This is a genomic window from Micromonospora thermarum (genome assembly GCF_012034245.1).
GTDB lineage: Bacteria > Actinomycetota > Actinomycetes > Mycobacteriales > Micromonosporaceae > Micromonospora > Micromonospora thermarum.
The window spans coordinates 57,672-158,813 of record NZ_JAATEO010000013.1 but is presented as its reverse complement, the minus strand read 5'-3'; the positions used below and the strand labels follow the sequence as shown (position 1 = coordinate 158,813).

The window sequence follows — 101,142 nt, the reverse complement described above, 5'->3', positions numbered from 1 at the left end:
CTCCGACGTGAACAGCCGCCGCCCCGGGCGGTCGGCCGGCCCACCGGCGACCACCGGCCCGGTCATGGGTGCGTACGTCAACGGGACTCCTCGGGGTGCGCGCTTCCGTCCTACGGCGGTCGATTCTCGCGAGCCCCGGTCAACGCTGGCTCAAGGCGACCGGACGCCCGGTCCGACGCGCCCGTTTTGCACCGGAGCGACCCGGGTACCGCGTCGGCATGGACACGAACACGACAGCCCACCTGATCGGTGGCCCCCGGGACGGCAGCACCCTCGACACCACCGACGCCCTGGTCGAGGTGGAGATCGACGGCATCACGCACCGCTACGTGCGCAGCACGAAGCAGGACGACGACGGGATCCGGTACGCGTACGACGGCATGGTCGCCCCGGACGGCGGCGAGCCGGGCGTCGAGGATCCGGCGGCGCGGGTCGCCTCCCCGAAGGCCGACGCCGAGGGGCACGGCGGCACGCACTGACGGCTCGGGTCGGCGGCACCCGGACCGACTGCGGTCCCTGACGACCGCCGGCGGGCACCGCACGGCCGGCGACCGCGCCGCGGCGCGCCGGCGGGGATGATCCGGGTCACGCCGGGTATGCGCCCGCCGACCTAGTGGGAGGACGACGGGGTCGCGGCACCCCGCGACGGACGCGCGGGCGGGCGGCGGATCGCCGACCCGCCCGGGCGTCCCGGGAACACGGCCCAGGGCCTGTGTCAATGTCCCGGGCCGGGCCTGCGGCGGGCCGGCCGCCTCGGCTCGACCGAGGAGTTCGACACCGGGGACCTCGACACCGGCCCTAGTTGTTGGTGATCCAGTTCCAGGCCGAGACGACCCACTCCGTCTGCTGGAGCCAGGCGATGCCGAGGCCGGCCAGGAAGACCGCCGTCACCAGGTGCGCGCCGCGCGCGCTGCGCCGTACCCGGCCCAGGCGCTGCTCCAGCACCACCCGACCGACCAACCGGGCGAGCGCGAACAGGCCCGCCGCGACGAGCAGGCTCAGCACGAAGATCAGCAGCGGGGCGACGAGGTCGCCGCCGCCGGAGATCGCCCAGATCCCCCAGCAGACGAACGCGAAGAGCACCCCGGCGGCGCTCCATTCGGCGCCGCGACGCAGCTGGGCCATATGCCAGCTCATCGGGCGGCGCGGGGCCGCCGCGCCGGGCCAGCCGGTGCCGGTCGGCTCCTCGACCACCGGGAACGGCTCGGTGCGCGACGTCCCGGATCGCCCGACCGGAGCCACCCCCCGCCGGAAGGCGTCCCGCTGCTGCGGCACGCCGACCCCCGGCTGCGGCGGCACCTCGACGGTCCGTTCGGCCCACGGCTGTGTCTGGTCGGCCATGTCGTCCCCTCCCCTGGACCGACGGGAACCAGCGGGCCCCGTCTGAGTATCGAGGGTAGCCAGCGCTCAAATCGGTCGTCGGTCGCGCACCGGTCGACTAGACAGAGCACCATGACGAATCCCCCACTGCGCTTCACGATTGCCCGGGAAGAGGAGTTCGACGAGCTGGGCGAGCTTCTCGGAACACTCTTCCACGGCGGCTTCGACGCCGAGTCGTGGGCGGTCGAGAAGACCCTCCTGGAGCCGGAGCGCACCCTGCTCGTCCGGGACGGCCCCGAGCTCGTGGCGAGCGAGGGCCGGATCTACCCGCGCTTCGGCTACGGCCTGGCCGCGCAGCGCCTCATCGTCGAGGCCGAGACCACGGAGCTGCGCCTGCCGGACCCGGCGTCCGCCGAGGGCCGGCTCCGCCTGGCTCGGGCGGTCGACTGCCGCGCCGAGCTGGCCCGGGTGTACGAGGGGGTACGTCCCGACCGGCCCGGCCGGTCCAGCCGGGGCGAGGTGTGGTGGGACTACGTGCTGGCCGACCCGCCCGCCCATCGCGGCGGCGCCACCGAGCGCCGGGCCGTTCTGCACGAGGGCCCGGACGGGGTGGACGGGTACGCGCTCTTCCGCACGAAGAGCGACTGGGGTGCCACCGGCCCGAACGGGCTCACCACCGTCGACGAGGTGGTCACCGGCAGTCCGGCGGCGTACGTCGCGATGTGGCGGCTGCTGCTCTCCCTCGACCTGACCCGGCGGCTCACGTACCGCGCCGGTGCGCTGGACGAGCCGCTGCTGCGCCTGGTCAGTGGGCGCCCTCGCCACGGCCGGCCGCGTCCGCGAGCTGCGGCCCGGTGCGCTGGCGACGGCCGGGCCGGCCTTCGGCTGGCACCTCGCCCCCGCCGGCATGGAGGTGTTCTAGGGCCGGTGTCGAGGTCCTCGGTCGAGCCGAGGCAGAGTCCAGGTGGCGTCCGGCAAGGCGGAGTTTCGTCCGGATACCGGTGTTGTATCCGGACGAAACTCCAACGCCGCCGGTCGTCGCCTGGGCCCGCCGCAGGCCGGCCACGGACTTCGACACCGGCCCTACGCGGTACGGTCGGCGGATGGGTGACGTGGAACGACGGCGACGCCGGCACCGGCACCACGCCGACGGTGGCGCCGAGGGGCCGAGCGCGACGACGTCCGGGGTGCATGACGGCGACGGGCCGCCGCGCACCCGTCGCGGCGGCCCGGAGGAGGGGGAACGCGGCCTGCGGGGCCTCGTCGGCTCGGGGTCGTCGCAGGTGAGCGTGACCGCGGCGATGCGCGCGCGGGACGCCGCCCGCCCGACCGAGCAGGACCTGGCGGAGGCGGAGGCCCGGGTGGTGCTGGTCCGCCGCAACTGGACGCCTCGGGAGGACCTCCCCCGCCGCTGACCCCGGGCCCGACGCAGGTCAGGGCAGGGGCGGCAGCGTCCGGGTGTTCTCGTAGTCGGCCACCTGCCCGATGCGGCGGGCGTGGCGCTCGTTGCCGGAGAACGAGGTGGTCAGGAACGCCTCCACGATCGCGGTCGCCTCGTCGAGGGTGTGCTGCCGGGCGCCCACCGCGACGATGTTGGCGTCGTTGTGCTCGCGGGCGAGCTGCGCGGTGTCGATGTTCCAGGCCAGCGCCGCCCGCACCCCGGTGATCTTGTTGGCGGCGATCTGCTCGCCGTTGCCCGAACCGCCGATGACGACACCGAGGCTCCCCGCGTCGGCCACCACCCGGTCACCGGTGTGCAGGCAGAACGCCGGGTAGTCGTCGTCCGGGTCGTAGGCGTGCGGGCCGACGTCGACCACGTCGTACCCCTGCTTGGCCAGGTGGTTGGCCAGGTGCACCTTCAGCTCGAAACCGGCGTGGTCGGATCCCAGGTAGACGCGCATAACGCGCAGTCTGACAGGCCCGCCTCCGTGCCGGCGCGCGGGCGGCGGCACGGAGGCGGATTCGTCACAGCTCAGTGCGCGACGCGCTAGTGTGCCAGCTCGGCGACGACCAGGCCGCCGCGCGCCTTCGGGGTGAACCAGGTGCTCTTGCGCGGCATCTTCTCCCGGGCGAGGTTCACCGCGACGAAGTCGTCGACGGTCACCGGCGCGATGAGGACGGCCAGCTCGGCGCGGCCGGCGTCGACCTCGCCGGTCAGCCAGCTCGCCGGGTAGTCCCCGCCGACGTAGGTGATCCGCTTGTCCCCCGGCTCCAGCCCCAGCGCGTCCCGCAGCAGCAGGCGCTCGACCAGGGCGTGGTCCAGGTTCTCCAGGCGGCCCGCGCCGACGTAGGGCAGGCGGACCGCGTACCCCGAGTCGGGGAGCCGGAGGTGGACGGTGCCGCCGGCCGCCGGGACCTCGACCGGGCCGGTGATCGGCGTGACCTCGGCACCGGCGGCGCGCAACCGGTCGAGCAGTTCCTCCGGGCTGGTCGTGAGTTCGCTGACCAGCCGGTTGTACGGCTGGATGGCCACCGAGGCCGGCGTGGTGACCACGGCCAGGAAGCGCGGCAGCCCGCCGGTCTGGGCGGCGAGGCTGCGGTGGTTGCCGTCGGCGACGACCAGCTCGCCACCGCCGGCCAGGGCGGTCAGCTCGTCCTGCCGCCGGCCCGGGCCGACCAGCCAGATGGCGTGCGTGCGCCCGGCCTGGTCGGTGTCGGTCGCGGCGGGCGCCCCGGCCGCGTCGGTCGCCGCCGCGAGCGCGGCGTGCAGCTCGTCGCCGCGCCCGGTCTGGAGCAGGAGTACGGGCGAGAGCAGGTGCCCCAGCGCGTCGGCCAGGGCCACCCGCTCCCGCACCTTGGCGATGAAGACGTCCTCGTTGCGGATCACCAGGCCCGGCTCGTCGGCCCGGGTCGAGATCTGGTCGGTGTCGACCATCGCGAACAGCCCGTACGCGGGCTCCTCGCCCGGAGCGCTGATCCGGTAGAGGACCACCACCTGCTCGGCGGGCGTGTAGCTGCCGTCCGCCTTGGCCTCGGCGAGCCGCGCCACCGCGTCGGGCAGCGCGTCCAGGAACGACTTCCCCAGGCTCTCCGGCGCCCGGTGCGGCATCTCGATGCCGAGGGCACTGTGCGGGTTCGCCTCGATGATCGCGGTGATCTCCGCGTCGTCGGCGAACTCGTCGTAGTTCTGCGCGCCGGTGCCGCCGGTGGTGATCCAGGCCCGGGCGATCGGATGGACGACCGTCATGTCCGAAGACGCTACCGGTGCGGACCGTCGCCGTGTCCCGGACCCACTCCCCGCCCACCAGGTGAAAGGCGAACGGGCTGCGGGCGCTGCGGTTGTCAGTGGTCGAGGGCCCGACGGTGCCGGCCGGCCGGCACCACCGGCGTGACCGGCCGGCGGGGAGCCACGGCGGGGCGGGCACGGTCCGCCGGCTTGACGCCGGGCGGGGTCAGCCGGGACGTGGCCGGTACGCGGGCCACGCCGACGACGATCGGCGGAGCGAGCAGGTCCACCATGTGCGTGGGGAGGTCGGGACGGACCGCCGGCCAGCGGGAGTCGTCGACCGACCAGTACGCGGGGTCGTCGCTCGCCTCCTCGCGGATCGACGGTTCGTCACCGGACGCACGGTGCTTGGCCATGAGGAATGCCTCCACGAGCTGCGGGGTGCGGCCCCTGCGGGTCGATGCGGCGGACATGGAGGCCAACGAATCCGCCCGAGGGCGGGTGACGGCGGCTCGACGGGCGTTAACAAGGGCCCCTTCGACAACGCGCGGCGTTGAGAAGGGGCCCTTCCTTGTCCACGTCAGTCGAAGATGGGGCCGAGTTCGCGGGAGCGCTTGAGTTCGTAGAAGCCGGGGGTACCGGCGACCAGGAGCACGCCGTCCCACAACCGGCCGGCGGCCTCGCCCTTGGGGGCCGGGGTGATGACCGGGCCGAAGAACGCGACCGGGGAGCCGTCCGGGCCCGGGGCGTGGATGACCGGGGTGCCGACGTCGGTGCCGACCGGCCGCATGCCGGCTTCGTGGCTGGCGCGCAACGCCTCGTCGTACCCGGCGTCGTCGGCGGCCTCGGCCAGCGCCGGGTCCAGGCCGGCGTCGGACAGCGCGGCGGCGAACAGCTCCGGGGAGAGCTTCTCCTGCCCGAGGTGGATCCGCGTGCCGAGCGCGGTGTAGAGGTCCCGGAGCGACGCGGTGCCGTACCGCTGCTCGGCGGCGATGCAGACCCGCACCGGCCCCCAGCCGGTGCGCATGAGCTCCTGGTACTGCTCGGGCAGGTCCCGGCCCTCGTTGAGCACCGACAGGCTCATCACGTGGAAGCGGATGTCCACTTCCCGGACCCGCTCGACCTCCAGCAGCCAGCGGGACGTGATCCACGCCCACGGGCAGATGGGGTCGAACCACATGTCGACGGTGACACGCTCGCTCACGGTGAGGTCCCTTCACGACAGGTGACGCCGGTCCTCGGCGCCTGCACCGATCTTCACCCCGGCGTCCGGCCACCGACACCGGAATGAGAGCGTGAGCTGGCCCACCGTGGGGCTCGCGCGCGTGCAAGACTCGATCGGCGCGGCCGTCACGAACGGTCGCCGGACGGCGCCGCGGTCGACGTACGGCGAGACGAGAGATGGAGACGAACAGTGCCGGGAGTGCGCAACCTGACCCAGGTGGAGGCCACCGAGCGGGGCCGCCTGCTCGACGTGACCGGGTACGACATCAGTCTGGACCTGTCGACCGCCGTGCAGGCCGATGGTCGCACCTTCCGGTCGACGACCGAGATTCGGTTCCGGTGCACCGAACCGGGTGCCAGCACGTTCATCGAGGTGGCCGCCGACTCGGTGCGGTCCGCGACGCTGAACGGCACCGCGCTGGACCTGAGCGGCTGGTCGGCGGAGAAGGGCCTGACCCTGCCCGGGCTGGCCGAGGAGAACACGCTCGTCGTCGACGCGGACTTCGCGTACTCGAACAGCGGGCAGGGGCTGCACCGCACGGTGGACCCGGTCGACGGTGAGACCTACCTGTACAGCCAGTTCGAGACGGCCGACGCCCAGCGGGTGTTCGCCGCGTTCGACCAGCCCGACCTGAAGAGCGTCTACACGTGGCACGCCACGGTGCCGGCGCACTGGAAGGTCGTCTCCAACATGCCGGTCGACCGTGAGGAGCCGGCTGGTGAGGGGCTGAAGACGATCCACTTCGTCGAGTCGGCGCGGATGAGCACCTACATCACCGCGCTCTGCGCCGGGCCGTACCACGAGGTGCGGGACAGCCACGACGGCATCGACCTCGGCGTCTTCTGCCGAGCCTCGATGGCGCCGCACCTGGACTCCGACGACCTGTTCCTCATCACCAAGCAGGGCTTCGACTTCTTCCACGAGAAGTTCGGCGTGCGCTACCCGCTGCCGAAGTACGACCAGCTCTGGGTGCCGGACTTCAACGCCGGCGCGATGGAGAACTTCGGCTGCGTCACGCACGCCGAGTCGCACTACATCTTCCGCTCGCAGGTCACCGACTTCGAGTACGAGCAGCGCGCCAACACGATCCTGCACGAGATGGCGCACATGTGGTTCGGTGACCTGGTCACCATGCGCTGGTGGAACGACCTGTGGCTCAACGAGTCGTTCGCCGAGTGGGCCAGCCACTGGTGCAACACCAACGCCACCCGGTTCACCGACGCGTGGACGACCTTCCTCTCCATCCGGAAGAACTGGGGCTACCGGCAGGACCAGCTCTCCTCCACCCACCCCGTCTACACGGAGATGCCGGACCTGGAGGCGGTCGAGGTCAACTTCGACGGCATCACGTACGCCAAGGGCGCGAGCGTGCTCAAGCAGCTCGTCGCGTACGTCGGCGAGGAGCCGTTCCTGGCCGGCCTGCGGTCGTACTTCGGCAAGCACGCCTGGGGCAACGCCACCTTCGACGACCTGCTGTCCGAGCTGGAGGCGGCCTCCGGCCGGGAGCTGCGCAAGTTCGCCGCACAGTGGCTGGAGACCGCGCAGGTCAACACGCTGCGCCCGGAGGTGACGATCGGCGCCGACGGCACCTACGAGCGGATCGTGGTCCGCCAGGAGGCGCCGGCCGGCCACCCGACCCTTCGGACGCACCGCATCGGCGTGGGCCTGTACGACCTCACCGACGGCCGGCTGGTCCGCCGCGAGCGCGTCGAGGTGGACGTCACCGGCGAGGCGACCGAGCTGACCGAGCTGGCCGGGGTCCGCGCGGCGGACGTGCTGCTGCTCAACGACGACGACCTCACGTACGCGAAGCTGCGGCTGGACGAACGGTCGATGGCGACCGTCGTGCAGCACATCGCCGGTTTCGAGTCGTCGCTCGCCCGGGCGCTCTGCTGGACCGCGGCCTGGGACATGATCCGCGACGCGGAGCTGGCCGCCCGCGACTACGTGGCGCTGGCGCTCGCCGGCCTGCCCGCCGAGACGGACATCAACCTGGTCACGGCCACCCTGCGCCAGGCCACCACCGCTCTCACCTTCTACGCCGACCCGGCCTGGGCGCCGATCGGCTGGGCGGAGCTGGCCCGGACCGCGAAGACCACCCTCGCCGCCGCCGAGCCGGGCAGCGGCTTCCAGCTCGCCTGGGCCCGCGCGTACGCCTCGGCCGCCCGGTCGTCGGAGGACCTGGCGACGCTGCGCGGCTGGCTGGACGGCGCCGGCGTGCCGACCGGCCTGACGGTCGACACCGAGCTGCGCTGGACGGTGCTCGCCGCGCTGGTGGCCAACGGCGCGGCCGGCCCGGCCGACGTCGAGGCGGAGCTGGCCTCCGACCGCACCGCGAGCGGCGAGCGGGAGGCCGCGTACGCGCACGCGCTCGTGCCGACCCCGGAGAACAAGGCGGCCGTGTGGGCGCAGCTGACCAGCCCGGAGCCGCTGCCGAACTGGCGGCACCGGGCGCTGCTGCAGGGCTTCGCCCACCCGGCCCAGGTGGAGTTGGTCCGGCCCTACCGGGAGCGGTACTTCGCCACCGTCGCGCAGGTCTGGGCCAGCCGGGACAGCGAGCCCGCGCAGGAGTTCGCGCAGCTCGCGTACCCGGCGTACCTGGTCGAGGATGACACCGTCGCGGCGACCGACGCCTGGCTGGCCGGCGAGGGCCACCCGGCGCCGCTGCGGCGGCTGGTCGCCGAGGGCCGCGACGGCGTGGTGCGGGCGTTGAAGGCCCGCGCCAAGGACGCGCAGAGCGCCTGAGGCAGAGGCACACGACGAAGCCCGGTCCACGCAGAGCGTGGACCGGGCTTCGTCGTACGGTGGGGTCGCTCAGCCCTTGCCGGCGTGGCTGGCGAGCTGGTCGAGGCCGGTGATGATGCCGCCGGTCAGGTCGCCGCCGCCGAAGGCCGCGACCATGGAGAGCGCGGCGAGCTTCGCGTACGTGTCGGGGATGCGCTTGCGCGCCTTCTTCCCGGTGACGATCTCCAGCTTCCGCTGGTTGGGGGAGACCGCGATCAGCACGGACCGGTCGGGCTCGGCGAGCTGGCGGTGCAGCCGCTCGGCGTGCTCCCGGATCGGCTCGTCGAGGCCACCGACGAAGACCGAGAAGACCAGACCCGTGCCCTGGTCGGCCAGGCGCAGCGCCTCGTCGATGCGCAGCAGCTGACGGGTTGAGAACGGCCCGTCCAGGACGTCCGGCGGGTTCCCCGTCGCGGACTGTGGCTGCATCTCACCAACGGTCACTTGCGCCTCCGGTTCCACCGGCCGGCGCCTCGATGCCGGCCTTCTCCTGCTTGCGGCCGGTCAGCGCGGGGGCCTGCGCACCCGCGGCCAGCGCCGTGCCGGCCGAGTCGGCCAGCTCCTCCGGGCGGCTCAGGAACCAGACCGGAGTGAAGTCGAAGGGCCGGCCCGGCCGGTAGCGCTTCCCGCCGCCGCCACCACCGCCGGCGCGGTTGCCGGCGTACGCCAGACCGGCGATCACCAGCACCGCGGCCGCCGGGATGCCGACGAAGACCAGCAACGTCTCGGTTACAGACAATCCCAACGCCCCCAGGCGAAAGAGAGACCAGGAAATCCGGGTCGGGTCGACGATCAAGCAGACGATTCCCCGACTCCGCTTGTGGTATTCACGTTAGCGGAGCCGACGGCACGCCAGATTGCGGGGTGGCGGTCCCACCCGCCACCGTAGTGCTCCAGTTGCGCAGCGGTGGCGAGGAGCCGTGCGTCGTCGCCGTACCGGCCGCTGAGCAGCACCCCGACGGGCAACCCGTCAGCGGTGACGCCGACCGGCAGCGACACGGACGGATCGCCCGTCACGTTGAAGATGGCGCAGTACGGCGAGAACCGCCGTTGCCGGTCGAAGTCCTCCGCCGGGTCGCGCCCCTCGCTGAACCAGCCGACCGACGCCTGCGGTGCCGCGAGGGTGGGGCAGAGCAGCAGGTCGCAGCCGGCGGTGCGGCGCACGCCGAGGCGGACCTGGGCCTGGAGCTCGCCGAGGGTGGCGGTGAGGGTGGCGGCGGAGATCGCCGCGCCCCGCTCCCGCAGCAGCCGGGTCAGCGGCAGCAGCTCGCTCTCCCGCTCGGGCGGCACCGGGGCGAGCGCCAGCACGTACCAGACGATCTCGAACAGCGGCCACGCCGCCGGGGTGAGCGGCGGCAGCACCTCGACCACCTCGTGGCCGGCGGCGGTGAGCAGGGCGGCGGCCCGGTCCACGGCGGCGACGCAGTCGGGGTGCACCGGCTCCTCGGCGAGCATCGGGGTGGTGAAGCGCCCGATCCGCAGCCGTCCCGGCTCGGCGGCGCGAGCGGCGGCGAGCCACCCGCCGGCGGGCGGAAGCGGCGCCAGGTAGGGCTCCCCCGCCACCGGCTGCGCCAGGACGTCGAGTAGCGCGGCGACATCGGCGACCGTCCGCCCGATCGGGCCGCTGGTCGGCAGGCCGTACGCCCCGAAGCCGATCGGCCCGCCGGAGACCAGCCCGCGGCTGGGCTTGTAGCCCACCAGCCCGCACAGCGACGCGGGGATGCGCAGCGAACCGCCGCCGTCGGAGCCCTGCGCCACCGGCACCAGCCCGGCCGCCACCGCGGCCGCCGCGCCGCCGCTGGAACCGCCCGCCGTGTACGCGAGGTTCCACGGGTTGCGCGCCGGCGGCGCGACCAGGCCCTCGGAGTAGAGGGAGCAGCCCAGCTCGGAGGTGGTGGTCTTGCCGAGGCTGACCAGGCCGGCGGCGCGCATGAACTGGACCACGTCCGCGTCGACCGGCGGGATGAAGTCGACGAAGGCGGCCGAGCCGAAGGTGGTGCGGACGCCCGCGGTGAGCGTCAGGTCCTTGATCGCGGTCGGCACCCCGTGCAGCGGCCCCCGTGCCTCGGCCGGGACCGCGTCGGCCGCGTCGGCGGCGGCGAGCGCCGCGTCCGGGGTGACCGTGACGAACGCGCCGACGGTGTCGCCGAGCGCGGCCACCCGGGTGAGGTGGTGCTCGACCACCTGCCGGCTGGTCAGCTCGCCGCTCGCGATCGCGGCGGCCTGCTCCAGCGCGGTCAGGTCGTGCGGCTCGGCCATGACCTCATCCTGCCCGGCGGCCGACCCGGACGCACTCGTCACGCGCCGAAGCGCTACGGCTGGTCACGCCGACACCGGCGAACCGCGGACGCGAGCGGCCGGCGGTGACAGGCATCACCGGCGCGCCCACAGCCGCGGACGCGGGCGCCGGCCGCCGCGGTCTCAACCGTGCAGGAAGCGCAGCGCGTTGCCACCGAGCAGCTTGTCGCGCTGGTCGGCGGTGAGGAAGTCGGACCGGTGCACGACCGCGCCGACCGGCCGCTCCCCCAGCGGGTACGGGTAGTCGCTGCCCACCAGCACCCGGTCGACCCCCATCGTGTCGACGAGCAGCCGCAGCGCCGCCGGCTCGAACACCACCGAGTCGACGGAGAACCGGTCGACGTACGCGCTGGGCGGCGCGGCCGAGGCGCCGCGGACCAGGTCGCCGCGCCGGTGCCAGGCGTTGTCGGCGCGGCCCAGCCAGAACGGGAAGCTGCCGCCACCGTGCGCGAAGCAGATCCGCAGCGTCTCCGGCACCTTGTCGAAGACCCCGCCGAGGATCATCGCGAGGACCGACAGGTGGGTCTCGGCGGGCATCCCGGTGAGCCAGCGGGCCATCCAGCGGTCCAGCCGCGGCCCGCCCGGCATGTCCCACGGATGGACGAAGACCGGCGCGCCCACCTCGGCGCAGTGGGTCAGGAACTCGACGATCCCGCCGTCGTCCAGGTCGCGGTCGCCGACGTGGTTGCCGATCTCCACGCCGGCGTGCCCGGCGGCGAGGCACCGGTCCACCTCGGCGCAGGCGGCCTCCGGGTCCTGCAACGGCACCTGGCAGAACGGCACCAGCCGCCCGCCGCCGGCGGCGGTGACCTCCAGCGTCAGGTCGTTGAAGATCCGGGCGACCTTGACCGCCTGGTCGGCGGGGCGGTCGTAGGAGAAGAAGACCGGCGTCGGCGACACCACCTGGACGTCGACACCATCGGCGGCCATGTCGGCCAGCCGGGTGTCGGCGTCCCAGCACTCGGCGCCGACCGGCCGGAACTCCGTCTCACCGACCATGATCATGGCCGCGCGTTCGGAGTCGACCCGCAACCAGGGCCAGCCGGACCCGCCGCACGCGACGCCGAGGTCCGGCCACCCCTTCGGTACGACGTGCGTGTGCACGTCGACGACAGGTCCGGGCATCAGCCCTTGCCCGGGTGCAGCGCGCCGCAGTTGTCGCAGGTGCGCGCCTTCTCGTCGGCGTAGAACGCCTGGAACACCGGGGGCAGGTCGGCGGCGATGTCGCGGACCTGGAGCTCCACCTCGTGGACCTTGGCGTGGCACGACGGGCAGTACCACTGGAACTTCTCCAGCGTCCCCTCCTCACGCACCCGCTCGATGACCATCCCGATCGAGCCGGCCTCCGGGCGCTGCGGCGAGTGCGGGGTGTTGCGCGGCAGCATCCACATCTGACCCTCGCGGATGTGCACCGTCCGCGGCCCCTCGGGGAGCATCAGGTTGACGTGCATGTTGCCCTTGACCTGGTAGAAGAACTCCTCGTACGGGTCGACGTGGAAGTCGGTGCGCTGGTTCGGGCCGCCCACCACCATGACGATGAAGTCGTCGCTGCCGGGCAGCATCTCCTTGTTGCCCACCGGCGGCTTCAGCAGGTGCTGGTTCTCCGCGATCCACCCGGGGAAGCTGAACGGCTCGGCGATCTCACTCACGACTGACCTCCTTGGGGGAGCAGGGCGACGGCTTGCATCTCGATCAGCAGGTGCGGGTGCGGCAACTGGTGGACGGCCACCGTGGTCCGGGTGGGCCCGGTCGCGTCGAAGAACTCGGCCCACACCTCGTTGTAGCCACCGAAGTCGTTCATGTTCACCAGGTAGGACGTGACCTGCACGAGGTCGGCGAGGTCCGCGCCGACCGACCGCAGCAGGTCGCGGATGTTCTCGACGACCGCCCGCGTCTGCACCCGGATGTCCAGGTTGGTCGTGCCGAACTCGTCCACCTCGACACCGGCGAACGTGTTGTCCGGCCGGCGGGAGGACGTACCGGAGACGAAGACGAACCCGCCGGCGACCTTGACGTGCGGGAACGCCCCGCGGGGCACGGCCTTGCCGGCCACCACCCGGGCGGTCGGGGTACGCGATTCGGTGCTCACGCCGCCGCCTTCAGTGACGCGGTGCCGAGCTTTTCCACGACGGCACGGACGTGCGCGCCGGGCCGCAGCGGGACGGCCGCCGTCGCGGCGCCCGCCAGGAAGATCCAGCCCTGGTGCAGCCGCACGCCGTGCCGGCCGGCGAGGCGGATGCCCTCGTCCAGCGCGCGACGCGGGTCGCCGAGGATCGCGGCGGTCGAGCCCACCTGGGCGATCCGTCCGTCGATCTCCAGCAGCACGCCGAGGTTGTCGAGGCCGTCCGGCACCGGGCACCACGGCCCGACCACGAACGCGCCGGCCGAGGTGTTGTCGGCGATGACGTCGGGCAGGGAGAAGGTGAAGTTCGCGTACCGGGAGTCGATCAGCTCGATCGCCGGGGCGACCGCCCGGACCGCGTCGGCGAAGTCGGCGATCGGCTCGCCCGGCTCGGGCAGCCGGTCCAGCAGGAACGCCACCTCCGGCTCGACCCGGGGGTGGATGAAGTCGCCGACCGAGACGGTGCCGCCGTCCGGGACCAGCATCACGTCGGTCAGCCGGCCCCAGATCACCTCGTCCACACCGACCTGGGCCATCTTCGCCTTGCTGGTCAGCCCCATCTTGAGGCCGACGAGCCGCTCGCCCCGGTCGAGCCGGCGCTGGAGCAGGGCGGTCTGCACCGCGTACGCGGTGTCGACGTCGAGCCCGGTCTCGGCGGCGAGCTGCGGGATCGCGGTGACGGTGTCGGCCGCCGCGCCCAACTTCCCGGCGATCCCGGTGATGTCCGGCCCGATCACGCTTCCTCCTTGCCGGCGAGGTCCAGCGCCACGTCCACGATCATGTCCTCCTGGCCGCCGACCATCCGGCGGCGGCCCAGCTCGACCAGGATCGAGCGGACGTCCACGCCGTACTTCGCCGAGGCCCGCTCGGCGTGCCGCAGGAAGCTGGAGTAGACGCCCGCGTACCCCAGGGAGAGGGTCTCGCGGTCGACCCGCACCGGCCGGTCCTGCAACGGGCGGACCAGATCCTCGGCGGCGTCCATCAGCGCGAACACGTCGCAGCCGTGCTTCCAGCCGTGCAGTTCGGCGACCGCGACGAACACCTCCAGCGGCGCGTTGCCGGCGCCGGCGCCCATGCCGGCCAGCGAGGCGTCCACCCGCACGGTCCGCCCGTGCGCGGCGTCCGGACCGGCCGGCGTGGAGCCGAGGACGCGACCGTGCTCGACGGCGACGACGCTGTTGGCCACCCCGAGGGACAGGTTGTGGTGGGCGTGGATACCGATCTGCGTCTCCGGTTCCAGGACCTGCCGGTACGCGTCGACCCGCTCGGCCACGTCGGTCATCAGCAGCCGCCCGCCGGAGTCGGTGACGTAGACGCAGTGCGCCCCGTACGACTCCATGAGCTTGGCCTGCGCGGCCAGCCCGGCCGGGTCGTTCATGTGGGACATCATGAGGAAGCCGGAGACGTCCATGTCGTTCTCGCGGGCCCAGGAGATGTGCTGGGCGGAGATGTCGGCCTCGGTGCAGTGGGTGGCGATCCGCACGCTGGTCACGCCGAGCGCCTTCGCGGCCTTCAGGTCCGCGATGGTGCCGATGCCCGGCAGCAGCAGCGTCGTGAGCCTCGCCGTCGTCAGCACCTCGGCCGCCGCCGCGATCCAGTCGGCGTCGCCGGCCGCACCGTGCCCGTAGTTGACGCTGGACCCGGCGAGCCCGTCACCGTGCGCCACCTCGATGGCGGCCACCCCGGCGGCGTCCAGGGCGGCGGCGATCGTCCGCACCTGGTCCACCGTGTACCGGTGCGCGATGGCGTGCATGCCGTCCCGCAGCGTCACGTCCTGGATGTACAGATCCGTCATGCCGTCACCGCCGAACGCAGGGCGACCAGGCGCTCCGCGGTGCGCAGCGCGGCCGAGGTCATGATGTCCAGGTTCCCGGCGTACGCGGGCAGGTAGTGCCCGGCGCCGGAGACCTCCAGGAAGACCGAGACCTGCAACCCGGTCAGGTGCCGGCCGAGCGACGGCACGTACGTGTCGACCCGGTCGAACTGCACGTCCTGCTTGAGCCGGTAGCCGGGGACGTAGTCCTGCACGCTCGCCACCATGGCCGCCACCGAGGCGGCGATCGCGGCCCGGTCGGCGTCGGCGTCGGGGCAGAGGCAGTAGACCGTGTCGCGCATCAGCAGCGGCGGGTCGGCCGGGTTCAGCACGATGATCGCCTTGCCGCGCTCGGCGCCGCCGACCACCTCGATGGCCCGCGCGGTGGTCTCGGTGAACTCGTCGATGTTGGCCCGGGTGCCCGGGCCCGCCGACTTCGAGGCGATCGAGGCGACGATCTCCCCGTACGCGACCGGGGTGACCCGGCCGACGGCCGCGACGATCGGCACCGTCGCCTGCCCGCCGCAGGTGACCATGTTGACGTTGGTCTCGTGCAGGTGCTCGTCGAGGTTGACCGGCGGCACCACGTACGGGCCGATGGCCGCCGGGGTCAGGTCGACCACGGTCCGGCCGTGGGCGCGCAGCACCGCGTCGTTGTGCCGGTGCGCGCCGGCCGAGGTGGCGTCGAAGACCAGCTCCACGTCGGCGAACTCGGGCATCGCGACGAGCCCGTCCACGCCCTCGGCGGTGGTGGCGACGCCGAGGCGGCGAGCCCGGGCCAGCCCGTCCGACGCCGGGTCGATGCCGGCCATCGCGACCATCCGCAGGGTGTCGCTGAGCCGCAGCACCTTGATCATCAGATCGGTGCCGATGTTGCCGGATCCGATCACCGCCACACCCGTGCTCACTGGCCACCACCCTTCGAGAAACAGGTCCGCACCGAGCCCAGGCCGGAGATCCGGGCCTCGTACGCCGCGCCGGGCGTCACCGGCACCATCGGGCCGAGCGCACCGGAGAGCACCACGTCGCCGGCGCGCAGCGGGTCGCCGGAGCGGGCGAGGGTCTGCGCCAGCCACGCCAGCGCGTGCAGCGGGTTGCCGAGGCAGGCCGCCCCGGCGCCCACCGAGACCGGCTCCCCGGCGTGTTCCAGGACCATCCCGGCGAGCCGCAGGTCGACGTCGGCGAGCCGGCGGGGCGTCGTGCCCAGCACGAACAGTCCGCTGGACGCGTTGTCCGCGACGGTGTCCACGATGGAGATGTCCCAGCCCGCGATCCGGGAGTCGACGATCTCGATGGCCGGCAGCAGGTGGTCCACGGCCCGGGTCAGGTCGGCGGTGGTGATCCGCTCGTCGGGCAGGTCCGCGCCGAGCACGAAGGCGATCTCGGCCTCCACCCGGGGCTGGAGCAGCCGGTCGAACGCCACCTCGACGCCGTCCGGCACCGCCATCTCCTCGGTCAGCACGCCGAAGTCCGGCTGGTAGACGCCGAAGCTCTCCTGCACCGCCCGGGAGGTCAGGCCGATCTTCGCGCCGACCCGTCGGTAGCCGCGCCGCAGCCACTCCCGCACCTGCAACTGCTGCACGAGGTACGCGGAGGTGACGTCCCCCTCCGGGAGCAGCCGCCCGCGCAGCGGCGGGCAGGGCTTGCCGCTCTCCCGGGCCTCGGTCAGCTCGCGCGCCGCGAGTTCGTAGTCAACGCTCATGAGAGATCCACGCAGACGTTGGTGAGTTCGGAGTAGAAGTCCAGCGAGTGGACGCCGCCCTCGCGGCCGATGCCGGAGGCCTTCACGCCGCCGAACGGGGTGCGCAGGTCACGCAGGAACCAGGTGTTGACCCAGACGATGCCGGCGTCGAGCCGGGCGCCGGCCCGGTGGGCCCGGCCCACGTCGCGGGTCCAGACGGCCGCCGCCAGGCCGTACTCGGTGCCGTTCGCCAGGGCGTACGCCTCGTCCTCGTCGTCGAAGGGCGCGACATGCACGACCGGGCCGAAGATCTCCTCGCGGTTGGTCCGCGCGTCCGGCCCGAGCCCGGCGAGCACGGTCGGCTGCACGTACGCCCCACCGTCGCGGGCGTCACCGAAGCGCGGCGTGCCGCCCCCGGCGAGCACGTCGGCACCCTCGGCACGGGCCAGCTCGTAGTGCCCGAGCACCTTCTCCCGATGGGTGTGCGAGATCAGCGGCATGTTCACCGTCGCCTCGTCGGCCGGCCACCCGTACGGCAGCTCGGCGGCCCGCTTCGCCAGCCGGGCCGTGAACTCCTCGAAGACCGGGCGCTGCACGTAGATGCGCTCGGTGCAGAGGCAGACCTGCCCGCCGTTGGTGAAGCTGGACCGCACCGACCCGGCCACCGCCGCGTCCAGGTCGGCGTCGGCGAAGACCAGCCCCGCGTTCTTGCCGCCGAGCTCGAAGGAGACCGCCTTCACCCCGTCGGCGGCGGCGCGCATGATGGCCCCGCCGGTGGCCGACTCGCCGGTGAAGGTGATCGCGTCCACGCCCGGGTGCCGGGTGAGGAACTCCCCCGCCGACCCCGGCCCGAACCCGTGCACCAGGTTGAACACGCCCTCCGGCACACCGGCGGCGGCCATCACCTCGGCGAGCAGGGTCGCCGAGGCCGGCGTCTCCTCGCTGGGCTTCACGACGACCGCGTTGCCGCAGGCCAGCGCCGGCGCCACCTTCCAGGTGAGCAGCAGCAGCGGCAGGTTCCACGGCACGATCACCGCGACCACGCCGACCGGCTTGCGGACGGCGTAGTTGAGCGCCCGACCGCCGGTCGGGGTGACCGTGGTGAACGACTCCGTGGGCGCGGTGGCGACGATCTCGGCGAAGGCGCGGAAGTTCGCCGCGCCGCGCGGGATGTCCAGCGTCCGGGCCTGCGAGATGGCCTTGCCGGTGTCCGCCACCTCGGCGGTCACCAGGTCGTCGAAGCGGCGTTCCAGCTCGTCGGCGACCCGGCGCAGCACCTCGGCGCGTTCCCGCTCACCCATCCGGCCCCACGGGCCCCGCAGCGCCGCCCGCGCGGCGGAGACCGCGTCGTCCACGGTCGAGCCGTCCGCCTCGACGACCTCGAACACCGGCTCGCCGGTCACCGGGCTGCGCTTCGTGAAGCGACGGCCGACGTCGACGAACTCACCGGCGACGAAGTTGCGCAGCAGAGCCGGCCCGTCCGGCGCGTGCCCGGCCATCAGTCGCGGGTCCCACCCGGTCATCGACGCCTCCCTCGGCGCAGCACTGACCCGACCGCCCCGGCCAGCAGCAGCGCCGCCCCCACGCCGGCGGCACCGAGCATCCGGTGCCGCCAACGGACCCGGCGGCGCACCTCCGCGTACGGGGTGGTCGAGAAGGACACCAGCTCGTACCGGGAAACGTACCGGCCGGGCAGGGCCCGCTCCAGTGCGTGTTCCACCCGGCGGCCGAACTGGAACAGCGGCGAGGCGACCTTGTCGCGCATCTCCACGAAGTTGGCCAGGGCCATCTGGGCGATCGCCTCCGCGTTGTCCTGCCGGCGCCGCTGGAACAGCGGCAGCGCGGCGGACCAGTCGTCGGCGCACTCGTCGAGGCAGCGGTCCAGCTCCACCACGTCCTCGAACGCGCAGTTCGCGCCCTGGCCGTAGAACGGCACGATGGCGTGCGCCGCGTCGCCGAGCAGGCCGACCCGCCCGGTCACCTGCCACGGGTCGCAGCGGACCGTGCCGAGCACCCCGACCGGGTTGTGCTGGTAGTCGTCGACCAGGTTCGGCGCGAGCGGCAGCAGGTCCGGGTAGTGCTGCGCGAAGTGCCGCTCGATGGCCGCCGGGCTGCCCAGCGACGCGAAGCTCGCCGTGCCGTGGGTGGGCCAGAAGAGCGTGCAGGTGAAGGAGCGGTCCGGGTTGGGCAGGGCGATCATCATCGACGTGCCCCGCGGCCAGATGTGCAGCGCCTCCGGGTCGAGCGCGAAGTCCCCGCCGAGCGGCGGGATGGTCAGTTCCTTGTAGCCGTAGTCGAGGAAGTCCACGCTCTCGCGCAGCAGCCCGTGCCCGAGGAGCTGACCGCGTACGGCGGAGCCGGCGCCGTCGGCGCCGAGCACGACCGGCGCGGTGGCCGTGACCTTCCCCTGCGGCGTCTCGAAGGTCATCTCACCGGTGGCCGGGTCGAGGCCGACCAGCCGGTGGTCGAAGGCGACCCGCACGCCGGGCAGCGCGGTGGCGGCGTCCAGCAGGGCGTTGTTCAGCGCGCCCCGGCTGATCGAGTTGATCGCCCGGTCGCCGGCCGCGCTGTACGACTGGAACTGCGGCTCCCCCGCCACCGGGTGGATCATCCGGCCGCGCATCGGCAGCGCGTCGGCCATCACCTGGGTGTCCAACCCGATACGGCGCAGCGCGTCCAGCCCGCGCTCGGACAGCGCCAGGTTGATCGACCGGCCCCGCTCGACCTTCCCGGTGCGCGGGTCCGGCCGGCGCTCGTAGAGGGCGACCCGGTAGCCGCGCCGCGCCAGGAAACAGGCGAGCAGACAGCCGGCGAGCCCGGCGCCGACGACGGCGATCTCGTCCCGTTCGAGGGTCATGAGGAGACCTCCACCGTCGCGGCCAGCGCCTCGGCCACCCGCCAGCAGTCGTGGTACGAGCAGTAGAGCGGCACCGGGGCGAACCGGACGATGTCCGGCTCCCGGGCGTCGGCGATCACCCCGTGCTCGTGCCGCAGCCGCTTGGCCAGCCCGGCGGCGCTGCCGGTGCCGATCCGCACCGAGAGCTGGGCGCCGCGCCGGGCCGGGTCGCGCGGGGTGACCACGGTCAGCGGCCGGCCGGGGGTCACCTCGTCCAGCAGCCGCTCCAGGTAGCCGGTCAGCCGCACGCTGCGCTCCCGCAGCGCCGGCATGCCGACCGCGTCGAAGAGTTCCAGCGAGGTGCGTACCGGGCCCATGGCGAAGATCGGCGGGTTGGACACCTGCCAGGCCTCCACGGTGGCCGGCGGCCGGGAGACCGGCGTCATCTCGAAACGGGTCGCCGCCTCGGTGCTCCACCAGCCCTCGAAGCGGGGCAGCGCCGGGTCGCCGAGGTGGCGCCCGTGCACGAACACGCCGGACAGCGCGCCCGGCCCGGAGTTCAGGTACTTGTACGAGCACCAGGCCGCGAAGTCCACGTCCCAGTCGTGCAGGTGCAGCGGCACGTTGCCGGCGGCGTGCGCCAGGTCCCACCCGACGACGGCGCCGGCCGCCCGGCCGGCCGCGGTGATCGCCGGGATGTCCATCAGTTCGCCGGTCAGGTAGTTGACGCCGCCGAGCAGCACGAGCGCGACGGTGTCGCCCTCGGTCGCGAGGAAGTCGAGCACGTCGGCGGTGCGCAGGGTGTCCTCGCCGGGACGCGGGCGCAGCCGCACGACCGTCGTGTCCGGGTCGAGGCCGTGGAAGCGGGCCTGGCTACGGACGGCGTAGCTGTCCGACGGGAAGGCGCTGTCCTCGATGACGACGCGGGTGCGGGTCCCGGCTGGCCGGTAGAAGCTGACCATCAGCAGGTGGAGGTTGACGGTGAGGGAGTTCATCACCACGACCTCCGCGGGCCGGGCGCCGACCAGTCGCGCGGCGGGCCCCGTCAACAGCTCGTGGTACGGCAGCCAGGGCCGCTCGGCCTCCAGGTGCCCCTCCACGCCCAGCCGCCGCCAGGCGTCCAGGTCGCCGAGGAGCTCGTCCCGGGTGGCCCGGGGCTGCAGGCCGAGCGAATTGCCGGCCAGGTACGCGGCCTCCGGGTAGCGGCCGCCGTCCGCGGGCGGGACGTGGAACAGGTGCCGGTGACCGGGGTCGTCGGCGTCGAGGCGGAGGGCCTCGTCTTCGGTGGTCGTCACGGGGTGTCTCGTCCTTCGGTCACATCGCGGTCCGGGCCGACCACAGCTCCGGGAAGACCACCCGGGCCATGCTGCGCTGAAGCCACGCCAGGCCGGCCGAACCGCCGCTGCCGACCTTGGCACCCATCGTGCGCTGGACGGCCTTGATGTGGTTCCACCGCCAGTCGCCGAACTGCTCGGCCACCTCGGTCAGCGCCTCGCCGAGCAGGCGGAGGTGGTTGTCCGGGCCGGCCTGCTCGTCGTAGATCCGCACCCAGGCCGCCTCGACGGCGGGGTGCGGCTGGTGCTCGCCGGTGACGTCCCGGTCGAGCAGCTCGGCGGGCAGGTCGTGGCCGTGCCGGGCGAGCAGGGCGACCACGTCGTCCCAGAGGCTCGGGGCCGCCAGGGCGGCGCGCAGCTCGGCGTACACCTCGGTCTGGCGGCGGAACGGCCGGATCAGCGCCTCGTCGCGGAGCCCGAGCAGGAACTCCAGGTGGCGGTACATCGCCGACTGGAAGCCGGAGCCCTCCCCGAGCAGGTTGCGGAACCGGTTGAAGTCGGCCGGGGTCATCCAGCGGAGCCCGTGCCAGGCCGCGTTCAGGCCCTCCAGGTGCAGCGCGGCGCGGCGCAGCGGCGCCAGGGCGTCCCAGATCCGGTCGGCCCGCAGGAGGCGCTGGGCCTCGCGCAGCTCGTGGCAGGTCAGCCCGAAGTACAACTCCATGATCTGGCTGACCATGAGAAACGACATCTCACCCGGGTCGTCGCTCAGCGGCGTCTGCAACCGGTGCAGCGTGCTGGCCTGCACGTACGCGTCGTACGGGACCCGCCCGGCGAACTCCAACGTCGGCTCGCCACCGTTGCTGGCGGCGCGCGCGGCCCGCTGGCGCGGGGTAGCCGGCCGCACCGCCGCCCGGGTGGCCGCCCGCAGGTCCGTCCGTTCCACCGGTCCGCTCCCTCCACTTGCCGCTCGACCGGCGACACTGCCGGATGACCGACATGATGCCGTGGCGGGAACGGCGAACGGAATGCCGGATCAACGGCTCTGCCGCTCTGTCGCCTGCTGATCACAAGGCGATGGCGCAGATTCGGTTGGAGAACGTAAGGTCGGCGCGTGGACGATATGGACTGGGCGCTGCTGCGCGAACTGCAGGCCGACGCCCGGCTGTCGTACAGCGAGCTGTCCCGGCGGGTGCACCTCTCGCCGCCGGCGGTGGCGGAGCGCGTACGCCGGTTGGAGGAGTCGGGCGTGATCACCGGCTACCACGCGCACGTGGACCTGAGCCGGGCCGGGCGGACGGTGGTGGCCCTGATCCGGATGTCCTGCTACGGCGCCCGCTGCATCCTGCACGACCCGGAGGTCGCCGACTGGCCGGAGATCCTGGAGATCCACCGGATCACCGGGGACGCGTGCAGCGTGCTGAAGGTCGCGGCCGGGTCGATCGGGGAGTTCGAGGCGGTCATCGACCGACTCGCCCCGTACGGCCAGCCGTCCAGCACGATGGTTCTCTCCACGCCGCTGGACTGGCACCCGGTCACCCCACTGCCCCCACCCACCCCGCCCGCCCGGCGCTGAGGGCACGCCCCGGGGTTTGCCCCCGGGCCAGCGGGAAAACAGGGCCGGTCACCCGGGGAGGGGTTCCGGTGGTCGTCACCGGAAGGGGGAATCATGCGGGGTCATCGCGTACTCGCCATGCTGGCCTTGGTGGCGGTGTTCGTCCTGGTCGGAGCCGCGCCCGTACGGGCCGGCGAGAACGCCTTCGTCGAGGTGACGCCGAACCCGGCGCAGGCGGGCACCCGGGTCAGCATCCGGGCCAGCTGCGACAACAACAACAACCGCCAGGCGACGGTGCAGTCGGACGCCTTCGGACGGGTCGTCCTCCGGCCGGACAACGGCTTCCTCACCGGGCAGGTCACCATCCCCGGCAGCAAGGAGCCGGGTGACTACCGGGTGGACCTGCGCTGCGACAACGGCAACACCGCGAACACGACGCTGACGGTGTTGAACATGCAGCAGCCGACGAAGGGTCCGGCCACCGGGGGCGGCGGCACCGCCGGCGGGCCCGGCTCGCTGCTGCTGATCGGCGGCATCGCCGCGGTGGCCCTCGCCGTCGGATTCGGCTTCTTCGGCAGCCGCCGTTCCGGGGCCGGCGCCTGACCTCCACCACCCGCCATGGCCGGAGCGCACAGGCGTACCCGATCAGGCCGGGCCCGGGCGACCACCCGGCGGGCCCGGGCAGGGGCCACCACCCGGCGGGCGCTGCGGGCCTCCGCCCGGCTGGCCGGCGCGACCGCGCGCCGGCTGCGGCGGGTCGCCGGGCAGACCGTCGCCGCCAGCGTCGCCACCACCGACCCGGCCGCCGGGCCGCTGCCCGCGCGCCCGCGGCACCGCTGGGCGACCGCCGGCCGGCGGCTGGTGCCCTCCCGGCACCCGGGAGTCCCGGTCCTGGTGATCGGGACGCTGATGGTATTGATCATCGCGATGCTCGGGGTGGAGCGGATCACCGGGATGAGCGTGCTGCCGGACCGGTTCACCGCCGGCCTGCGGCCGCCGCCGAAGAAGTTCCCGGTGCTGCCCGCGAGCCCGCCCGTCGCCATCGAGATCGAGGCGATCGACGTGGCCGCCCCGGTGCACACCGTCGGGCTCGCCCCGGACGGCACCATCGCCGCCCCGGACGCCCACCGCGCCCAGGAGGCCGGCTGGTACGACCAGGGCCCGACCCCCGGCCAGTACGGCCCGGCCGTCATCGTCGGGCACGTGGACACCACCACCGGGCCGGCGGTGTTCCACGGGCTGCGCACCCTCGACGCCGGCGACCAGGTGGAGGTGACCCGCTCCGACCGCACGGTGGCGGTGTTCGAGGTCAACTCGGTGGAGCGGTTCGACAAGGAGAGATTCCCGGCCGACCAGGTCTTCGGCGACTTCAGTCGCCCCAACCTGCGGTTGGTGACCTGCGGCGGCCGGTGGGTCGGCGGCCAGACCGGCTACGCGGACAACGTCGTGGTGTTCGCCTCGCTGGTGGACTCCCGGCCGCGGTGAGCCCGGCCCGCTCAGGCCGCCTCGGGCTCGCGCAGGTCCAGCCAGTCCGCCCAGCGGGGGTCGGGCGCCCGGTGGCCGAGCACGCGCCACGCGGTGCCCTTCGGGGCGGCCGGCAGGGCGTGCAGCCGCCAGCCCAGCTCGGCGGGGGTCTTGTCGCCCTTCGTGTGGTTGCACCGGGCGCAGGCCGCCACCACGTTCTCCCAGGCGTGCCGGCCGCCCCGGCTGCGGGGGAAGACGTGGTCGATGGTCTCCGCCGGGCCCCGGCAGTAAGCGCAGCGCCAGCCGTCGCGGGCGAAGATCGCCCGCCGGGAGAGGCCGACGTGCGTGCGGTACGGCACCCGGACGAAGCGGGTGAGCCGGACGACCGAGGGCACCGGGAGCGAGTTGCGGGCGCTGTGCAGGATCCCGTCGCCGTCGGCGACGCAGACGGCCTTGGCGGAGAGCACGAGGATGGCGGCACGACGGACGGACACGACGCACAGGGGCTCGTAGGTGGCGTTGAGGACGAGCGCGCCGGAGCCCACCGTGGGTCGTATGTCAGGCATCGCGCTCACCCTCCCGGTTCAGCGGCCCCTGCTCACCACCGCCGGTCGGAAACGGGCGCAGCGACCCACCGACCGACGCCGGCCCGGATCACCGACGTCCGTGCGCCAATCGTCCCTGATAAGACCCCGGATTGCACGTACGAATCTTCAAGCGGCCGAACGGATCACCCGCATTGGGGCAGATCCGAGCTCCGGCCTGGGTGAACTCTTCCGTCGCCTGACAGCGGTTGACGCCTCTAGTCGGTACAAGTTGTGCCCGGCATGTGCCCGATGATCTTGCTCCGGCTCCTACCGGCCTGCCGCTGCGATCCGGTGTCGACGGCTGCATCGGGCAGGCATCCGGCACAGCAACCGCTCGATGCGACGCAGCCATCGTGGCTTCCATGCCTCCGGCCCTCCTCCCGGTTCCTGACATTCCGACCGGCTGTAACGGAATCTGCTTTGGCGTCGCCTTCAATGGAGACCGGCGTTGCCGAGCCGGTCGGCGGCCGGGGTGGCGCACCTTCCCCCCAACAGGTCACCCCACCCACCCCGGCCACCTTTGCGGTTGTCAGGCTGTCGTCGGAACCGGGCGACAAGGGATGTAACGCCCGGCGACCGGCAACGCCTGTCAATGGTGGAAGGTCGAGTGCCCGGCCTTCATGACCGGGCGGGAGCCGCCGGCCGACCCCGCGCAGCCCCGCCCGGTCCCAGCCCCAAGCAGCGTGAGCCGTCGGAGGGCGTTCATGATGGCAGGGTCGACTACCCGCACTCCGCCGCAGGTGTGGCCGGATCGCCGCCAGGTCGTGGTAGCACCTCCGGCCTGGAACCAGCCAACTCAGCCTCTCCCGCAGCAAGGCCAGCGCCCCCGCGAGTGGTGGCCGTCCGTGGTGTTCGCTGGGACCGTCCTGCTGGTCGGGTTCGTCGCCACCTTGGTGACCGTGCCGGCCCAGTGACCCGGACCTTCCTGACCGGCGTCCAAGGGGAGCCGCGGAGACGGTTCACCGTCCTTCCGCCCCTGGTGGCCCTCACTTGGGCCGAACTTGGGTCAGTCGATCTTGGCCGTCCTCGACTTCGCAACTCTTAATGATCTTGTTGGCTACGGCTTGCCGATCTCCTCTCGCAGCCGGCGCGCACGCTCGGTCCGCTCTGGATGGAGATGATCCGGCAGCGGGTGGCCCACCACGTTGATACAACGCTGGCCAGGCATCGCGTCGCACATGGGGCACCGCACGAACTCCCCGGTGTCCGGGATCGGGATCCCGACAGCCATGGCCGCCTGACCCACCACCTGGATCGCCTGAAACAGGGTCTTGTTACCCGTGGTGGTTGCGACGTTGGCCACGCAGCGCATGCCGTCCCAGAACTGGGCGGCGGCCTGCTCCTGGCTCAGTCTCTGGTACTCCACGGGCGCTACTCCCCGCTCACGGGCCAGACAAACCTTGCGGCGGCTCCCGGCTCTTTGGCCCTAAGCCATCCCGGAGTGCCCGAGCGCCCCGCCGGAGGCACGCCCTGGTCGTAACTCTCAACACCGAAGCCCCGGAAACTGCCCATCATCAGGCGGTCCGGGGCTTCATTGTTGGTCGCGCCGCCGAGTGCTGGTGGAGATGAACGTGACGGAGCAGCGGTATCGCGTTGTGCCCGATGATCTTCGCGGGACGTTCTTGCACGTCACGACGGGTATACGGCTTTCCGGGACTTCACGTACTAATCCGGCGTCCCCCACCGAAGCTTTCCCCGCCCCTGCCACCGATGACCGGTTCGCCCTGATCACACGACCCGTCCCCGAGCCCCGGGTCACGCCCGGGCGGGTCGCCGGGCAGCGGTCCGGCCGCTTGCGGTACGAAGACAGGGTGGATGCCGCCATCGTGTCGACCGTCGCCGCGCCGACGCCCGCTCCCGACCAGTCGCCGAGCCCGGAGTGCCTCGACGAGCCGCTCTGCGAGGGCGCCTGGGACCTGACCGGGTCCGTCTGGTTCGCCGAGGGCAGCTACTGGATCCTGGTCAAGCCGCTGCGCATCATCCTGATCGTGCTGCTGGCCGTGGCGGCCCGGTGGCTCGTGCACCGGACGATCAAGCGGCTCGTCCGCACCACCACCGACGCGGGCGTGCCCACCATGCTGCGGCCGCTGCGGGAGCGGATCCCCACGGCGGCGGCCGAGCCGGGCGAGTTCGTCCCGGAGCGGCGGCGCCAACGGGCCGAGGCGATCGGGTCCGTGCTGCGCAGCCTCTCCACCGCGTTCATCTTCGGTATCGCGCTGCTGATGGTGCTCAAGGAGTTCAGCTTCGACCTGGCGCCGCTGCTCGCCAGCGCGGGCATCGCCGGCGTGGCGCTGGGCTTCGGCGCGCAGAGCCTGGTGAAGGACCTGATCGCCGGCCTGTTCATGCTGATCGAGGACCAGTACGGCGTGGGCGACACCGTCGACCTGGGCGAGGCCACCGGCGTGGTCGAGTCGGTGGGGCTGCGGGTGACGACGGTCCGGGACGGGCGGGGCGTGCTCTGGTACATCCGCAACGGCGAGATCATCCGGGTCGGCAACAAGAGCCAGGGCTGGGCGCTGGTCGTCGTCGACCTGCCGATCGGCTTCGCCAGCACCGAGGAGGCGACGGCGGTGCTGCGGACGGCGGCCGCCTCCGTCGCGCTGGACCCGGAGCTGGCACCGGAGATCGTCGAGGCGCCGGAGGTGCTGGGCGTCGAGCAGATGACGGTGGAGGGCGCGGTGATCCGTACGGTGGTGAAGACGACGGCGGACGGGCAGTTCGCGGTCGGTCGGGAGCTGCGTCGCCGGCTGGCCGAGGCCCTGGAGAATTCCGGGATCACCGCCAAGATCGCCGCCGCCCGGCTCTACCCGGGCCTGCCGGCACGGGCCCCCGGTGAGACCGGGGTCGGCGGCGCCACCTGACGGAAACGGCAGGGTTCCCGCCGGCCGGCCCCTCGGGTATCGTCCGTTCGTTCAGTCGGCGATGCGACGATCAACCCGTCCGGCCTAGCCAGTTGTCGGACTTTCGGGCAGAATCCGGTGCACACGCTCCCCCTCGGAGCGTGGTCACGTCCTCGCTGATCGGCAGATCTGACGACGGTTCCCAGGCCGGACCATCACGAGTGGCCGCCAGCGGAACGATGGAGGCGACGGTGTCCGACGAGCGACCTTCTCCGGAAGGGCCGGCCACCTTCCGCGAGGTGTTCGCGCAACGCGAGTACCGGGCCGTCTTCACGGCGAGCACGCTGGGCTGGATCGGCGACTACATCGCGAAGGCCGCCGTCACCCTGCTGATCTACCGGGAGACCGAGTCGGTGGCGCTCTCCGCCGCCGCGTTCGCCGTCAGCTACCTGCCCTGGCTCGTCGGCGGCCCGTTGCTCGCGACGCTCGCCGAGCGGTACCCGTACCGGCGGGTCATGGTCACCTGCGACCTCGTCCGGATGGCGCTGCTGCTGGTCATCGCGATCCCCGGGATGCCGAGCCCGGCGATCCTGGCCCTGCTCTTCCTCGCCACCCTGGCCAACCCGCCGAGCCAGGCCGCGCGGTCGGCGCTCATGCCGCTCATCCTGAGCGGTGACCGCCTCGTGGTCGGCCTGTCCGTGAACGCCAGCGTCGGCCAGGCCGCGCAGGTCGTCGGCTACCTGGCCGGCGCCGCCATCGCCGCGGCGAACCCGGCCGCCGCCCTGCTGGTCAACGCGGCGACCTTCGGCGCGTCGGCCGTCCTCCTCCGCCTCGGCGTGGCCGACCACCCGCCCGCCATGACCGCCGCCCACCGCAGCCACCTGTTCCGGGAGACCGGTGAGGGCTTCCGCATCGTCTTCGGCACCCCGGTGCTGCGCGCCATCGCGATCCTGGTGTTCAGCGCGATGCTGTTCTCGATCGTCCCGGAGGGCCTCGCGGCGGCGTGGGCGGGACGACACGCCGACGACATGGGACGGGGCGCTGCCCAGGCGGTCATCATGGCCGCCAACCCGGTCGGGTTCATCCTCGGCGGCCTGATCGTCGGCCGCGCGATCGCACCGGCCCGGCGGCTGGCGCTGATGCGGCCCCTGGCCGTCCTGGCCCCCCTGACGCTGGTCCCCGCCCTGTTCGACCCGCCACCGCTGGTGGTGGCGTTGCTGGCCGCCGCGTGCGGGTTCGCCGTCGCCGGCATGCTGCCGATGGCCAACGGCCTGTTCGTGCGGGCCCTGCCGGACGGCTTCCGCGCGCGGGCCTTCGGCGTCATGGCGACCGGCATCCAGGTGATCCAGGGCCTGGCGGTCCTGGTGACCGGCCTGCTCGCCGACCGGTTCTCCATCCCGCTCGTGGTCGGGGTGTGGAGCGCGGCGGGCGTCCTGCTGATGACCCTCGCCGCGCTGAGCTGGCCGAGCCCGGCCACCGTCGACGCGGCGGTCACCGCCGCCCAGCAGGGTGGCCGGCCGGCGACCGAGCCGGACGGCACGACGCGCGCGCCGCGACCCGATCCGCACCCGTCCCGCTCGTCCGGAGGGCCGGGCCGGTCCCCGACGGGCGGTCGCGGTCCCGGCGAGCAGCCGGACGGCGGCCGGTCGGGCGAGTCGGGGCGCCACTGGCACGTGGTGACCTGACCGGCCCCGCGACGGCGGTGATCCGGCCCACAGCGGGCGGCGCCGGACCGGCACCGGGGCACCTGGCAGGATGGAACGGTGAATCCCACAGCTGAGCCCGGTGCGCCGACGACCTTCTTCGAGGCGGTCGGCGGGGAGCCGACATTCCGCAGGCTGGTGGACGAGTTCTACGCGGGCGTCGCCACCGACCCCCTGCTGCGCCCGATGTACCCGGAGGACCTGGGGCCGGCGGCGGACCGGATGACCCTGTTCCTGATGCAGTACTGGGGCGGCCCGAACACGTACTCCGCCCAGCGGGGGCACCCGCGCCTGCGGATGCGGCACGCGCCGTTCCGGATCGGGGCCGCCGAGCGCGACGCGTGGCTGAAGCACATGCGGCACGCCGTGGACCGGCTGGACCTGCCGCCCCATCTCGCCGCCGCGCTCTGGGAGTACCTGGAGCGGGCCGCGTACTTCATGGTGAACGTGATGGAGGACCCGGCCGAGCCGGCGTGACCCGAACGGGTGGGGTGGCGACGACCGCCCCTCAGAGCAGGGCGCCCTCGTCGTGCAGCCAGTCGACGAAGCTGGTGGCCACCGCCGCCCCGCAGTCGAGCATCTCGACCAGCAGCGCGTCGTGCGCCCCGGCGCTGAACGGCACCTGGAGCTCCGCGTAGATCGGGAGCTGGCCGCGCTCGGTCGGGTCGCCGATGTACGCCTTGCAGAAGCGGCGGGTGTGGTTCCACTCGTTGACCACGCGGTAGGCCCGGTCCTCCCAGTCCGGCGGGACCGTCGCGTGTGGACGTGCCCGCATCACCAGGATCTCGTCCTCCGGGCCCTCAAGGGTGACCAGGACGGCGTGCCGCTCCCACATCGCCAGCAGGTTCCCGTCGCCGTCGGCCAGGTAGCGCACGTCGAGCAGGTCGAGCGCGTCGCAGACCCGGCTGAGCGTCACCGGTGCGACGGTCGCCGGCATGTCGGCGATCGGGGGACGGTCGGCACCTGGGCAGTTGTCGCCCGGCTGACGGGGGGTCGGAGGCCCGACCCGGACGGTGCCCTCCACTGTGATCCCGCTACGACTGTCCGGGTCACCGCCGCCGTTGGCGGGACCGGGGCGCCATGACCACCACGGCATCGCTCGCGCACCTCACTCCCCAGCGGATCCGGACGCCTACGGTGCGTTGGATCCGAGGATGGACGGTACCCGGACAGCCGGGAGGAAGCATCCCCCCAACGACAGCCCCAGGACAGAAGGATGATCTGGGATCATCCGAACGGGTGATTGGCGACCGCCCGGACGGCAAGATCCGTCGCCGTCTGCGACCATGCGGCTCCGTACGGGCCGACCAGGCCGACCCACCGGCCGGTGGCGCGCACCTGCACCCCGCCGGCCGTCTCGTCGGCGCCCAGGAAGCCCATGCGCACCACGCCCTGGACCAACCGCTGGGAGACCTCGACCGGCTCGCCGGGCGGGTCGTCCGGGGTGACGACCACCGGCACGTGGTCGAGGAGGGCGTCGCGCAGGGCGCGCTGCCCGACCGCGCGTCCGCCCACCCCGTGCGCCGAGGCGTCCCGCAGGGCGTCCGCAGCCGCCGCCGCCACCCGGCGCACCTCGGCGGACGGCAGGGTCTCCACCCGCCGGCTCGCCGCGGGCGGCAACGGCCAGCGCCAGTCGGCGTCCCGCCCGCCGGGCAGCGCCGCGCCGCCGGCGGTCAGCTCCGCCAGCAGCTCTCCGGCCGCCACGGTGACGTCGCCCGGGCCGGTTCCGGCGACCGTGCGGACGACCAGCACTCCCCACGGCAGGCGTCCCCAGAGGGTGGTGCGGTCCCCGGTGCCGGCCGGCCGCAGCCGGACCAGCGCCGCCCGGTCCAGCCGGACCAGCCGGGCCAGGAACGCGCCCGCGTCGGCGACGCCGGCCAGCCCGTGACCCGCGACCGCCGCCCCGGCGGCCTCCCGGCCGGCGGCGTCCCGACCGGTCACGCCGGGCCGCCCTCTGGGGCGTACGTGAGGAGGAACTCGCGCTCCTCCGGCGACAGCCGCCGGGGCAGTTGCAGGGCGAGGTCGAACGGCACCAGCACCGACCGGGCGCGGCTGACGAGACGGTCGCCGTCGTACATCTCGTAGGCGACGGTGAAGGCCGCGGCACGGATCTCCGCCACCCACATCTCGATCCGCACCGTCGGCGCCGCCTCCGCGGTGGCCCGGCCGAGGGCGTAGTCGACCGGCCGCAGGTAGTCGACCTCGTGCCGGCGGATCACCACTCCGTCGGCGAACGAGCCCACTCCCCACGCCCGGCCGCCGGCGAACATCAACGCCACCCGCGCCTCCTCGTACAGCGTGAGGAAGCGCGAGTTGTTGACGTGGCCGTACGCGTCCAGGTCGGACCACCGGAGGGTGCAGTGGTAGACGAAACGGTCCGCCATGCTCAGTCGCGGGTCAGCTTGCGGTAGGTCACCCGGTGGGGCCGGGCGGCCTCCGCGCCCAGGCGGTCGATCTTGTTCTTCTCGTACGCCTCGAAGTTGCCCTCGAACCAGAACCACTTCGCCGGGTTCTGGTCGTCGCCCTCCCAGGCCAGGATGTGCGTCGCGACCCGGTCGAGGAACATCCGGTCGTGGGAGATGACCACGGCGCAGCCGGGGAACTCCAGCAGCGCGTTCTCCAGGCTGGAGAGGGTCTCCACGTCCAGGTCGTTGGTCGGCTCGTCGAGCAGGATCACGTTGCCGCCGATCTTCAGCGTCAGCGCCAGGTTGAGCCGGTTGCGCTCGCCGCCGGAGAGCACCTTGGTCGGCTTCTGCTGGTCCGGCCCCTTGAAGCCGAACGCGGCGATGTACGCCCGCGACGGCATCTCGACCTTGCCCACCATCAGGTGGTCCAGGCCGTCGGAGACGACCTCCCAGACCGTCTTGTCGCCCGCGAGGCCCTGCCGGCTCTGGTCGACGTACGACAGGGAGACCGTGTCGCCGACGCGGACCGAGCCGGTGGTCGGCTCCTCGAGCCCGACGATGGTCTTGAACAGCGTGGTCTTGCCGACGCCGTTCGGGCCGATCACGCCGACGATGCCGTTGCGCGGCAGCGAGAAGCTGAGGTCGTCGATCAGCACCCGGTCGCCGAAGCCCTTCGTCAGGTTCTTCGCCTCGATGACCGTGCTGCCCAGCCGCGGGCCCGGCGGGATCTGGATCTCCTCGAAGTCCAGCTTCCGGGTCTTCTCCGCCTCGGCGGCCATCTCGTCGTACCGGTCGAGGCGGGCCTTGGACTTGGTCTGGCGGGCCTTGGCGTTGGAGCGGACCCAGTCCAGCTCCTCGGAGAGGCGCTTCTTCAGCTTGGCGTCACGGCGGCCCTCGACGGCCAGCCGGGCCGCCTTCTTCTCCAGGTAGGTGGAGTAGTTGCCCTCGTACGGGTAGGCGCGGCCCCGGTCCAGCTCCAGGATCCAGTTGGCGACGTTGTCGAGGAAGTACCGGTCGTGGGTGATCGCGATCACGGTGCCGGCGTACTTGGCCAGGTGCTGCTCCAGCCACTGCACGCTCTCCGCGTCCAGGTGGTTGGTGGGCTCGTCGAGCAGCAGCAGGTCGGGCGTCTCCAGCAGCAGCTTGCAGAGCGCGACCCGGCGGCGCTCACCACCGGAGAGCTGCGTCACGTCGGCGTCCGGCGGCGGGCAGCGCAGCGCGTCCATGGCCAGCTCGAGCTTGGAGTCGATGTCCCACGCGTCGGCGTGGTCCAGCTCCTCCTGGAGCTTGCCCATCTCCTCCATCAGCTCGTCGGAGTAGTCCGTCGCCATCTGCTCGGCGATCTTGTTGAACCGCTCCAGCTTGGCCTTGGTCTCGGCGACCGCCTCCTCGATGTTGCCGAGGACGGTCTTGGCGTCGTTGAGCGGGGGCTCCTGCGCCAGCATGCCGACCGTGTAGCCGGGCATCAGCCGGGCCTCGCCGTTGCTCGGCTGGTCCCACCCTGCCATGATCTTGAGCAGGCTGGACTTACCGGCGCCGTTCGGGCCGACCACACCGATCTTGGCACCCGGCAGGAAGTTCAGCGTCACGTTGTCGAGCACGACCTTGTCGCCGTGCGCCTTGCGCGCCTTGTCCAGGACGTAGATGAACTGGGCCACGGTGCGGGCTACCTCCGTCGGGTTGCGGTCGCGAGCTTGTGGCGGGCGCGGGCCGCGACTTCCGCCCGCCGCCGCCGGCCGGGAGCCGGCCGCACGCACGCCGTCGTCAATCCTGACAGGTACGCCGCGCTCCGCCCACATCACCCCGCCCTCTTCCAGGTACGGGGACCGCTGTCGGCAAGATCACGCCCGCGATTCGGCGGACGTGGGACGGGTAGGTAACTCCGACACGGGGCGCCAGACGCCGCAGCTACGCTCAGTACGCTCATCGCGGTGGACCTGTCAGCACCCGGAGGTGGCCGAACGTGACCGTCCGTAGCTCCTTTGTCGTAGTGGCCAACCGCCTGCCCGTCGATGAGGTGAGCACACCCGAGGGGCGGCAGTGGCGACGCAGTCCGGGCGGACTGGTCACCGCCCTGCACCCGGTCCTCGCCGAGCACAAGGGCACCTGGGTCGGCTGGGCCGGCGGCACCGGCGCCGCGCCCGAGCCGTTCGACCTGGAGGGGATCCGGCTGCACCCGGTGCCGCTCAGCGCCGACGAACTGGAGCGCTACTACGAGGGGCAGTCCAACGCCACGATCTGGCCGCTCTACCACGACGCGGTCGAGACGCCGGTCTACGAGCGACGCTGGCGGGAGGCGTACCGCCTGGTCAACGCCCGGTTCGCGGAGGCCGCGGCGGACGTCGCGGCCGAGGGCGCGACGGTGTGGGTGCAGGACTACCAGCTCCAGCTCGTGCCGGCGATGCTCCGTGAGCTGCGGCCCGACCTGCGCATCGGCTTCTTCCTGCACATCCCGTTTCCGCCGATCGAGCTGTTCATGCAGATGCCGTTCCGCACCGAGATCCTGCGCGGGCTGCTCGGCGCGGACCTGGTGGGCTTCCAGCAGCGGCTGGCGGCGCAGAACTTCGTCCGGCTGGCCCGGCACCTGCTCGGCCTCCGCTACGAGGGGCAGATGATCCAGGTGGACGGCCGCCAGGTGAAGGCGGGCGCCTTCCCCATCTCGATCGACACCAAGGAGATGGAGCGGCTGGCCACCGACCCAGCCATCCAGGCGCGGGCCAAGGAGATCCGCGAGGAGCTGGGCAACCCGAAGACGATCATCCTGGGCGTCGACCGGCTCGACTACACCAAGGGCATCGAGTTGCGGCTCAAGGCGTTCCGCGAGCTGCTGGCTGACGGAAAGTTGACAGTGCCGGACGCGGTTATGGTGCAGGTGGCGACGCCGAGCCGGGAGCGGGTGGAGCACTACCAGGCACTTCGCGTCAAGGTCGAGCGCGAGGTTGGTCGGATTAATGGCGAATTCGGCAGGGTCGGCGTCCCGGCGGTGCATTATCTGCATCAGTCGTACAGTCGCACCGAGCTGGCCGCGATGTACGCCGCCGCCGACGTGATGATGGTGACCCCGCTGCGAGACGGAATGAATCTGGTGGCCAAGGAGTACGTCGCATCGCGCGCCGACCAGGGCGGCGCGCTCGTGCTCAGTGAGTTCGCCGGCGCCGCCACCGAGCTGCGTCAGGCGTTCCTGTGCAACCCGCACGACCCCGACGCGGTCAAGGACGCCCTGCTACGGGCCGTGCACGTGGAGAAGCCGGAGGCCCGTCGCCGTATGCGGACAATGCAACGCCATCTGCGCACCCACGACGTGGGGCACTGGGCGAAGTCGTTCCTCACCGAGCTCGGTGTGCCGGAGGCGGACGCCTCGTGAACGCTGCCACCACCGACATCGTCACGTCCGCCGCCGGCAGCCTGGACCCGGAGCTGCGCACCGCCATCGGCCGGATCGCCCGCGTCCCGCAGCTGCTCATCGCCTGCGACTACGACGGCACGCTCGCACCGATCGTCGAGGACCCGAGCAAGGCCGTACCGCTGCCGGAGTCGGTGGCCGCGGTGCGCGCGCTCGCCGCGCTGCCGCAGACCACCGTGGCGGTGGTCTCCGGCCGGGCGTTGCGCGACCTGGCCGCGCTGTCCCGGCTGCCCAGCGAGGTCCACCTCGTCGGCAGCCACGGCTCGGAGTTCGACATCGGCTTCGTCGAGCGGCTCTCCCCCGAGCTGATCGCCGTCCGCACCCGGCTGCGCGACACGCTCCGGGAGATCGCCGCCGCCCATCCCGGGATCCGGCTGGAGCGCAAGCCGGCAAGCGTGGCCGTGCACACCCGCGGGGTCGACCCGCAGGTCGCCGCCGCCGCGATCGAGGCGGTCCGCGGTGGCCCCGCGACCTGGGACGGCGTCACCGTCACCCAGGGCAAGGAGGTCATCGAGCTGTCGGTGGTGGCCACCCACAAGGGCACGGCCGTCGACCAGCTCCGCACCCAGCTCTCCGCGAGCGCGGTGCTGTTCATCGGCGACGACGTCACCGACGAGAACGCCTTCGGCAACCTGCACGGTCCGGACGTCGGCATCAAGATCGGGCCGGGCGACACCAAGGCGCAGTACCGGGTGGCCGAGCCGATCGAGGCGGCCCGGGCCCTCGGGCTGCTGCTGGAGACCCGGCGGCACTGGCTGTTCGGCGAGCGGGCGGTGCCCATCGAGCGGCACTCGATGCTGGCCAACGGCCGTACGGTCGCGCTGCTCACCCCCGAGGCCAAGATCACCTGGCTCTGCAACCCCAAGCCCGACTCGGCGGCGATCTTCGCCGACCTGGTCGGCGGCAGCCCGGCCGGATACTTCAGCGTCGCGCCGGAGCGCGGCGGCATCCCGCTCGGCCAGCGGTACCGGTCGGGCACGATGACCGTCGAGACCCGCTGGTCCGGCCTGACCGTGACCGACTGGCTCGACATCCCGGACACCGAGACCACGCCGGAGGGCCCGGCGATCGTCAGCGCCGACTCGACCCTGGTCCGGGTGCTCACCGGCCGCGGCCGGGTCCGCCTGGAGTTCGCCCCCCGGCCCGAGTTCGGGCAGGTGGCCGTCCAGTTGCAACCGCTCGGCGACGGCCTGCTCGTGCTCGGCTCCAACGAGCCGGTCGCGCTCTACTCCCCCGGAGTCGAGTGGCAGGTCCGCGGTGACGGCGTGTACGAGACGGCCAAGGCCGTCGTCGACCTCTCCGCCGCCGGCGGACAGATCGTGCTGGAGATGCGCTTCGGCACCCACAGCCTGGAACACCACCGGTTGCCGATCCACGAGCGGCAGGCCGCGGCGGAACAGCCCTGGAAGGACTGGGTGGCCTCGCTGCGGCTACCGAACACCGCCCGGGACCTGGTCGCCCGCAGCGCGCTCACCCTGCGCGGGCTCTGCCACGAGCCGTCCGGCTCGATCCTGGCCGCCGCGACCACCTCGCTGCCGGAGGAGCTGGGCGGTGTCCGCAACTGGGACTACCGCTACTGCTGGCTGCGCGACGCGGCGATGACCGCCCGCGCCCTGGTCGACCTCGGCTCGACCGAGGAGGCGGAGGCGCTGCTGCGCTGGATCGACGGCGTCGTGGAACGCACCGGCGGGCATCCGGAGCGGCTGCACCCGCTCTACACGGTCGACGGCTACGAGCTGGGCGCCGAGGCGGTCATCGACACGCTGCCCGGGTACGCCGGCTCCCGGCCGGTCCGGGTCGGCAACCTGGCCAACCACCAGCTCCAGCTCGACGTCTTCGGTCCGATCGCCGACCTGATCGCCGCCGTGGCCGACGCGCGCGGCTCGGTCCGCGACGACGAGTGGCGGGTCCTGGAGAACATGGTCGAGGCGGTCCGCCGCCGCTGGCACGAGCCGGACCACGGCATCTGGGAGGCCCGCCTCCCACCCCGGCACCACATCTTCTCCAAGGTCATGTGCTGGATGACCGTCGACCGGGCACTGCACGTCGTGCGCCAGCACGGCGGGGAGGACCGGCCGGAGTGGGTCGAGCTGCGGGACCGGATCGGCGCCAACGTGCTGGAGTACGGCTGGCACGAGCACGCCGAGGCGTACAGCGTCGCGTACGGGCACGAGGACAGCGACGCGTCCTCGCTCTGGATCGGGATCTCCGGGCTGCTCCCCGGCGACGACCCGCGCTTCCTGTCGACGGTGCTGAAGATCGAGGCGGATCTGCGCAGCGGCCCGGTCGTCTACCGCTACCACTGGGACGACGGCCTGCCCGGCCGCGAGGGCGGCTTCCACATCTGCACGGCGTGGCTGATCGAGGCGTACCTGCGCACCGGCCGCCGCACGGACGCGGAGGAGCTGTTCGCCCTGATGATCGACACCGCCGGGCCGACCGGGCTGCTGCCCGAGCAGTACGACCCCCTCGCCGAGCGCGGGCTGGGCAACCACCCGCAGGCCTACAGCCACCTCGGCCTGATCCGCTGCGCCCTGCTGCTGGACAACATGCTCAAGCAGTGACCTGACCGACGACGACGGCGGCCGGACACGTTCCGGCCGCCGTCGCGCGTTCGACCGGGCTGAGTATCGGGCGCTCAGCCGGCCGCGGCGAGAACGGACACCACGTCACCGACGACGACCACCGCGGGCGGGCGCAGGTCCGCGGCGACCACGTCGGCGGCGACCGTGCCGAGCGTCGAACGGAGCACCCGCTGCGCGCCGGTCGTGCCCTCCTGCACCACGGCCGCCGGGGTCTCCGCCGGGCGGCCGTGCGCGACCAGCGTCGCGGCGATCACGGGCAGGTTCTTCAACCCCATCAGGATCACCAGCGTGCCGCGGAGCCCGGCCAGGTGCTCCCACCGCACCAGGGAGGCGGGCGAGTCGGGTGCGACGTGCCCGGACACCACGGTGAACTCGTGCGCCACCGCCCGGTGGGTCACCGGCACGCCGGCCGCCGCCGGCACGGCGACCGCACTGGTCACCCCGGGCACCACGGTCACCGGCACGCCCGCCTCGGCGCAGGCCAGCAGCTCCTCCCCGCCGCGGCCGAAGACGTACGGGTCGCCGCCCTTGAGGCGTACCACGACCTTCCCGCCGAGCGCCCGGTCGACCAGGATGCGGTTGATCTCCTCCTGCGCCCGGGACGGGCCGTAGGGGATCTTGGAGGCGTCCACCAGCTCGACGTCGGGCCGCAGCTCGTCCAGGAGCAGCCCGGGGACCAGCCGGTCGGCGACGACCACGTCCGCCTCGGTGAGCAGCCGCCACCCCTTGAGGGTGATCAGCTCCGGGTCGCCGGGGCCGGCGCCCACCAGCGCCACGCGACCGGGCGCGCCGGTCGGGGACGGGGGCGCGGAGGCCGGCGGCGCGGCCGGGGACGGGCCCTCCCCCGCCACCGCGGGCGTACGGGAGATCTCCGTCCGCGCGCCCAGCAGGTCGCGGATGGCGTCGCGCACGGTCATCGCGCGGCGCGGGTCGCCGCCGCCGAGGACCGCCACCGTCACCGGGCCGTGCCGGGTGACGGCGGGAGTCCAGGCCGTCGCCGCGGCCCGGTCGTCGGCCCGGACGCAGAAGATCCGCCGCTCGGCGGCCGCCGCGCTGACCGACGCCGCGGCGATGGGGTCGTCCACCGCCACCTGGACCAGCCAGGCACCGTCCAGGTCGTCCGGCGCGAAGCGGCGCCGCGCCCAGTGCAGCCGGGCGGCGTCGACGTGCGCGCGCAGCGCCGGGGTCAGCTCCGGCGCGACCAGGAACACGTCCGCGCCCGCGTCGAGCAGCGCCGGCACCCGGCGGGTGGCCACCGCTCCCCCACCCACCACGACCACGCGCCGGCCGGCGAGGCGCAGGCCGAGCGGGTACGGGTTCGGGCTCACGCCGCCGCCCCGCCCCGCTCCCCGGCGACGTACGACGCCGCGCGGCTGAGCTTCCTGGTCCGCCCGCTCACTTCTCGGCCACCCCCGCCGAGTCGAACGTCGCCACCTCGTGTAGCACCCGTACCGCGCCGGTGACCACGGGCAGCGCCAGCAGCGCGCCGGTGCCCTCGCCGAGGCGCAGCCCGAGGTCGATCAGCGGGGTCAGCCCCAGCCGGTGCAGCGCCACGGTGGCGCCCGGTTCGGCCGAGCGGTGCCCGGCGACCATCGCGCCGGTGGCGTGCGGGGCGAAGGCCGCGGCGGCCAGCGCGGCGGAGACCGCGATGACCCCGTCCAGCAGCACCGGGACGCGCCGGGCCGCGGCGCCCAGGATCAGCCCGGCCAGTGCCGCGTGCTCCAGCCCGCCCACCGTGGCCAGCACGCCCAACGGGTCCGCCGGGTCGGGGGCGTGCCGGCGCAGCGCGGCCCGCACCACCTCGATCTTGCGCCGGTACGTGGGATCGTCGACCCCCGTCCCGCGACCGGTCGCCTCGGCGGGGTCGACCCCGCCGAACGCCGCGACCAGGGCGGCGGCCGGCGTCGTGTTGCCGATCCCCATGTCACCGGTGAGCAGGATGCCCGCCCCGGCGTCGATCAGGTCGCCGGCGACCCGGATGCCGGTCTCGACGGCGGCCCGCGCCTCGGCGCGGGTCAGGGCGGCCTCGACCGTCATGTCCCGGGTACCGCGCCGGATGTTGGCCTCGACCAGCCGGGGACCGGTGTCCGCTGCCGGGGCGGTCACGGGCGGCGTGGCGACACCCACGTCCACCACGGTGACCGAGGCGCCGGCCTGCCGGGCGAACGCGTTGACCACCGCGCCGCCGGCCAGGAAGTTGCCGATCATCTGCGCGGTGACCTCCTGCGGCCACGGCGTGACGCCCTGGGCGTGCACGCCGTGGTCCCCGGCGAAGATCGCCACCGCCGCCGGCTCGGGCAGCGGCGGCGGGCAGGTACCGGCCAGGCCAGCGAGGCGTACCGAGAGCTCCTCCAGGGCACCGAGCGAACCGGCCGGCTTGGTGAGCCGGCCCTGCAGGTCCCGGGCGGCCGCCATCGCCGGCTCGTCGAGCGGTCCGATCGCCGCGATCGTCGTCTCCAGCATCACGCCTCCAGGATCTCCGCCAGTACCTCGATGAACGCGTCGGTCGTCGCCGGGTCGCGGACGGCGATCCGCAGCCAGTCCGGGCCGAGCCCGGGAAAAGTGTCACCCCGGCGCACCGCCCAGCCACGCTCCCGCAGGGCGAGCCGCACCGCGGCGGCACCGGGGGTGTGGATCAGGACGAAGGCGCTGGCCGGCCGGCCCGCGACGCGTACGCCGGGAAGGGCCGTCAGGCGCGCGACCAGATGGTCGCGGTCGGCCGCGAGCCGGGCGGCGATCGCGCGCTCGGCCTCGACCGCCTCGGGCGCGGCGCAGGCCGCGGCGGCGGCGAGGGCCGGGGTGGACACCGCCCACAGCGGCTGCACGGCGGCGAGCCGGTCCAGCAGGGCGGCGTCGCCCAGCAGGTAGCCGATCCGCAGCCCGGCCAGCCCCCAGGTCTTGGTGAGGCTCCGGACCACCAGCAGGCCGGGCAGGTCACGGCGGGCCGCGAGCGACTCCGGCTCGCCGGGGACGCCCGGGGCGGCGGTGGTGTCCGCGAACGCCTCGTCGACGACGAGGACCCGGCCCGGACGGGCGAGCGCGGCCAGGTCGGCGGCGGGGTGCAGCACCGAGGTCGGGTTGGTCGGGTTGCCGATCATGACCAGGTCGGCGTCGGCCGGGATACGCGCGGGGTCGAGCCGGAACCCCTCGGCCGGGTCGAGCAGCACCCGCTCGACCCGGTGCCCGGCCGCGTTCAGGGCGGCCTCGGGCTCGGTGAACTGCGGGTGCACGACCACCGGGCGGCGGACCCCGCGCAGCGCCTGGGCGATCAGCACGAAGCCCTCGGCGGCGCCGGCGGTCAGCAGCACCTCGGCCGGGGGCCGGCCGTGCCGGGCCGCGACGGCCTCCCGCGCCGGCCCGGCGTCCGGGTACGCGGCGAGGTCGCCCAGCGCGGCGGTGATCGGATCGGCCAGCCAGTCGGGCATCGGGGCGCGGCGCACGTTGACGGCCAGGTCGACCAGGCCCGGAGTGGCCTCGACGTCGCCGTGGTGCCCGAGGTCGGGCTCGTCCACGGCGGCGGCCCGGCCGGTGGGTTCCGTCGCACCGCTCGCGGCGGCGGCCCCGTCCCGCGGCCCGGTGGACGCACCGCTCGCAGCCCCGCCCCGCGGCCCGGTGGACCCGCGCCGGGGGCCGGGGAAGGTGAGCACCACGCCGGGGGGCGCCTCGCTCGCCCCGGGGTCTCCCGACTGCCTCTCACGCATGACCGCGATCCTGCCGGGAAGGTGGCGCACGGGACAGCGTCACACGGCGTGGGGCGCGTCACGGGGCACCGCGTTCATGAATACTTCTCAGGTACGAATCGGAAATGTCATAACTTGGCGGTGTGAGCAACCGACCCCTTGCTGCCGCCGGTCGTCTCGTCCCTCTCCTCCGCGCCGGTCTCATCGCCGGCATCGTGGTCGCCGCCGTGGCCTATCCCGTCGCCGCCGCCACCGGCATCGGCGCCAAGGTCACCGCCCACGCGCTGGAGCACAAGACGAAGATCCTCACGACCGCCCTGCCCGCCGAGACCTCGTACCTGTACGCGCCGGACGGCAAGACGGTGCTGACCATGTTCTACGAGGAATACCGGCAGTACACGAAGATCGCCGACATGTCCCCGAACATCCAGCAGGCGATCGTGGCGGCCGAGGACTCCCGCTTCTACCAGCACCAGGGCGTCGACCCGAAGGGCGTCGCCCGCGCGTTCGTGGCCAACGCCCGTTCCAGCGGCGTCTCCCAGGGCGCGTCCACGCTCACCATGCAGTACGTCCGGATGGCACTGCGGGACAGCGCGAAGACGCCGAAGGAGGTGCAGGAGGCGACCCAGCAGACCAGCATCCGCAAGGTCCGGGAGATGCGGATGGCTCTGGACCTGGAGAAGGAGCTGAGCAAGGAGCAGATCCTCGAGCGCTACCTCAACTCCGCGTACTTCGGCCACCGCGCGTACGGCATCTACGCCGCCAGCGAGATCTTCTTCTCGAAGACCCCGAAGGACCTCACGCCGGTCGAGGCCGCCACCCTCGCCGGGCTCGTCAAGTCACCGTCCGAGTACGACCCGGCCAGCTCGGACCAGAAGGACGCCACCGCGCGCCGCAACTACGTGCTGGACCGGATGGCCGCGCTCGGCTACCTCTCGCCGAACGCCGCCGCCGCGGCGAAGGCCGAACCGATCCGGCTGAAGCTGAGCTACCCCTCCAACGACTGCGCCTCCGTACCGGAGAAGTGGAACAGCTGGGGCTTCGCCTGCGACTACCTGAAGAACTGGTGGAGCGCCCAGCCCGCGTTCGGCGACAACCCGCTGGAACGGATGGACAAGCTGCGCCGGGGCGGATACCGCATCGTGCTGAGCCTGGACCCGAAGACCCAGGCGGCGGCCGAGAAGAACGTCGGCAGCAAGGAGAACACGGGCAGCCCGTTCGCCAACGGCATCGTGGTCGCGGAGCCCGGGACCGGGCGGGTGAAGGCCATGGCGGTGAACCGGACGTACTCGCTCAACCTGGACGAGAACCCGCCCAGCTCCAACCCGGAGGCCGGTCCCAGGGTCAAAGCCAACTACCCGAACACGGTGGCGCCCCTGCTCGGCGGCGGCGACCTACCGGGCTACCAGGCCGGGTCGACGTTCAAGATGTTCCCGATGCTCGCCGCGCTCGACGCCGGCATGACCCTGAACACCACCTTCAACGCGCCGCACCGGTACCGGTCGGAGGTCTACAACGGTTGGGCGCCGTCGAACGCCAGCGGCGCGATGTCCGGTACGCAGACCATGTGGTCCGGCTTCGGCAAGTCGGTGAACACGTACTTCGTCTGGCTGGAGGAGCAGGTCGGCGCGGACCGGGCGGTACGCCTCGCCGAACAGCTGGGCCTGCGCTGGCGCACCGACGTGGACCGGGACCACGCGTCCCCGGCGAAGGCCAAGACGTGGGGTGCCTTCACCCTGGGCGTCTCCGACGCCACCCCGCTGGAGATGGCCAACGCGTACGCCGCCGTCGCCGCGGAGGGCCGGTACTGCGAGGCGATGCCGGTGCAGGCCATCTACAACCGGGACGGCACCCCGGCGATGTACCGGACCGCCTCCGGGATCGAGCGGGAGGTCGCCAAGCCGCGCTGCCGCCAGGTGGTCAACGCCGATGCCGCCCGGGCCGCCACCGACGCCGCGCGGTGTCCCACCGGTGACACCCCGGCGAAGGGTGGCTGCGGCGGCTGGTCGACGGCCGACAGCGTCCGCGGCACGGTCGGCCGGCCGGTCGCCGGCAAGACCGGTACCACGGACAGCACCCGGTCGGCCTGGTTCGTCGGATTCACCCCGGAACTGGCCGCGGCGAGCTTCATCTCCGACCCGGACAACCCGTTCAACGCGGTCGGCGACGGCCAGTCGCAGATCCCCATCGCGGCGGTCTCCAACACCCTGAAGGAAGCGCTGAAGGGCAAGCCGGTACGCCAGTTCACCCCGCCGTCGGACGCGATCGTCGGCTGAGCGCGGCCGCCGCCGGCCCCTACTGCAGGTCGGCGGCGACCAGTGACCACAGCTCCAGGTCGACCCGGGCGCCCTGCACGTACCCGGCGTTGCGGAGCAGACCCTCGTAGCTGAAGCCGGCCTTCTCGGCGACCCGTCGCGACGCGACGTTGCCCGGCGCGACGCGCAGCTCGACCCGGTGGAAGCCGTGCTCCAGGAGCAGCGCGATGGCGAGCGCGTCCACCGCCTCGACGGCCAGCCCGAAGCCGCGGGCGTGCGGGGCCATCGCGTACGAGACCTCCGTGGACAGGGCGCCCCAGTCGGTACGCCGCGTCCAGAGGCAGCCGACCACCCGGTCGTCCTCCCGCCGGAGCACCGCGTAGTGGTCCCCGTCGCCGCTGTCGCGCCGCTGCCGCGCCAGGTCGGTGCACCAGGCGTGCCCGTCGATCTGGCCGGTCTCCTCGGCCACGGGCAGCCAGCGCTGGGTCTGGCGGTCGGCGAAGACCTCGTCCGCCGCCTTCGCGTCGGCCGCCGTCAGCGGCCGCACCTCCGTTCGCGGTGTGGAGACCGTCAGCTCCGGGAACCGGCGGACCGCCACCTGACCGATCACGCGGGCACCCCGCCGGCCGGGGACTCGGCGGGCACCGCCTGGGCGGCGGCGACCATCCGGGCGGCCAGCTGCGGATGCGCGGCCCAGTGCAGGGTCAGCTGCGAGGCGTGCACCCCCCGCCAGACGAAGCCCTCGGGGGAGCCGCCGTCCCAGGTCCAGGCCGGCCGCTGCCCGGCCCGCGGCGTAAGCACCGCCCGATGCTCCTTGTGCCCGGTCACCGTCGCGCCCGCCGCGGCCACCACGCTGTCGGTCGCCGCCGTCGCGGCACGGTAGCCGACCACGAGGCCGTCCCGGCTGCTGCCGATGGCGTCGAGCACCCCGCACATGGGCAGGCCGTCCAGCTCCCGGGCCAGCCACAGCAGCCCGGTGCCCTCGGCGACGACCGGGCGGCCGGTGCGGGCCAGCTCGGCGACCGCGATGCAGAGCCGGCGGTTGGCCGACAGGCGGTCGGCGCACGACTCGGGGAGGCTCCCGCCGACGACCAGCGCGCGGGTGCCGGCCGGCAGCGTCTCGTCGTGCAGCGGGTCCAGGGTCACCACCTCGGCACCGGCGGCCCGCAGCAGCTCGGTCGTCTCGGCGTGGCTGTAGCCCCCGCCGGCGCCCCCGGCCACCGCGATCAGCGGTCGCTCGCCGGTCGCCGGCGCCTCGGCGCCCCCCACCTCGGCCTCCGGCGACCACGCCGCCACGCTCAGCGGCGGGGCGGAGCGCGCCAGCCCCAGCAGCCGTTCCAGGTCGACGGTCGCCGCCACCGCCTCGCCGAGCCGGCGGACCGCCCGGTCGGCCTCGGTGGACGCCGTGACCACGGGGACCGTCCCGTGCCGGCGCGCCGGCAGCACCGGCGGCAGGTCCTGCCGGCGCAGGGCACCGTAGACCGGCACGCCGATGTCGTCCAGCGCCTCGCGCAGCAGCGCCTCGTGCCGGCCGGAGGCGACCCGGTTGAGGATCACACCGCCCAGCCAGAGCTGCTCGTCGTACGCCCGGAAGCCGTGCACCAGGGCGGCCACCGACTGACCCATGGCGGCCACGTCGACCACCAGCACGACCGGGCTGCGCAGCGCGGTGGCGACCGCCGCGGTCGACTCGGTCTCCGGGTGGCCGGTGAGCGAGTCGTACAGCCCCATGCTCCCCTGGACCACCGCGAGCCCGGCGCCGGCGGCACCGTGCGCGACCAGCGGGGCGATCCGCTCCGCACCGACCAGCCGGGGGTCGAGCGTGCGCCCGGGCCGGCCGGCGGCGAGCCCGAGGTAGGCGGCGTCGACCCGGTCCGGCCCGACCTTGAAACCGGCGACCGGCACCCCCCGGTCGGCGAGCGCGGCGAGCAGCCCGATCGCCAGCATGTTCGTCCCATGCCCGGACGAGGGCGCACTGAGCACCAGGCGCGGCACGACGGTCATCATCGACTCCCTCGCGGGCGGCGGCGGGTACGCGGGGTGGACCGACGGCGCGGTCCGCCCGCGTGACGATAGCGGACGGGACCGACGTGGGAGCGTCACCGGAGCGGCCGGTCGCGTCGCCACGGGGTCGCGCGGGCCGGTGGCCCAGGTCATACGGGTAATCTCGTGGTCGTGTACCGGTTCCTGCTGACGCCGCGCTGGCTGGGCGCGCTCGCGCTGACCCTGGTCGCGGCGGCGGTGATGGTGCTGCTGGGCAACTGGCAGCTGGACCGCTACCACGAGCGGACGGAGATCAACGAGCGGATCGACGCCGGCCGGCGGATGACACCGGTGCCGCTGCGCGACGCGGTGGCCGCCCCGACCGGGCCCGCCGGCACCGTCGGTCAGCCGCCGACCGACGAGAAGACCTGGACGAAGGTCACCGTCACCGGCCGCTACGACGACTCGAACGTGATCCTGGTCCGGGGCCGCTCGGTGGACCGTACGGTCGGCTTCGAGGTGCTGACCCCGCTGGTCCTCGCCGACGGCACCGCCGTCCTCGTGGACCGGGGCTGGATCCCGCCCGCCCCCGGCGGCGACGCGACCGCGCAGCCGGTGGTGCCGGCGACGCCCGCCGGTCAGGTGACCGTGACCGGCCGGGTCCGCCCCGGCGAGGGCGGCTCCGTCCCGGTCGCCCGGCGCGACGGCAAGCTGGAGACGCGCCGCATCATGCTGCCCCGGCTGGCCCGCGAGCTGCCCTACCCGGTGCACGGCGCGTACGTGCTGCTCGACGAGCAGACCCCGGCGGCCGACCCGACCTTCGCGGCGATCCCCGTCGGCTACACGAACAACTGGCAGAACTTCGGCTACGTCGTGCAGTGGTGGATCTTCGCCGGCATGACCCTGTTCGGCTACGGCTTCTTCGCCCGGCGGGAGGCCCGCCGCCGCGCCGGCGTGACGCCCGAGCGGCCCACCGACCGCGCCGCCGAGCCCGCGTCGGTCTGACCGCCGTCAGCCGGTGGGGCGACCGGCGTGGATCGCGCGCACCGCGTCGATCGTGTCCGCCTCGGCCGCCGTCTTGTCGTCCCGGTAGCGCACCACGCGGGCGAAGCGCAGCGCCACCCCGCCGGGGTAGCGGGAGCTGCTCTGCACGCCGTCGAAGGCGATTTCGACCACCTGCTCGGGGCGGACCCGCACCACCCAGTCGCCCTTCTCCACCGCCAGGTCGAGGAAGCGCTCGGTCTGCCAGCGCAGCAGCTCGTCGGTGAGCCCCTTGAAGGTCTTGCCCAGCATGACGAAGTCCCCGGTACGCGGGTCGCGCGCGCCGAGGTGCAGGTTCGACAGCCAGCCCTGGCGCCGCCCGCTGCCCCACTCGACGGCGAGGACCACCAGGTCCAGGGTGTGCCGGGGTTTGACCTTGACCCAGGCGGCACCGCGGCGGCCGGCGTCGTAGGGGGCGTCCGGGGCCTTCACCACCACGCCCTCCTGCCCGGCGTCGACGGCGGCCGCGAACGCCGCACCCGCCGCCTCCGGGCCGTCGACCTCCACCCGCCCGACCAGCAGCTGCGGGTCGACGGCGCCGGCCAGCGCGGCCCACCGTTCCCGGCCCGGCCGGTCGATCAGGTCCTCGCCGTCGAGGTGCAGCAGGTCGAAGAAGTACGGGGTGAGCACGGCCTCGCCGGTCGTCTCGGCGGCGGCGAGCACGGCCGGGGCGACCGGGGTGCCGCCGGTGGTGCTGGGTGTGGTGCGGCGCGCCGCCCGGCTGGAGGTCTCCTGGAACGGCAGCGGGCGCCCGGTCGCGTCCAGCCCGATGGCCTCGCCGTCGAGCACCAGCTCGCGGGCGGGCAGCGCGCGGACGGCGGCGACCACCTCCGGCACCCGGACGGTGATGTCGTCGAGGCTGCGGGTGAACACGGCGATGTCCTGCCCTGAGCGGTGCACCTGGATGCGGATGCCGTCGAGCTTGACGTCGACCACGGCGGGCACGCCGGTGGCGAGGAGCGCCTCGTCGACCGACGGGGCGCTCTGCGCCAGCATCGGTGCGAGCGGACGCCCGACCTGGAGACCGAACGCGGCCAGCGCGGCCGCGCCGCCGTCGAGCGCGGCCACCGCGACCGCGCGCAGGTCACCGGCGAGCAGCAGCGCCCGGCGGACAGCCGCGACCGGCACCTCCGCCGCGCGGGCCACCGCGTCGGCGAGGAGACCGGCCTGGGCACCCTGGCGCAGCTCCCCGCTGAACAGCCCGGTCAGCAGCCGCTGCTCGTCGGCCGTGGCGGACGCGTAGAGCCGATGCAGCAGCGCGCGACGGCGGGCCTGGGAGCCCGCCCCGCGTACCGACGAGATGTCCTCGATCGCCGCGTCGACCGCGGCCACGGTCAACGTCGGGGTGCCGGCCGGTGGCGGCAGGTCACGCAGGCTCGCCCAGCCCACCCCGGTCTGGCGTTGCCGGAGCTCGCCGGCGAGGTAGCCGGAACCGGCCGCCACCTCGTCCGGCTCGAGGCGCCGCAGCGCGTCGGCGAGCAGCTCCACCTTGGCACGACGACCGCTGGTCGCGGCGACGGCGGCGGAGGTGGCTGCCAGGTCCAGGAACCGCACGGGCTCCATCCTGCCAGCCACCCCCGACACCACCCGGGCATTGCCGTGCCCGGGCCGTCCGTACCCACCGCGCCGGCGCCGGCGGCTCGCGGCCGCGCGCAGAACGGGGCCGCTCCAGGCCGCGGCCGTCGAGGCCACTCCCGGGTCTCGCCCGGTCAGGACCGCGCCGGGTGTTCGCGCCGCCAGGACGCGCCGGTCAACGCCGGTCTCGCGGGGTCAGGCCGAGACGGGCTCCTCGATGCGCAGGCCACGGGCCCGCACCTCGTCGGCGACCCGGGACAGCAACGAGTCGAGCGCGACCAGGGCGGCGGACAGCTCACCGAGCTGTTCCTTGAGCGTGTCCTCGGACCACGCGGAGACGTCGACGTCCCCGAGAGCGCTGACGGCGGCCTCCAGGCGGGCCATCACCTCGTTCGTACTCATGTACGAAAGGCTATAACAGCCCCGCGCCCGACACACCGCAAACTCCCAGATGGACCAGGAAGTTACGGTTCCGACACCCGGCTCGACTCAGCTCACCCGCGAGCCGCTTCGGCCACGTTGCGCAGCAGCAGCGCCTCGGCGAGACAGACCCGGGCGAACTCGCCGAGGTGCAGGCTCTCGTTCGGGCCGTGGGCCCGGGCGTGCGGGTCCTCCACGCCGGTCACCAGGATCGCGGCGGCCGGGAACATCTCCTGGAACGTGGCGATGAACGGGATCGATCCGCCGACGCCCATGTCCACCGGGTCGGTCCCGTTCCAGGCGGTCCGGAACGCCGAGCGGGCGGCGTCGAACATCGGGCCGGAGGCGTCGATGACGCACGGGTCGCCGTCGTGCTCGAAGGTCACCGTCACCTGGGCGCCCCACGGGGCGTGCTTCTCCAGGTGGGCGCGCAGCGCCGCGTACGCCCGGTTGGGTTCGTCGCCCGGCGCGAGCCGCACGCTCAGCTTGGCCTTCGCGGCCGGAACCAGGGCGTTCGGCGCCTCGCCGGTGGCCGGCGCGTCCACGCCGAGCACCGCGAGGGCCGGCTTGTTCCAGAGCCGGTCGGTGATCCGGCCGGTGCCGATGAACTGCACGCCCTCGGCCAGCCCAGCCTCGGCACGGAACCGGTGCGTGGGGTAGTCCACGTTCGCGATCTCCCGGCGGACCAGGCCGTCGACGGCAACGTCACCGGCGTCGTCATGCAGGGTGGCGAGCAGCCGGACCAGCGCGGTGAGCGCGTCCGGCACCGCGCCGCCGAACATGCCGCTGTGTACGGCGTGGTCGAGGGTGCGCACCTCCACGAAGCAGTTGACGATGCCGCGCAGCGAGGTGGTCAGCGCCGGTACGCCGACGTCCCAGTTGCCGGAGTCGGCGATCACGATCACGTCGGCGGCGATCTCGTCGCGGTGCTCGGCGAGCAGCTGCTCCAGCGAGTCGGAGCCGTACTCCTCCTCGCCCTCGATGAAGAGCGCCACGCCGACCGGGAGCGCGTCGCCGAACGCCCGCAGCGCCGCGATGTGCGCCATGATGCCGGCCTTGTCGTCGGCCGCGCCGCGGCCGTAGAGCCGACCGTCCCGCTCGACCGGCTCGAACGGGTCGGACTCCCACAGCGACAGGTCGCCGACCGGCTGCACGTCGTGGTGGGCGTAGAGCAGCACCGTCGGCGCGCCGGGCGGGGCCGGCTTCGTCCCGATCACGGCCGGCTGGCCGCCAGCACGCACGATCTTCACGTCGAGGCCGCAGCCCCGCAGCAGCTCGGCGACCGCCTCGGCGGAACGCTCGACGTGCGAGTGGTCGAAGCCCTCGAACGCGATGCCGGGGATGCGGACGAGACGTTCGAGGTCGGCGCGGACGCCGGGCAGTTCCCGCTCGACGGCGGCCCGCAGGTCGGACTCGGACATGATCGGTGTGGTCATGACCGGCATCGTATTCCGGCCTTACCCGGGCCGCCCCGCCGCAGGTAGTAGCGGGACCGGTCGTGCGGCAGGTCCGGCGCCCCGTCGACCACCAGGTCCGCCCGTTCCTCGGTGCCGTCGGCGGCGAAGTGGGCCCGCTCGCCCGTGTGCCAGCGGCGCAGCTCCGGGAGGATGCCCGGGCCGTCCCGCGCCACCGCGCGGGTGAGCCGCAGCTCCGGCGGGGCGGTGACGAACACCGCCAGGCTCAGGTCCGGCACGGCCGCGGCGCGCGCCGCGCTCACCCCCTCCACGAGGAGCACCGGCGCCACCGGCACCGGCACCGGGCGGGGCAGGAAGTCCCGGCGGACCCAGCTGTACCGCCGGTACGCCCCCGGCCGGCCCTCACGGACCGGCGCGAGGACGCACTCCTCCAGGCGGGACCAGAAGGTGAGCTGGTCGTCCCAGCCGTCGAGCAGGTCGTCGGTGTGCACCACGGGCGGCCGCGCGCCGCCGGGCAACTCGGCGAGGGCGTCCGCGAGCCGCGCCGTGAACCAGCTCTTGCCCGCGCCGCTCGGCCCGTCGACGGCCACCAGCCGGGTCCGTCCCAACCGCGCCGGGGCCGCCCGCACCCGGCGCGCCAGCTGGGCGTACGCCTCCAGCACCGCCACCTCCACGCGCCGACCGTAGCGGGCGGCGCCGGGGCGACCGGCGGCCCGTCGCCCGTTCGGGCGGTCGTGGTGGGCAGCCGGACCGTTCGGGCGGCGGAGCAGGGGGCCGGGCGGGATGATCGGCTCGTGTCCCACAGCGTGATGAGTCCGGGCGTCGACGCCCTGCTGGAACAGGCCCGGGCCGGGGTGCGCCGGCTGACCCCGCACCAGGCGGTCGAGGCGGTCCGTACCGGGGCGTTGCTGATCGACACCCGCTCCGACGCGCAGCGGCGGGAGCAGGGCGACCTGCCCGGCGCGATCGTCATCGACCGCACGATCCTGGAGTGGCGGCTGGACCCGGCGAGCGCCTGGCGGATCCCCGAGGCCACCGGGTACGACCTGAAGATCGTGCTGGTGTGCCGCCAGGGCTACAGCTCCAGCCTGGCGGTGGCGAGCCTGCGGGCGCTCGGCCTGCACCGCGCCACCGACGTCATCGGCGGCGTGGAGGCGTGGCAGCAAGCCGGACTCCCCATGTCCGACCGCCCCGCCGACATCCGCTACTGACCCGCCCCACCCTTCCGCGATCTTGCACTTTCGGCCCTTCATATGCCCCTTCTGCGGGCATTGGTCCGGGCAGGAAGTGCAAGATCGCGGAGTCGAGGGGGCGAGGCACCCCGGCGTGCGGCCCGGTACGGGGTCAGGCGGTGGGGGCGCCGGGTGGGATGAACGGGAGGTCGGCCGGCGGGCCGGACTCGATGAGGCGCCACAGGGCGTCCGTGTCGAGGTGCTCCTCGACGAGGTCGCCGAGCAGGTCCAGCGAGCGTTCCCGGGCGGCGGCGAAGGAGGTGTCCGGGGCGACGCGGAAGCCGGCCCGCCCGGCCTGGCGGGCCACCTCGGTCAGGAATCGGCGGCGGAAGGCGTCCGACTCGAACGCACCGTGCCAGTGCGTCCCGTACACCCCGCCGGTCACCGCGCCCTCGCCGGTGCCGTCCGCGTACGCGAGCAGCGGGGTGAGGTCCGGGTCGGCGGACGAGACGTACCCGTGGTGGATCTCGTAGCCGTGGACCGGGACGCCGTCCCACGCCGTGCCGGCCGACTGGCGCACGGTCTTGCGCGGGTCGAAGGTGACCTCGATCGGCAGCAGGCCGAGGCCGGGCACGCTGCCCCGACGGCTCTCCACCGGGTCGTGGATCGCACGGCCGAGCATCTGGAACCCGCCGCAGACGCCGAGCAGGGGGCGGCCGGCACCGGCGTGGGCCAGCACCGCGTCGGCGAGCCCGGTCTCCCGCAGCCAGGCCAGGTCCGCCACGGTCGACTTCGAACCGGGCAGGACGACCAGGTCGGCGGCGGCGAGTTCGGCCGGCTCGACGGTGAGGCGCACCCGGACGCCGGGCTCCGTGGCGAGCGCCTCGACGTCGGTGGCGTTGCTGATCCGGGGCAGCCGGACCACGGCCACGTCCAGCCACTCGTCGCCGCGCGGGCCGGCCGGACGGCCCAGCACCCGCCCGTAGGCGAGCGAGTCCTCCGCGTCCAGCCAGAGGTCGAGCGCCCACGGCAGCACCCCGTACGTGGGGCGGCCGGTGACCTGGCGCAGCATGTCCAGCCCCGGCTGGAGCAGCCCGAGGTCGCCCCGGAACTTGTTGATGACGAAGCCGGCGACCAGGGCCTGGTCGTCCGGGTCGAGCAGGGCGACGGTGCCGAACATCGAGGCGAACACACCGCCGCGGTCGATGTCACCGACCACGATCGTGGGCAGGCCGGCGTGCCGGGCCAGCCCCATGTTGACGTAGTCGCCGGCCCGCAGGTTGATCTCCGCCGGGCTGCCCGCCCCCTCGCAGATCACCACGTCATACGCCGCCCGCAGCTCGGCCAGTGCCGCGTACGCGGTCTCGGCGAGGCGGGGCCGCAACTGCCGGAAGGTGCCGGCCGTGATCGTGTCCACGGCCTCGCCCAGCAGCACGACCTGGCTGGCGAGGTCGCTGCCCGGCTTGAGCAGCACCGGGTTGAACCGCAGGTCCGGGGCGAGACCGCAGGCCGCAGCCTGCATGGCCTGCGCGCGCCCGATCTCGCCGCCGCGCCCGTCCGGGCCGACCACCACGGCCGAGTTGTTCGACATGTTCTGCGCCTTGAACGGCGCGACCTTCACGCCCCGCCGGTGCAGCCAGCGGCAGATGCCGGCGGTGAGCACGCTCTTGCCCGCGTCGGACGTGGTGCCGGCGACCAGCAGGCCGCCGCTCACCGCCCACTCCCCCGGCCGCTCGTGCGACCCGGACCCACCGCGACCCGGCCGGCCCGGTCGGCGAGCCCCGCCGCGAGCCGGCGGCCGGCGGCACCCGTGACCCGACCGCTCGGGGCGCCCAGTCCCGCCGTGAGCCGCCGGCCGGCGGCACCGAGCAGCCGGCCGACGGTCAGCGGGTACGCCGCCGCGAGCCCGAGCGCGGCGAGCCCCACCGCACCGGAGATCCGGGCGGCCCGGGGCAGGTGGCGGGCCTCGGGCCGCGGCCCGTCGCCGAGGAAGGGGCGCACCTCGGAACGGCCGAAGTAGACGTTGCGACCGCCGAGCCGGACGCCCAGCGCCCCGGCCATCGCCGCCTCGCACTGCCCCGCGTTGGGGCTGGGGTGGTCGTCGCGATCACGGCGCCAGATCCGCCAGGTCCGCGCCCGGTCGCCGTGCGCCACCGGGGCGACGGCCACCGTCAGCAGCCCGGTCAACCGGGACGGGACGAGATTCAGCAGGTCGTCGAGGCGCGCGGCCGGCGTCCCGAACCGGGCGTACCGGGGCGAGCGGTGGCCGACCATCGCGTCGAGCGTGTTCGCCGCGCGGTAGCCCAGCAGGCCGGGCAGGCCGGCGACCGCGCCCCAGAAGAGGGGAGCGACGACCGCGTCGGAGGTGTTCTCAGCGACCGACTCGACGGTGGCGCGCGCCAGCTCGGGCTCGTCCAGCGCCGACGGGTCCCGCCCGCACAGGTGACCGAGGCGCTGCCGGGCCCCCGGCAGGTCGCCGTCGCGCAGCGTCCGGCCCATCACCGTGGCCTCGTGCCGCAGGGTACGCCCACCCAGCACGGTCCACGTGCCGGCAGCCACCAGGGCGGCGCGGGCCAACGGCCGCCGCCGGGTGGCGACCGTCGCCGCCGCCCCGAGCAGCACCGGCACGCCCACCGCCAACGCCGCGTACGCCGCCCCGGCCGTCCGCTCGGGCCGGTAGATCCGCCGTTCCAGGGCACCGGCCGCGCGGCCGAACCCCGCCACGGGGTGCCACCGGCGGGGGTCGCCGACCAGGGCATCCAGGGCGTAGCCCGCAACCAGTCCCGCCGCGGTCGCCACCGGCGTCGCCTGCCGCACCGGCATCACCTCCGGCCGGCCAGCCTAACCGAGCCCCACCCCTCCCCCTCCCGCCCACCGCCCCCGCCCATCACGTTCCGTGACTGCCACCGGGCGCCGCACCGGCCGCCCGTGATCGGACACGTCCCACCGACTCGACATGCCGCCACGACCGCCGCTGAGGCGTATCCGATCGTGACGACCGCCCAGAGCCCGGCCCGCCCGTCTGCGCTCGGGGTGACGGCCGTCAGCCACCGCCACCCCGCCCCCGTCGCACCAGCGGCCAGGCGCGGCTCTGCCCCCGGACACAGCCCACGGGCAGAGCCGTCACCGGGCCGAGCCGTCACCGGGCAGAGCGGCCACCACGCAGAGCCCGCCACCAGGCAGAGCCGACCCCGGTCAGGCCGGCGTCGGCGCCCGGCCGCGGCTTCGCCGGCCCCGGCCGCCAGCCACCGGCCCGGCCTCGGACCCGCCGACCCGGTCCGTCTCGCCGACCCCGTCCGCCTCCTCGATCAGGCCCGGCTCCCCGACCAGGTCCGCCCCGCCGAGCAGGTCGGTCCCGCCGAGCAGGTCGGTCCCGCCGAGCAGGTCGGTCCCGCCGAGCAGGTCGGTCCCACCCGGGCTCCGGTCGGGAGCACCGGCCGGGATCGCACCGTCGCCGGATTCGTCGGTCAGGTCGGGCTCGTCGTCCTCCGGGCCGGAGTCGCCCGGCGAAGCCTCCAGCGGACCGTCCAGCGGGTCCACCAGGCTGAAGCTCAGCGACCCCGACCGGGCCCGCGCCGCCGCGAACTCGGGCATCTCGAAGTCGTCGTCGAGCGGCTGGTGGTCGAGCAGGGCCGGGGCCTCGGCGGGCGGCACCGGCTCGGTCGGCTCGCCGTGGACGCGCTGCTCGGCCTCGGCGTCCTCCACGGCGCTTGTCGCCCTCGTCGGACGGTTGCGCAGGAACCGGCCGCGCCCCCGGGAGAGGTCGTGCCCCACGGCGACGGCCTCCAGCTCGTAGAGGGTGCGGTGGTTGCCGGCGTCGTCGGTCCAGTCGCGGGTGTAGAGCCGCCCGCACACGATCACCGGGTCGCCGACCATCACCGAGGCGGCCACGCCCTCGGCGAGCTTCCGCCAGCAGTTCACGCGGACGCGGAGGCTGTTTCCGTCGACCCAGCGCCCGCTGTCGCGGTCCAGCCGGCGGGCGGTGGAGGCGACCTTGAAGTTGGCCACCAGGGTCTGGCTCTGGGTGGTACGCCGCCACTCGGGTGTGGTGAGCACGTTGCCCACGATCGTCACGTAGGTGTCGAACATCGTCCCTCCAGGGGAGATCGGGCTTGCCATCAGCGAGTCGACTCGGGACCGAGCCTGGCCGCCGACCGCGTCCACCGCGACCCCGGAGCGTCGACCTGTGGACAGCGACGCCGCCTGTGGACAACAACCTGATCAAGGCCCCGGTGTGCTAGGGCCGCCGGCCGGGTGGTGGCGGCGAAGGCCAGCCGCGGGATCGATCACGTTCCGGAACGGAAGCCGTTGGGTATGGCTTTGATCAAGGCACAGCACCCCGAACGAAAGGTCAGCGATCATGACGACGACCACCACCGGCACCCGGCGGGTCCAGCGATGAGCGCCGTGACGAACCCGGCCACCGTCGCCGAGTGCCTGCGCGTCGGGGCGGGCTTCTCGCAGGGCGACCAGGCCGGGATAGCCGAGCAGTTCGCCACGCTCGACGCCCGGCTGGCCGGCTTCCACGCCGACGCCACCGAGCTCGAGGTGTCGGTCAAGGACCGCGCGGCCAAGGGCCAGAAGGTCACCCTGGAGTGCTGGATCGCCGGCCGGCAGAAGATCGTCACCACCTCCGCCGAGGAGGATCTGCACGCCGCGCTCAACGATGTGCGGGACGACCTGCGGCGCCGCCTGAACGACGCGAAGACCCGCCAGGAGCCCCGGCACAACAAGCACCTGCGCGACACCGGGCAGCAGTCGGACGACCAGCAGGTCGCCGACACCGAGCCGGTCCGCGCCGACGCCGAGACGGCCTGAGGCGTACGCCCTCCTCCGCCCTTCATGCGGAGGAGGGCTACCGCCGGGTAGCTTGCCGGCGTACCGTCGCTGTCGTGGAACCGGACGTGCTGGGGCCGCCGTACGAGCGGCAGACGATCGACCTGGGCACCGACGACGAGGGCCCGGTGGTGGCGACCCTGGTCCGCCGCCGCGCCGACCGGCCCACCGGGCGGGCCGTGCTCTACGTCCACGGCTTCGTCGACTACTTCTTCCAGACCCACCTGGCCGACTTCTTCGTCGAGCGGGGCTGGGACTTCTACGCGCTGGACCTGCGCAAGTACGGGCGCAGCCTGCTGCCGCACCAGACGCCGAACTTCTGCCTCGACCTCGACGAGTACCTCCCGGAGCTGGACGCCGCCGCGAAGATCATCCGCGAGGATGACGGGCACGACATCGTGCTCGGCATGGGCCACTCCACCGGCGGCCTGATCATCTCGCTGTGGGCGCACGCCCGACGCGACGCCGGCCCGGTCGACGGGCTCTTCCTCAACAGCCCCTTCTTCGACCTCAACCTTCCGTGGGTGCTGCGGCGGCCCGGCGCGGCCGCCGTCGCGCGCCTGGCCCGCAGCGCGCCGAAGCGCGTCATCCGCGCCGGCCTCGGCACGGTGTACGGCGAGAGCCTCCACGCCGACCACCGCGGCGAGTGGAGTTACGACCTGGCCTGGAAGCCGCTCGCCGGATTCCCGGTGCGGGCCGGCTGGCTGGCCGCGGTCCGCCGGGGCCAGCAGCAGCTCCGCGCCGGGCTCGACATCCCGGTGCCGGTGCTGGTCGCCGCGTCCACCCGCAGCTTCAAGGGGCTCAAGTGGCAGGACGGGGCCTCCCTCGCCGACGCCGTGCTGGACGTGGAGCACATGGTCCGCTGGGCGCCCCGGCTGGGCCGGCACGTCACCCTGGCCCGTTTCGACGGCGGCCTGCACGACCTCACGCTCTCCGGCCCCGCCGTACGTGAGAAGGTCTTCGCCGAGGTCGGCCGCTGGGCCGACGCCTTCCTCGGTGCCGGACCGACGGTCACCGACGAGGAGCGCGCGGCGGCGGACGGCACGCCACCGGCACCCCGCCGGCCGGAGGCGGAGACCGCCGTACCGCAGGGCTGAGACGCGCTCAGCCGGCGAGGTCGGCGACGGCCGCCCGGATGGTGTCGAACGTCGCCACCGGGTGACCGTCTCCGTCAGCAGGCAGCACCAGCCCCAGGCAGCTCAGCCCGACCTCGCCGTCGCTACCGGCCAGCACGGCGAAGACCGGCGCGCCCACGTACCCGTCGGGCAGGTCGGCGGTGAGCCGGACGGTGTCGCCCTCCCGCGCGTACCGTTCGATGGCCACCTCCAGCGGGCGCGTGCCGCCTTCGCCGACCCCCAGCGCGAGGACGATGGCCGACCCCGGCTCCGCGCCGAGTCCGGCGATCGCGTCGCTGTCGGCGGCGATCACCTCCGGCACCTGCTGGGTACGCCACCGCCAGCCCGCGCTCTCGGCCAGCTCGTGCAGCCCGGCGGTCGGCATGACCGCCGCACCGGTGCCCGGCCGGCACCATCCTCGGACGAAGTCCGGCACGGTGAGCGTGTCTCCGGCGACGTCCGCCGGCTCGGTCACGCTCGGCCGCAAACCGACATCACCGGTCGGGGCCCGCGTCAGCGCCTCCGACGTCAGCAGGTACTCCCCGCCGCCGGCCGTCGCGAAGAAGAACGCCGTCCCGAGGTCGTCGCCCGCGCGGACCGGCAGGATCGCGCGCCCGACGAGCTGGCACAGCTCGTACGCGACGTCACTCTCGGTGTCCGGATCAAGCAGCACGACGCCGAGCGTACGACGGGACGGCGGCGCGGCGGGCGGCCGGGACAATCCGGGTGGCCTGCGGCGGTGGCCTGTGGCAGGCTGGGCCGCCGACGTGGTCGGGGCCACCCGTTTCCCCGCTGACCGGGGGCGCGGCGGTACCCTTCTCGCGCGACGATCCACGGCACGCGCCCGTAGCTCAGCGGATAGAGCAGGGGACTTCTAATCCCAAGGCCGCAGGTTCGAATCCTGCCGGGCGCACTCTCTTGAAGCAGGACCGACCTGCTGTTTCTTGCCGCTACGCGTCACCGCACGGCCGGGCCGACCTGCTCGACACCGGCGGGCTGACCGCCCTGGTGGCCGGCCCTGCCAGAGGCGGCGTTCCCGGCGTAACGTCCGCGTGCCGTTGACCGTCCGGCCCCGCAGTCGACCCTGGCGGTTCAGCTCAGGGCCGGCAGGGTTCCCGTCGCAATGCCGCATCGGGCTGGTCGGCGGCATGCCACGCCGGATTGAGTGCTAACGGCAGGGGTGGCGCCTGCCATGCCCCGGCGAACCGCTGGAGGGCCGAGTACTCCCAACGGAGCAGGTTGCTCGGCGGCTTGCCGGTGAGGTGATCGGCCAGGTGGCGCAGTCCGGCTGGCCGGTCGATCAGGTGGCCATGGAAGCCGGGCATTTGGATCACGGGAATCTGGGCGTTGAGCTCTGCCGGGACCGTGATGGCGTCGACAATTGGCAACAGCGCGATCATCCGCACGCCCGGCACCGGGCAGAGCAGGCGGTTGCGGTAGAACGGCGCGTCGTCCAGCAGGGAGCGAATGAACGGCGAGTCGGGCGTGTCCGGCGCGTCGCTAGTGGCTTCCATCAGCTTGAACATGCCGCGCAGTTGCCAACCGGTGGCGACGCCCCAGCCCGAACGAGCCTGCGGCGGCGGGTAGTAGGCACGCCCGGCCCTCAGGATTGGGCTGTCCAGGACCACCGTGTCGACCGCGGGGTGCGGGTAGCGGTCCAGGTAGTAGCGGACGATGAGGGCGCCTTCGCTCTGTCCGACCAGCGAGACTGGTTTACCGCTACGCGAGTGAAGCTGATCCACCTGGGTGGCGAGCAGTTGGGCGCTGGTGGACAGCGACTGGTGGGTGTCGACCGGTGAGTAGAACACCGGCTTGCCGTGGTGGTCGGTGCCCCGGTACGAAAAGCGCACCACGGGAGGTTGGGATGCTGACGGGTCGCCATGATGGGCCGAGTTGTAACCGCCGAGGAAGATCACCGGATGGCCGATGTCCCCGAACTGCGGCAGGGCGTCGATGGGCTGCAGCGACTGGCCTGCGCCGCGAGCCCCCAGGTCCTCCACGTATTCGACCAACAGCAAGCTGCTCACCACCAAGGCGACGACCAGCGGCGTTACGGGCACTCGGGACCACCGCACCCGTTGCTGGAGCACCGTGGCGCGCACCTTTCGCTGCCACAGCAGGCCGTTGACCATTCCGGCCGCGGCGGCTGTCGGTACCGTCAACCAATCCGGGACGGACCAGACGAGCGCGGCGCCCGCGGTGAGGGTCACGAAGTTGAGCAGCGACCAGCCGACCGTGGCGGCCGACGGCAGGCCGCGCCACCAGTCCGGCACGATCCCGCCCCGCTGTAGCAGCGGGGCCAGGATCATCACCGGCACCAACTCAAGGAACTGGAAATAGGCCAGCGAAACGTCCGAGGCGACCACGGCCAGCGCGGTCCACGGCGAGAGAATCACGACGACGACGGCCGCGAAGACCAGGTTGCGACCGGCCAGCCGGCGAAACGACGGACACGGCCGCTCGGCCGGCCAGGCGAGCGCGACCAGTACGGCCGAGAAGAGGCCGCGGAGCACGATGGCGCCCAGCAACAGGCCGGCGAACATGGCCCAGGAGTTGTGATACACCAGCACCCAGCGCAGGTCGAAGAACGCCCCGTACGGCGAGATCGCACTGGCCTGGGGCGCCAGGCCGAACGCCGAGGTGAAGTTGACGGCGTACAACACGGCCGCCACGGCCGCCGCCGGCACGGCAGTCAGGACGAGCAGCCACAGCAGACGTATCCGCTCAGGGCGCACCGTTCCTCCCTTCCGTCGGCCGGGCGGAGGGCACGAGACCAGTTGGGGTCAATTTACCGTTCTGTGACTATTTCCGGACCAGATAGGCGAGCCCGGGTCGGCCTGCGGCACAGCACCTCCGGTCCCCTTGGGCTGCGCTCACCCGAATAGGGCAACTGACCCGTACGGCCGAGACGGGACAGTAGGGTGGGGCGGGGCGATCGGCCGACTGCTCATCCCGCTTGCCTAGGTCGGCCAGCGCCCGCGCCGCGGCGGTGCAGCCCACGGCGATGCTCTTCGCGACGAATTGACGGTTCACCCGACCCGCACATGGTCGGTGAGCGAGCGGCCGTGGACGTCCCGCCGACGACCCCGATGCGCGAGAGGTGCCGGGTGGCGCGTGCGGCTCCGGGGCGGTGCGCCGTCGAAAGAAGGAGAGCCGAATGCGTGTCACGCGGGCGGCGGCGATGGTCGCGGTTGCGGCACTCTCGCTCGCCACCGGCGCCTGCGGTGGGGGCGACAGCGGCCCCGGTGTCGTCGAGAAGGCCGCGAAGACAAAGACGCTCGCCATCGGCGTAATTCCCGACCAGCCGGGCCTCAGCCTGAAGACCGATGGCACGTACGTGGGCTTCGACATCGAGATCGGGAAGATCGTCGCCAGGGGGCTCGGCGTCGACCCGGCCAACATCCAGTGGAAGGACACCAGCTTGCCGGACCGCGAACAGGCCATCAAGGAGGGTACGGTCGACTTTGTCGTGGCCACCTACACGATCAACGACGCGCGCAAGAAGGAGATCAGGTTCGCCGGTCCGTACTACGTCGCCGGCCAGGACCTGTTGGTCAGAACCGACTCGACCATCAGGGGGCCGGAGGATCTCGACGGCAAGGTCGTCTGCTCGAACGCCGGCTCGACGTCGGCCCGGCTGATCCGGTCGCAGTACCCGAAGACCCGCTTGCAGCAGTACGACCAGGACTACAGGTGCCTGGCGGACCTCGAGTCAGGCGCGGTTGACGCGATGAGCACCGACGACGTTGTTCTCCTCGGCTACTCCATGCGCCCGGAGAACGTGGGCAAGTTCAAGCTGGTGGGCAAGACCTTCTCCGAGGAACCCTACGGCATCGGGATGAAGAAGAAGGACAAAGCCGGCTGCGAGAAGGTCAATGAAATCCTGAAGGCCGCCGCGCGGGACGGGTCGTACAAGGCGGCGTGGGACGCCACTTTGGGCAAGGGTGGCAAGCCGGTACCGACGCTGGACACCAGTAAAATGACCCACTGCCGTGCGTGAGCGACCCCAAGGCCGCTGGCGGCAACCGCCGCGATCAGGCCGCCGGGAGCCGGATGGTCCGGCGAGGATGGACGGGCTGACCGAGCGCGGAACGCCCAGCCAACCCGTCGGTCTGCTCGATGTCAGGGCGCGGCGGCGAAGTCCACGTCGGCGGTCTTGACCGTGCCGCCCGTGCGACCCGGCGCGGACTGGTACGTCCAGTAGAGGTTGGTGTGGGCGATCACCTGCGCCGGCGGCGGCGCACCCCACGCCGACTGGTCCTCCGTGGTGTGGGCGTCGCTGACGAGGGTGGCGTCGTAACCCCGGACCAGCGCGCCGTGCAGCGTCGACCGGATGCACGCGTCGGTCTGCGCGCCCGTGACGACGAGTCGCCCGACGCCCAGCCCGGACAGCACCGTCTCGAGGGTGGTGGCCTCGAAGGAGTCGCCGTAGTTCTTCTCGACGAGCGGCTCGGTGTCGGCCGGCTTCAACTCCGGGACGATCCGCCAGTCGTCGCTGCCCCGGGTGAGCCCTTCGTCGGAGTGCTGGACCCAGACGACGGGGACCTGCTCCCGCCGCGCCTTCTCGACGAGGCCGGCGATGTTGGTGACGACCGCGTCGCGCTCGTGCGCCCCCGCGACGACGCCGTTCTGCACGTCGATGACGAGGAGTGCGGTGTTGGGGCGGTTGCCCAAGGTGGCCATGGTCTCTCCCCCGGATCGGCTGCCTGCCCCGCAGACGTTAGCCCCACCCACCGACAGAATCAGTGCGGCGGATCCTCGCCGACCAGCCCGTCGACCGACTCCCGGATGAGATCGGCGTGGCCGACGTGGCGGGCGTACTCCTCGATCAGGTCGATCAGGATTCGCCGGAGGCTCGGAGTGTCGCCCTCCGGGCTGGTCCAGCGCGCCAACCCGTCCAGGCCGCCCTCGGCCAGCGCCTCCTCGACCATGGTCCGGGAGGTGGCGACGGTGTCTCGCCAGAGCGCCATGAGCTGCTCGGGCGAGTCGTCGGCGGCGGACCGCCACTCCCAGTCCGGTTCGGCGTCCCAGTCCACGGTGTTCCACGGCGGCCCCGGGTCCCGGCCGCGCAGGCGGAGGCTGAAGTAGATGGCCTCGACGGCGGCCAGATGCTTGAGCAACCCGCCGAGCGTCATCGTCGAGGCCCCGACCGTCGCGCGCATGCCCTCGGCGTCGAGGCCACCGCACTTCCACGCCAGGGTCCGGCGCGAGCGTTCCAGAGCGCCCAGGAGGGTGGCCGTCTCGTCGCCGGCCAGCGGAGGCCCCTGCAGCACCGTCACGGGGCCGACCCTAGCCGTGCCCCGGGCCGACCGCTGCCCCTGAACCGGCAGATCGTGGAAGCGCGCGGCCCCTGGGAGGGGCTGAAATCCTCCACGGCCCAGGACGCCCCGAGCTCACACCTGCTGACCGTCGCCCGGGTCCCGACGGCGCGACCGGCATGATGGCCGGATGGCACATCTGGGACTGGTCGCGCTGGTGGTACGCGAGTACGACGAGGCGATCGCCTTCTACACCGAGCGGATCGGCTTCGAGCTGGTCGAGGACACGCCCCGGCCGGACGGCTCCCGGTGGGTGGTGGTGCGGCCGCGCGGGGCACGGGAGACCGCGATACTGCTCGCCCGCGCGTCGACGCCGAAGCAGCGGGCCCGCGTCGGGGACCAGACCGGTGGGCGGGTGGGGCTGTTCCTGTACACCGAGGACTTCGCCGCCGACCACGCCCGGATGAGCGCGGCCGGCGTGCGGTTCCTCGAGGAGCCACGGCACGAGGCGTACGGGTCGGTCGCGGTCTTCGAGGACCTGTACGGCAACCGGTGGGACCTGATCCAGCCACGACGGGACTGACCGGCCGGCGACACCCCGCGTACCGTGGGTGATCGCGGCCCTCGGGCGTGTTATTCTCCGGCGTCGATTTCTGCCGACCGGACCCGTATCGGTCGTTTCGGAAGGACCTCCCGCCCGATGCCGGCCGTTCCCGCCGCGACCGCGCCACGCGGCACCGCGCAGGCCGCCACGACCGCGCCGCCCGGCGCGGTGCCAGCCGGCACGATCGCGGCATCCGGCACCCTGGACACGCCGGCCGGTGGTGCCCTGACCCTCATCTTCGCCACCATCCCGGCCCTGCTCCGGCTCACCTGCGGGGTGGTGGGCGCGGTCGTGGCGCTGTGGGTGCGTACGCCGCCGGTCGAGCCGGCGCTGCTGCTGCCGGCCGTCGCCGCACTGACCGCCTGGTCGTTCTGGTACGCGGTCCGCGTCCTCCGGCACGGGGTCACCGCCCCGCTGGTGGCCGGCGACGTCACCCTGACCACGGTCGCCTGCCTGGCGATCCCCGTGCTGGTGGCACCGGAGGTGCTGCCCGGCGAGGGGAGCTGGATCGCGGTCCTCGCGAGCACCACGATCATCAACGCCCAGGCGACCGCCCCGACCCGCTGGTCGGTCCCGGCGGGGCTGCTGGTGACCGCCGCGTACGCGACCGGCGCGCACGCCGCGGGCGATCCCGTCGAGGCGGGCGCCCACGCGGCGACGCTGCTGGCGCAGACCGCCTGCACGGCGGTGATGGCCGGCGTCATGCGCCGCCGGATCGGCCGCGCGGACCGGGCGTTCGTGGACCACCAGCGGCTGGCCCGGGAGAGCCGGGTCGCGCGGGCCACCCGGGAGGCCGAGCGGCAGCAGAACCGCGACCTGCACGACACCGTCCTGGCCACCCTCACCATGGTCGGCCTGGGCGCGGTGTCCGGTTCGTCGGCGGCGCTGCGCGACCGGTGCGCCGGTGACCTGCGGACCCTCGACGCCCTCGCCGACGGCCGCGCGGCGGGACGGGACGGCCCGCTGGACGAGCGGCTGCGGCAGGTGCGGGCCCGGCTTCCGGAGCTGCCGGTCACGGTGGAGCTGGCCGCGTGCGAGGTGCCGGCGGCCGCCGCCGAGGCCCTCGCCGAGAGCACGTACGCGGCACTGTCCAACGTGGTCCGGCACGCGCCGGGTGCGACGGCCGCACTGCGCCTGACCCGGGCCGGCCGCACCGTCGTGGTCGAGGTGGCCGACGACGGTCCCGGCTTCGATCCGGCGACGGTGCCGGCCCACCGGTACGGGCTGCGCGAGTCGGTCCACGGCCGGATGGCCGCTGTCGGCGGGCGGGCCGCGGTCGACTCCCGCCCCGGGGCGGGCACGCGGATCCGGCTGGAGTGGTCCGATGTCGACTGAGCTGACGGTGCCGCCGGTCACGGCGGTGCCCGTACCGCGTACCCCCGGGGAGAGCCGGACCGGCGCGGACGCGGCGGCCGCGGTGGCCCGCGCCTCCGACCGCGGCGCGCGGATCGTCGTGGTGGTGATCGCGCTGGCGTGGCACACGGCGATCGGCCTGCCGGCGGTGCTGTCGGCCCGCGCGGACCTGGCGGCACCGGCGGTGGTGCTCGGCGGTTGGCTGCTGGTCGCGGCTCTCGGCGGCGTCGCGGGGGCGGGCCTGCTGCGCGGCTCCCCGCTGCCGGCCTGGCCGCTGGCGGGGACGTTGCTGGCCGTCGACGTGGTCGTCTTCGCTGCCGTGGGCGAGCGGCAGCTCTTCACCGCCGCGAACTGGGTGTGGGGCACCATCGCCTGGTTCTTCGTGCTGGTCCTGTGGGGGCGCCGGCTGGTGGGGCTGCTGTTCCTGCTCACCGCCCACTCGACGATCGCGCTGGTGGCCGTCCTCGGGTACGGCGCGACCACCCCCGCCGACCTGGCGCGCTGCGTGATGTACGTGTACGGCACGTCCTCGCTGCCGGTCGCCGTGTTCGCCGGTGGCGCGGCGATCGCCGCGCTGGCCCGACAGCGGGCCGCGACGGCGGCCGCGGCGTACGCCCTGGTGGCCGAACGCGAGGCGGCCGAGCTGGCCCGGCGCGAGCGGCGGGAACGGCTCGCCCTGGCCGGCGCCGCCGCCCGGGAGGTCCTCGCCGAGCTGGCCGGTGGCCGGGCCGACCCGAGGGACGCGGACGTGCAGCGCCGGTGCGTGCTGGCGGCGGCGCGGCTGCGCCGGCTCATCGCCGAATCCGACGACGTGCCCGACCCGCTGTTGCACGAGCTGCGGGCGGCGGCCGACCTGGCCGAGCGGAACGGCCTTCCGATCGACCTGGTGACCATCGGCACGCCGCCGCCGCTGCCGGTGGAGATCCGCCGCCGACTGGCCGACCCGCCGACCGAGACCCTGGCCGAGGCCCGGGACTGGGCCCGGCTGACCGTCGTGGCCGGGCCGGACGAGGTGGCGGTCAGCCTCGTCACCCGGGACGGCGAGCACGCCGACCCTCCGCCCTCCGACGACAGGTCGCCGTCGTCCGACGCCGGTGATCCGGTGCCGGACGGCGGTGGCGGCCGAGTGGAGCACCTCGACGAACGGGACGGGGAGATTAGATGGACGCAGACCCGGTGGCGGCGGTGAGCGCGCAACGGCCGGTCGGGGTGGCGATCGTCGACGACCACCCGGTGGTCGTGGACGGGGTGCGGGCGTGGCTGGCCAGCGAGCCGCGCCTGGAGGTGGTCGCCACCGGGGACGACCCGGACGAGGTGCTGCGCGAGGCGCCGCACGCCGACGTCGTCCTGCTGGACCTGCGGCTGCACGGCCGGATGGCGCTGGAGAAGCTCGCCGAGCTGGCCGCGGCGGGCTGGCGGGTGGTCGTCTACTCCGAACACACCGACCCGGCGACGATGCTCGCGGCGCTGGACGCCGGAGCGGTCGCGTTCCTCGCCAAGCACGAGGGACGGGAGCACTGCGTGGCGACGGTGCTGGCCGCCGCGAGCGACCGGCCGTACGTGTCGCCGGCGCTGGCCGGCGCGTTGGTCGGCGACCCCCGCCCGGACCGGCCGGTGCTGTCCGACAAGGAGCGGGAGGCGCTGCTGCTGTGGTTCCAGTCGATGTCGAAGGCGTCGGTGGCCCGACGGATGCGCATCAGTGAACACACGGTCAAGCAGTACGTCGACCGGGCGCGGATCAAGTACACCCGGGCGGGGCGGCCGGCCGCCACGAAGGCCGCCCTGCTCGCCCGCGCGATCGAGGACGGCCTCATCCGGCCGGAAGAGATCGGCACCTACCGGTCGCAGGCGTGGTCCGACCGGCCGACCCCCTAACGGGCGTCATGACACTGGTGGTGGAGGTCGGCGAGGCTGCACGGTGAACAAGGGGTGATCCGGCCGCCCCATCGCCGTCTGCACGAGAGGTCGTGACGATGCACGATGACGCGTCCCCCTTCTTCATCGCCCCGCACCGCTTCGACGCGGCGGACGATGCCGGGCCGGTGCTGGACCGGCGGCACGAGCTGGTCCCCGAGCCCGGCGAGCGGGTGCTCGGGCGGTACCGGCTGCACGCGGCGGGCTACCTGCTGGGCCCGACCGAGGCCTGGCGGCGCTGGACGTTGCCGGCGACGGTGGCGGTGACGGTCACCGACCGGCGGCTCGCGTACGCCGGGACGGGCTCGCAACTGTCGGTGGTGGACGGTGGCGCGGGTGAGCGCCGCCACCGGCGCGGGGTGCGGGTGCCGGGCCTGGTCAGCGGGCAGATCCGCTGGCAGTGGCCGTCCCGGTTGGAGATGGCGCCGTCCGGCTCCGGACGGCCGGGGCAGGTGCTGGTCGTCTGTGACGCGCTGCGGACGATCCACCAGCCGGCGCTCGCCCTCGGCGCCCTGGAGGGGGTCGTCGACCTGGCCCGGCAGATCCGCCGGGCGGTGGCCGCGTTCCGGCTGGCCCACCCGGAGCTGGTGGACCTGTCCCCGCCCGAGCGGGACGTGCTGGCGCTGCGCGCCAACGCCGGCCCGCTCACCGGCGAGGGGCGGGTCACCCTGCCCGGATCGCTGCCGGTGGAGTTCCGCTCCCGGGACGACTACTACCGGCGGGACCGGTCCGAGTGGGTGTGGCCCGGGCCCGCAGCCGGCGCAGCATCCGGGCATCGGTGAACCCGACCGCGTGTGCCGCCGCCTCGACGGTCGCCCCGTGCCCGATCAGGTGTTCCGCGCGCTCGACCCGCAGGAGCTGCTGATAGCCGAGCGGGGTCAGGCCGGTGGTCTGCCGGAACAGCCGGGTGAGGGTCCGCTCGGCCACCCCCACCTCGGCGCAGAGGTCGGCGAGCGGCAGCGGCCGGTCGTACCGGGCGTCGTTCAGATCCTGCGCCCGGTGCACCGCGTCCGAGAGGTGCGACCGGTGCCGCATCATCGCGCTGGCCTGCTGTTCGTGGCCGTTGCGGCGGGCGTACACCACCAGGACGCGGGCGATGCGGGCGGCCGCGGCAGGCCCGTGCCGGGTGGCCATCAGATGCAGCGCCACGTCGATGCCGCTGGCGATGCCGGCCGAGGTGACCACCCGGTCGTCCACCACGTAGAGCACGTCGCGGACCACCCGCGCCGCCGGGTGGCGGCGGGCCAGGTCGTCCTGCACCTCGTGGTGGGTGGTGCAGCGCCGGCCGTCGAGCAGGCCGGCGCGCCCCAGGGCGTACGCCCCGGCGCACACGCTGGCCACGGTGCCGCCGGCCGCGTGGTGGTCCGCCAGGCGCCGCAGGTCGTCCGGGCCGACCGGTCCCTCCGGGCCGTGCGCGCGGGGCCGCCATCCGGGTACGACCACCAGGTCGTCGCGGGTCAGCTCGGGCCACTCGCGCCCGGCCACCAGCGGTACGCCCTGCACGGTCGGCACCACCTCGCGGTCGGCGACGTAGTGCAGCTGGTAGTCGTACCCGAGGTCGGCGGCGGTGGAGAAGACCTGGGCCGGCCCGGCGAGGTCCAGCAGGTGCACCTGCGGGACGAGCAGGAAGACGACCCGGGCCATCCGGTCAGCCTCGCACGCCGGCGGGTTCGGGCTGCGCCGCACCCACGCCGGTCCCGTCGCCGGCGGCGGCCCGGTCCGTGCCGGTGACCTCCTCGACGGTACGGACGGTGGCGAAGCGGCCGGCGAGCGCGTACTCGGTACGGGCGGTCATCTCCCCGACCGACAGGGTGCGCGGGTCGGCGAGGATCTCGGCGAGGGTGGCGGTCGCCGGCAGGTCCCGGTGCGGCGTCGGGAAGGTGACGGTCGCGTCGGTCACGAACGTCATCTCGTAGCCGAGGTCGCAGCCGACCCGGGCGGTGGTCTCCACGCACTGCTCGGTGCGGATGCCGCACACGGTGATCTCGCGGATGCCGGCGAAGGTCAGCAGTTGCTGGAGGTTGGTCGTGGTGAAGGCGTTGTGCGACGTCTTGACCAGCGTCGGCTCTCCCGCGACGGGGGTGAGACCGTCGATCAGCCGCACGTGGCCGTTGGCCGGGTCGAAGACGCCGCCGCTGCCGGGCTCGGCGTGCAGGACCCAGACCACCAGGTCGCCGCGTCGCCGGGCGGCGGTGACCAGCCGGTCGACCTGGCCGACGATGTCCGGCTGCGAGGCGTACGCCCAGATGTCGCGCTGCCGGAAGGACTCCTGCACGTCGATGACGACGAGTGCCGCCCTGCTCATGACCTGACTCTGCCCCCGCGCAGCCGGCCGGCACGAGACACCATCCCGCCCGACACCGGACCGATCCGGCCACGCGCCCTCCCCGCCCCCTCCCCCGCGATCTTGCAGTTTCGGCCCTCGTTACGCGGCATTCGTGGCGGTACGCCCGGGCCGGAAGTGCAAGATCGCGCAGAAGGGTCAGGCGCGGTCGAGGGTGGCAGCCTGCTCAGGGGTCGGGGCGGTGCCGCCGAGGTGGGCGGGGAGCCACCAGGTGTCGTCGGGGCCCGACGGGCGGTCCGGGTACTCGCGCTGCGCACGGTCGACCAGGGCGGCCAGCCGGGTCTTGAGGTCGTCGGCCATCACGTTGGCGTCGGGGTAGCCGGCCGGGTCCATCGGCTCCCCCACGAGGATGGTGATCGGGGTGTGCCGCCTGGTCAGGGTGCGCGGGCGGCCCTTCGTCCAGAGCCGCTGGGTGCCCCACAGCGCCACCGGCAGCACCGGCACGCCGGCGTCGCGGGCCATCCGGGTGGACCCGCTCTTGAGGTCCTTGACCGTGAACGAGCGGCTGATCGTGGCCTCCGGGAAGACGCCGACCACCTCACCGCGCTTCAGCGCGCTGACCGCCGCGGCGTACGAGCCGGCGCCGGCCCGCCGGTCCACCGGGATGTGCCGCATCCCGCGCATGAGCGGCCCGGAGACCTTGTGCGTGAAGACCGACTTCTTCGCCATGAACCGGACCAGGCGCTTCGACTCGTGCGCGCCGAGCCCGCAGAAGATGAAGTCCAGGTAGCTGACGTGGTTGCTGGCCAGCACGGCCCCGCCGGTACGCGGGACATGGTGGGCGCCCTCGATCCTGATCTTCAGGTCGAGGACCCGGAACATCGTCTTTGCGGCGGCGATCACGGGCGGGTACACGAGCTCCGGCATCCGGTGACTTTACCCCGAGTAAGTTACGCAACCGTAGGGCGGAGGGCCGGGGAGTTCCCCGGGTCGGCGAGGGCCCCGTCCCGACGTCGAACGCCGGGACGGGGCCCTCCGCACACGTCAGACCGCGAGCTGATGCAGGTCGAGGCGGCCGCGGGCGAACGCGTCCACCCGGCCCCAGCGGCCCGGGATGTCCAGCACCTCGATCCGGCCCATGCCCGCCGGCAGGCGGGGCTCGACAGCCAGGTGGCCCTCGTGCGGCTCCAGGCCGAGCATCGTCCGCAGGAGCAGCAGCGGCGCCCCGGTGGACCAGGCCTGCGGGCTGCACGCCGTGGGGTACTCCACCGGGAACTTGGTCAGGTCCCGCGGGTAGCCGCCGAAGGCCTCCGGCAGCCGGCCGTCGAAGTACCGGGCCGCGTCGAGGATGCCGCTGGCGATCGTCGCCGCCTCCTCGGCGAAACCGTAGTTGCGCAGGCCCCAGGCGATGAAGGAGTTCTCGAACGGCCAGATCGTGCCGTTGTGGTAGCCGATCGGGTTGTAGCGGACCTCGCCCTCGGCGAGCGTCCGCACGCCCCAGCCGGAGAAGAGCCGCGGCCCGACCAGGTGGTGGGCGATCTTCTCGGCCCGGTCGGCGTCGACGATGCCGCTCCACAGCAGGTGGCCGATGTTGGAGCTGAGCACGTCACACTGCCGGCCGTCCGGGTCCAGCGCGAGCGCGTAGTACTCGCCGTCCGCCACCCACCAGTCGTGGTTGAACCGCTCCTTCAGGGCGGCCGCCTCCCTCTCCAGCCGGTCGGCGAACTCCGGGTCGCCCCAGAACTCGCGGGCCAGCCGGGCGGCGCGGACCTTCGCGTCGTACGCGTACCCCTGCACCTCGCAGGTCGCCCGCGGGAACGGGGGCAGCTTGCCGTCGCGGTACGAGATCGAGTCCCAGGAGTCCTTCCAGCACTGGTTCTCCAGGCCCGTGTCGGCGTTGCGCCGCTCGTACCAGATGTAGCCGTTGCCGACCAGGTCGGCGTAGTCGTCGATCCACTTCAGGGCCGCCCGGCACTCGGCCTCCAGTTCCTTGACCAGCGCGGCGTCGCCGCTCCACTTCTCGTACTCGTCGAGCAGCACGATGAACAGCGGCGTCGCGTCCACCGAACCGTAGTACGGCGAGTGCGGCTGCTCCTCGAAGGCGGCGGTCTCGCCGTACCGCATCTCGTGCAGGATCCGGCCCGGGTCCTCGTCCCGGAAGTCGTCGAACCGGGTGCCCTGGAGGGCGGCGAGGATGCGCAGCGTCGTCTTCGACAGCTCCGGCGTGAACGGCAGCACCTGCAGGCAGGTCAGGATGCTGTCCCGGCCGAACATCGTCATGAACCACGGCAGGCCGGCCGCCGGCAGCGTCGCCCCGCCCAGGGACAGCGGCGAGAAGCGCAGCGCCGCCAGGTCCACGAGACAGCGCCGGTACGTCGTGGCCAGGTCCTCGTGCTCGGTGTTGACCTTCGGCGCGTTCGCGATCCACTCCTCCAGATCCTGCTGGAGGGCGAGCCGCTCCGTGCCGTGGGAGCGCACACCCATCCGCAGGTCCCGACCCCCCGGGCCGATCGCGTGGGTCTGCACGTCGATCCGGGCCGTCCACTGCTCGTTGGGTTCGAGATGGACGGTGTACCCGAAGCCGCCCTTGTCGTACCGGGCCGGCACGGACGACGCGATCACCGTCTCCCGCTTGAAGCTGCCACGCCGGTAGCCCAGCCGCAGCCGGTCCGGCTCGACCTCGGCGTAGATCTCGCCCTTCTTGTTGAGGATCTCGTCCTTGACCTGGAACAGGTCGGCGAAGTCGGACGCGACGTCCATCCGGAGTTCCAGGTCGACCGGCTTCTCGTCGTGGTTGAGGATCGTGATCGTCTCCCGGAAGCTGCCTCCCACCGCCCGTTCCCGGATGATCGACAGCTTGGCGTCGATGTAGTGCGTCGCCAGTCCCGGCACCAGGAAGAACCGCGCCTCGTAGTACTGGAGGTCGTCGTACGAGAGCGGGTTGAGCCGCTCCCCGTTGACGGTCAGCACCCAGGTCGACAGGAACCGCGTGTCGAGGGAGAAGAGCCCTGTCGGTTCGCTCGGCGTCGCCTCGATGTCGCCGGTGTCCTCGGAGACCACGAAGGTGTTGCCGTCCAGGATCCGGATGTGGTTGCTCTTCGACATCAGTCCACCTCCCTGTGGAAGAACCGTCGCGGACCACGGGAGTGGGGATCGCCGGGGAAGAGCCGCTCGACCTGGACGATCAGCCGTGGGTCTCCGGAGACCGTCACGTCCCCGCGCAGGATGGCCGCGATCCCGTGCTCCCGACCGGCGGCGAGGTCCTCGAACAGTGCCGGGCTGACTCCGACGACCGTGTCCGCCTCCCGGTCCTCCTGGGTGACCCGCAGGTTCCCCCGGTCGATCCGGACCATCCAGTGGTGCGTGTGCGCTCCCTCTTGCAGATCGAAACGCAGGGTCCCCGAGGTCTTCGCCAGCAGGGGTTCGTACCCCCTCCGGTCGAGATCCTCGAAGAACCGCGTGGTCGCGTCCGCCATCGGGTCCTCTCCTCCCCGTCGGTCGTGTCCCCCACCGACCGGGGCGACGGCTCCCGCCCGGTCGGTGACTCGACGTCCGGACACGGGTCCCCGTCCGCGGCGTGGTCAACCTAGCCCGGATCGGGTGAGTCGGCGGGTGGAAGCGTCGGACGGCGGCGGTAGCCTGCCGACGACGGAGGGGTGCGATGACAGCGGTCGACCGCCGGCGGATCCTGGGCTACCGGGCCGCTGCCCAGGAGCTGGACCGACCGGGTGGCCAGGCGGCCGACCTGGCGGTGGCGGGGCTGGGCGTGCAGGACACACCGTACGGGTCGGCCCGGCTCGCGCTCGCCGTCCGCGGGGTGCCGCCGGAGGACGACCGGCTGGAGCTGGTCTGGTCGATGCGCGGCGCACCGCACCTGCACCGTCGCGCGGAACTGCCGTCGCTCGCCGCCGCTCTCTGGCCGCTGTCCGACCCTGACGCCACGCGGCGCAGATCCGCGCGGGTGCCGCGCTGGGCATCGCCGCGTTCACCGCCGCGGCCGCCGCGTTCGCCGAGGTGGTCACCGTGCCCATGCCCAAGGGCGAGGTGAGCCGGGCGCTCAGTGACCGGGTGCCGGCCGAGCTGACGTACGACTGCAGGGCGTGTGCGGCGCGGCACATCTCCGGATCGCTCTTCCAGCAGGCGGGCCTGGCCGGCGGCGTCCGCCTGGCGGTCGCCGGGCGGTCCACCACCCTGGCGCCGATGCCCGGGTGGCCCGGCCCGCCGGTGGTGGCCGAGGGCACGACGGCCCTGGTCCGGGCGTACCTGCGGCTGCTCGGCCCGGCCACCCCGGCCGACGTCGCCGGCTTCCTGGGCACCTCGGCGGGCGAGCTGCGGTCGGTGTGGCCGACGGAGCTGGCGGAGGTGCGCGTCGACGGCCGACGAGCATGGTTGGCACCGGAGGACGTGCCCGCGCTGCGGTCCGCCGAGCCCCTGCCCGGCGTGCGGCTGCTGCCCCCGGGCGACCCGTTCCTCGCGGCCCGCGACCGCGGGGTGCTCGTGCCCGAGAAGGCCCACCAGGCGCAGGTGTGGCGGATCATCGGCAACCCGGGGGCGTTCCTCGTGGACGGCGACGTCGCGGGGACGTGGCGGGCGAAACAGGCCGGCCGGGGCACGCTGGAGATCACGGTGAGCCCGTTCGCCGGCCGGCTGTCCGCCCGGTACGGGGCCAGCTCGACGCCGAGGCCGCCCTCGTCGCCGGCGCCCGGGGCGCGACCGGTGCCCGGGTCCACGTCGACACGCCGTGACACCGGCCCCCATGCTGCGGGGGCCGGCGTGTCCGCGGCGGACGTCAGTTGTTCGGGTCGTCGGCGCTGATGTCGGCAAGCACGGACTGGGGTTCGCGCTCCACCGCCAGGTCACCCATCGACACCAGGCCGACCAGCCGCCCGTCGTCGACCACCGGCAGGCGGCGCACTGCGTACGTCCGCATCAGGTCGGCCGCGGCCACGGCGTCGTCGTACTGGCTGACCGTGACGACGTCCTTGGTGGTGATCTGGTTCAGCTGGGTCGAGGCAGGGTTCATGTTCTCCGCCACGGCACGGACGGTGATGTCGCGGTCCGTCACGATGCCGACCACGTTGTCACCGTCGGTCACCACGACGTCCCCGATCGCGCTGTCCCGCATCTCCTGCGCCGCCGCGACGAGCGTGTCGTTGCCGTCCATGGTCACCAACCGGGTCGTCATGAACTCTCCGACCGTTGTCATGGTGCTCCCCTCTCGGTGTCGGCACCGCCGTCTACCCGCGGCCGCACGGCAGGTAACGCGGCTCGGGCCGGGGGGTGACGGGAGGGGCGGTCAGCCGCGCGGGGGCAGGCCGTAGACGCGCTCGACGTGCAGTCGCAGCACCAGCCGGCGCTCCGCGACCATGGCGCGGCGGTAGTCGTCCCAGTCGGGGTGTTCGCCTCCGATCGCACGGTAGAGCGCGACCAGTTCCTCGACGGTCGGGTCGTCCGGGCGCTCCGCCACCGGGGTCAGCTCGGCGCGCGCCTCCGCCACCGCGTACGCCCAGCCGTCCCCACTGCTGACGTGGAAGCTCGCGCGGGGGTCCCGGCGCAGGTTGGCGGTCTTGGCCCGGCCGTCGGTGACCGACACCCGGATGACGTTGCCCGGGCGGTCGTACGAATAGATCACAGTGGACAGCTGGGGCGGCCCGTGCCGCTTGAGTGTCGCCAGCACGCCCAGCCGGCCGGCAGCGATGAGATCGGTCAGTGCCGCTTGGCTCCGGTCGTCGGACACGCACCCTCCCAAGTCGAGTCACCACCCATCCAAGCACGCGAACGGATCGCCGGCGTCGTCCGGCGGTGGGAGGATGCGGAGGTGCCGCGGGAACTGGTGCCGCCCGGCGGGGCGCTCGCCCCGTACCTCGCCGGAATCGGCTGGTGGGCGACCGACCTGCCGGCGGGTCGGGAGCGGCGGCTGCCCACCGGCGGGATGCAGCTGGTGGTCAACCTCGCAGCCGACGAGGTCCGGTGGTACGACGCCGACGGGCGGGAACACCGGCGCGGCGGCACCGTGGTCTGCGCGGCCACTCCCGGCCCGGTCACCGTCGACACCGCCGACCAACGGACGGTGATCTGCGTGCCGTTCCGGCCGGGCGGCGCGCATCCCGTGCTCGGCGTGCCCGCGACGGCGCTCGACGATCCGGTCGTGGAGCTGGCGGCGCTCTGGGGCCGCGCGGCCGTGACCCTGCGCGCACGGCTGCTGGCGGCCGGCGGGCCGCGCGCGGCCCTGTGGGAGCTGCGCCGGACGCTGGCCCGGCGGCTGGACCGCGGGCCGGGCAACGATCCGGCGGTGCCCGCCGCGGCAGCCGCCCTCGACCGTGGGATGGCGGTGGCCGACGTGGCGGACCGGCTCGGCCTGACACCGGCCGGCCTGCGCCGCCGCTTCGCCGTCGGGACGGGGCTCACGCCGAAGGACTACTCCGCGCGGACCTACCTGGTCCGCGACCCGGGCGGCAACAGTTGGTGCTTCTGGCAGCCGCTCGACCGCCCGGTGCGGCTGCGTGACGGCTGGCGCGAGATGCGCCCCGAGCCCGTCACCGCCCGCCGTGGCGAACGGTGACGGGCCGGCGATCCTAGCGGCGCTCGGCGGCGACCAGCTCGGCGAGCTGCACCGCGTTGAGCGCGGCGCCCTTGCGGAGGTTGTCGTTGGAGCAGAAGAGGGCGAGGCCGTGCTCCACGGTCTCGTCGGCCCGGATCCGCCCCACGTACGTCGGGTCCTGGCCGGCGGCCTGGAGCGGCGTGGGCACGTCGGAGAGCGCGACGCCGGGCGCGCCGTCGAGCAGCTCGCGGGCGCGCTGCGGGGTGATGGGCCGGGCGAACCGGGCGTTGATCTGGAGCGAGTGGCCGGTGAAGACGGGCACCCGGACGCAGGTGCCGGAGACCTTCAGCCCGGGAATTTCGAGGATCTTGCGGCTCTCGTTGCGCAGCTTCTGCTCCTCGTCGGTCTCGTCGGAGCCGTCGTCGACGATCGCCCCGGCGAGCGGGAGCACGTTGAACGCGATCGGGCGGGCGAACGAGCGCGGCGCCGGGAACTCCACGGCGGCGCCGTCGAAGGTGAGGCCGCTGGCCTGCTCGACGACCTTGCGGACCTGCTCGTCCAGCTCGGCGACGCCGGACAGGCCGGCACCGGAGACGGCCTGGTACGTCGACACGACGAGGCCGACGAGCTGCGCCTCGGCGTGCAGCGGACGCAGCACCGGCATGGCGGCCATCGTGGTGCAGTTGGGGTTCGCGATGATGCCCTTGGGGCGGTCGGCCGCGGCGTGCGGGTTGACCTCGGCGACGACCAGCGGCACCTCCGGGTCCATCCGGAACGCCGACGAGTTGTCGATGACGACCGCGCCGGCCGCCGCGACCCGGGGGGCGAGTTCCTTGGCGGTGCCCTTGCCGGCCGAGAAGAGGACGATGTCCAGCCCGGAGTAGTCGGCGGTGGCCGCGTCCTCCACGGTCACCTCCCCGCCCCGCCACGGCAGGGTGCGCCCCGCCGACCGCGCCGAGGCGAACAGCCGCACCTGCTCCGCCGGGAACTCCCGCTCCGCCAGCACCTGCCGCATCACGCCACCGACCTGGCCGGTGGCCCCCACAATGCCGATCCTCATGACCGCGAGGCTACCCAGGGGAGCGGGCCGACCGGGAACGCTTTCCCACCGCCCGGGCCACCGTCACACCGCCCGCGAGGCCCCCTGGCCTGGTCAGGGCGGCACCGCCGACCCGGCAACCCCACCGCCGATCGACCCGGCGCACCGGAAAATCGCGGGCACCGGGCCCACCTGACCGCAGCATCGCCGACCACCCGGGCCCACACCGCCCCGCACCGGAACCCGCTCCCCTGCCCGGGGACGCGACCGACATCACACCGGCCGCCGCCGAAGTGGCCGCAATTTCACGGAAAGAGTGGGCTCCGGGCGCGAGGCGCGGAATGGGCACTCTTTCCCTGAACGTGCGCGGATCTTGGGGGTGCCTGCGCGGCCGCGCCCCCGGCGCGGTCACGGGGTTGTCGTGACGATCTCCCCCAGGCCGGTCGCCACGAGGTCGTCGCGGATGAGGGCCGCGTCGCCCTCGATCACCAGCGTCAGCGACCCGGGGTGGAGGTGGGTGGCGGCGGCCGTCGAGACCCGGTCGACGTCCGCGGCCAGCAACTCCTCGCGCAGCCGGGCGTGGTAGTCGTCGGGCAGGTCGTGGACGACCAGGGTGGCCAGTGCCGAGGCGATGGCGCGCGGGGTCTGCAACTCGACCGAGAGCTGACCGGCCCGCCAGGACCGCGCGACCGCCAGCTCCTCCTCGGTCACCCCGGTCTCCTGGGTACGGGTGATCTCGCCGACCGCCTCCACCAGCGCCGGCGCGGTCACCGCCGTCTGCACCCCGGAGGCGACCGCGAACCGCCCGAACCGGCGGGACGCCGCGAAGTCACCCCGGATGCCGTACGTGTAGCCACGCACCTCGCGGATCAGGTGGTTGAGCCGGGAGGTGAACGCGCCGCCGAGCACGGTGCCGGCGAGGGTCGTCGGCACGTGGTCGGGGTGGGCGCGGTGCGGTGACGGATGCCCGAGCCGCAGCGTCGACTGCACCGAGCCCGGCCGGTCGACGAGGACGATCCGGCGGCCGTCGCGCGGGACCACCGGGATCGGACCGCCCCGGTCCACCGGGCCACCACCGGTGCCGGCGAAGGCGGCGGCGCCGAGCGCGTCCAGGTCGAGCCGGTCCAGGTCACCGGCGACGACCAGGGTGCCCGGCCGGATGAACCACTCCGAGTGGAAGACCCGGACGTCCTCGACGTCCAGCGCCGCGACCGAGTCCGGGTCGCCGTAGAGGGGGCGGCCCCAGCGGTTCTCCCCGCCGAACAGGTCGGCCCGCAGCGCCGCGTCCGCGCGTGGGCCCGGGTTCGCCCAGTCCATCCGCAGCGCGGTGGCCTCGTCGTCGCGGACCCGGCGGACGTCGTCCGGGTCCAGCCGTGGGGTCCGCACCGCCTCGGCGAGCAGCTCCACCGCGGCGGGCAGCCGGTCCACCGGCACCTGCACGCTCACCTGGAACGAGTCCCAGTCCAGCCCGGTCACCAGCTCGGTGCCGAGCGCCTCGATCGCCAGGGCGTACGCGGTCGCGTCGCGCTGGGCCGTCCCTTCCTCCAGGGCCTTGGCGAGCACCGCGCCGAGCCCCTCCTTGCCGCCCGGTTCGCGGCCGGCGCCGGCGTCGAGCAGCAGCAGGGCGACGGCGAGGGTCTGCCCCGGCAGGTGCGCGGCGACCACCTGCCCACCGGCCACGCCGCGCCGGACCACCTGGGGGAACCGGTACGGGCGGGCGGCTCCCGCGCCGGGACGGGTGGTGATCAGCGTCATGACGTCTCCTCGGACACGTAGGTCAGGGTCACCCGGTCGGGACCGGCGAGCACGTCGGCGGCGACCTCCGCGATCTGCTCGGCGGTCACCGCCAGCCAGGCCGGCAGCCGTTCGGCGGCCTTCCTCGGGTCGCCGAACTGGGTGGCGTACCGGCCGAGCACGTCCGCCCGGCCCTCCACGCTGGACATCTGGCGCCACCAGGCGGTGCTCAGCAGGGCCTTGGCGCGGTCCAGCTCGGTGGCGGTGACCGGCACCGTGGCCAGCTCGTCGACCACCTCGGCCAGCCCGGCGCCCAGCCGCTCGGCGGTCACGCCGGGCCGGGCGGTGGCGGTGGCGATCAGCGGCGCCGGAGCGTGCGCGAGGTCCACCCCGTACGCCCCGACCAGGTCCGGCTGCGCGATCCGCTCACCCTCGGCGAGCCGCTGGTAGAGGCGGCTGCCCCGGCCGCTGCCGAGGACGGTGGCGAGCACGGTCACGACGTCGTACCCGGGGCTGCCGAAGGCGTGGGTGCGGTGCGCCACGTACACGCGGGGCGCGGGCACGTCGGTGACGACCCGCTCCACCGCCGGCTCGCCGGTGGCCGGGACGTGCCGGCCGTCCGGCGCGGGCGGGATCTCCGGCCGGGGCGGGATCGCGCCGAAGTACTTCTCGGCGAGGGCGAAAACCTCGGCGGCGGAGGCGTCACCGACCACGGTGAGCACCGCGTTGTTCGGGGCGTAGTACGTCGTGTGGAAGGCCTGGAACGTGGCGAGGTCGGCGGCGTTCAGGTCGGCCATCGAGCCGATCGTCGCGTGGTGGTACGGGTGCCGCGGCGGGTACAGCAGCGGCAGCAGGCGCAGCCACGCGTCGCCGTACGGGACGTTCTCGTAGCGCTGCCGCCGCTCGTTCTTCACCACGTCCCGCTGGTTGTCCAGCGTCTCCTGGGTGAGCGCCGGGACCAGCCCGCCCATCCGGTCGGCCTCCAGCCAGAGCGCCAGCTCCAGGTGTTCGGCGGGGACGGTCTCGAAGTAGTTGGTGCGGTCCGGGTTGGTGGTGGCGTTGAGCGACCCGCCGCAGCCCTGCACGAGCTTCATGTGCTCGGTCTTGGCGACGTTGACCGAGCCCTCGAACATGAGGTGCTCGAAGAGGTGGGCGAAGCCGGTCTGCCCCTCCGGCTCGTGGCGGGAGCCGACGTCGTACCAGAGGTTCACCGCCACGGCGGGGGCGCTGCGGTCCTCGCTCACCACCACGCGGAGGCCGTTGTCCAGTCGGGTCGTCTCGATGGGCCAGGGGTAACCGCTGTCGGGCATGGCACGACGCTATCCGATCTCGCCGGCGGAAACGTGACGCGCCGACACGGGGCGGGCCCGCCGGTAGGTCGGCGGCGGCCCGCCCGGACGGCGGCGGGCTCGCCGGGACGGCGGCGGGCTCGCCGGGACGGCGGCGGGCTCGCCGGGACGGCGGCGGGCTCGCCGGGACGGCGGGGAACACCGTGGGGCGGTGCCGGGGCGACAGTATCGACGGCGGGCCGTCGGGTACCGGGAGGGGCATGCCGCCTGCCGCCGCCCTGGACCGCGCCGCCCTCGTCGTGGACGGGCTCACCGCGCGGCGCTGGCCGACCCGGAGTCGGTGGACGTCGGTCTCCGCCTGGCGGACGTGGCCGCCGCGACCCGCTCGGACGCGCCGGGGTTCAGTCCGGCGGTTCGCTACGGGTGACCGTCTGATCAGACGTGCGGTGCTCCAGGACGGTGTCCTCCGCGACGTTCCGGTCCTCCCGGATGTCCGAATCGGCAAGGATCGCGTCGGCCTGCGCCTCCGCGTTGTCGCTGCCGACGGCCGACTCCTCGGGCAGCAGGTGCGCGCGGGACTCGATCCGCTCCTGGTCGCTTCGCTCGTCACTCATGCCGGCCCTCATACCCCGACCGGCGCTCACGCACGCGCGGCCCGGGACGGAACCGGCCGCCGGGTGCGCCGGCGACCGGTTCACGCCCGACCGTCAGGAGCGGAACGGCCCGCGCACCTCGTACGTGATGCCGCCGGAGGACGAGCCGGACGTGCCCCGCTGCGACGAGAAGTAGAACCGGGTGCCGTCGGGCGAGAACGCCGGGCCGCAGATCTCCGACGAGGACTGGCCGGTGATCCGCAGGAACGGGGCCACCACCTCGGTGGGGGTGATGATGTTGATCTCCATGTTGCCACCGTCCTCGGCGACGAAGAGGTCACCGGAGCGGGCACCGGTGATGTTGTCCACACCGGTCAGCGGCGCGGTCCCGGAGACGAGTGAGTCGTCGTACGCGAGGTCGATGCGCTGGTTGACCGCGTCGTACGCCCACACCCGATTGTCGCCCTTGGTGGTGAACCAGCAGGTCCCGTCGGCGTACCAGCAACCCTCGCCGCCGTTGAACTTCTTCGCCCCCGAGACCTGGTTGCGCGTGTACGTCGGCGAACCGTCCGGGTCCGGCACCCGCGCCCAGGTCACCGGCCCGCTGGTGGCGGTGCCGGCCACCAGGACCTCCAGCGTGCCGGAGGAAAGGTTGCCCCAGGTGGTCGGGCGGAACCGGTAGAAGCAGCCGCTGGTCTCGTCCTCGGTCAGGTAGATCACCCCACGGACCGGATCACAGGCGGCGGCCTCGTGCTTGAACCGGCCCATCGCCGGGCGCTGCACCGCTGCCGTGCCGCCCTGCGGGTACGTCTCGTACACGTACCCGAGGCTCACCTCCTCGCAGGAGAGCCAGGTCCCCCACGGCGTCGCACCGCCCGCGCAGTTCTGCCGGGTGTTCGACAGGATCCGGTACGCCGAGGCGATGCTGCCGTCGGAGTTGAACCGCACCGCCGACGCACCGCCGCCGGGGTTGATCTCGGAGTTGGAGACGTAGATCCAGCCGGTGCCGGCGGCGAAGCAGGCGCCGCCGTCGGGCGCGTCGTGCCAGATGTACGACGTGCCGGCGACGGCCTGCCGGGACCGGGCGACGATCCGGCTGGTGAAGCCGGCGGGCAACTGGATGCCCCGGGCGTCGGCCGGCTGGAGCGGCCCGTAGGGGCTGGCGCCGGGCTGGGCCGGGGCGGCCATCGCGGCGCCGGCCCAGAGGCTGCCGGAGAAGGCGGCGGCGCCGCCGGCGACGCCGGCGCGCAGGAGAGTACGACGGTCCATCGGGAGACCTCCGGGTGGGAGCAGCTGGCGGTAGCGCCGACGTTACCGGCGGTCGCATCGACGGGGGTGAACACGAGACGAGGCTTACCGGACGAGGGGGTGAGCCCCGTCCGTCGGATCGGGTACGCTGGCTGACGTGACGCGGTCGTATCGATGGTTTAGGCAGCCGGCTCGCCAGCCGGTGACCTCATCGTGATCTGACGTCACCGCACACGAGCCGGCCGGGCAGGAGCTTCCGTTCCTGCCCTTTTGCGTACGAGCAGCCGGCTCGTCCCGGGCACCGGCCCCGGGCACGGTCGGCGGAAGGATGCCCACCGTGACGACCCCGGAGACCGACCGGGTCAGCGATCAGCGGATCGACCGCGTGGTGCCGCTGACCACCCCGGCACTGCTGCACCACGACCTGCCCCTGGACGACGAGCTGGCCTCGGCCGTGCTCACCGGCCGGCGCGCGGTCGGCCGGGTGCTGGACCGCGCCGACGACCGCCTGCTGGTGGTGGTCGGCCCGTGCTCGGTGCACGACCCGGCCGCCGCCCTCGAGTACGCCCACCGGCTCCGCGAGGCCGCCGAACGGCTCGCCGACGACCTGCTCGTGGTGATGCGCGTGTACTTCGAGAAGCCGCGTTCGACGGTGGGCTGGAAGGGCCTCATCAACGACCCCGGGCTGGACGGCTCCGGCGACGTGAACACCGGCCTGCGGAAGGCCCGCGCGCTGCTGCTCGACGTGCTGCGGCTGGGGCTCCCGGTGGGCTGCGAGTTCCTCGACCCGATCACCCCGCAGTACATCGCGGACACGGTGGCCTGGGGTGCGATCGGCGCGCGTACGGTCGAGAGCCAGGTGCACCGGCAGCTCGCCTCCGGCCTGTCCATGCCGATCGGCATGAAGAACCGCCCGGACGGCAGCATCTCCACGGCGGTCGACGCCATCCGGGCAGCCGGCGTGCCGCACGTGTTCCCCGGCATCGACGTCTCGGGCACCCCGGCGATCATGCACACCCGGGGCAACGCGGACGGCCACCTGGTGCTGCGCGGCGGCGGCGGCCGGCCGAACTACGACGCCGAGTCGGTGGCGGGCGCGCTGGAGCTGCTGCGCGCGGCGGGGCTGCCCGAGCGCCTGGTCATCGACGCCAGCCACGCCAACAGCGGCAAGGACCACCGCAACCAGCCGCTGGTCGCCGCCGACGTGGCCGCCCAGCTCGCGGCCGGGCAGCGCGGCATCGTGGGCGTGATGCTGGAGAGCTTCCTGCTCCCGGGCCGCCAGGACCTGGACCCGACCCGCGAGCTCACCTACGGCCAGTCCATCACCGACGCCTGCCTCGGCTGGGACACGACCGACCAGGTCCTCACCGACCTGGCCGCCGCCGTCCGCACCCGCCGCCGCGTCCCCACCCGCACCCCCGCCCTCCCCTGACTGTCCCGCGTCCCACCCACCCCTCCCAGGGGTGGGTGGGGGCGTTTGGGGGGAACGGCGGCGGGTAGGTGGGCGGCGTGACCGATAACCCACCTGTGACCGAGGCAGCGGGCACCGAGTCGGCCGTCCGGCGCCTCGACGACCTGCTCGAGGACCTCTACCGCGGTCAGGAGCGGATCAGCCAGAGCGACATCTACCGGCGGGCCGTCGCCGCGGAGCTGCCGGCGGAGCTGCTCACCCGGATCGCGGCGCTGCCCCAGGGCGAGTACTCCGTCGACGAGGCGGCCGACCTCCTCGGCGGTTCGGTCACCTGACGCGGGGCCCGCTCCCCGTCCGGGCGGGACCGCACCCCCAGCCCCCAGCTCGACGCGAAGGAGACCGACATGTCCCACCACGAGGAGCAGCACGAGGAGCGCCACGAGAAGCTCGCGGCACTCGGCCAACCGGCGGGCGGCCGGGACACGCTGCCCGAGCCGGACTTCGCCCGGGAACACGACGCGACGGCGGTCGACCGGAACATCATCACCGGCGAGGACGCCGACGAGCGCGAGGAGGAGTCCCCGCGGGGTTGGTCCGGCGAGGAGAGCTGACGGTAAACGTGGAAAGGGGGCCCGCGCTGGCGCGCCGGCCCCCTTTCGCGTACTCAGTCCTCGTCGTCGCCCTCGGCGGCCTGCTGCGCCACGGCGTACGCCATCTGGAGGAAGTCGGACGCCGCCACGGCGGTGAGCGCGGTGGCGACGAGGCGGGTCAGCCGGGGCGCCAGCACCAGCCCGCCGGTCAGCCCGGTCGCCACCCACACGGCCAGACAGAACGGGCAGCTCAACAGCTCCCCAATCGCGTGCCGGGTCGGGCTGCCCGAGTCGCGGACCTCCTCCATCACCTCGCCGCTGCCGATCGGCCGCTCGTACCGCGTGAACGGCGCCCGCAGCGGGCTCGTCACCGCGTCCTTCGCCAGCAGCCGGCTGAGCTTGTGCGTGGCGATGGACAGCAGCACCACGTCGGAGGGCGCCGGACGCTCCGGCACCTGCCGGCCGGTGCCCTTCACCACCGCCGCGATCGCCGCGGCCACCCCGGTGTACGTGCCCATTGCCACGAGATAGCCGCCAAGCGGTCGGTGCTCGTGCGGCGCGTACGCCCGGCGCAGTCGCGCCACCTTCTCATTCAGGTCGGTCACCCGGTCTCCCTCGGTACTGGTTTTCGCGGACCGGCGCCGCCGGCCCGCACTGGCGCCGGTCGGCTCCGGGGCCGGCCGGCGCGGGGCACCGGCTGAGCCGGTCTGGGACCGGCTGTCTCAGCCGGCCTGGAGGTTGTCCGCCACTTCGCGGGCGAGGCTCGCCAGGGCCTCGTCGGCCAGCCGGTCGGCGGCGGCGCCACCGGTCAGGTCGAGCCGGGTCCGGGCGCCACCGGCGTCGGCCGGATCAACCCGGAGCTCGGCGGTCCAGTCCCCGGCGGCCCGCCAGCGGGCCGTCAACTCCTCCTCGCTGACGTGCTCGGCCGGCGTCCCGTCGCCGCGCAGCGGCTCGGGGAGCCACGCCGACGCCCGGGCCGGGTCGGTGGCCGTGTTGAACACCACCTCCGGCGGCGCCGACATCCCCCGCTCGGCGGACGCCATCAGGCGTCCCTCAGCCGGCTCGGGTCGACCTCCCGCCCCGGGTGCCGGGCCAGGTACTCGGTCTCCAGCTCGGCCGTACGCCGCAGGTGGTGCGCGAGCGCCGAGTCGGTGGCGTGGCGCAGGGTGTCGAGCCGGGTGCGGTGCAGGCTCTGCATCTCGCGGATCAGGTCGTCGTCGCCGAGCTCGGCGGGGTCGATTCCGAGCAGCTCACCGTCGGTGTCCACGTCACCGCTGGCCATGTCGTGCACATGGTCCCCGTCCCACTCGGGCATCCGCTGCTCCGGGCTCGGGAAATCGTCCTGTCGTACGGATCCGGTCATCGTCGCCCCCCTGGTCTGGTTTGGGCTGGCGTCTAGACGGTTGCCCACACCGGGTGTCACCAAACCCGCCCCGACTACGACACCGCGTCGGAGACCGTCTCCCGCCCCGGTACCCTCGATGCCATGAAGCGGCTCTGGTCCCCGGCGTGGATCGTGCGCCACGTGGCCATGGTCGTGCTGGTCGGGGCCTTCCTCGGCCTGGGGTGGTGGCAGCTCAGCCGCGCGGCCGGCGGCAACGCGATCAGCTGGGGCTACGCCGTGGAGTGGCCGGTCTTCGCCGGCTTCGTGGTCTTCGTCTGGTGGCGGGAGGTCCGGCACGCGCTGCGTGACCCCGCCGGGCCGTCCGACGATCCGGCGGCCGCCGCCGACCCGCGACCGGCCGGGGATTCCCCGGCCGCCGCGACGCGTCCGGCGGTACGCCGACCCGTGCGGGTCACCCGCACCGCGGCTCCCGTGCCGGGCGGCGAGGACGCGGACCTCGCCGCGTACAACCGCTACCTGCGATGGTTGAACGACAACCCGGGCGCCCGGCCCGGCGACTACCCCGGCTGACGCCGGGTCGGAAGGACGGACGACGGTGGGCGCAGCCCTGACCCGGTACCGCGTGATCGCCTGGATCGTCGGCGTGGCGCTGATCCTGCTGGTGGTGATCGGCATGCCGCTGAAGTACGGCTTCGACAACCCGGTCGTGGTGGAGACGGTGGGCCAGGCCCACGGCTTCCTCTACATGGTCTACCTGGTGGCCACGTTCGACCTGGCCCGGCGGGCGGGCTGGCCGCTGAAGCGCATGATCCTCGTGATGCTGGCCGGCACCGTGCCGTTCGTCTCGTTCTTCGCCGAGCGGCGGGTGAGCACCTGGGTGACCGAGCGCTCCGAGACGACCCCGGAGCCGGTCGCCGGCGCGCCCACCCGCTGACCGGTCAGCGCGCCGGCCGCCACGGGTCGACGGAGGCGAGTGGGTCCTCCCAGCCGCCGTACCGGTTCATCTCCACGGCCCGGCGCAGCGCGCGGGTGACCTGTCCGAACTGCCGCTCGTCGTCGCTGGAGAAGAGCAGTTCGTCGACGCCCCGGCGCCGGCCCCACAGCTCGTACGCAGGCGGCCGCCACCGGTCGCCCGCGAGCGCCAGCAGCACCGGCAGCAGGAACACCGCCCCCAGGGTCAGGTACGCCCCGGCGGTGAGCCGGTGCAGGCCGCCGGTGAAGCCCAGGAGCAGCCCGACACCGGTGACCATTCCGCCGGTGACGACGACGGCCCGGACGGCGACGCGGTCGTGCGGCCCGCGCGTGGTGTGCAGGTGGGTGAGTTCGGCCACCGGCCAGCTGCTGCGGCCGACGGTGAACCGGTCGACGGTGACGACGATCCCGGGCCGGGCGTAGAGCAGCCTGGAACGCGGCCGGCTGGCGCTGGTCGGTGACGACTTCGGTCGTGTGGTGGTGTTCGGGTCCACGGCTGTCCTCCCGCGGCTCGGGGCCGGGTCGGTGACACCCGCCGTGGGCGGTATTGCCGGTCGGCGGGACTCCCGGTTCCGGGCCCCATTGTGTGGCCCCTCCGCCAGGAGCCGGATCGATTTGTCGGGGCCCTGGTCGTCCCCGAGGAGGGCCGCCGCCGGATAGAGACCGGCAAGTCCGGCTTGTCGGGCATAGCGCGCCACGCACCGACAGCATCCGCCTAGAACGACGAAGACGGCACATCCGGCCGACAGGACAAGTCGTCCGACCCGTCCCGCGCGTCAACCACGTTCCGTCACGACACTCACGTTCACTTACTGCTGTTTCGCAACATTCGCCCCTGCTTCCACTGCGGACGACTCCTGCCCCGGGTTACCTTGTCCGGGCCGGCCCTGTCGACCGCCGTCCACCCGGACGGCACGGGTCCGGCACCGCCGGGGGCCTCAGCACACCCTTGGTGGTGGTGGGAGAGGAGCCTCACGCTCTTGTCGTCCATCCGGAAAGCGCTGCGCGCCCTCGCGGTCGCGGTGGTGTCGGCCGCACTGGTCGCACCGGCCGTGCCCGCCCGGGCCGAACCGACCCCCGCCGAGTTGACCCGGCGGATCGAGAGGGCCTCCGCGGAACTGGAACGCGTCGTGGAGGCGTACAACGCCCTCGCCGAGCAGATCAAGGCGAACAAGGAGACGGTGGCCCGATTACAGGAGCGGATCGGGCCGCTGCAACAGCAGGCGGAGCAGAGCCGCGCCGCCGTCAGCGAGCTCGCCGTGACCGCGTACAAGACCGGCGACATCGGCACCGCGGCCGCGCTGCTGCGCCCGGGTGACGCCTCGTCGCTGGTGGACCGGCTCGCCACCGTCGGTCACCTGACCCGTGAGCGGCAGCAACGGATCGCCGCGTTCACCAACGACCAGCGCCGCCTGGTCGAGGAGAAGACCCGCCTGGACGTCACGCTGGAACGGCAGGCGGCACAGGCACGGGAGCTGACCAACGCCCGCAAGCGGATCGAGCGCGACCTGGCGTCGCTGTACGAGCTGCGCCGGCAGGCCTACGGGCGGGCCACCGAGGCTCCGGCGGCACGCCGGGACAGCGCACAGCAGGCACCGGCGATCGCCGGGTCCGCCGGTGTCGCGGTCCGCTACGCGTACGGCGCGCTGGGCAAGCCGTACCAGTGGGGCGCGGACGGCCCCGACGGGTACGACTGCTCGGGGCTGACCTCGGCGGCCTGGCGCGCGGCCGGAAAGTCGTTGCCGCACAACACCCGGATGCAGTGGGGCGTGGTGGCGCACATCAGCCGCGCCGAGCTCCGCCCCGGTGACCTGGTCTTCTACCAGGGTCTCGGCCACATGGCCCTGTACGTCGGCGGTGGCCAGATCATCGACGCGCCCAGCGCCGGCCGCAACGTGCTCAAGCGCGACATGGACATCATGCCGATCGCGGGCTACGGCCGGGTCCGCTGATCCCGTCCCGGTACGAGGAACGGCCGGCGTCCCCCTATCGGACGCCGGCCGTTCCTCGTCATTCCTATCAGTTCACCCCTGGTCTGGAGCCCTCCGGCCCAGCTCAGGCGGCCTGGGAGCCGCTCGGCCTCAGGCGGCCTGGAGCCCCTCGGCCCGGGCCAGCTCGCGCAGCCGGCCGAGAGCCTGGATCTCCAGCTGCCGGATCCGCTCCCGGGAGAGCGAGAACCGCGAGGCCACCTCGGTGAGCGAGTGCTCCCGGCCGTCCTCGAGCCCGTACCGCGCCCGCATGATGCCGGCCGACCGGTCGTCGAGGTGGTTGAGCAGGCCCTCGATGCGCTGCCGCTCCAGCCCGGTGAGGACGATCTCCTCCGGCGACGGTGCGTCGCTGTCGGCCACCAGGTCACCGAGGTTGGTGTCGCCGTCGTCGCCGACCGGCGTGTCCAGCGACACGGTGTCCTGCGACCAGCGCACCAGCTCGTTGACCCGCTCGACGGTGACGCCGAGCGCCGCCGCGATCTGCTCCGGCTCCGGGTCGCTGCCCAGCTCGCGGGTGAGCTGCCGGGCCACGTTGCGCATCCGGTTGACGTCCTCCACCAGGTGCACCGGCAGGCGCACGGTGCGCTCCTGCTGGGCGATCGCCCGGCTGATGGCCTGGCGGATCCACCAGGTCGCGTAGGTGGAGAACTTGAAGCCGCGCTCGTAGTCGAACTTCTCGACGGCCCGGACCAGACCGGTGTTGCCCTCCTGGATCAGATCCAGCATGGGCATCCCGGAGCGGACGTACCGCCGGGCGATCGATACGACCAGCCGCAGGTTGGCCCGGATGAACAGGTCCTTGGCCCGCTCACCCTCGGCGACCACCCGCTCGAGTTCCTCCCGCTCGACACCGGCCGGGACGCGGTCCTCGTCGAGCAGGTGCTCGGCGTAGAGGCCGGCCTCGATCGCCTTGGAGAGGTCGACCTCGGTGGCGGCGTCCAGCAGCGGCGTCCGGGAGATCTCGTGAAGGTAGACGCCGACCAGGTCGCGCTCCTCGGCGACCTCGTCGGTCCGCATGCCGATGTTCTTGTCCACGTTGCCCACGGTCCCCTCGCTCGCGCCGGTTGCCCGGTTCCTTGCCATCGCCACGTCCGTCAGCTCCCTCCCCGTAACTTCCGCTGTGCCCGTCGGTGCTGACACCTACACAACAGATGAGACGCGTCGGGGATTCCATGTCGTGAGTCGAAAGTGTCACGAATGCCTGATAATCAGCTGAGAGCACGGTCCATGTTTGCTGTCAGCACCCCATGTGCCGGCTCTCTGGCGGGCACCACGTACGGGCTGGTGGATCGACGGTTCACCGTCCCCCTGTGTCCATGGCAGCACTGCCCGGCCCAGGGGCACAGCGACCCGGGTCACCACCGAGCTGCGATCCTGGTCACTGCCAGATACGCGTCGGTGGACCGGTCGGTTCATCCACGCCCGTGGTAATACCCCACGCCCCGATGAACAATCCGGAGGGCGGATCTATGCCCGGGGCCCCGCGGGCCGGCGCGGGGTCAGGACGCGAGCAGCGCGAGGGCGTCGCGGACGTGGCGCTCGGAGCGGGCGAGAGCGGCCCGGGCGGCGTTGACGCCCGCCCCGGACACGAGGGAGACCAGGGCGGTCTTCAGGTCACCGTCGGCCTCGTGCAGCGCCCGCCGGGAGATCTCCTCGCTGCACCCGGTGGCCTCCATCAGGATCGAGATCATCCGGCCCCGGAGTTTGGCGTTGGTCGCCACCATGTCGATCATGAGGTTCGAGTAGACCCGGCCCAGACGGACCATCACCGCCGTCGAGAACGTGTTCAACACCAGCTTCTGCGCGGTGCCCGCCTTCATCCGGGTCGACCCGGTGACCACCTCGGGTCCGGTGTCCACCCCGATGAACACGTCCACCGACCGGGCGGCCTCGGCCTTCGGGTTCGCGCACAGCAGCACGGTCGAGGCCCCCTTGGCCCGCGCCGCGGCGAGCGCACCCAGCACGTACGGGGTGCGCCCGCTCGCGGCGAGCCCGACCACGACGTCACCGGCGTCGACACATTCGGCCGCCTCGGCCGCGCCGCCCCGGTCGTCGTCCTCGGCGTTCTCCACGGCCCGCCACATCGCGTCCGTCCCGCCGGCGAGGTGCGCGCAGAACCAGTGCCGGGGCGAGTTGAAGGTCGGTGCGAGCTCCGCCACGTCGAGCACGCCGAGGCGGCCCGAGGTCCCGGCACCGAAGTAGTGCACCCGGCGGCCGGCACGCAGCGCGGCCACCGCCAGATCCACGGTGGTGGCGATCCGGTCGAGGACGGCGGCGACCGCCGACGGCACCCGCCGGTCGGCCTCGTTGATCACCGTGAGGACGTCCCGGGTCGACATGAGGTCGAGGTCGACACTGCGCGGGTTGCGCCGCTCGGTGGGCGCGCCGACCAGGATCGCCGGCGGCGCCGTATCGGCCACCTCGTCCGGCTCCACCGCGGTCATGCCCGCCTCCGGGCCGAGCCGACCCGGTGCGACTGGACCGCCTCGGCGGTCACCTCCAGCGCCTTGCGGGCCCGGGCGCGGTTGCGCGCCGCCACCCCGACGAAGAGGCAGTCGACGACGGTGAGCTGCGCGAGCCGGCTGGCCATGGCACCCGAGCGGTACGTCGTCTCGCGGGCGGCGGTGGTCAGGACGAAGTCGGCGACCTCGGTGATCGGCGAGCGGGGGAAGTTGGTCAGGGCCACCGTGGCGGCACCGCGGGCACGGGCCTGCTCCAGCACCTCGATCACGTCCGACGTGGTGCCGGTGTGCGAGATGCCGACGGCGACGTCGCCGCGCCCGAGCAGCGCCGCCGACGTGAGGGCCGTGTGCACGTCCGGGAAGTAGAAGGCGGTGCGGCCGATGCGGTGCAGCTTCTGCTGGAAGTCGGAGGCGACGAAGCCGCTGGCCCCGGCGCCGTAGACGTCGATGCGGCCGGCGGCGGCGATCGCCTCGACGACCTGCTCGCAGACCGCCGGGTCCAGTTGCTCGGCCGTCTCCTCGACGGCACGGGCGTCGTTGAAGGCGATGGTGGCGATGATCTGCGCCAGGTCGGCCCCGGGCGGGATGTCACCGCCGACGACGCGGGCGTCCGGTGGCTCGACCCGGCGGGCGGCCTCGGCGGCGAGCCGGATCCGCAGCTGCGGGTAGCCGTCCATGCCCACCGACCGGCAGAACCGGATGACGGTCGCCTCGGAGGTCTCGGCGGCGGTGGCGAGGTCGGTGATCGTCCGGCGCGCCGCGTCGGCCGGGTCGGCCACGACCAGCCGGGCGACCCGCTGTTCCGCGGGGGACAGCGACGGCAGGAGCCCGCTGATGTGGACGATCAGTCCACCGGGCTCGTGACTCGCAGAAATCTTCGGACTCTTCGCCACGGATGAAACTTACTTTCATGAAGCGTGAGCGTCAACCATCACCGCTCGTGTCGGGGAAAACACCACCGACCGGTGGACGCCGTTCGCGGCCCAGCGTGCCACGCACCCGGTGCCGGCGCCTCCGCCGGGCGGCCGGGCGGTGTCGCCGGACCGGCCGTCCGACCAGGCCCGGAGGGCGACTCCTCCGGCCGCACAGGCCGGTGGGCCGCCCGGACGGGCGTCGATACGACGGTACCGTCGGGGCCCGGCCCCCGGGACCCCGGGCGGGCCACTAGCGTGTGGCGCATGGCGGATCGGAGTGTGCTGGTCACCGGAGGCACCGGCGGGCTCGGCGGAGCGGTCACCGACGCCTTCGTCGAGGCGGGCTGGCGGGTGGTCGTACCGTCGCGGGAGGCCGCGCCGGGGCCGGACCCGGCGGCCGGCGACGTGGTCCGGCTGACGGCGGACCTGACCGACCCGGTGGAGGTCCGGCACGCGGTCGAGGTCGCGGCCGGCGACGCGGCCGCGCCGCTGCGCGCGGTGGTCAACCTCGTCGGCGGGTACGCGGCCCGCGGCCGGGTGCACGAGACCCCCGTGGCGGAGCTGGAACGCATGCTCACCCTCAATTTGCGCCCGACCTGGCTGGTCACCGCCGCCGCCCTGCCGCACCTGGTGGCCGCCGGCGGCGGTGCCGTGGTCTGCGTCTCGTCCCGCGCGGCGGTCGCCCCGTTCCGCGGTGCGGCGGCCTACGCCACCGCGAAGGCGGCGGTGCTCGCGTTCGCCAACGCGGTGGCGGTGGAGTACCGGCCGGACGGGGTGCGGTGCAACACCGTCCTGCCGAGCGTGATCGACACCCCGGCCAACCGGGCCGCCCAGCCCGACGCCGACCACTCCCGCTGGGTCACGCCGGCCGAGATCGCCCCCGTCGTCCGGTTCCTCGCCTCCCCCGAGTCGGCGCCGACCAGCGGCGCCAGCGTGCCGGTGTACGGCCGCGCCTGAGCCGCCGTCACGCCCGCAGCGGCACCGGCCCACCGTCGGCAGCCCGGGGCGGCACCGGCTCCGCCGGCGTGACCGACCCGGCCGGCGTCGCCCGGCCGGCGGCCGCCAGCCAGCCGTCGAGGTGCCCCCGGATCTGCCGGGCCACCTCGTCGGCGGGGCGGCCCGCGTCCACCAGGACGAACGTCGGGTACTCCGGCAGCGTCCGGTACGCGTGGTCGGCCGCCGTCAGGTAGGCCATGCTCTCGTGGTCGGTGCCGCGCCGCTCGATCCGCCGGTACGCCTCGGCCGGGTCCACCGACAGCAGGAACGTCACCTGCGGCCGGGGGAACATCCGGTAGCCGAGCCGGGCCAGCCGCTCCCAGTGGCGCCCGCCATGTGCCCGGATGCTCGCGTACTGGCAGACGGAGTAGCGGTCCATCACCGCGATCCGGCCGGTCAGCAGGTGACCGAGCAGCGCGGCGGCGATGGCGAGCCAGCGCAGCACGGACTCCGCGGCCAGCAGCCCGGTCCGTCCGAGGAGACGCTGGGCGTCGGCGCGACCGAGCCGCTGCGCCACCCGGCCGAGGAACCGGCGGCCGCCGGCGTTGCGGTGATAGGTGGCGGGGTGACCCGCCGCGGTGAGCGCCTCGGCGAGCCGGTGCGCCTGCGTCGTCTTGCCCGAGCCGTCGATGCCGATCAGGGCGACGGCGCGCAATCGGGCCCTGCCGCGCCGCGCCACCTTCGATCTGGCCACCCTGCCCAGGCTAGCCGACCCACGCTCGCCACTCCGGCGGTATGTCCCGTTTGGGGATGGTTGCTAGCTACCCGCGCGCCTGCCAGGTGTGGCCGACGGCGATGCCGGGTACCCGACTTCGACGCCTTCCCCCTGACCACCACGACGGGAGACACAGATGGCCGAGCGCGGGGACGAGACCCTGTTGCACACCTTGAAGAAGGTCGCCGCCGTGCTCAAGCAGGAAGACATCCCGTTCGCGCTCGGCGGCAGCTTCGCCGTCTACGCCCACGGCGGCCACTCGAGCGAGCACGACGTCGACTTCCTCGTCCGCGAGGTGGACGTCGACCGGGCCCTGGAGGCCCTCGTGGCGGCCGGGTTCACCGCCGAGCGCCCGCCGGAGGACTGGCTGGTCAAGGTCTTCGACGACGGCCGCATGGTCGACCTGATCCACCGCCCCATCGAGACCCCGGTGACCGACGAGACGTTCGGCGACACGGTGGTGCGCCCGGTCGACGCGATCCACATGCCGGTGCTCTCGGCGACGCAGCTGATGGTGCACAAGCTGCTCAGCTTCTCCCAGCACTACTGCGACTTCGCCCGCGGCCTGCCACTGGCCCGCTCCCTGCGGGAGCAGATCGACTGGGAACGGGTACGGAAGGAAACGCAGCACTCGCCGTACGCCGAGGCGTTCCTGGTGCTGCTGGACCGGCTGGAGGTGGTGCCGTACGCCGGCACCCCGGAGGGAAAGGGGACACCGTGACCGAGCATCGCGACGTCGCCACGGGACCACCCGACGAGTACGTGGAGGCGGAGATCCACCGGCTGCTCACCGAGGACCCGGCCGTCGCCGAGCAGGGCATCACCGTGGCCCGCAAGGAGCGCGGTCTCGTGCTGTCCGGCGAGGTGGAGAGCCCGCACCGCCGCGAGGAGATCCTGCGCCGGGTGGCCGAACGCTTCCCGGACGTACGGATCACCAGCGACATCGGGGTCATCCGCGCGCAGGCGCCCACGGAGATCGAGCAACTGCCCTGAGGGAGGCACGATGGTGATCCGGATCGCCGCCGTGGGCGACGTGCATCTGGACGAGGACGTGGTCGGCCGCTTCCGGCCGGCCCTGGAGGAACTGCCCGACTGCGCCGACGCGCTGCTGCTCGCCGGTGACCTGACCCGCCACGGCACCGAGGCCGAGGCGCGGTGCGTGGCACAGGAGTTCGGTGGGCTGGGCGTACCGGTGGTGACCGTGCTCGGCAACCACGACCACCAGTGCGACCAGGTGCCGCAGGTGGTCAAGGTGCTGGAGGACGCCGGGATCACCGTGCTGGAGGGCACCGGCGTGGTCCTGGAGTGCGCGGGCGGGCGGCTCGGGATCGCCGGGGTGAAGGGGTTCGGCGGCGGGTTCGCCGGACGGTGCGCGAGCGACTTCGGGGAACCGGAGATGAAGGCGTTCGTGCGGACGACCACCGACAGCTCGGACGCGCTCGCCGCCGCCCTGCGCTCCCTCGACTGCGACGTGCTGGTGGCGCTCACCCACTACTCCCCGGTTCCGGACACGCTGGCCGGCGAACCGCTGGAGATCTACCCGTTCCTCGGCTGCTACCAGTTGGGGCAGGCCATCGACTCGGCACCCACCGCACTCGCCCTGCACGGGCACGCCCACCACGGGACCGAGCGGGGGACCACGCCCGGCGGCGTCCGCGTCCGCAACGTGGCGCACCCCGTCATCAAGCAGGCGTACAGCGTGTTCCACCTGGGTGATCACCTCGAACCGGGCGAGGTTTCCCGGATCGCTGCCTCGGGTACTCGATGACCATGGAGCTGATTCTCTGGATTCTCGCAGTCGTACTGGTGGTCGCCGGCGTCCTCGCGCTGTTCCGGCGGCAGATTCTCTGGGGCATCGTCCTCATCATCGTCGGGCTGCTGGTCGGGCCGGGTGGTGTCAGCATCTTCAACTGAGACGGCGGCTCGCCGCCGCGCCGCCGGCGCGCCGGCCGACGCCGCCGACCGAGGGACCCGCCGGGGTCGTCGCGACCGGAAGCTCCGTCCTCCCGACAGGAGCAGGCCGGATGCGACGACCCCGGCGCCGTCTGTCCCCGTTTCGACCCGCTCGCCGGAGGAAAATATCTCGACCATGGAGATTTCTCGGAGTGTCCGGCGCACCGGCGGCGCCCGCCAGTGGTGGGCCCTGCTCGGCTTCGGCGCGGCCGTCCTGGTGGCCGCCGCGATCGGCGGCCTGGGCGTACGCGGCACCGCCGCCGAGTACGCGAACCTCGACCAACCCTCCTGGGCCCCGCCGTCCGGGCTGTTCGGGCCGGTCTGGACGGTGCTCTACGCGATGATCGCCCTGGCCGGCTGGCTGGTCTGGCGCCGCGTCGGCTTCGGGCCGGCCGTCTGGGCCTGGACGGCGCAGCTCCTCCTCAACGCCGTCTGGACCCCGCTGTTCTTCGGCGCCGGCCGGTACGGGCTGGCGTTCGCCGAGATCGTGCTCCTGTGGCTGGCGATCGGCGTGACGGTCGCCCTCTTCTGGCCGGTCTCCGGGGCCGCCACTGCGCTGATGCTCCCGTACTGGGCCTGGGTGACCTTCGCCGCAGCGCTGAACCTCGCCATCTGGCAACTCAACAGCTGATCCAGCGCCGGCCACCTGTCGGGGCGGAACGTCCTGGTGACCGGCCGGATCGGCAACACCACAGTTTCCGGATTGTTACTGGGTCGTGTCGTCCCAGGGGTGGCGTGTGCCACATGCAAGCGCTTACATGTGACCACGCCCATCGGACCGGCGCCCGGGACCCAGCGCCGGCAAGGAAGGAGGACGGCATGGCGGTCTTTGCCAGACCACGCCAGGCCTTCGTGATCGCCGGCGTACTGGGGCTGGCGCTCAGCGCCACCGCCTGCGGCACCGGCGGCAACGACAGCGACAGCAAGGCGGACTCTCCGGAGTGTGCGCCGTACGAGAAGTACCAGGGCCACGACGGCAAAGAGGTTTCGATCTACGCCTCGATCCGGGAAGTTGAGGCGGATCTTCTGGAGCAGTCGTGGAAGCAGTTCACCGACTGCACCGGCATCACAATCGACTACGAGGGCAACGCCGAGTTCGAGGCGCAGCTGCCGGTACGGGTGGACGGTGGCAACGCACCGGACATCACCTTCCTCCCGCAGCCGGGCCTGTTGAAGCGGTTCGCCGACGCCGGCAAGCTGAAGGGCGTAGGCGCGGACACGAAGGCGATGGCCGAGCAGAACTACCCGGCCGACTGGCTGAAGTACGCGACCGTCAACGGCACGCTGTACGGTGCCCCGCTGGGCTCCAACGTGAAGTCGTTCGTGTGGTACTCGCCGAAGACGTTCAAGGAGAAGGGCTGGACGGTCCCGACCACCTGGGACCAGCTCATCGCGCTGAGCGACCAGATCGCGGCGAGCGGCACCAAGCCGTGGTGCGCGGGCATCGAATCCGGTGACGCCACCGGTTGGCCCGCCACCGACTGGATCGAAGACCTGATGCTGCGGACGCAGACCCCCGAGGTCTACGACCAGTGGACCAGCCACGGCATCCCGTTCAACGACCCGCGGGTGGCTGAGGCGCTGGACCGGGCCGGCACCATCCTGAAGAACGAGAAGTACGTCAACGGCGGCTTCGGCGGGGTCAAGAGCATCTTGACGACCTCCTTCCAGGAAGGCGGCCAGCCGATCGTCGACGGCAAGTGCGCGCTGCACCGGCAGGCGTCCTTCTACGCCAACCAGTGGCCGAAGAACGCCAAGGTGGCCGAGGACGGCGACGTCTTCGCGTTCTACTTCCCGGCGATCGATCCGGCCAAGGGCAAGCCGGTGCTCGGCGGCGGCGAGTTCGTGGCGGCCTTCACCGACCGGCCGGAGGTCCAGGCGGTGCAGACCTACCTCGCCTCGGGCGAGCACGCCAACAGCCGGGCCAAGCTCGGCAACTGGGTGTCGGCGAACAACAAGCTCGACATCGCCAACGTCGCGAACCCGATCGACAAGCTCTCCGTCCAGATCCTTCAGGACAAGAGCTCGATCTTCCGCTTCGACGGTTCCGACCTGATGCCGGCCGCGGTCGGCGCCGGGACCTTCTGGAAGGGCATGGTCGACTGGATCAACGGCAAGGACACGGCCACGGTGCTCCAGGGCATCGAAGGCAGCTGGCCGAAGTGACCTTCCGACGGTGGGCCGGTCCGCGACGCGGGCCGGCCCACCGTCGGAGCCGAGCCCCGAGGGAGGGTGGATGAACTTCGACTTCGCCGACGAACAGCCGAAGCTCCTGATGCTCATGTACGGGCTGATCGCGTTCGTCGCGGTGGTGGGGGGCCTGCTCCTCCTGCTGGACGTCGTACCGGCCCGGTTCGCCCAGCGCCAGGAGGGGAAGCTCGTCGCCGCGTCCGCGAGCGGCGCACCGCTCCCCCGCCGGCCGAAGCAGCGGGAGTACCTGTTCGGGCTGTTCTTCCTGCTGCCCACCGTGCTGTTGCTGCTGGTCGGGCTGGTGGTGCCGGCGATCCGCACCGTGCTGCTGTCCTTCATGGACTCCAGCAGCACGGACTGGGTCGGCCTTCGCAACTACGTGTGGATGTTCGACGAGGACGCGATCGTCCGGGTGCTGACCAACACGCTGATCTGGGTCATCCTGGTGCCGCTGCTCGCCACGTCGTTCGGGCTGCTCTACGCGGTCATGGTGGACCGGGCCCGGTTCGAGGCCGTCGCCAAGTCGCTGATCTTCATGCCGATGGCGATCTCGATGGTCGGCGCGTCCATCATCTGGCGGTTCGTCTACGCCTACCGTGGCGAGGGCGAACAGCAGATCGGCCTGCTCAACCAGATCGTGGTCAGTCTCGGCGGCACGCCGCAGGCGTGGCTGCAGGAGCCACCGCTCAACACGTTCCTGCTGATCGTCATCATGATCTGGATCCAGGCCGGCTTCGCGATGGTGGTGCTCTCCGCGGCGATCAAGGCGATCCCCGCCGACATCGTCGAGGCCGCCCGCCTGGACGGCGTGACGCCGTGGCAGATGTTCTGGCAGATCACCATGCCGAGCATCCGGCCGGCGGTCATCGTCGTCGTGGTGACGCTGTCGATCGCCACGTTGAAGGTCTTCGACATCGTCCGGACCGCGACGAACGGCAACTACGACACCAGCGTGATCGCCAACGAGATGTACAACCAGGCGTTCCGCTACGGCGAGAACGGCCAGGGCTCCGCGCTGGCGGTCTTCCTGTTCATCCTGGTCGTACCGATCGTGTTCTATCAAATCCGTAACCTGCGCCAGCAGCGGGAGGGCTGAGATGACCACCGCCACGCCCACCGTCGCCGTCGGCACCCAGCAGGTGGAGAAGTCCCCGGGCCGGGCGGCCCGCATCCGGAAACGGCTGAACACGCGCACCGCCACGCTCGTCTCGATCGTCATCGCGCTGCTCTGGACGGTCCCGACCCTCGGCCTGCTGATCTCGTCGATCCGGCCCGAGGACCAGATCAAGACCACCGGTTGGTGGACGTTCTTCAGCGACCCCCAGTTCACGCTGGAGAACTACCAGGAGGTCCTGTTCGGGCGGTCATCGTCGTCCGGGCAACTCGCCAGCTACTTCCTCAACTCGCTGGCGATCACCATTCCCTCGGTGCTGTTCCCGCTCGCCTTCGCGGCGCTGGCCGCGTACGCGCTGGCCTGGATCAACTTCCGGGGCCGGGACTGGATCTACATCGGGATCTTCGCGTTGCAGATCGTCCCGTTGCAGATGGCGCTGGTGCCGCTGCTGAAGTTCTTCTCCACCGGGGTCACCCTGGCCGGCATCACCCTGCTGCCGGCCTGGGATCTCGACGGCTCGCAGAAGTTCGCGCAGGTGTGGTTCGCGCACACCTGCTTCGCGCTCCCCTTCGCCGTGTTCCTGCTGCACAACTTCATCTCGCAGCTGCCCAAGGACCTGATGGAGGCGGCCCGCGTCGACGGTGCCACCCACCCGAAGATCTTCCGCACGATCGTCCTGCCGCTGATCACCCCGGCGCTCGCGGCGTTCGGCATCTTCCAGTTCCTCTGGGTCTGGAACGACCTGCTCGTCGCGCTGATCTTCGCCGGGGGCGGCGACGAGACGGCCCCGCTCACGGTCCGGCTCGCCGAGCTCGCCGGCACCCGGGGCAACGAGTGGCAGCGGCTGACCGCCGGCGCGTTCGTGTCGATGGTCGTACCGCTGATCGTGTTCCTGTCCCTCCAGCGCTACTTCGTACGCGGGCTGCTCGCCGGCAGCGTCAAGGGCTGATCCGCGCTCCCGCCACCGCCGACCGGCGGTGGCGGGAACGGGAGCGGAGAAGGCGTGGCGAAGATCGATGATGTCGCCCGGTTGGCGGGGGTCTCCACGGCCACCGTCTCCCGGGCGCTGCGCGGACTGCCGACGGTCTCAGCGGCGACCCGTCGGCGGGTGCTCGCCGCCGCCGAGCAGTTGCAGTACGCGGTGTCGCCCAGCGCGTCGCGGCTGGCCGGCGGGCGCACCGGCACGGTCGCGGTGGTCGTCCCCCGGATCACCCGCTGGTTCTTCGGTGTCGTCGTCGAAGCGGTCGAGGGTTTCCTCCATCAGGCCGGTTACGACCTGCTGCTGCACAACCTGGGCGGGCGGGAGCGGACCCGCCAGCGGGTGCTGCGCACCGCCGACCTCCACAAGCGCGTGGACGCGATCATGCTCGTGGCCACCCCGCTGCTGGCTCCGGACCTGGCCGCGCTGACCGCGCTGGACCTGCCCGGGGTCACCGTCAGCTCCGGCACGGCGGTGCCGGGCTGGCCGCGCGTACGCATCGACGACGTGGCGGCCGCGCGGACCGCTACCCGGCACCTGCTCGATCTGGGGCACCGGCGGATCGCCCACATCTCCGGCGACCCCGACGACGAGCTCGCCTTCACCACCCACGTGGACCGGCGCCGGGGCTACCAGGAGGCGCTGCGCGCCGCGGGCGTACGCCCGGACCCGAGCCTGGACGTCGAGTCGCGGTTCGACATCGACGGGGGCACCCGGGCCACCGAGGAGCTGCTGCGCCGGGGCGACCCGCCGACCGCCATTCTCGCCGCCTGTGACGAGATGGCCATGGGCGCGCTGACCGCGCTGCGCGACGCCGGCCTGCGGGTGCCGGACGACGTCAGCGTCATCGGCATCGACGACCACGCCCTGGCCGGTGTGCTCGGGTTGACCACCATCGCCCAACCCGCGACGGACCAGGGACTGCTCGCCGCGAAGATCCTGCTCGGCCCGCTGGGCGGCCGGCCGGTCGATACGCTCGGCGTCGGCCCGGCGGACGGCCCGGTGATTCTGCCCACTCGGCTGGTCGTGCGTGAATCGACCGCACCACCACGGGCACACTAACGGCAGACCGCCAGCCCGTACGGCTCGATCATGGGAGAAGGTCCTGAACAGCACACCGACGCATCTGGAGCAGTCCGCCGGCCCGGCCACCGGCTGGTGGACCGAGGCCGTCATCTACCAGATCTACCCGCGCTCCTTCGCCGACTCGAACGGCGACGGGATCGGCGACCTGCCCGGCATCACCGCCCGCCTCGACCACCTGGTGGAGCTCGGCGTGGACGCCGTGTGGCTCTCCCCGTTCTACCCGTCCCCGCAGGCGGACGCCGGGTACGACGTCGCCGACTACCGGGACGTCGACCCGCTGTTCGGCACGCTCGCCGACGCGGACAAGCTGATCACCGAGGCGCGCTCGCGCGGCCTACGGGTCATCGTCGACCTCGTCCCGAACCACACCTCGTCGGCGCACCGGTGGTTCACCGCCGCCCTCGCCGCGGGCCCCGGCAGTCCGGAACGCGACCGGTACGTCTTCCGGGACGGCACGGGCGCGGACGGCGACCAGCCGCCCAACGACTGGCAGAGCGTCTTCGGCGGGCCGGCCTGGACCCGGGTCACCGAGCCCGACGGCCGTCCCGGGCAGTGGTACCTGCACCTGTTCGACCCCGGCCAGCCCGACCTGAACTGGGACAACCCGGACGTGCGGGCGGAGTTCCTCGACGTGCTGCGGTTCTGGCTGGACCGGGGCGTCGACGGGTTCCGCGTGGACGTGGCGCACGGCCTCATCAAGCAGGCCGACCTGGCCGACTGGCAGGAGCCGCAGGAGATCCTCTCCGGCCGGGAGGTCGACAAGCCGCGGCCGCCGATGTGGGACCAGGACGGCGTCCACGAGATCTACCGGGACTGGCGCGCGCTGCTCGACAGCTACCCCGGCGAGCGGATCCTGGTCGCGGAGGCCTGGGTCGAGCCGGCCGAACGGCTGGCCCGGTACGTGCGGCCGGACGAGATGCACCAGGCGTTCAACTTCGAGTACCTGCTCGCCTCGTGGACCGCGCCCGCCCAGTACGCGGTCATCACCCGCTCGCTGGAGGCCACCGACACGGTCGGCGCACCGACGACCTGGGTGCTGTCCAACCACGACGTGGTCCGGCACGCCTCCCGGCTCGGCCTCCCGGTCGGTACCCCGCGACCGCACGGCATCGGCATCGGCGACGAGCAGCCGGACACCGCCCTCGGCCTGCGCCGGGCGCGGGCGGCCACCCTGCTGATGCTGGCCCTGCCCGGCTCGGCGTACCTCTACCAGGGCGAGGAGCTGGGCCTGCCGGAGCACACCACGATGCCGGACGAGGCCCGGCAGGACCCGACCTGGGAGCGCAGCGGGCACACCCTGCGCGGCCGGGACGGCTGCCGGGTGCCCATCCCGTGGGAGGCCGACGCGCCGTCGTACGGCTTCGGGCCGACCGACGCGAGCTGGCTGCCCCAGCCGCCGCTGTGGGCGGAGTTCGCGCTGGACCGGCAGCGCGGGGTGCCCGGCTCGACGTACGAGTTGTACCGCACGGCGCTGCGCCTGCGTCGTGAGCACGGGCTGGGCCGGGGCACGCTGGCGTGGCTCGCGACCGGGGACGAGGTGTTGAGCTTCCGCAACGACGGGCTGACGGTGCTGACGAACTTCGGCCCGGCCGCCGTGCCCGCGCCGGCGGGTGAGCTGGTCGCCACGAGCGCCCCGCTCACCGACGACGGTCTGGTGCCCACCGACGTGACGGTGTGGGTGCGCTCCGCGTGACCGGGTCAGGAGGGGCCCCTTCCACAACGCCCGGCGTTGACAGGGGGCCCCTCCTCACCTCCGGCCGGCGCGGGTGCGCAGCAGGTCCCGCACGTCGGCGATGTCGCGCGGCGACGTCCGCGCCGCCAGCCAGTACATGATCCCGGTGGGCACGAAGAAGAGCTGGAAGGCGGCGAGCCCGACCGCGTAGTTCAGCGGCGGCGGGAAGGCGGCCCGCAGGCCGTGGAAGGCCACCCCGACCAGTCCGTTGCCGGCGGCCCGTCCGACGCCGTTGACCAGGTTGCCCAGGCTGTAGACGGTCCCCCGGTGCTCGGGCGGGTTGACGTC

The 101,142-nt window shown here is 73.4% G+C and carries 101 protein-coding genes, 1 tRNA gene and 4 pseudogenes (1 of these 106 cut by a window edge); 44 read left to right on the top strand and 62 right to left on the bottom strand.

Annotation, left to right across the window (positions count from 1 at the left end; genetic code table 11):
* Positions 1 to 218 precede the first annotated feature (218 nt).
* Positions 219 to 479: a hypothetical protein gene (locus HCJ94_RS14450; protein WP_168001525.1), complete on the top strand. Its 261-nt coding sequence runs from the start codon at positions 219 to 221 to the stop codon at positions 477 to 479.
* A 319-nt stretch (positions 480 to 798) separates the two neighbouring features.
* Here the strand turns inward: HCJ94_RS14450 and HCJ94_RS14445 are convergent, their stop codons facing one another.
* On the bottom strand, positions 799 to 1,341 hold the full coding sequence (locus HCJ94_RS14445; RefSeq protein ID WP_168001524.1) for a hypothetical protein: 543 nt from the start codon (positions 1,339 to 1,341) through the stop codon (positions 799 to 801).
* A 111-nt stretch (positions 1,342 to 1,452) separates the two neighbouring features.
* Here HCJ94_RS14445 and HCJ94_RS14440 point away from each other — a divergent pair.
* Positions 1,453 to 2,242: pseudogene (locus tag HCJ94_RS14440) on the top strand (putative GNAT family N-acetyltransferase).
* A gap of 181 nt (positions 2,243 to 2,423) precedes the next feature.
* On the top strand, positions 2,424 to 2,735 hold the full coding sequence (locus HCJ94_RS14435; RefSeq protein ID WP_168001523.1) for a hypothetical protein: 312 nt from the start codon (positions 2,424 to 2,426) through the stop codon (positions 2,733 to 2,735).
* Between the two features lie 18 nt (positions 2,736 to 2,753).
* On the opposite strand, the gene HCJ94_RS14430 is transcribed toward HCJ94_RS14435, so the two are convergent.
* From HCJ94_RS14430 to HCJ94_RS14415, 4 genes are all read right to left on the bottom strand, one after another.
* The gene (locus HCJ94_RS14430) at positions 2,754 to 3,221 is read right to left on the bottom strand and encodes a ribose-5-phosphate isomerase (protein ID WP_168001522.1); all 468 of its coding nucleotides are present in this window, start codon (positions 3,219 to 3,221) and stop codon (positions 2,754 to 2,756) included.
* Between the two features lie 86 nt (positions 3,222 to 3,307).
* Positions 3,308 to 4,507 (bottom strand): DUF1015 family protein, encoded by a 1,200-nt coding sequence (locus HCJ94_RS14425; protein ID WP_168001521.1) that lies wholly within the window; start codon positions 4,505 to 4,507, stop codon positions 3,308 to 3,310.
* A 95-nt stretch (positions 4,508 to 4,602) separates the two neighbouring features.
* On the bottom strand, positions 4,603 to 4,959 hold the full coding sequence (locus HCJ94_RS14420; protein ID WP_168001401.1) for a hypothetical protein: 357 nt from the start codon (positions 4,957 to 4,959) through the stop codon (positions 4,603 to 4,605).
* Positions 4,960 to 5,066: 107 nt separating this feature from the next.
* Complete coding sequence (locus HCJ94_RS14415) at positions 5,067 to 5,690, bottom strand: mycothiol-dependent nitroreductase Rv2466c family protein (protein WP_168001520.1); 624 nt, start codon at positions 5,688 to 5,690, stop codon at positions 5,067 to 5,069.
* Positions 5,691 to 5,909: 219 nt separating this feature from the next.
* Between HCJ94_RS14415 and pepN the strand changes: the two genes are divergently transcribed.
* Positions 5,910 to 8,456 carry an aminopeptidase N gene (gene pepN, locus HCJ94_RS14410; RefSeq protein ID WP_168001519.1) on the top strand — a complete coding sequence of 849 codons (2,547 nt, stop codon included), beginning with the start codon at positions 5,910 to 5,912 and terminating at the stop codon, positions 8,454 to 8,456.
* A gap of 69 nt (positions 8,457 to 8,525) precedes the next feature.
* On the opposite strand, the gene HCJ94_RS14405 is transcribed toward pepN, so the two are convergent.
* The 14 genes from HCJ94_RS14405 to HCJ94_RS14340 form a co-directional block, all read right to left on the bottom strand.
* Positions 8,526 to 8,939 carry a DUF5130 family protein gene (locus HCJ94_RS14405; RefSeq protein ID WP_168001518.1) on the bottom strand — a complete coding sequence of 138 codons (414 nt, stop codon included), beginning with the start codon at positions 8,937 to 8,939 and terminating at the stop codon, positions 8,526 to 8,528.
* Positions 8,926 to 9,240 (bottom strand): aa3-type cytochrome oxidase subunit CtaJ, encoded by a 315-nt coding sequence (gene ctaJ / locus HCJ94_RS14400; RefSeq protein WP_444939640.1) that lies wholly within the window; start codon positions 9,238 to 9,240, stop codon positions 8,926 to 8,928. Before ctaJ ends, HCJ94_RS14405 begins: the two co-directional genes overlap by 14 nt.
* A gap of 47 nt (positions 9,241 to 9,287) precedes the next feature.
* Positions 9,288 to 10,754, bottom strand: coding sequence for an amidase (locus tag HCJ94_RS14395; RefSeq protein ID WP_168001517.1), 1,467 nt, complete (start codon positions 10,752 to 10,754; stop codon positions 9,288 to 9,290).
* A 162-nt stretch (positions 10,755 to 10,916) separates the two neighbouring features.
* Positions 10,917 to 11,918 carry an amidohydrolase family protein gene (locus HCJ94_RS14390; RefSeq protein ID WP_168001516.1) on the bottom strand — a complete coding sequence of 334 codons (1,002 nt, stop codon included), beginning with the start codon at positions 11,916 to 11,918 and terminating at the stop codon, positions 10,917 to 10,919.
* The gene (locus HCJ94_RS14385) at positions 11,918 to 12,442 is read right to left on the bottom strand and encodes a 3-hydroxyanthranilate 3,4-dioxygenase (protein WP_168001515.1); all 525 of its coding nucleotides are present in this window, start codon (positions 12,440 to 12,442) and stop codon (positions 11,918 to 11,920) included. The genes HCJ94_RS14390 and HCJ94_RS14385 overlap by 1 nt, the downstream gene beginning before the upstream one ends.
* Positions 12,439 to 12,882, bottom strand: a complete 444-nt coding sequence (locus HCJ94_RS14380) for a RidA family protein (protein WP_168001514.1) — start codon at positions 12,880 to 12,882, stop codon at positions 12,439 to 12,441. The genes HCJ94_RS14385 and HCJ94_RS14380 overlap by 4 nt, the downstream gene beginning before the upstream one ends.
* Positions 12,879 to 13,652: a 2-keto-4-pentenoate hydratase gene (locus tag HCJ94_RS14375; protein WP_168001513.1), complete on the bottom strand. Its 774-nt coding sequence runs from the start codon at positions 13,650 to 13,652 to the stop codon at positions 12,879 to 12,881. Before HCJ94_RS14375 ends, HCJ94_RS14380 begins: the two co-directional genes overlap by 4 nt.
* Positions 13,649 to 14,710 carry a 4-hydroxy-2-oxovalerate aldolase gene (gene dmpG / locus HCJ94_RS14370; protein ID WP_168001512.1) on the bottom strand — a complete coding sequence of 354 codons (1,062 nt, stop codon included), beginning with the start codon at positions 14,708 to 14,710 and terminating at the stop codon, positions 13,649 to 13,651. Before dmpG ends, HCJ94_RS14375 begins: the two co-directional genes overlap by 4 nt.
* Positions 14,707 to 15,636, bottom strand: a complete 930-nt coding sequence (locus HCJ94_RS14365) for an acetaldehyde dehydrogenase (acetylating) (RefSeq protein WP_168001511.1) — start codon at positions 15,634 to 15,636, stop codon at positions 14,707 to 14,709. Before HCJ94_RS14365 ends, dmpG begins: the two co-directional genes overlap by 4 nt.
* Positions 15,633 to 16,430 carry a 2-keto-4-pentenoate hydratase gene (locus tag HCJ94_RS14360; RefSeq protein WP_168001510.1) on the bottom strand — a complete coding sequence of 266 codons (798 nt, stop codon included), beginning with the start codon at positions 16,428 to 16,430 and terminating at the stop codon, positions 15,633 to 15,635. Before HCJ94_RS14360 ends, HCJ94_RS14365 begins: the two co-directional genes overlap by 4 nt.
* A complete protein-coding gene (locus HCJ94_RS14355; protein WP_168001539.1) occupies positions 16,427 to 17,908 on the bottom strand; it encodes a 2-hydroxymuconic semialdehyde dehydrogenase in 1,482 nt (493 codons plus the stop codon). Before HCJ94_RS14355 ends, HCJ94_RS14360 begins: the two co-directional genes overlap by 4 nt.
* Positions 17,909 to 17,928: 20 nt before the next feature.
* Complete coding sequence (locus HCJ94_RS14350) at positions 17,929 to 19,266, bottom strand: FAD-dependent oxidoreductase (protein WP_168001509.1); 1,338 nt, start codon at positions 19,264 to 19,266, stop codon at positions 17,929 to 17,931.
* Complete coding sequence (kynU, locus tag HCJ94_RS14345; RefSeq protein WP_168001508.1) at positions 19,263 to 20,540, bottom strand: kynureninase; 1,278 nt, start codon at positions 20,538 to 20,540, stop codon at positions 19,263 to 19,265. Before kynU ends, HCJ94_RS14350 begins: the two co-directional genes overlap by 4 nt.
* A 19-nt stretch (positions 20,541 to 20,559) precedes the next feature.
* Entirely contained in the window at positions 20,560 to 21,462 is a 903-nt protein-coding gene (locus HCJ94_RS14340; RefSeq protein WP_168001507.1) for a tryptophan 2,3-dioxygenase, read from the bottom strand.
* Positions 21,463 to 21,630: 168 nt separating this feature from the next.
* Between HCJ94_RS14340 and HCJ94_RS14335 the strand changes: the two genes are divergently transcribed.
* The 3 genes from HCJ94_RS14335 (at position 21,631) to HCJ94_RS14325 (ending at position 23,556) form a co-directional block, all read left to right on the top strand.
* Positions 21,631 to 22,092 (top strand): Lrp/AsnC family transcriptional regulator, encoded by a 462-nt coding sequence (locus HCJ94_RS14335; RefSeq protein ID WP_168001506.1) that lies wholly within the window; start codon positions 21,631 to 21,633, stop codon positions 22,090 to 22,092.
* Positions 22,093 to 22,209: 117 nt separating this feature from the next.
* A complete protein-coding gene (locus tag HCJ94_RS14330) occupies positions 22,210 to 22,674 on the top strand; it encodes a hypothetical protein (RefSeq protein WP_205801280.1) in 465 nt (154 codons plus the stop codon).
* A gap of 15 nt (positions 22,675 to 22,689) precedes the next feature.
* The gene (locus HCJ94_RS14325; RefSeq protein WP_168001504.1) at positions 22,690 to 23,556 is read left to right on the top strand and encodes a class F sortase; all 867 of its coding nucleotides are present in this window, start codon (positions 22,690 to 22,692) and stop codon (positions 23,554 to 23,556) included.
* 11 nt (positions 23,557 to 23,567) lie between these two features.
* On the opposite strand, the gene HCJ94_RS14320 is transcribed toward HCJ94_RS14325, so the two are convergent.
* Entirely contained in the window at positions 23,568 to 24,101 is a 534-nt protein-coding gene (locus HCJ94_RS14320; protein ID WP_168001503.1) for an HNH endonuclease, read from the bottom strand.
* A 1,078-nt stretch (positions 24,102 to 25,179) separates the two neighbouring features.
* Complete coding sequence (locus tag HCJ94_RS14315) at positions 25,180 to 25,488, bottom strand: zinc finger domain-containing protein (RefSeq protein WP_168001502.1); 309 nt, start codon at positions 25,486 to 25,488, stop codon at positions 25,180 to 25,182.
* Positions 25,489 to 25,933: 445 nt separating this feature from the next.
* Here HCJ94_RS14315 and HCJ94_RS14310 point away from each other — a divergent pair, with 445 nt between their 5' ends.
* The 3 genes and pseudogenes from HCJ94_RS14310 to HCJ94_RS14300 all read left to right on the top strand — a co-directional run bounded on the left by HCJ94_RS14310 (position 25,934) and on the right by HCJ94_RS14300 (position 29,142).
* The gene (locus tag HCJ94_RS14310; RefSeq protein ID WP_168001501.1) at positions 25,934 to 26,983 is read left to right on the top strand and encodes a mechanosensitive ion channel family protein; all 1,050 of its coding nucleotides are present in this window, start codon (positions 25,934 to 25,936) and stop codon (positions 26,981 to 26,983) included.
* A gap of 218 nt (positions 26,984 to 27,201) precedes the next feature.
* Positions 27,202 to 28,647, top strand: coding sequence for an MFS transporter (locus tag HCJ94_RS14305; RefSeq protein WP_168001538.1), 1,446 nt, complete (start codon positions 27,202 to 27,204; stop codon positions 28,645 to 28,647).
* Between the two features lie 17 nt (positions 28,648 to 28,664).
* A pseudogene (locus HCJ94_RS14300) lies at positions 28,665 to 29,142 on the top strand (globin).
* 31 nt (positions 29,143 to 29,173) lie between these two features.
* Here HCJ94_RS14300 and HCJ94_RS14295 read toward each other — a convergent pair.
* From HCJ94_RS14295 to ettA, 4 genes are all read right to left on the bottom strand, one after another.
* Positions 29,174 to 29,761, bottom strand: a complete 588-nt coding sequence (locus HCJ94_RS14295; RefSeq protein ID WP_168001499.1) for a type III secretion system chaperone family protein — start codon at positions 29,759 to 29,761, stop codon at positions 29,174 to 29,176.
* 131 nt (positions 29,762 to 29,892) lie between these two features.
* Positions 29,893 to 30,606: a DUF8185 domain-containing protein gene (locus HCJ94_RS14290; RefSeq protein WP_168001498.1), complete on the bottom strand. Its 714-nt coding sequence runs from the start codon at positions 30,604 to 30,606 to the stop codon at positions 29,893 to 29,895.
* Positions 30,603 to 31,049, bottom strand: a complete 447-nt coding sequence (locus HCJ94_RS14285) for an acyl-CoA thioesterase (protein ID WP_168001497.1) — start codon at positions 31,047 to 31,049, stop codon at positions 30,603 to 30,605. Before HCJ94_RS14285 ends, HCJ94_RS14290 begins: the two co-directional genes overlap by 4 nt.
* Before the next feature lie 2 nt (positions 31,050 to 31,051).
* Positions 31,052 to 32,728, bottom strand: a complete 1,677-nt coding sequence (gene ettA, locus HCJ94_RS14280; protein ID WP_168001496.1) for an energy-dependent translational throttle protein EttA — start codon at positions 32,726 to 32,728, stop codon at positions 31,052 to 31,054.
* A gap of 305 nt (positions 32,729 to 33,033) precedes the next feature.
* On the opposite strand from ettA, the gene HCJ94_RS14275 reads away from it, so the two are divergent.
* Positions 33,034 to 34,434: an alpha,alpha-trehalose-phosphate synthase (UDP-forming) gene (locus HCJ94_RS14275; RefSeq protein WP_168001495.1), complete on the top strand. Its 1,401-nt coding sequence runs from the start codon at positions 33,034 to 33,036 to the stop codon at positions 34,432 to 34,434.
* A 17-nt stretch (positions 34,435 to 34,451) separates the two neighbouring features.
* Positions 34,452 to 37,037: a trehalose-phosphatase gene (gene otsB / locus HCJ94_RS14270; protein ID WP_168001537.1), complete on the top strand. Its 2,586-nt coding sequence runs from the start codon at positions 34,452 to 34,454 to the stop codon at positions 37,035 to 37,037.
* Between the two features lie 74 nt (positions 37,038 to 37,111).
* Here otsB and cobA read toward each other — a convergent pair whose 3' ends face one another.
* The 3 genes from cobA to cobC form a co-directional block, all read right to left on the bottom strand.
* Positions 37,112 to 38,386, bottom strand: coding sequence for a uroporphyrinogen-III C-methyltransferase (cobA, locus tag HCJ94_RS14265; protein WP_168001494.1), 1,275 nt, complete (start codon positions 38,384 to 38,386; stop codon positions 37,112 to 37,114).
* Between the two features lie 67 nt (positions 38,387 to 38,453).
* Entirely contained in the window at positions 38,454 to 39,521 is a 1,068-nt protein-coding gene (gene cobT / locus HCJ94_RS14260) for a nicotinate-nucleotide--dimethylbenzimidazole phosphoribosyltransferase (RefSeq protein WP_168001493.1), read from the bottom strand.
* The gene (gene cobC, locus HCJ94_RS14255; RefSeq protein WP_240944216.1) at positions 39,521 to 40,759 is read right to left on the bottom strand and encodes an Rv2231c family histidinol phosphate aminotransferase CobC; all 1,239 of its coding nucleotides are present in this window, start codon (positions 40,757 to 40,759) and stop codon (positions 39,521 to 39,523) included. Before cobC ends, cobT begins: the two co-directional genes overlap by 1 nt.
* Before the next feature lie 122 nt (positions 40,760 to 40,881).
* On the opposite strand from cobC, the gene HCJ94_RS14250 reads away from it, so the two are divergent.
* A complete protein-coding gene (locus tag HCJ94_RS14250; RefSeq protein WP_168001492.1) occupies positions 40,882 to 43,014 on the top strand; it encodes a transglycosylase domain-containing protein in 2,133 nt (710 codons plus the stop codon).
* Positions 43,015 to 43,033: 19 nt separating this feature from the next.
* On the opposite strand, the gene HCJ94_RS14245 is transcribed toward HCJ94_RS14250, so the two are convergent.
* Both HCJ94_RS14245 and HCJ94_RS14240 read right to left on the bottom strand, forming a co-directional pair.
* Complete coding sequence (locus HCJ94_RS14245) at positions 43,034 to 43,603, bottom strand: GNAT family N-acetyltransferase (protein ID WP_168001491.1); 570 nt, start codon at positions 43,601 to 43,603, stop codon at positions 43,034 to 43,036.
* Positions 43,600 to 44,997, bottom strand: a complete 1,398-nt coding sequence (locus tag HCJ94_RS14240) for a cobyrinic acid a,c-diamide synthase CobB (RefSeq protein ID WP_168001490.1) — start codon at positions 44,995 to 44,997, stop codon at positions 43,600 to 43,602. The genes HCJ94_RS14245 and HCJ94_RS14240 overlap by 4 nt, the downstream gene beginning before the upstream one ends.
* A gap of 165 nt (positions 44,998 to 45,162) precedes the next feature.
* Between HCJ94_RS14240 and HCJ94_RS14235 the strand changes: the two genes are divergently transcribed.
* Entirely contained in the window at positions 45,163 to 45,981 is an 819-nt protein-coding gene (locus tag HCJ94_RS14235; protein ID WP_168001489.1) for an SURF1 family cytochrome oxidase biogenesis protein, read from the top strand.
* A gap of 6 nt (positions 45,982 to 45,987) precedes the next feature.
* Here HCJ94_RS14235 and HCJ94_RS14230 read toward each other — a convergent pair whose 3' ends face one another.
* From HCJ94_RS14230 to HCJ94_RS14215, 4 genes and pseudogenes are all read right to left on the bottom strand, one after another.
* A complete protein-coding gene (locus HCJ94_RS14230; protein ID WP_168001488.1) occupies positions 45,988 to 47,571 on the bottom strand; it encodes an ATP-dependent DNA ligase in 1,584 nt (527 codons plus the stop codon).
* Between the two features lie 216 nt (positions 47,572 to 47,787).
* Positions 47,788 to 47,994: a hypothetical protein gene (locus HCJ94_RS14225; RefSeq protein WP_168001487.1), complete on the bottom strand. Its 207-nt coding sequence runs from the start codon at positions 47,992 to 47,994 to the stop codon at positions 47,788 to 47,790.
* Positions 47,995 to 48,086: 92 nt separating this feature from the next.
* Positions 48,087 to 49,433 (bottom strand): dipeptidase, encoded by a 1,347-nt coding sequence (locus tag HCJ94_RS14220; RefSeq protein WP_205801270.1) that lies wholly within the window; start codon positions 49,431 to 49,433, stop codon positions 48,087 to 48,089.
* A pseudogene (locus HCJ94_RS14215) lies at positions 49,426 to 50,230 on the bottom strand (uridine kinase family protein); the annotation flags it as partial. The pseudogene HCJ94_RS14215 and the gene HCJ94_RS14220, both read right to left, overlap by 8 nt.
* A 6-nt stretch (positions 50,231 to 50,236) precedes the next feature.
* Here HCJ94_RS14215 and HCJ94_RS14210 point away from each other — a divergent pair.
* Positions 50,237 to 50,638 carry a rhodanese-like domain-containing protein gene (locus HCJ94_RS14210; protein ID WP_168001535.1) on the top strand — a complete coding sequence of 134 codons (402 nt, stop codon included), beginning with the start codon at positions 50,237 to 50,239 and terminating at the stop codon, positions 50,636 to 50,638.
* Between the two features lie 133 nt (positions 50,639 to 50,771).
* Here the strand turns inward: HCJ94_RS14210 and HCJ94_RS14205 are convergent, their stop codons facing one another.
* From HCJ94_RS14205 to HCJ94_RS14195, 3 genes and pseudogenes are all read right to left on the bottom strand, one after another.
* A complete protein-coding gene (locus HCJ94_RS14205) occupies positions 50,772 to 52,313 on the bottom strand; it encodes a cobyric acid synthase (RefSeq protein WP_168001485.1) in 1,542 nt (513 codons plus the stop codon).
* Positions 52,314 to 52,414: 101 nt separating this feature from the next.
* A pseudogene (locus HCJ94_RS14200) lies at positions 52,415 to 53,416 on the bottom strand (cobalamin biosynthesis protein); the annotation flags it as partial.
* 378 nt (positions 53,417 to 53,794) lie between these two features.
* Positions 53,795 to 54,688 carry a single-stranded DNA-binding protein gene (locus tag HCJ94_RS14195; RefSeq protein WP_240944214.1) on the bottom strand — a complete coding sequence of 298 codons (894 nt, stop codon included), beginning with the start codon at positions 54,686 to 54,688 and terminating at the stop codon, positions 53,795 to 53,797.
* A 309-nt stretch (positions 54,689 to 54,997) separates the two neighbouring features.
* Here HCJ94_RS14195 and HCJ94_RS14190 point away from each other — a divergent pair, with 309 nt between their 5' ends.
* Together HCJ94_RS14190 and HCJ94_RS14185 are read left to right on the top strand one after the other, a co-directional pair.
* The gene (locus HCJ94_RS14190; RefSeq protein WP_168001483.1) at positions 54,998 to 55,417 is read left to right on the top strand and encodes an HPF/RaiA family ribosome-associated protein; all 420 of its coding nucleotides are present in this window, start codon (positions 54,998 to 55,000) and stop codon (positions 55,415 to 55,417) included.
* 74 nt (positions 55,418 to 55,491) lie between these two features.
* Positions 55,492 to 56,532 (top strand): alpha/beta hydrolase, encoded by a 1,041-nt coding sequence (locus HCJ94_RS14185; RefSeq protein WP_168001482.1) that lies wholly within the window; start codon positions 55,492 to 55,494, stop codon positions 56,530 to 56,532.
* Between the two features lie 7 nt (positions 56,533 to 56,539).
* Here the strand turns inward: HCJ94_RS14185 and HCJ94_RS14180 are convergent, their stop codons facing one another.
* A complete protein-coding gene (locus tag HCJ94_RS14180) occupies positions 56,540 to 57,223 on the bottom strand; it encodes a hypothetical protein (protein ID WP_168001481.1) in 684 nt (227 codons plus the stop codon).
* Positions 57,224 to 57,390: 167 nt separating this feature from the next.
* On the opposite strand from HCJ94_RS14180, the gene HCJ94_RS14175 reads away from it, so the two are divergent.
* Positions 57,391 to 57,463 (top strand) — tRNA-Arg (locus HCJ94_RS14175).
* Between the two features lie 184 nt (positions 57,464 to 57,647).
* Here HCJ94_RS14175 and HCJ94_RS14170 read toward each other — a convergent pair.
* On the bottom strand, positions 57,648 to 59,285 hold the full coding sequence (locus HCJ94_RS14170; protein ID WP_168001480.1) for an esterase/lipase family protein: 1,638 nt from the start codon (positions 59,283 to 59,285) through the stop codon (positions 57,648 to 57,650).
* A gap of 422 nt (positions 59,286 to 59,707) precedes the next feature.
* Between HCJ94_RS14170 and HCJ94_RS14165 the strand changes: the two genes are divergently transcribed.
* Positions 59,708 to 60,550: a glutamate ABC transporter substrate-binding protein gene (locus HCJ94_RS14165; RefSeq protein WP_168001479.1), complete on the top strand. Its 843-nt coding sequence runs from the start codon at positions 59,708 to 59,710 to the stop codon at positions 60,548 to 60,550.
* Positions 60,551 to 60,672: 122 nt separating this feature from the next.
* Here the strand turns inward: HCJ94_RS14165 and HCJ94_RS14160 are convergent, their stop codons facing one another.
* The gene (locus tag HCJ94_RS14160; RefSeq protein WP_168001478.1) at positions 60,673 to 61,233 is read right to left on the bottom strand and encodes an isochorismatase family protein; all 561 of its coding nucleotides are present in this window, start codon (positions 61,231 to 61,233) and stop codon (positions 60,673 to 60,675) included.
* 59 nt (positions 61,234 to 61,292) lie between these two features.
* Positions 61,293 to 61,829, bottom strand: coding sequence for a DinB family protein (locus HCJ94_RS14155; RefSeq protein WP_309227273.1), 537 nt, complete (start codon positions 61,827 to 61,829; stop codon positions 61,293 to 61,295).
* Between the two features lie 169 nt (positions 61,830 to 61,998).
* On the opposite strand from HCJ94_RS14155, the gene HCJ94_RS14150 reads away from it, so the two are divergent.
* The 5 genes from HCJ94_RS14150 to HCJ94_RS14130 all read left to right on the top strand — a co-directional run bounded on the left by HCJ94_RS14150 (position 61,999) and on the right by HCJ94_RS14130 (position 66,461).
* The gene (locus tag HCJ94_RS14150) at positions 61,999 to 62,391 is read left to right on the top strand and encodes a VOC family protein (protein ID WP_168001477.1); all 393 of its coding nucleotides are present in this window, start codon (positions 61,999 to 62,001) and stop codon (positions 62,389 to 62,391) included.
* A 117-nt stretch (positions 62,392 to 62,508) separates the two neighbouring features.
* Positions 62,509 to 63,747 (top strand): sensor histidine kinase, encoded by a 1,239-nt coding sequence (locus tag HCJ94_RS14145; RefSeq protein WP_240944213.1) that lies wholly within the window; start codon positions 62,509 to 62,511, stop codon positions 63,745 to 63,747.
* Positions 63,737 to 64,954, top strand: a complete 1,218-nt coding sequence (locus HCJ94_RS14140; RefSeq protein ID WP_168001476.1) for a hypothetical protein — start codon at positions 63,737 to 63,739, stop codon at positions 64,952 to 64,954. The genes HCJ94_RS14145 and HCJ94_RS14140 overlap by 11 nt, the downstream gene beginning before the upstream one ends.
* Positions 64,927 to 65,640 (top strand): response regulator transcription factor, encoded by a 714-nt coding sequence (locus tag HCJ94_RS14135; RefSeq protein WP_168001475.1) that lies wholly within the window; start codon positions 64,927 to 64,929, stop codon positions 65,638 to 65,640. The genes HCJ94_RS14140 and HCJ94_RS14135 overlap by 28 nt, the downstream gene beginning before the upstream one ends.
* A gap of 98 nt (positions 65,641 to 65,738) precedes the next feature.
* Positions 65,739 to 66,461, top strand: coding sequence for a hypothetical protein (locus HCJ94_RS14130; RefSeq protein ID WP_168001532.1), 723 nt, complete (start codon positions 65,739 to 65,741; stop codon positions 66,459 to 66,461).
* Here HCJ94_RS14130 and HCJ94_RS14125 read toward each other — a convergent pair.
* The 5 genes from HCJ94_RS14125 to HCJ94_RS14105 form a co-directional block, all read right to left on the bottom strand.
* On the bottom strand, positions 66,343 to 67,323 hold the full coding sequence (locus tag HCJ94_RS14125) for a GlxA family transcriptional regulator (RefSeq protein ID WP_168001474.1): 981 nt from the start codon (positions 67,321 to 67,323) through the stop codon (positions 66,343 to 66,345). The genes HCJ94_RS14130 and HCJ94_RS14125 overlap by 119 nt on opposite strands.
* Before the next feature lie 4 nt (positions 67,324 to 67,327).
* Positions 67,328 to 67,984, bottom strand: a complete 657-nt coding sequence (locus tag HCJ94_RS14120) for an isochorismatase family protein (RefSeq protein WP_168001473.1) — start codon at positions 67,982 to 67,984, stop codon at positions 67,328 to 67,330.
* A gap of 177 nt (positions 67,985 to 68,161) precedes the next feature.
* The gene (locus HCJ94_RS14115; RefSeq protein WP_168001472.1) at positions 68,162 to 68,890 is read right to left on the bottom strand and encodes a lysophospholipid acyltransferase family protein; all 729 of its coding nucleotides are present in this window, start codon (positions 68,888 to 68,890) and stop codon (positions 68,162 to 68,164) included.
* Between the two features lie 117 nt (positions 68,891 to 69,007).
* The gene (locus HCJ94_RS14110; RefSeq protein WP_168001471.1) at positions 69,008 to 71,068 is read right to left on the bottom strand and encodes an amylo-alpha-1,6-glucosidase; all 2,061 of its coding nucleotides are present in this window, start codon (positions 71,066 to 71,068) and stop codon (positions 69,008 to 69,010) included.
* Entirely contained in the window at positions 71,068 to 71,439 is a 372-nt protein-coding gene (locus HCJ94_RS14105; RefSeq protein ID WP_168001470.1) for an SCP2 sterol-binding domain-containing protein, read from the bottom strand. The genes HCJ94_RS14110 and HCJ94_RS14105 overlap by 1 nt, the downstream gene beginning before the upstream one ends.
* Before the next feature lie 185 nt (positions 71,440 to 71,624).
* Between HCJ94_RS14105 and HCJ94_RS30190 the strand changes: the two genes are divergently transcribed.
* Positions 71,625 to 72,011, top strand: coding sequence for a hypothetical protein (locus HCJ94_RS30190; protein ID WP_240944212.1), 387 nt, complete (start codon positions 71,625 to 71,627; stop codon positions 72,009 to 72,011).
* Positions 71,987 to 72,778, top strand: coding sequence for a DNA glycosylase AlkZ-like family protein (locus HCJ94_RS30185; protein ID WP_373684296.1), 792 nt, complete (start codon positions 71,987 to 71,989; stop codon positions 72,776 to 72,778). The genes HCJ94_RS30190 and HCJ94_RS30185 overlap by 25 nt, the downstream gene beginning before the upstream one ends.
* On the opposite strand, the gene HCJ94_RS14095 is transcribed toward HCJ94_RS30185, so the two are convergent.
* Positions 72,753 to 73,169 (bottom strand): CBS domain-containing protein, encoded by a 417-nt coding sequence (locus tag HCJ94_RS14095; RefSeq protein WP_168001469.1) that lies wholly within the window; start codon positions 73,167 to 73,169, stop codon positions 72,753 to 72,755. The genes HCJ94_RS30185 and HCJ94_RS14095 overlap by 26 nt on opposite strands.
* Positions 73,170 to 73,259: 90 nt before the next feature.
* The gene (locus tag HCJ94_RS14090; RefSeq protein ID WP_168001468.1) at positions 73,260 to 73,700 is read right to left on the bottom strand and encodes a PPOX class F420-dependent oxidoreductase; all 441 of its coding nucleotides are present in this window, start codon (positions 73,698 to 73,700) and stop codon (positions 73,260 to 73,262) included.
* An 81-nt stretch (positions 73,701 to 73,781) separates the two neighbouring features.
* Here HCJ94_RS14090 and HCJ94_RS14085 point away from each other — a divergent pair, with 81 nt between their 5' ends.
* Positions 73,782 to 74,525, top strand: a complete 744-nt coding sequence (locus HCJ94_RS14085) for a DUF6597 domain-containing transcriptional factor (protein ID WP_168001467.1) — start codon at positions 73,782 to 73,784, stop codon at positions 74,523 to 74,525.
* Positions 74,526 to 74,538: 13 nt separating this feature from the next.
* On the opposite strand, the gene HCJ94_RS14080 is transcribed toward HCJ94_RS14085, so the two are convergent.
* The 5 genes from HCJ94_RS14080 to HCJ94_RS14060 form a co-directional block, all read right to left on the bottom strand.
* Positions 74,539 to 75,564, bottom strand: a complete 1,026-nt coding sequence (locus HCJ94_RS14080; protein ID WP_168001466.1) for an aspartate-semialdehyde dehydrogenase — start codon at positions 75,562 to 75,564, stop codon at positions 74,539 to 74,541.
* A 387-nt stretch (positions 75,565 to 75,951) separates the two neighbouring features.
* Positions 75,952 to 77,298 (bottom strand): M16 family metallopeptidase, encoded by a 1,347-nt coding sequence (locus tag HCJ94_RS14075; protein WP_168001465.1) that lies wholly within the window; start codon positions 77,296 to 77,298, stop codon positions 75,952 to 75,954.
* Positions 77,295 to 78,587, bottom strand: a complete 1,293-nt coding sequence (locus HCJ94_RS14070; protein ID WP_168001464.1) for a M16 family metallopeptidase — start codon at positions 78,585 to 78,587, stop codon at positions 77,295 to 77,297. The genes HCJ94_RS14075 and HCJ94_RS14070 overlap by 4 nt, the downstream gene beginning before the upstream one ends.
* A gap of 380 nt (positions 78,588 to 78,967) precedes the next feature.
* On the bottom strand, positions 78,968 to 79,180 hold the full coding sequence (locus HCJ94_RS14065) for a hypothetical protein (protein WP_168001463.1): 213 nt from the start codon (positions 79,178 to 79,180) through the stop codon (positions 78,968 to 78,970).
* 93 nt (positions 79,181 to 79,273) lie between these two features.
* On the bottom strand, positions 79,274 to 80,428 hold the full coding sequence (locus tag HCJ94_RS14060) for an alkaline phosphatase PhoX (protein ID WP_168001462.1): 1,155 nt from the start codon (positions 80,426 to 80,428) through the stop codon (positions 79,274 to 79,276).
* A gap of 307 nt (positions 80,429 to 80,735) precedes the next feature.
* On the opposite strand from HCJ94_RS14060, the gene HCJ94_RS14055 reads away from it, so the two are divergent.
* The 3 genes from HCJ94_RS14055 to HCJ94_RS14045 all read left to right on the top strand — a co-directional run bounded on the left by HCJ94_RS14055 (position 80,736) and on the right by HCJ94_RS14045 (position 82,429).
* Positions 80,736 to 81,839 carry a 3-deoxy-7-phosphoheptulonate synthase gene (locus HCJ94_RS14055; RefSeq protein WP_168001461.1) on the top strand — a complete coding sequence of 368 codons (1,104 nt, stop codon included), beginning with the start codon at positions 80,736 to 80,738 and terminating at the stop codon, positions 81,837 to 81,839.
* Between the two features lie 68 nt (positions 81,840 to 81,907).
* Positions 81,908 to 82,153: a hypothetical protein gene (locus tag HCJ94_RS14050; protein ID WP_373684294.1), complete on the top strand. Its 246-nt coding sequence runs from the start codon at positions 81,908 to 81,910 to the stop codon at positions 82,151 to 82,153.
* 69 nt (positions 82,154 to 82,222) lie between these two features.
* Positions 82,223 to 82,429 carry a hypothetical protein gene (locus HCJ94_RS14045; protein WP_168001459.1) on the top strand — a complete coding sequence of 69 codons (207 nt, stop codon included), beginning with the start codon at positions 82,223 to 82,225 and terminating at the stop codon, positions 82,427 to 82,429.
* A gap of 53 nt (positions 82,430 to 82,482) precedes the next feature.
* Here the strand turns inward: HCJ94_RS14045 and HCJ94_RS14040 are convergent, their stop codons facing one another.
* From HCJ94_RS14040 to HCJ94_RS14030, 3 genes are all read right to left on the bottom strand, one after another.
* Positions 82,483 to 83,013, bottom strand: coding sequence for a DUF1360 domain-containing protein (locus HCJ94_RS14040; RefSeq protein WP_168001458.1), 531 nt, complete (start codon positions 83,011 to 83,013; stop codon positions 82,483 to 82,485).
* 117 nt (positions 83,014 to 83,130) lie between these two features.
* Positions 83,131 to 83,451, bottom strand: coding sequence for a hypothetical protein (locus tag HCJ94_RS14035; RefSeq protein WP_168001457.1), 321 nt, complete (start codon positions 83,449 to 83,451; stop codon positions 83,131 to 83,133).
* Positions 83,451 to 83,771: a DUF6158 family protein gene (locus HCJ94_RS14030; RefSeq protein ID WP_168001456.1), complete on the bottom strand. Its 321-nt coding sequence runs from the start codon at positions 83,769 to 83,771 to the stop codon at positions 83,451 to 83,453. Before HCJ94_RS14030 ends, HCJ94_RS14035 begins: the two co-directional genes overlap by 1 nt.
* A gap of 123 nt (positions 83,772 to 83,894) precedes the next feature.
* Between HCJ94_RS14030 and HCJ94_RS14025 the strand changes: the two genes are divergently transcribed.
* Together HCJ94_RS14025 and HCJ94_RS14020 are read left to right on the top strand one after the other, a co-directional pair.
* The gene (locus HCJ94_RS14025; RefSeq protein WP_168001455.1) at positions 83,895 to 84,323 is read left to right on the top strand and encodes a hypothetical protein; all 429 of its coding nucleotides are present in this window, start codon (positions 83,895 to 83,897) and stop codon (positions 84,321 to 84,323) included.
* A gap of 25 nt (positions 84,324 to 84,348) precedes the next feature.
* Complete coding sequence (locus HCJ94_RS14020) at positions 84,349 to 84,687, top strand: DUF3817 domain-containing protein (RefSeq protein WP_168001454.1); 339 nt, start codon at positions 84,349 to 84,351, stop codon at positions 84,685 to 84,687.
* Positions 84,688 to 84,691: 4 nt separating this feature from the next.
* On the opposite strand, the gene HCJ94_RS14015 is transcribed toward HCJ94_RS14020, so the two are convergent.
* A complete protein-coding gene (locus HCJ94_RS14015) occupies positions 84,692 to 85,219 on the bottom strand; it encodes a DUF6232 family protein (RefSeq protein WP_168001453.1) in 528 nt (175 codons plus the stop codon).
* Between the two features lie 486 nt (positions 85,220 to 85,705).
* Between HCJ94_RS14015 and HCJ94_RS14010 the strand changes: the two genes are divergently transcribed.
* Positions 85,706 to 86,677 (top strand): C40 family peptidase, encoded by a 972-nt coding sequence (locus HCJ94_RS14010; protein WP_168001452.1) that lies wholly within the window; start codon positions 85,706 to 85,708, stop codon positions 86,675 to 86,677.
* 129 nt (positions 86,678 to 86,806) lie between these two features.
* Here HCJ94_RS14010 and HCJ94_RS14005 read toward each other — a convergent pair whose 3' ends face one another.
* The 3 genes from HCJ94_RS14005 to HCJ94_RS13995 form a co-directional block, all read right to left on the bottom strand.
* Positions 86,807 to 87,796 carry a sigma-70 family RNA polymerase sigma factor gene (locus HCJ94_RS14005; protein WP_205801242.1) on the bottom strand — a complete coding sequence of 330 codons (990 nt, stop codon included), beginning with the start codon at positions 87,794 to 87,796 and terminating at the stop codon, positions 86,807 to 86,809.
* A gap of 416 nt (positions 87,797 to 88,212) precedes the next feature.
* On the bottom strand, positions 88,213 to 89,157 hold the full coding sequence (gene murQ / locus HCJ94_RS14000; protein ID WP_168001451.1) for an N-acetylmuramic acid 6-phosphate etherase: 945 nt from the start codon (positions 89,155 to 89,157) through the stop codon (positions 88,213 to 88,215).
* Entirely contained in the window at positions 89,154 to 90,068 is a 915-nt protein-coding gene (locus tag HCJ94_RS13995) for a MurR/RpiR family transcriptional regulator (RefSeq protein WP_168001450.1), read from the bottom strand. The genes murQ and HCJ94_RS13995 overlap by 4 nt, the downstream gene beginning before the upstream one ends.
* A 285-nt stretch (positions 90,069 to 90,353) precedes the next feature.
* On the opposite strand from HCJ94_RS13995, the gene HCJ94_RS13990 reads away from it, so the two are divergent.
* A complete protein-coding gene (locus tag HCJ94_RS13990; RefSeq protein WP_168001449.1) occupies positions 90,354 to 91,046 on the top strand; it encodes an SDR family NAD(P)-dependent oxidoreductase in 693 nt (230 codons plus the stop codon).
* Between the two features lie 7 nt (positions 91,047 to 91,053).
* Here HCJ94_RS13990 and HCJ94_RS13985 read toward each other — a convergent pair whose 3' ends face one another.
* On the bottom strand, positions 91,054 to 91,779 hold the full coding sequence (locus HCJ94_RS13985; RefSeq protein WP_168001448.1) for a dTMP kinase: 726 nt from the start codon (positions 91,777 to 91,779) through the stop codon (positions 91,054 to 91,056).
* A gap of 157 nt (positions 91,780 to 91,936) precedes the next feature.
* On the opposite strand from HCJ94_RS13985, the gene HCJ94_RS13980 reads away from it, so the two are divergent.
* From HCJ94_RS13980 to HCJ94_RS13935, 10 genes are all read left to right on the top strand, one after another.
* Complete coding sequence (locus HCJ94_RS13980; RefSeq protein WP_168001447.1) at positions 91,937 to 92,521, top strand: nucleotidyltransferase; 585 nt, start codon at positions 91,937 to 91,939, stop codon at positions 92,519 to 92,521.
* On the top strand, positions 92,518 to 92,793 hold the full coding sequence (locus HCJ94_RS13975; RefSeq protein ID WP_168001446.1) for a hypothetical protein: 276 nt from the start codon (positions 92,518 to 92,520) through the stop codon (positions 92,791 to 92,793). Before HCJ94_RS13980 ends, HCJ94_RS13975 begins: the two co-directional genes overlap by 4 nt.
* Positions 92,794 to 92,803: 10 nt before the next feature.
* Positions 92,804 to 93,568, top strand: a complete 765-nt coding sequence (locus tag HCJ94_RS13970; protein ID WP_168001445.1) for a metallophosphoesterase family protein — start codon at positions 92,804 to 92,806, stop codon at positions 93,566 to 93,568.
* Positions 93,569 to 93,570: 2 nt separating this feature from the next.
* Positions 93,571 to 93,714, top strand: coding sequence for a GPGG-motif small membrane protein (locus HCJ94_RS13965; RefSeq protein ID WP_168001444.1), 144 nt, complete (start codon positions 93,571 to 93,573; stop codon positions 93,712 to 93,714).
* 175 nt (positions 93,715 to 93,889) lie between these two features.
* Complete coding sequence (locus HCJ94_RS13960; protein ID WP_168001443.1) at positions 93,890 to 94,384, top strand: TspO/MBR family protein; 495 nt, start codon at positions 93,890 to 93,892, stop codon at positions 94,382 to 94,384.
* Between the two features lie 188 nt (positions 94,385 to 94,572).
* A complete protein-coding gene (locus HCJ94_RS13955; RefSeq protein ID WP_168001442.1) occupies positions 94,573 to 95,919 on the top strand; it encodes an ABC transporter substrate-binding protein in 1,347 nt (448 codons plus the stop codon).
* 70 nt (positions 95,920 to 95,989) lie between these two features.
* Positions 95,990 to 97,039, top strand: a complete 1,050-nt coding sequence (locus tag HCJ94_RS13950; RefSeq protein WP_168001441.1) for a carbohydrate ABC transporter permease — start codon at positions 95,990 to 95,992, stop codon at positions 97,037 to 97,039.
* A 1-nt stretch (position 97,040) separates the two neighbouring features.
* Positions 97,041 to 98,006, top strand: a complete 966-nt coding sequence (locus HCJ94_RS13945; RefSeq protein ID WP_168001440.1) for a carbohydrate ABC transporter permease — start codon at positions 97,041 to 97,043, stop codon at positions 98,004 to 98,006.
* 54 nt (positions 98,007 to 98,060) lie between these two features.
* A complete protein-coding gene (locus HCJ94_RS13940; protein ID WP_168001439.1) occupies positions 98,061 to 99,098 on the top strand; it encodes a LacI family DNA-binding transcriptional regulator in 1,038 nt (345 codons plus the stop codon).
* A gap of 43 nt (positions 99,099 to 99,141) precedes the next feature.
* Positions 99,142 to 100,815, top strand: a complete 1,674-nt coding sequence (locus HCJ94_RS13935) for a glycoside hydrolase family 13 protein (RefSeq protein ID WP_205801258.1) — start codon at positions 99,142 to 99,144, stop codon at positions 100,813 to 100,815.
* Positions 100,816 to 100,869: 54 nt separating this feature from the next.
* On the opposite strand, the gene HCJ94_RS13930 is transcribed toward HCJ94_RS13935, so the two are convergent.
* Positions 100,870 to 101,142 carry the 3' portion of an MFS transporter gene (locus HCJ94_RS13930; RefSeq protein ID WP_168001438.1) on the bottom strand. 1,152 nt of this gene lie beyond the right edge of the window, so 273 of the gene's 1,425 nt are visible here — the last part of the coding sequence; the start codon falls outside the window, past its right edge — the gene reads right to left on this strand; the stop codon is at positions 100,870 to 100,872.

What these genes read in the sequence shown, in the direction of transcription:
- HCJ94_RS14240 (WP_168001490.1), bottom strand. Translation starts at nt 44,997, where the DNA reads ATGACCGTCGTGCCGCGCCTGGTGCTCAGTGCGCCCTCGTCCGGGCAT.
- HCJ94_RS14295 (WP_168001499.1), bottom strand. Translation starts at nt 29,761, where the DNA reads ATGCCGTGGTGGTCATGGCGCCCCGGTCCCGCCAACGGCGGCGGTGAC.
- HCJ94_RS14110 (WP_168001471.1), bottom strand. Translation starts at nt 71,068, where the DNA reads ATGTCGAAGAGCAACCACATCCGGATCCTGGACGGCAACACCTTCGTG.
- HCJ94_RS14395 (WP_168001517.1), bottom strand. Translation starts at nt 10,754, where the DNA reads ATGGCCGAGCCGCACGACCTGACCGCGCTGGAGCAGGCCGCCGCGATC.
- HCJ94_RS14195 (WP_240944214.1), bottom strand. Translation starts at nt 54,688, where the DNA reads ATGTTCGACACCTACGTGACGATCGTGGGCAACGTGCTCACCACACCC.
- HCJ94_RS13980 (WP_168001447.1), top strand. Translation starts at nt 91,937, where the DNA reads ATGGCCGAGCGCGGGGACGAGACCCTGTTGCACACCTTGAAGAAGGTC.
- HCJ94_RS14065 (WP_168001463.1), bottom strand. Translation starts at nt 79,180, where the DNA reads ATGAGTGACGAGCGAAGCGACCAGGAGCGGATCGAGTCCCGCGCGCAC.
- HCJ94_RS14115 (WP_168001472.1), bottom strand. Translation starts at nt 68,890, where the DNA reads ATGCCGGAGCTCGTGTACCCGCCCGTGATCGCCGCCGCAAAGACGATG.
- HCJ94_RS14105 (WP_168001470.1), bottom strand. Translation starts at nt 71,439, where the DNA reads ATGGCGGACGCGACCACGCGGTTCTTCGAGGATCTCGACCGGAGGGGG.
- HCJ94_RS30190 (WP_240944212.1), top strand. Translation starts at nt 71,625, where the DNA reads ATGACAGCGGTCGACCGCCGGCGGATCCTGGGCTACCGGGCCGCTGCC.
- HCJ94_RS14035 (WP_168001457.1), bottom strand. Translation starts at nt 83,451, where the DNA reads ATGGCGTCCGCCGAGCGGGGGATGTCGGCGCCGCCGGAGGTGGTGTTC.
- HCJ94_RS14070 (WP_168001464.1), bottom strand. Translation starts at nt 78,587, where the DNA reads ATGCCCGACAGCGGTTACCCCTGGCCCATCGAGACGACCCGACTGGAC.
- HCJ94_RS14145 (WP_240944213.1), top strand. Translation starts at nt 62,509, where the DNA reads ATGCCGGCCGTTCCCGCCGCGACCGCGCCACGCGGCACCGCGCAGGCC.
- HCJ94_RS13970 (WP_168001445.1), top strand. Translation starts at nt 92,804, where the DNA reads ATGGTGATCCGGATCGCCGCCGTGGGCGACGTGCATCTGGACGAGGAC.
- HCJ94_RS14430 (WP_168001522.1), bottom strand. Translation starts at nt 3,221, where the DNA reads ATGCGCGTCTACCTGGGATCCGACCACGCCGGTTTCGAGCTGAAGGTG.
- HCJ94_RS14435 (WP_168001523.1), top strand. Translation starts at nt 2,424, where the DNA reads ATGGGTGACGTGGAACGACGGCGACGCCGGCACCGGCACCACGCCGAC.
- HCJ94_RS14420 (WP_168001401.1), bottom strand. Translation starts at nt 4,959, where the DNA reads ATGTCCGCCGCATCGACCCGCAGGGGCCGCACCCCGCAGCTCGTGGAG.
- HCJ94_RS14360 (WP_168001510.1), bottom strand. Translation starts at nt 16,430, where the DNA reads ATGAGCGTTGACTACGAACTCGCGGCGCGCGAGCTGACCGAGGCCCGG.
- HCJ94_RS14220 (WP_205801270.1), bottom strand. Translation starts at nt 49,433, where the DNA reads ATGTCCGAGTCCGACCTGCGGGCCGCCGTCGAGCGGGAACTGCCCGGC.
- HCJ94_RS14150 (WP_168001477.1), top strand. Translation starts at nt 61,999, where the DNA reads ATGGCACATCTGGGACTGGTCGCGCTGGTGGTACGCGAGTACGACGAG.
- HCJ94_RS14045 (WP_168001459.1), top strand. Translation starts at nt 82,223, where the DNA reads ATGTCCCACCACGAGGAGCAGCACGAGGAGCGCCACGAGAAGCTCGCG.
- HCJ94_RS14095 (WP_168001469.1), bottom strand. Translation starts at nt 73,169, where the DNA reads ATGACAACGGTCGGAGAGTTCATGACGACCCGGTTGGTGACCATGGAC.
- HCJ94_RS14450 (WP_168001525.1), top strand. Translation starts at nt 219, where the DNA reads ATGGACACGAACACGACAGCCCACCTGATCGGTGGCCCCCGGGACGGC.
- HCJ94_RS14130 (WP_168001532.1), top strand. Translation starts at nt 65,739, where the DNA reads ATGCACGATGACGCGTCCCCCTTCTTCATCGCCCCGCACCGCTTCGAC.
- murQ (WP_168001451.1), bottom strand. Translation starts at nt 89,157, where the DNA reads ATGACCGCGGTGGAGCCGGACGAGGTGGCCGATACGGCGCCGCCGGCG.
- HCJ94_RS13955 (WP_168001442.1), top strand. Translation starts at nt 94,573, where the DNA reads ATGGCGGTCTTTGCCAGACCACGCCAGGCCTTCGTGATCGCCGGCGTA.
- HCJ94_RS13950 (WP_168001441.1), top strand. Translation starts at nt 95,990, where the DNA reads ATGAACTTCGACTTCGCCGACGAACAGCCGAAGCTCCTGATGCTCATG.
- HCJ94_RS14030 (WP_168001456.1), bottom strand. Translation starts at nt 83,771, where the DNA reads ATGACCGGATCCGTACGACAGGACGATTTCCCGAGCCCGGAGCAGCGG.
- HCJ94_RS14060 (WP_168001462.1), bottom strand. Translation starts at nt 80,428, where the DNA reads ATGGACCGTCGTACTCTCCTGCGCGCCGGCGTCGCCGGCGGCGCCGCC.
- HCJ94_RS14125 (WP_168001474.1), bottom strand. Translation starts at nt 67,323, where the DNA reads ATGGCCCGGGTCGTCTTCCTGCTCGTCCCGCAGGTGCACCTGCTGGAC.
- HCJ94_RS14165 (WP_168001479.1), top strand. Translation starts at nt 59,708, where the DNA reads ATGCGTGTCACGCGGGCGGCGGCGATGGTCGCGGTTGCGGCACTCTCG.
- HCJ94_RS14330 (WP_205801280.1), top strand. Translation starts at nt 22,210, where the DNA reads ATGCTGGCCTTGGTGGCGGTGTTCGTCCTGGTCGGAGCCGCGCCCGTA.
- HCJ94_RS13965 (WP_168001444.1), top strand. Translation starts at nt 93,571, where the DNA reads ATGGAGCTGATTCTCTGGATTCTCGCAGTCGTACTGGTGGTCGCCGGC.
- HCJ94_RS14305 (WP_168001538.1), top strand. Translation starts at nt 27,202, where the DNA reads ATGGAGGCGACGGTGTCCGACGAGCGACCTTCTCCGGAAGGGCCGGCC.
- HCJ94_RS14075 (WP_168001465.1), bottom strand. Translation starts at nt 77,298, where the DNA reads ATGACGCTGATCACCACCCGTCCCGGCGCGGGAGCCGCCCGCCCGTAC.
- HCJ94_RS14140 (WP_168001476.1), top strand. Translation starts at nt 63,737, where the DNA reads ATGTCGACTGAGCTGACGGTGCCGCCGGTCACGGCGGTGCCCGTACCG.
- HCJ94_RS13945 (WP_168001440.1), top strand. Translation starts at nt 97,041, where the DNA reads ATGACCACCGCCACGCCCACCGTCGCCGTCGGCACCCAGCAGGTGGAG.
- HCJ94_RS14080 (WP_168001466.1), bottom strand. Translation starts at nt 75,564, where the DNA reads ATGAGGATCGGCATTGTGGGGGCCACCGGCCAGGTCGGTGGCGTGATG.
- HCJ94_RS14055 (WP_168001461.1), top strand. Translation starts at nt 80,736, where the DNA reads ATGCCCACCGTGACGACCCCGGAGACCGACCGGGTCAGCGATCAGCGG.
- HCJ94_RS14135 (WP_168001475.1), top strand. Translation starts at nt 64,927, where the DNA reads ATGGACGCAGACCCGGTGGCGGCGGTGAGCGCGCAACGGCCGGTCGGG.
- HCJ94_RS14325 (WP_168001504.1), top strand. Translation starts at nt 22,690, where the DNA reads ATGGCCGGAGCGCACAGGCGTACCCGATCAGGCCGGGCCCGGGCGACC.
- HCJ94_RS13960 (WP_168001443.1), top strand. Translation starts at nt 93,890, where the DNA reads ATGGAGATTTCTCGGAGTGTCCGGCGCACCGGCGGCGCCCGCCAGTGG.
- HCJ94_RS14005 (WP_205801242.1), bottom strand. Translation starts at nt 87,796, where the DNA reads ATGGCAAGGAACCGGGCAACCGGCGCGAGCGAGGGGACCGTGGGCAAC.
- HCJ94_RS14025 (WP_168001455.1), top strand. Translation starts at nt 83,895, where the DNA reads ATGAAGCGGCTCTGGTCCCCGGCGTGGATCGTGCGCCACGTGGCCATG.
- cobC (WP_240944216.1), bottom strand. Translation starts at nt 40,759, where the DNA reads ATGCGTGAGAGGCAGTCGGGAGACCCCGGGGCGAGCGAGGCGCCCCCC.
- cobT (WP_168001493.1), bottom strand. Translation starts at nt 39,521, where the DNA reads ATGCTGGAGACGACGATCGCGGCGATCGGACCGCTCGACGAGCCGGCG.
- HCJ94_RS14120 (WP_168001473.1), bottom strand. Translation starts at nt 67,984, where the DNA reads ATGAGCAGGGCGGCACTCGTCGTCATCGACGTGCAGGAGTCCTTCCGG.
- HCJ94_RS14350 (WP_168001509.1), bottom strand. Translation starts at nt 19,266, where the DNA reads ATGACCCTCGAACGGGACGAGATCGCCGTCGTCGGCGCCGGGCTCGCC.
- dmpG (WP_168001512.1), bottom strand. Translation starts at nt 14,710, where the DNA reads ATGACGGATCTGTACATCCAGGACGTGACGCTGCGGGACGGCATGCAC.
- HCJ94_RS14445 (WP_168001524.1), bottom strand. Translation starts at nt 1,341, where the DNA reads ATGGCCGACCAGACACAGCCGTGGGCCGAACGGACCGTCGAGGTGCCG.
- HCJ94_RS14160 (WP_168001478.1), bottom strand. Translation starts at nt 61,233, where the DNA reads ATGGCCACCTTGGGCAACCGCCCCAACACCGCACTCCTCGTCATCGAC.
- HCJ94_RS14285 (WP_168001497.1), bottom strand. Translation starts at nt 31,049, where the DNA reads ATGGCGGACCGTTTCGTCTACCACTGCACCCTCCGGTGGTCCGACCTG.
- HCJ94_RS14210 (WP_168001535.1), top strand. Translation starts at nt 50,237, where the DNA reads ATGAGTCCGGGCGTCGACGCCCTGCTGGAACAGGCCCGGGCCGGGGTG.
- HCJ94_RS14225 (WP_168001487.1), bottom strand. Translation starts at nt 47,994, where the DNA reads ATGAGTACGAACGAGGTGATGGCCCGCCTGGAGGCCGCCGTCAGCGCT.
- HCJ94_RS14320 (WP_168001503.1), bottom strand. Translation starts at nt 24,101, where the DNA reads ATGCCTGACATACGACCCACGGTGGGCTCCGGCGCGCTCGTCCTCAAC.
- HCJ94_RS14425 (WP_168001521.1), bottom strand. Translation starts at nt 4,507, where the DNA reads ATGACGGTCGTCCATCCGATCGCCCGGGCCTGGATCACCACCGGCGGC.
- HCJ94_RS14355 (WP_168001539.1), bottom strand. Translation starts at nt 17,908, where the DNA reads ATGGCCGGGCACGCGCCGGACGGGCCGGCTCTGCTGCGCAACTTCGTC.
- HCJ94_RS13990 (WP_168001449.1), top strand. Translation starts at nt 90,354, where the DNA reads ATGGCGGATCGGAGTGTGCTGGTCACCGGAGGCACCGGCGGGCTCGGC.
- HCJ94_RS14190 (WP_168001483.1), top strand. Translation starts at nt 54,998, where the DNA reads ATGAGCGCCGTGACGAACCCGGCCACCGTCGCCGAGTGCCTGCGCGTC.
- HCJ94_RS14390 (WP_168001516.1), bottom strand. Translation starts at nt 11,918, where the DNA reads ATGCCCGGACCTGTCGTCGACGTGCACACGCACGTCGTACCGAAGGGG.